Source organism: Nocardia sp. NPDC005998 (genome assembly GCF_040614395.1).
Lineage (GTDB): Bacteria > Actinomycetota > Actinomycetes > Mycobacteriales > Mycobacteriaceae > Nocardia.
The window spans coordinates 1-115,343 of the sequence record NZ_JBEXUI010000026.1; the positions used below are offsets into that span (position 1 = coordinate 1).

The following is a 115,343-nucleotide window of genomic DNA, read 5'->3' on the forward strand; positions in this document are numbered from 1 at the left end:
GGGCGGCCGGTCACGGCGGCGGCTTTCACGGCGGCGGCTTTCACGGCGGCTGGGGTCACGGCGGCTGGGGTCACGGCTGGTATGGCGCCTGCGGCCAGCCTTTGGCGGGGGCCGTTTGCGGTTCATCTTTCTAGCTGAGAGCCGTCCCGTGCGACCGCGCCTAGATCAGAGATGGGAGTTGCGTGGCGCCCTGAGGCAGACGCCGATTCCTATTGCGGTACTGACGCGGTCTCGGGTCATAGCGGGCGAGTCGTCGCCGAGTACTTGCCGAGGATTTACTCGGACGCGCGCCGAACCTTGCGGACACGACGCTGGCCGATTGGTTCCGCGGCCATCCAGTTGGGTGGCACCGGCGCCTGTGCCGGCAGCGCTTGCAGCCGGAGCGAAACCAGACATTGCCAGGATCTACCGCGAGGTCGGCTGCGTCTGCACCGTTTGGTTACGGTCGCCCCAGGTTGCCCGGGCGCCGGAATCCCCGATCCGATACACCTGCACGGTGGCCGCGACGCCGCTGGCGACAGCCAGGACCGCAACCGCGACCACCACCGCGCGAGCCACCGGCTTGTTACGCCGCTCCCGGAGATGGACGGCCACCAGCAGCCCGGTGGCCACCAGCATGGGCAGCACGAAGTAGAGCAGAGTGTCGCCCAGGTGGGTATGGGTGTGCAGCGCCGGCGACCGCCCCACCCGCTTCTCCAGCCATTCACCCGCGTCGGTGGTCACCGGCGTCAGCACCAGGGTGACCACGGCGAGCACCACGACAAACCAGATCATCCGCCGGCGGATCACCGGCCACACGGCCGACAGCACCAGCAGCAGCGCGGTCAGCGGCACGAACACGACGATGGCGTGCACCAGGAGTATGTGGGCGGGCAAACCATTGATCGTCGACATAGCCGTCTCCTCGAATTCCGGCCACCGAGTGGCACCGGCCGTCAGTGTGGCCAACCGTCGCTGAAAGCCCGCTGAGAACGAGTCATGCGGCGGTGTACGGGATCACGGCGTGCAGCGACGTCCCCGCTCCGGCATAGCTGGCAATATCCATCCGGCCGCCGAGGGCTTCGATGCGGTCTCGCAAACCGATCAATCCGGATCCCTTGGCTGGGTCGGCGCCGCCGATTCCGTCGTCGCGGATCGAGAGTTGGAGCGTGTTGCCATCGGTGTTGGCGCGCACGGTCACCTCGGTGGCCTGCGCATGTTTGGCCGTGTTCGTCAGTGCCTCTGCCGCAATGTAATACGCGGCTATTTCGGTGGATTCGGGTAGGCGCGGGTCGAGATCGAGATCGAGATCGACCGGTACGGTGCAGCGGCGGGCGAGTGCCTTGAGCGCCGGGCCGAGTCCGCCTTTCGACAGGATCGCCGGATGGATCCCGCGTGAGATCTCGCGGAGTTCGTCCGAGACGCCGACCAGGCCCTGCACTATGTCGGAGAGTTGCGCTTCGAGCGTGGTCAGCTCGGGTGGCACCGACGCCTCTACCGTGCGGAGCGCGAGTCCCAGCGAAACGAGGCGCTGTTGTGCCCCATCGTGCAGATCGCGTTCGATGCGGCGCCGTGTCTCGTCGGCAGCCGCGACGATGCGGGCGCGCGATGCGGTGAGTTCGGCCCGGGCCTCGGCGTTCGCGATCGCGGTCGCGACCAGGTCCGCGAATTCGGCGAGGCGTTGCTCGGTGTCGGACGGCAGCGGCTCGCGGCGCGACGATCCCGCGACGATCGCGCCCCACAGGTGGCCGTCGACGACGATCGGTGCTCCAACCCCCGAGCGCAGCCCCAGCGCACGGATGCGGGCGGCGGCCGAGCCGGTCGCATGGTCGTGGCTGTCCATCCGTGCCGTGGCTCCGGTGTGCAGCACCATCGCCGCGATGTTCTCGCCCTCGAGCGTGAGCCGCTCACCGACCGGCATCTTGGGCAATCCAGGTTCGTCGCGTGCCGCGACGAACCTGCCCGAACCATCGGGTTCGTAGCGGAGCAGGGCCGCGTTGACCACGCCCAGACACCTGGCCGACTCCTCCGCCACCGCGGCGAACACCTCCGACGCTGTCGCACCGCGCGCGACCAGGGTGGCAACCCGCCGCAACGCGGCTTGTTGTTCGGAAACGAGGTCGGCGGCCCGACGGCGGCGATTTGCCTCGGCCGCATGCGATCGGGCCAGTGCCGCAAGGGTATTGGCCAGCAGTGCCACGCAGAGGAAGACCGCGATGGCGACGCCGTTCTGGGCCGCGGTCGGGACGAAATCTGCGGGCCAGTTGCGGAAGTAGTCGAAGGCGATGGCACTGGCGACCGATGTCGCCACCGCCAGTCCGAGTCCCCATACAGTCGAGACCACCAGCACACCCAGCAGATAGACGACACCGAAAGCGTCGCCCGGGGCGACATGCTTCAGCCAGATGACGAGAACCGACTCCGCCGCAATGCACAATGCGGCCACCGCGACCCCCAGCAGCAGCGGCGGGGCCGCTGGGCGCATCGACATCGCAAGCAACCGTGCACGCAGTGAGACGAAGCCCGTATCGCTACGGCGGCATGCGGACATCGCACCTGGCGTGGATGCTGGCCATCCGCGCGCCCCAGACCGTTTCCACTTCATGACCCAGCGCTCACACCGATCGCCGATGAGTTCGGACGAGGTCCTCGAAATTCGGTCTCAATCGTAGCCGTGCAGCACACACCATGCGGATGACCAGTCATCGGCACCTATCCGGCTATGGCCGAGCCATACCTGACTTCGCCGTACGGCGTACGCGCTGTCGACCACCGAGGCGATGTCAACGGCATGCTCCCTGGCGACAGCCGCCGTTCCGCGGACGCTCGGCGATCACACACTCTCCGGAGACGGCCCGGCGATCGGCCTGGCCCATACCATGATCTTGTCGATCTCGTCCAAATCGGCATCGCCGAGCACGACGTCCGCGGCGCCGAGGCTGTCCTGGATATGGTCGGCACGCCGGGCGCCGACGATCGCGACGTGCACGGCAGGGTTCGCCAAGGTCCACGCGATCGCCAATTGGCCGACCGTGATATTGCGGTCGGCGGCAAACTTCTTCAGTCCCCGCAGGGCTGTCAGATTTTGCTGGTAGACCTCGCCGGTGAAGTCGGGGCTCGTGCTGCGCCAGTCGTCATCGGCGAAAGTCGTATCTTCATGCAGCGTTCCGGTCAGCAAGCCATGTGCCAACGGCCCGTAGATCAGCACGCCGATGTTCTGAACCCGGCAGTACGGCAGCAGGTCGTCCTCGACGCCACGCCGGAACAGGTGGTACGGCGGTTGCACCGTCTCCACCGGCAGTACGGCGGAGAATTCCGCAATCTGCGCCGGGCTGTAGTTCGAGACCCCGATGTGGCGGATCTTGCCCGCGGCGACGAGGTCGCCCAGTGCGCCCGCCGTCTCGGCGGCCGGTACCGTCGGATCCGGCCAGTGCACCTGGTAGAGGTCGATGTGGTCGACGCCGAGCGCCGCCAGGCTGGCGTCCACTCCCTTGCGCAACGAGCCTGGGCTCGCGTCGCGGACCAGGCCGGTATCGGTTCGGCGCAGGCCACCCTTCGTGGCGATCACGAGTTCGTCACGGGCGCTTGTGAGTTCGGGGCCCAGCGCCCTGGCCAGGATCCGTTCGGATGCGCCGAAGCCGTACGCCTGCGCGGTATCGAAGAAGTTGACACCGAGATCGCGGGCGCGCCGAATGGCCTTGATCGCGGCATCCTCGTCGAACCGGCCCCATTCGCCGCCGAGTTGCCAAGTGCCGAAGGCAATTCGGGAAACGTGTAGTCCGCTTCTTCCCAAAATGGTTGTCTTCATATCGCTCTCCGAATCTCCGTAGGGTTGTTGGTGCCTACTGTTGTGCTCCGGCGGACGCTTGTCGCCGTGGCCAGCGCCCATCGGCAATTCCCGCCAACAGGAATCCGGCCTTCCCGCTAGCTGCGTATGCCCTGCTCGGGCACGGCAAGACACCACTGTGGTGCGGGGATTTCCGGGTAGCGGTAATGCACAGCTGTCACGAACTCGGGCAGACTGCGGTCATGATGTCGCGCGTTGGGCTGTTGCGCTGCCTGATTGTCGACGACAGCCGACACTTCCTCGAGGCCGCTCGCAACCTGCTGGAACAGCAGGGGATCTCGGTCGTCGGCGTGGCGTCCAGCGGCGCCGAGGCGCTGCGGCGCATCGAAGAACTTGCGCCCGGTGTCGTGCTGGCCGACATCGATCTCGGTGCGGAGAGCGGCTTCGAACTCGCCAGGCGGCTCGGTCCGAGCGTGCCGGTGATTCTGATCTCCACCCACGCCCAGCAAGACTTCGCCGACATGATCGCGGAGAGCCCGGCTGTGGGATTCCTGCCCAAATCGGAACTGTCGTCCCACGCCATCCGTGATCTGCTCCGGGGCGGAGATACGGATCGGATCAGCGCGACTCGAGGACGGTGATCACCGCACCGGGCGGTGACCGTCTGTTCGGGTGCATCGGACGTGGGTGTGTCGAGCGCGGGCCGATTACAGCTAGCCACCATCCACAGAGTGGTACTGGCGGGGAGCACCGATGGATGTCAACACCGACGACACGAGCTCGCGTGACAACGATTCTGGAAGTCCCAGAAGGCAATCCGAGGAGTCGCGACATGGTCACATTCGAAGAGACCGCCGCTGAACCACATGGGGCGACAGCTGCCCGCCGGACCGCTGCGAAATACGTCGTCGAGCTGATCGGGACATTCTTCCTGGTCTTCACGGTCGGAACCAGCGTCCGCAGCGGCAGCCCGCTCGCACCACTGGCAATCGGCGCGGTGCTGATGGTGATGATCTACGCCGGCGGGCACGTGTCCGGTGGGCACTACAACCCGGCGGTGACGCTGGCGGTGCTGCTGCGGCATCGGATCATCCCGCGCGATGCCGTCCGATACTGGATCGCACAGCTGGTTGCCGGTCTACTGGCCGCGGCGCTGGTGCGTGCTGTCATCGATCCCGCGCAGCCCGCAGCGCCGACGCTGCTGACCCTCGACCACCACACCATCGGGGCCGCGTTCGTGGTCGAGCTGCTGTTCACCTTCGCGCTGTGCTACGTCGTGCTCAACGTCGCGACCAGCAAGAGCCATCCGGACAACTCGTTCTACGGGTTGGCGATCGGATTCACCGTGATGGCAGGGGCATTCGCGGTCGGCGCGATCTCCGGCGGAGCGTTCAATCCGGCGGTCACGATCGGCGCGGCCGTGATGGGAATGTTCGCGTGGCCGACGCTGTGGGTGTACCTCGCCGCCCAACTCATCGCCGGCGCCGCCGCCGGTGCCACCTTCCTCGCCCTCAATCCCGACGACCGATGATCCGCCGTCGACGCGGGCGAGCCCATCCGGAGACTTGTTCATCGACTGCGGCCCTGGTGTGGGTGACGATTAGACCGTATGGCGACAGCGTTCTGGACCGAAGCCGAAGCAACCACTGACCTGGTCCACACGGAAGGAGTTCACGATGTCCACTACCACATACGGCGCCACGACCACAGCGGCCGAGATCGTCGCCGACGTCGATCTTCATGGCCGGCGTGCCATCGTCACCGGCGCGAGCTCGGGAATTGGCACTGAAACGGCCCGTGCACTGGCCTCGGCCGGCGCCGAGGTCACCCTGGCCGTGCGAAAGCTCGACGCCGGTAGGAAAGTCGCAGACGAAATCGCCGAGAAGCTGCCGACCGGGGCGGGTGCGGTGTACGCGGCCCGGCTGGATCTGTCCGACCCGGTGTCGGTAGCCGATTTCGGGCAGGCCTGGGCCGGGCCACTGCACATCCTGGTCAACAACGCAGGCGTCATGGCACTGCCACAGCTGACCCGCACCCCGGCCGGGTATGAAATGCAATTCGCTACCAACCATCTCGGTCATTTCGCATTGGGTAGCGGCCTGCGCCGGTGGCTGGCCGACGCCGATGGTGCCCGAGTGGTGTCCGTCGCCTCGATCGGACACCTGTTCTCCCCAGTAGTCTTCGACGACCTGCATTACCGGTTCCGTCCCTACGACCGGTGGACGTCCTACGGTCAGTCCAAGTCAGCCAATATTTTGTTCGCCGTCGGCGCCGCACAGCGCTGGGCCGACGACGGCATCACTGTCAATGCGCTCATGCCGGGCAACATCGCCAGCACCGCACTCGCGCGACATATGAGCCCCGGCGATCTCGAGGCCTTCAGCGAACAGACCGAACTGGCGCTGCCGCTGGTCAAGACCATCGAGCAGGGTGCCGCCACCTCGGTGCTGCTCGCCGCCAGCCCTCAGGTGGAGGGCGTTACGGGTCGCTACTACGAGGACTGCGCTCCAGCCGCCCAGGTCAGTGAACGTGTCGGCCACACCGGTGGAGTCGCGCCCTACGCACTCGACCCGGACAACGCCGAGCGCCTCTGGCGGATCTCCGAGGAACTCACCCGATGGTTCTGAGGTTGGTCTGAGGTCGCCATGATGATGGCGGTATCCCGCCCTCGAAGATTGAGGTGCGAACTCTTCGGGTTTGCTCAGTCGGCGGATATTCGGGAAGAAGGCAAAGCGTTCAGGAACCGATGGGCGACGCACCTGGGCCTACCGCCCTGCGAACCGAAGTAGATGACAGTTGCCCTCGCCCTGGTAGCCGACCGGCTACCAGGGCGATGTTCGTGGCTACACCGACCGAGCACGCAAAGTGTTCGCTGTGACCGGCGAACTCGCGCGCGCCGGGAGCGCCATACCTGATCAATGTGGCCTTGGTCGCGGCGTAGCCGAGCATCAGGTGGTGCCGTCCTCGCCTCGGAACGGAGTCGGGCTTCCGGACCGAAACATAGCTGTTCCGTGCGCCATTGCTACCGAACCCTGACCTCACCGGCCGAATCTTCCGCCGTCCTGGCAGTCTTGTGTCTTCACTATTCAGTGTTACTATCTACTAGTAGTCAGCGACACTGAGTACTACAAGGAGGTGGTCCATGGGCAAGCAGATAACGGAAATGCTCAAGGGCACGCTCGAGGGCATCGTCCTCGCGATCCTGGCTGTGCGGTCCGCGTACGGCTACGAGATCACGGCATGGCTGCGCGAGCAGGGTTTCTCCGATATCGCCGAGGGCACCGTCTACGCCCTGCTGGTCAGGATCGAGAAAAGGGGCCTCGTCGACGTGGAGAAGATCCCGTCGGAGAAGGGTCCGCCGCGCAAGGTGTATTCCCTCAACGCGCAGGGACAGGAATATCTCGACGAGTTCTGGAGGACCTGGAGCTTCCTCTCCGAACGGCTCGAACAGCTCCAAGAAGGAGGCAAATAACCATGTTCATCGAAAAGGTAATCGGCGACCTCGGCGAGAAGCGGCGGTGGCGGCAGTACAAGGCAGGCGCGAAACAGCTTCCCGAGTCCTATCGCACAGCCGTCGACGCTTTCGAGCGGTACCTGCTGGTCTTGGGTCCAGGGGGCGGCGTGAAGATATTCGAGGACCTCCTCGACCTGTTCGAGCAGAGCGCGGCGGACCGAACCCCGATCCAGGAGGTCGTCGGAGCGGACCCCGTCGAGTTCATCGATGCGTTCGCGCAGAACTATCAAGAGGATTCGTGGAAGAACCGCGAACGGGAACGGCTACTCCGCGCCATAGCGCGCGCCGCCGGAGAAGACACCGGAACCGGAAGGTAGGCCGTTCGATGACAACACAGCTGGCTCCGGCGATCCATGTGCAGGGTCTGGAGAAGTCGTACAAGGAGCTCCATGTGCTGCGCGGCGTGGACTTCGACGTGGCGCGGGGAAGCATTTTCGCATTGCTCGGCTCGAACGGGGCGGGCAAGACCACGGTCGTGAAAATCCTGTCCACGCTGCTGAAGGCGGATGCGGGGACGGCCGGCGTCAACGGCTTCGACGTCGCCACCGAGCCGACACAGGTGCGGGAGTCCATCAGCCTCACCGGGCAGTTCGCAGCTGTAGACGAGATCCTCAGCGGGCGTGAGAATCTCGTGCTGATCGCGCACTTGCGGCGCGTCGCGAACCCGGGCGCGACCGCGGACGACCTGCTCGAGCGTTTCTCGCTGACCGACGCGGCCACACGGAAGGTGTCGACGTATTCGGGTGGCATGCGCCGTCGCCTCGATATCGCGATGAGCCTGATCGGGAATCCGCCGGTCATCTTCCTCGACGAGCCTACGACCGGGCTCGACCCCCAGGCGCGCGTCGAGGTGTGGCAGGCCGTCAAGGAACTCGCAGAGCACGGCACCACGGTGCTGCTCACGACGCAGTATCTGGACGAGGCCGAACAGCTCGCCGACCGGATCGCGATCCTGCACGAGGGTCGAATCATCGTCAATGGCACCCTCGCCGAACTCAAGCAACTCCTCCCGCCCGCCAAGGTCGAATACGTCGAGAAGCAGCCGACCCTCGAGGACGTCTTCTTCGCCATCGTCGGTGACAACGGCAAGGGCGATTCCGCCGTGTCGGCTCCAACGAGTAAGGAACACCGATGACCACGCATTTCCTCGGAGACACCGGATACCTGCTGGGACGATCCCTGCGCCACATCACACGCAGCGTGGACACGATCATCACGACCGCGATCACGCCGATCGCCATGATGCTGCTGTTCGTCTACGTGTTCGGCGGCGCGATCGACACAGGGTCGGATTCGTATGTGACCTACCTGCTGCCCGGCATTCTGCTCATCACAATCGCCTCGGGCATCTCCTACACCGCATACCGGCTCTTCATGGATATGAAGAACGGCATCGTCGAGCGATTCCAGTCCATGCCGATCGCACGGTCGTCCATCCTGTGGGCACACGTGCTGACCTCGCTGGTCGCCAACCTGATCTCACTCGTGGTCGTCGTGCTCGTCGCCCTGCTCATGGGCTTCCGCTCCGGTGCGGGACTGGCGGCGTGGCTCGCGGTCGCCGGCATCCTGCTCCTGTTCACCATGGCGCTGACGTGGCTGGCCGTCATCCCCGGTCTCACCGCGAAGACCCCGGACGGTGCGGGCGCATTCTCCTACCCGCTCATATTCCTGCCGTTCATCAGCTCGGCATTCGTGCCAACCGATTCCATGCCCGGCCCGGTGCGCGCCTTCGCCGAACACCAGCCGGTGACCTCGATCGTCAACACCATCCGCGACCTGTTCGCACAGCAGCCGGTCGGTTCCGGCATCTGGACCGCCCTGGCCTGGTGTGTCGGCATCCTCATCGTCGCGTACTTCTTCGCCATCAGGACTTACCGCCGCAAGATTTCCTAACGCGTCCACGGCAATTCGGGGGTATTCAGGTCGGATCCGACCCTGACACCGTGATGTCTTCTTTCTCGGCGGGCGTCCGCTCGGCCCAGTGAGCAAAAGCGTTAACACCGCGAGCAACCTGCTCGAGCCGCGTATCCTACTGCCCTTCCTCGGCAGCAGGTACGTCCCACCGACTCCATGCCGAACAGTCTGTACTGGTTCACCGATGATCAGCTCTGCACGCCGATCGTCGAAACCCTGTGCCAGCCCAGCGATTCCCTGAAAGCCAGCTTCCGACAGCAACAATTCTCGAAAGGACCCTATCATGTTCGCACGACTGGGCTCGCTGGTCGTCCGCCGTCCATGGTGGACGATCGGCACCTGGGTGCTGATCATCATCGCGGTGGTCGCGACCGCTCCGAAACTGACCGCGACCACCGACCAATCCTCCTTCCTGCCTTCGCATTACGAATCGATCCAGGCAGCAGAGTTACAGGAGAAGGCATTTCCCGACTCCGCTGCGCCCGCCGCGATCGTGGTGTTCGAACGAACTGATGACGCACCGCTCAGCGCGGCCGACGAGGCAGCCGTCGAATCCATCACCGAACAGCTCAACCAGGCACAGCTGAGCGATGTCACCGGAATTCAGGCGGTCCCGCCGTCGGACAACCGGCTCATCCAGATCGCCGCGGTGCAGATGACCAAGGTCACCAACCCCAGCGATACCCGGCAGAGCGACGCGGTCAAGGCACTGCGTAAAGCATTGCAGGACAAGGTGCACGACACCGGCCTGAAGATCGGCGTCACCGGCTCGGCCGCGCAGAACCTCGACGCACAGGAGTCCTCGACCAAGGGCCTGGCCATCATCGGATTCGCAACCGTCGGTTTGATTCTGGTGCTGCTGCTGTTGATCTTCCGCAGCCCGGTGATCGCGCTGCTGCCGATCGTTGTCATCGGGGCGATCTCCCTGGCCGTCAACGGTCTGATCGCCATGGTGAGCGAGGCATTCGACCTGAAGATCGACAGTTCGGTCAGTTCCATCCTGGTGGTCGTGCTGTACGGGGTCGGCACCGACTACATCCTGTTCCTGATGTTCCGCTACCGAGAGCGGCTGCGGGCCGGAGAGGATCCGAAGACCGCGATGGTCAGCGCCGTCACTCGGGTCGGTGAGGCGATCACCTCCGCAGCCGGCGCGGTGATCATCGCATTCATGGCGCTGACGCTGTCGACCCTGGGCCTGTTCCGCTCGCTCGGACCGGCGCTGGCGATCGCGGTGGCGGTGGCGCTGCTGGCCGGGCTCACCCTGGTCCCGGCGATCGTTTCACTGTTCGGCACCAAGGTGTTCTGGCCATCGAAGGCATGGCGCACCGCACCGAAGGGGGCTGTGTTCGCCGGACTGGGCCGCGGGCTCGGCCGGCGACCCGGGGTGTTCGCGGTGGCGGCCGGCGGCCTGCTGACCGTGTTCGGCGTGTTCGCCGTCGGATTCAACCCGACCTTCGACCTCACCTCGGGCTCGACCTCCAATGCGTCCGAATCGGTGCTCTACAGCAAGGAATTGCTCAAGGGCATGCCCGCCGGTGTCACCCAGCCTTCGGATGTGCTGCTGCGGTCCCCGAATTCGCTGAGCCAGGACCAGTTGGAGTCCTACCGCGCGACGCTGACTCACGTGGACGGCGTCGGCCAGGTCTCGGAACCGACACTGTCGCAGGATAATTCGGTCGCCGACTTCAAAGTCACACTGACGTCCGCACCCGAATCGGACCAGGCGATCGACACGGTCCGGGGTCCGCTGCGGACCGCGGCCCACGCGGCGGCACCGCCCGGAACCACAGCAGTGGTTGGCGGCCTGACCTCGGTGTTCGTCGACTTCCAGGACGCGATGAACCACGACTACGCGGTCGTTTTCCCGCTGGCGGCGATCCTGATCATGATCGTGCTGGCGCTGCTGCTGCGCAGTCTGGTGGCGCCGTGGTATCTGATGGCGTCGGTATTCCTGGGCTTCGCGGCCACCCTGGGTGCGTCGGTGCTGGTTTTCCAGCACCTGCAGCACGAATCCGGACTCGTCTTCACCCTGCCGGTGATCATGTACCTGTTCGTGGTCGCGCTCGGCACCGACTACAACATCCTGATGGTCGCCCGGTTGCGGGAGGAGGCACGTGAAGGCCACGAGCCGAAGCGGGCCGCCGCCCTGGCCCTGCACCACACCGGGCCGACCATCGCCGCGGCGGGCCTCATCCTGGCAGGCACCTTCGCCTCGATGATGTTGGCGGGCAACTCCACACTGTCGCAGATGGGCTTCGCCATCTCGGTCGGCATCGCGATCGCGGCCTTCGTCATGGCGATGTTCTTCACCCCGGCGCTGACCGCGCTGATCGGCCACCGCGCCTGGTGGCCGGGCCACGCCGATACCAGGCCGAAGTCGCAGCCGAGTCACTACCGAGAGCCGGTGCGAATGAACTGATCTCGATTCCGAAGCCGGGCCATCCTTGCGGATGGCCCGGCTTCGGTCCACTGCGCCCAGCCCGTAGGACACCGGTCCCACCGGCAGCAGCGCGGGCGCCATCGGATAACGCCTTCGTCGCGTGCTCCAAACCGCTACCCCGACGTGGTCTACCACGACAGAGGTTCGTCACTGGCGGCTGTCGACGGTCTGCTGGACCTGATCGAACAATCACTACCGCGGTTCCGGCAAGCAGTGCGACCGATAGCATCCATCGGCCGCACTGCTCGGCTCGCCACAACTGGTTGCTCGGCCTCAGGACGATAGTCACGACCTTCACGCAGTGGCGCACGTACCGATCTACCGCGGATCGACGTATGACGGACAGCGACTCGGCCGGGCTCGCATGCGGGCGCGCACGAAGGCAACGATCGTCACGGTGATCCGAGCTGTGCAGGCAATACCGTCGCCTGGCCCCGACCTTGTATTCACCACCGGAGACAGGCTGTTCATCGTCGGCACCGCCGACGGCCGCACCGCGGCTACGCGCATCCTCGACCACAGATCGCAGCGCGGATGGCGTTCACGCTCGGTTGCGAGCGCGGCGGGATCAACGGTGCCGGGAGCATCGACGGGACGGTCGCTGCGCGCCAGCCGCGTAGGCGCCCTTGCCGACCTTGGTCGCGCGGTGACGACGGGGGCCGAATACCGCACAACACCTCATACGGTTTCGCGGCGTATTCGGTTGCGGCAATGGCATTTCCGCTGCGCTTTCGTTCACCCGCGGAGTACGGTGAGGTGCTGTGTGGAGAAGGCGGATGGCATGGTGGCTGCTCACCGCAGCTACGGCGGCGACCGTCACCGGTTGCGGCACCGAACAGCCGGCCCCGCCGGGGATGAGCAGCAGCAGCGCGGGCTCGGCGCTGCAAGTGGTTTCGCAGCCGCCGACCGCACGCGCATCGGAGGCCGTTACACCGCAATGTGCGACGTCCGATCTTGCGGCCGGTCTCGGACCGGAAACGGCAGCCGCTGGAACTGTCGCCTTCCCGATCGTGTTCACCAACAACGGGTCCGGTCCGTGCGTTCTCGAAGGATTCCCGGGCGTCTCCTACGCTACCGGCCGGGACAGCGCACCCGTCGGCGCGCCCGCCGTGCGGGACGGCGCCTCGTCCGGCCCGGTCCAGTTGGCGCCCGGTGGGCAGGCATCGGCGCTGGTGTACGCGATCAACGTGCACAATATTCCGCCCGAGCAATGTCAACCGGTGCCGGTGCCCGGGCTGCGAATCTACCCGCCCGACAACACCATATCGTTCTACCTCGAACGCGCCGGGACAGCATGCGGTCTCGCGCAGGCGACCACGACCCAACTGAGGATCCACGCCGTCGTGGCGGGCGGCAACGGCCGTTAGCCCGGCAGGCGGCGAGCGGGCTTCGTTGCGGCATCGCCGATTACGACGCGGTCACAGTAGTGCACTACTGCTGACGTCGCGGCCGGGGCCCCGGAAAATCGGTAGCTACCACGTCAATTCCGGTCCTCCCCGAGGGTCCGGTCGACCTTCTCGGAGGGTAGTCATGGTTGATTCCCTTTTCGCCGATGTGTCCGAGTTCCAAGTACCGGTCGACGACTCCTACCCGTATCAGATCTTTTCGTTCAGATCCAACGACGGCACGTACCGGGACCACAACTTCTTCACGAACTATGCGTGGGCCGCCGACGCCGCCGACTCCGGACGAATCTCCTGCTTCATCGTCTATTTCTACTGGCGACCGAACTGGCTCGACACCGCTGACACCCACAAGAGCATGATCGGCGAGGCGGGCGGCCCGCACCGGAAGATGATCTCCATGATCGACGTGGAATCGGGCGGCAATCCCGGCGGAGACCAGTCCGACGGCATCAACCGCGCCTACTGGCGGCTGGCCGACTGGCTGGGCTCGACCCGCCGGGTCATCGGCTACGCCAACCGGCCCGACTTCAACAGCATGTGGCCGGTGCGCCCGGACGGGCTCAACATGATCGGCGCCGGCTACGGCAGCAACCCCAACCTGCCCGGCCAGATCGCCCACCAGTACACCGACGGCCAGGGCTACGGCGGCGGTCTCCCCGAGGGCGCCCCGCCCTTCGGCAACTGCGATATGAACTCCGCCGACGGATTCTCGCCGGAGGACTTCGCCAACCAATGCGGTGTCGGGGAGGTCGCGCCGGATCCGGTGACCGACATGTGGATTCAATTCATGGGCATCGGCGGCAACGGCTGGCCGCAACTGGCCGGCCACACCCTCGTCGACGGCGTTGCCACCGTCGGCCAAACCCTCGGCCTCGCCGGATTCGCGCCACCGTCGGGACCAACCCAGGTGCCATTGCCGCGCGACACCGACGGCCGCATCCGCGACGAGTGGATCCAGATGCTCGGTGTCCAAGGCCAGGGCTGGCCGCAACTCGGCGGCCACACCCTCGTCGACGCCGTCGCAGCTATTGGGCAGGAACTCAACATCCCCGGCTTCCAGCCGCCCGCCCAATAGCCACTGATCGGAGTACTCGGATGCCTACAATCCCCAGCAAAAACGGTCACTTCTTTGTCATCACCGACTGCGTGCCACAGGTCCAGGCGGCCGCGATAGCCGCCGCCGGCGGCCGCACCCTGGCCGGCCTCACCTCCGCCAACCTCGCCGAGGTCACCTTCCCGGAACATGCGTTCACCGGCGTGCAGGCTTGCGACACACCGCAATCCGGGCCGACCGCATGGTTCGGTACCTTCAACGGCGGGGTCCCGGAGGGCAGCGTCTACGCCATCGACCTCACCACCGGGCAGGTCTTCAACCACAACTCCAACCGGGCCGCGGCATGGACCCGATTCGTCCTCGCTGAATCCAGATAAACCGAATCCGCAGCAGCCGCTAATAGTGCCTCGACCGAGACGGCCGAGGCAGCACCGAGTTCGATAGCGGCTGGACGACCACGCCCGCGACGGATCGGCTCAAAGCACTGTCCGCCTTGCTGATTCGCGGAGTTTCGCGCGGAGCGCCGTTGAATCATGGTGAAGCAGTTGGCCATTGCGTTTGAGGATGGCGCCGCCTACCAAGACCATCTCGACATCGGCCGGGCCCGCGGACAGGACTACCGAGGCGATGGGGTCGGGGTGGGCGGCCAGGCCGAGGCGGTCGGTGGACAGGACCAGGAGATCGGCTTGTTTGCCGGGGCGCAGGGAACCGGTCACCTCGGCAAGCCCAAGGACGCGAGCACCGTCGACGGTGGCCAAGCGAAGGACGTCTCGCGTGGTGAAATCCGTTCCACCGCATGCCCTTTCGAATAGGTAGGCGGATCGCATGACGCTGAACATATCGCCGGGACCACTGGTCACGGTGTCAGTACTGAGGGAGGTCGGAATGCCCGCGCGCAGCAGGCGACCGGTGGCGGGGTAACCGATGCTCAGACCCGTCTCGCTGATCGGGGCGATCGAGGCGGTGCCGCCGGTCGCGGCAATTCGGCGCAATGCGTCGTCGGTGAAATAGTTGGGGTGGATATAGGTGGTTTCGGGGCCGAGTAGGCCGTGTTGCTCCAGTACCGCCAGGCCCCGGGCCGCACTGTCCTGACCGTTGCCACCCATATGCACTGTGATCGGTAGGCCGAGTTCGCGCGCCTCGTGCCATTCGCGGACCGCTTCGTAGGTTCCGGCGATCTCCGGCCCCAGTGCGGCATAGGCGAAAGACAATCGGGAGTTCTCGGTCGCGGAAACCCTACCGGGATAGCCGAATACCGCGCGGATCCCGGATTCGTGCAGACCTTGGATCGCGGCCTCGGTGTGCTCGGCGGTGGTGTTGAGTTGCGACCAGTCGAGCAGCGTCGTCGTCCCGGAGCCGAGCGCGTCCAAGGCTCCGGTGAGATTGCCGATGAACACGTCGGACGGGTCGTAGCGCGGGGCATAGCCCCCGAGTATTCGGTTCAGATATTCGGGGAGATCGACGTCGGCGGTCGTGCCGCCGAGTGCGGCCTGCCAGGTGTGGCGATGCGTATCAACGAAGCCGGGCAACACAATTCGGCCGGTTACATCCACCACTTCGGCAGCTTCGAGGCCGGTTCCCACGGCAGCGATGCGGCCGTCGGCGATCAGAACGTCAGCGTGTTCGGTAACCCGCGGCTCGGGCTCGGTGTCCAGCACGATGCCGCCGCGAAGCAGGAGGGTCGAGACCATGAATTTAGCTTATAAGGAAGCTTTCTTGAAAGCAATATCTCAAGGGATAAACTGGCGGCGTGCATGATGACGTCGACGAACTGGTGCCGGGCTGGGTGGCCGGTGGCATGTCCGACTCATTGATCGCCACCCTGGAGCTCAGCAAGCGCATCGCCCGGCTCAACGGCCGGATCGAGCAGGCGCTGCGATCGGAGATGGCCGAGTTCGGGCTCACCTACGCCGAATTCGATGTGCTCGCAGCACTTTTCCGTGCGGGACCGCCGCACCGGCTGAAGCCGAGCGAGTTGAGCCGGGCGCTGTTTCTCACCACCGGCGGCATCAGCAATGTGCTGCAACGACTCAGCGCCGCCGGGCATATCGAGCGGGTGGAGAATCCGGGAGACGGTCGCAGCCGCTGGGTTCAGTTGACGCCAGACGGTCGGCAACTCGCGGAGACGACGGTGCATGCCGCCGGTCGCGTACATGCCCGCGTCATGACAGGTGTGCCCGAAAACGCCATCCGGCAGGCTGCGGACGCTCTCCGCGAGATCAATGCCTTGGTAGGCCGAGCACCGCTGCCCTGATCAGCCGGACACTTCTTCACGAAGACCTGAGCCGTGCTCCGTTCGCGGTCGGCCAAGTTGCCGTACATACCGACCAGTGGTTAGTGGGAAGAGGACAATGACATTTCCGCTGGGCGGCAGCCACCGTTCGTAGCGCGGCAGCACCCGAGACGGACAACGAGTTCGACACATGAGAATTACTGCCGCCCAACGTCTCCAGAACGAGAATCCGATCCGCGCCGCCATCGACCGACTCCTGCGCGGCGAGATCCCGCCCGGGCGCTGCGATGTCAAGACCCTTACCGCCGAAGCCGGTGTCGACCACACCGCCTTCTACGGCGACCGGCTCACCTCAGGGTAGAATTCGAACAACGCCTGCGCGCAATGCAACAGGCCGGCGACATCCCGGACGCCTGCGCCGCGCAGATCTTGCGACTCGAGGTCGACAACCGCGCACTCAGCGAGCGACCGGCCAAGGCCAGCGGCACGATCGACGAATTCACCGACTTCCGCGCACAAGCCATCGCGCGCCTGGCCGCCCAGCACGAGGAGATCACCCGCCCTACGTCAGGCGGCTGACGATGCCGGAACGTCGATCACATCTGCCACACCGCAACGCGGTCATCGGCCCTGCCGAAGGAGACACCGAGACACCGAGACACCGAAACCACAAGTACGACAGCCAGATCCAACCCGAACCAACAGAATCGAGCCGACAATGACATGGTCGATACCATCTATCACCACCGGCGCAGAGCGCCGTTTGCTCGAGAGCATGCTCGACCGCAACCGGAACGAATTGATCAACACGGTCCGCGGTCTGTCCGAAGCAGACGCCCGCCGCCGTCTTGTTGCGTCGCTGACCACCCCGATCGGATTGCTCGAGCACGCCGCGGTCGCCGAACGGATCTGGTTCCAGCACGTATTAGCGGGTCTACCCGAAAACGAATGCGATGGGGGCACAACGCCGGGCGACGCCAGTTTCATCGTCGATGACAACGAGACCCTGGCCAACGTGATCGCCGAATTCGAGCGCGCCAGTGAGCGTTCCCGCGTCATCGCCGCCGACTTCGACCTCGACGAAACCAGGACACACCCCCGCGTCGGCGACGTCAGCCTGCGGTTTATCTACCTGCTCACGATCGAGGACTTCGCGCGTCACTCCGGCCACGGCGACATCCTCCGCGAACAGATCAAGCATTGAGGCAGTTCGATCACCACACGCACAGATCTGGACACGCCGACTGTCGCAGGGTGTTCGCCACCGACCTGGTCAACAACGGCCTACCCCATCCACATCGGCACCGCCCTGCTCGGCCACCTCAACCTCATTCGAGCACCACAGTTGCGATGCAGGGCATCATCACAGCGGCCCTACCGACGTTCGGATCTTATACAGAGCAAAGGGAATTGGCCGCCACCCCGAGTACCGACGCGATTATCATGAGCACCCGGACAGCAGCCTTGCGTGCGAAAGCAATATCGCGCCGAGGAAATACAGCAGCCTCACTGCTCCGGCAGGGGCAGCGGCCGACCGCTCCGGTCAGATAGGGAACGTGACTCCGGTCAATTCCTCCGAGACCGTCCACAAGCGTTGCTGAATCGCCCTGTCATGCGATTGTCGACTCGATTCGACGATTTTCGGGTAGCCGCGGGTCTCCATGAATCCACCCGGCCCGTAGTACTGGCCGCCGAGCACGTCGGGGTCGGTGGCCGCGCGGAGTATCGGCAAGGCACCCTGTGCTGGGCTCTGCGCGATGATGGGTGTAATAACAGGCACGAGCGGACGCAGCGCAGTTGGCATATTGCGCATCAAATCGGTGTTGGCGGCACCGGGGTGGGCCGCGACCGCGATCGTCTTGCCGGTGCTGGACAGGCGACGTTGCAGTTCGTAGGTGAACATCAGATTCGCCAGCTTGGACTGGCCGTACGCCGCCACCCGGTTGTAGGACCGTTCCCCCTGGAGATCGTCGAAGTTGATTCGCGCCCGGATACGATGGCCGATGCTGCTGACCGTGACCACCCGCGAGCCCGGTACTGGCAGCATCCGGTCGAGCAACAACCCGGTGAGCGCGAAATGTCCCAAATGATTCGTGCCGAATTGCAACTCGAATCCGTCGCTGGTGATTTGCCTCGGCGGGTACATCACCCCAGCGTTATTGACCAACAGATCGATCGTGGAATAGGCGGACCTGAGCTGTTCCGCGGCATTACGCACGGATTCCAGCGAGGTGAGATCGAGCTGTTGGACGGTAGTGTCGGCGCCCGGGACGACAACTGCAATACGGTCCGCCGCATGTTTACCCTTGTCCACATCCCGCACCGCCAGCACCACCGACGCGCCATGCGCCGCTAGTGCCCGGGCGACTTCGAACCCGAGTCCACTGTTGGCGCCGGTGACGACCGCAACTCGACCCGTCTGAGCTGGTATGTCTTGCTCCGTCCACATGTTCGCCATATTTCCTCCCAAGAATTTGGTCGGTCTGTCCGTTCATCCGACGAGTCGGCGGGGGGTGAGACTCATATTCACACCGTTGCGCTCCCGGGGCAGATGCGCAAGGCGCGGCAACCGCCACGCACGCGTGCACGACATAACGCCATGGTCATCGCTGTTCTGGCCTATTTAGGAGCGGGGTCCCTAATGCCGTCCGAGTGTATGCTCGAAATTTGCGGACTCGATCTTTCTACCATTTGCGGGCACCGCATGAGGCGCCCTACCCGAAACCACCGCGCGGCAGGAGAATCACGTCTTGAGTGACCCAGCACCATATTTGATTACGGGTGTGGGCGGCAGCTACAGCAGTGTCAGCCGGTTGGTGGCCGAACTGCTGCTCGACAACGGCGAACCCGTGCGGGCAATGGTGCATCATGACGACGGCCGCGCCGATGCGCTACGGGCGCACGGCGCCGAGATCATCGTCGGCGACCTCACCGATCCGGCCGATGTCGCCGAGGCTCTGCACGGTGTGAGCCGAGTGTTCTTCAACATGGCCGTATCGGCGGACTACCTGGCGGCCGCGGCGGTGGTGTGCGCTATCGCCGACGAGCGCGGTGATCTCGAAGCGCTGGTAAATATGTCGCAGATGACGGTCTCGCAGATGACGTCGACGAGCACCGAAGAATCGCGGCAGCAACGGCTGCATTGGCTGGCCGAGCACATCATGAACTGGTCGGGCGTGCCGGTCGTTCACATCAGACCTACGGTCTTCCTGGACAATCCGCTGTTCACCGTCCTTGCCAGCCGATCGGTTGCCGAACGCCGCGTTCTGGCGTTGCCGTTCGGCTCCGGCCGGACCTCACCGATCGCCGCCACCGATGTAGCCCGCGTGGTCGCCACTATTCTCCGCAACCCGACAGAGCATGTTGGTCACGTCTACGAGCTGACAGGGCCCGCGGTCCTGGACATCCAAGGCCTGGCCGAGCAGTACACCCGTGCGCTGGGACACCCCGTGTCGGGGACGGATCTGGCCGACGACGACTTCGCCCAGCAGATCGGCGCCGTGCCGGGTATCAGCCCACACACCGTGCGACATCTGCGGACGGTGGCAAAGCTGCACCGCAGCGACCGTTACAACCGGCTCACCAATGACGTCGAGAAGCTGACCGGCCAGCCTCCCCAATCGGTCGAGCAGTACGTCGCCGGTCACCGCGACCTGTTCAGCCGCACGTCGTCCGGATAGCCGCAATGGACGATGCTCCGGCCCACGCAGAACACGACGAGACCGTTCGTCGTGCGATGTCTTCCGGGTCAGGGACAGGCGCTCCTGGTCGGCAGCGTCAGCGGTGTTTCCGGACGGATGGTCGCCGGGCCGCCGGGCGTCTCGACGGTGACCGGACCACCCGAAGTGACGTCGACTGTTGTACCTTCCGGTCGGATGCGCACGGTCAACCTGCTATCGCGCACCGCAAGGTCGCGCACCGTCATCCCCTCGGGAAACCCGCTGGGCAGCATCGGGTCCAGCCAGGGACCCGTCTCGGCCCAACGCAGCCCGCTCGGTCCGTACAGCAAACCTTGTAGGAATCCGCCCGCACCCGTGACGAAGATCCACGCCGGTTGACCGACCGTATTCGCACCCGACCGTTCGCCACGTGCCTCGGACTGGAACCCATATGGCGGTCGGACATACGGCTGCACCGATTGATCGAGGAACTGCTGAGTGCGGCAGGGATCGTACTGCGCGCTGAGGATCGCGCCGACGCTGTTGCTCATATTGGGGCCGTCGGGATCGGTGCGGTCGAAGTAGTACGCCAGTGTCGCCTCGGGCGAATAGCCCGGTGCCGCATAGGAGTACGGGTAGCTGATCAGCACCGTGTCGGCCTGCTTGATCTTCGCCCCTTGGTACCCGAGATACTCGGCGGGCACCCCGGGCACGATGTCCGGCGGCATCGCCATATGGGCGGCGATATCGGCCCACCGTGGGTTCAGCGGCAGTCCGGCCAGCTGGGCGGCCGACATCGCAGTGCGCATCGTCGCCATCACTCCGACGTTGGTGAGTGCGTTGTCCACGGAAGCCGAGACGTATTCGTCGGCGCCCGCCGCGGGCGCGTAGTGGTAGCGACCGTCGGGCAGCTTCGGGCCGATGCGGGCAGCCTGGTAGTTCGCGATAGCCGTGATCACCGGCGCGCCGCTGTCACGCAGCCATTGCTCGTCGCCGGTGGCCGAATAGTACTGCCATTGCGCGAGCGCGATCTCGTTCCCCAAATGTTCCTGGACCAGTCCACACACCCACGGCGACGCGCACCGCTGTGTCGGTCCATCGTTCCAGGGGAATAATGCGCCGGTCAGCCCGAAGGCGCGCGCGTTCGCCTCGGCTTGCGGTAGCGCCGCGACGCGGAAATCCACCACGGTGCGGGCCAATTCGGGATAGAGCGCGAGCAGGGTGGGGAAGATCCAGGTCTCGGCGTCCCAGTAGGTCAGGCCGCCATAGTCGTCGGAGGACAACCCCGCGGGCTGCACGGACCACCGCTGTCCGGCCCGGACGCTGGACAGCACCGAATACAGTGCGGGCCGGATCCAGCCCCGATAGTCGTCGCGGCCGGGGATCTCGATGGCAGGCTGCCACAAGCGATCCCACTCTGCTGCGTGTTCGGCGTGGGCGGCGGCGAAACCACGCGCCGCGCTGGATTCGGAAACATCGGTGGCAATCGCGCGCGGGTCCACGCCGTCCGCGCCGGAGGCGATTCCCACGTACTTGGTGACCGTGTAACTGCGGCCCGCCACGACGGTGCCGTCGAATCGTGTGCCAGCCGTCGACCCGTTCGCAGGTAGCGCGGCAGCACCCAGCTCATCGGGCGTGGTGACCGTGGATACCAGGAAGGCGGTGCGGTCGGTGCCGTCGGCGCGCACGCCGACCGTGGTCTGCCCCCGGTTCGGATCGGAGGCCGCCGTCATCGGGGTGACCCGACGCGCGGCGGCCCCGTCGATCAGGTCGGTGACCGTGAGCGGCCCCGAGTAGTGCGGAATGACAGTGAGCTGCTGGACCGCGAGATTCTGCTGCGCCCGTGACACGAAGGTCCGGTAGGTCAGATCCAGCCGGTGTTCCGCGTCGGGTGTCCAGGTGGCTTCGGTGGTGACGGTGGCATCGCGATAGTTCAGGCGCTGCCGGTAGTGCGTGAGCGTGTCCGGGTCGACGTCGGCCCGGTAGGTTCGGCCCGCGACGTCGACGGTCAGGCCCGACCATGCGGGGAGCGCAGCGATCGCCTCTGTGTTGTTCCACGACATGGACTTCATGGCATAGAAGCCCGCGAGATACGTTCCGGTGTAGCGCGGTTCCACTAAGGGGAACGAGGTGCGCACCGAGGCGCCGTAGTCCTGATATCCGCCGCCGCTGGGCGGGATCATCGCGCCGATGCGCCCGTTGCCCAGGTACGGGGCGGCGCGGAAGTTCTCGGGTTCGAATGTCTCGGAGACCGCCGACCAGTCGTCTCCGACCGCCTGCCCGCCCTGCGCGGTCGCTACCCCGGACAGTCCCGGCAACGGCACAAACACACAGGTCAATAGCACCGCACCGATACTCGACACGAGTCGCACCGGGCCGACAGTAGCAGCGGTCGCGCTGAGCCGATCGGAACGACACGGCAGCCGCGCCACGCCCCGCTGCTCGGGTACAGCGCGGTGCAGCAACTGTCCGATGAGCTCGTGAATCGCCGCGGCATCGTCGCGGTCAGCGGCGAACTTGCGGGGACGCTGACGCGTTCGCGCGCCACTCCGTGGTCGCGGATCTGCTATTCGTGGCCGCGTCGGCGGCAGCCGCCGACGCACCAGATCAGCGGCCTACCTCTGCTCGTACACCTCGACAGCTCACCCCGCAGCAGCGTGATACATCTCGCGGTGCTCGATCCACCGAAGCTGACGCTGCTCCTCGGTCATCGCCAACAACTCCCGCAACTTCCCCCACGCCACCTCATCAGTCGGCGCATACACCTGAATCCACGCATGCGGCAACGACGGCAAACTCATACTCGTCAAGAACATCTCCAACTCCCCCACCGCCAGATTGCGGATCTGCTTCGTCCGACTCGCCGGGACCGCCACATCATTACGAGCCCACAAAGAAGCGAAAGTCTCACTCTCCGAACACAACTCGGAGATGAAATCCTCCCAACTCGGATCACCCAGATTCTTCGCATACGAACCACGCAGGTATCCGACCATACGCCGCAAGTCATCCCAATTATGGTGATAGGTATTGCAGCACTCCGGAGTCAGAAACACCCGACGCGCCACATTCCGTTCACCCCGCACGAAACCCGGGCACAGTGGCTCATAGGACTTATTATGAGCCAGCACGTCATAACGCGGACTGAGCACCACACCCGGCAACGGCTCCAAATGATCCAAAATCACCTGAAGCTCTTCCGGCAGAGCGGTTCCCGCGTGCGCCGTAGGCACCGTCGGCACATCCGCAAGCCGATCCAGATGCGCCTTCTCCGCCGCATCCAACGACAAAGTCCGCGCCACCGCATTCAAAACCTGCACGCTGACATTGATCTGGCGCCCCTGGTCAAGCCAGGAGAACTTCGGAAAGGGTATCGATGAGCAACGTTGCCGCAGAAGCACAGAAACGCAGCTCAGACGTATCTTCCGCGCGGATACACTTCTGAGACCGCCGCATAGCGGGCTTAGCCCGTGTCTCACGTCGCAGAGTCAGGAAGCACGCAAGACAGCAGCCAGTTGTGCTCACCACTCTCGGGGGTACGCAGTTCGAGCCAGTTGATAGCATGAGTGCCGGTCGGACAGACTGCTTCGGCGTACGCGACTAGGAGGTGGTCACTCACGATACCGCCATTAATAATGGGTCAGGCCCGAATATTTCGGGGGCATGCGTTTAGAGGTACGTTTGCCAAAACCACCTCCTTCGCGCGAAGGAACGGCGTCCGACATTGACGTGATGCAAGCAGAGTGCGTCGGAAACCGTTGCGCTGCATGATGCCTCGTGAGTTGACCCGCGAGGATGGAAACAGTCCTACTTCCTGGATCGAGGAATCGAGATCGGAGGTGTCGCTTTCGATCTCATCCAGGCACATGCCGAGCTCCGGTCATTCGCGGGTCGCGGAGAACGCCTGAATCAGGCTGTACACGATCCTGATCGAGCGCGAGCGCAGCAGCCGTTCGGTCGCGAGCCACGGATCAACTGTGGCGACCCGCCCTGTTCGTCGAGTCGTTCGGTGTGTTTGCGGTGAGAACGGCGAGTAAATCCGCGGCGCTGTCGGCCAGAAGTTGGGTGTGATCGGCATTTTCGTCGGACATCCACCGCCGGCCGGTCTGGCGGAGGATGGCCATGCCCGCGTCGGTGGCCAGCTGTGCGGTCTGGGGCTCGACACCGCGGCGCTCCAGGGCGGAGATCAGGGCCTGTGAGAGGTCGGCGAGTTTGATCAGTTCGCGTTCCAGCAGAGGCGGATTGGAGGCGATGACCGCCGATCGCTCCCGCAGGAACTCGCGGGGGCGGATCACTTCGGGCGCCTTGCCGAATGCGGCCATCAGCATGGTCAGTGGGTCCGCGCCTTCGGGAGCCGCCTCGATGGCGGCGACGAAGCACTTCTCGAGGTCCTCGCCGCCGAACAGCACCTCGCGCTTGTCGGGGAACCAGCGGTAGAAGGAACGTTCGGTGAGGCCCGCGCGCTTGGCGATCTGCGCGACCGTCGTACGGTCGTAACCCTGTTCGGTGAACAGGTCTAGTGCCGCTCGCTCCAGGCGACCGCGCGTATTGCCTTCCCATCGTGCCATGTCCTCAGCATAGTGACAGCAGATGCTGTCGTCAGCTACGGTGAGTGATGACAGCATCTGCTGTCACTAATCAGGAGACTTCATGCGCACCCTTCGCTTCCACGAATACGGCTCCCCACTCGACGTCGTGCGGCTCGACGAGACCGAGACTCCCGCCCCAGGCCCAGGTCAGATCCGAATCGCCGTCCAGGCCTGCGGATTGAACCCCGCCGACTGGGCGCTGTGCGACGGCCTGTTCGCCGACACCCTCCCCCGCGGTATCGGACTCGAGGTGTCCGGCACCGTCGATGCGATCGGCTCAGACGTGACCGGCGTCGAGGTCGGCGACCCGGTTCTCGGCCCGGCACCGTTCCAGGGATCGACAGCCGGCGCGTCCGACCACGCAGTTCTGGACCGCTGGTTCACACGCCCGCCGGGCCTCGCCCCGATTGCCGCCGCCGCGCTGCCGATGGCGGTCGAGACGGCTCATCACGGCCTGGCCGGTCTCGGCGTCCCCGAATCGGCCGACGGCATCACCGTATTCGTGAATGGCGCGGGAACCACCGTCGGATATGCCGCGGTGCAGATGGCGTTGCAGCGGGGAGCCCGGGTCATCGCCTCCGCAGGCACAACCTATGCCGATGCGTTGCGCGCGTTGGGCGCCCAGGTCATCGCCTACGGCGAGGGCATGGCCGAGCGGGTCTTGGAGTTGGCCGGTGGCCGGGTCGAGCTCGCCCTGGACACGGCACCGGTGAGCAACTGCCTGCCCGAGGTCGTCCGCGCGGTCGGTAAACCAGCAGACGTACTGACCGTCAGCGACTTCGCCGCGGCCCACGAACTGGGCGTGCGAACCCAGTTCAGCGAGAACGCGATCCACGACCCCGGCCACATACTGGGCGACTACGCTCAGTTGGCGGCGGAGGGCAAGTTCACGGTGCCGGTCGCCCGCAGCTTCCCGTTGGAGGACTGGCGCGCGGCCGCGGAACTGAGCCTGTCCGGCCGACCCCGCGGCAAACTGATCCTTCGGCTGGCATGAACACCAGGCTCGCGACCGCGCTCACCCAAGGTTGAAACCATTCCGCGACAGTCACACTGAGCGCAAATGGAGACCGATCACGCGGCCTGGCCGACATCCTATGCCGCCTATCGAGCGGTTTCGCTTGTCACCATCAGCGATCGCGCCGCGGAACAGATGCTCGTACTTCAAGGTGCCGAAGAACCGCTCGACAACACCATTCTGAGGCCGCGTCCCCCCCGCCATCCAGATGATGGACACGCACGAATCTGCTCCTCCCCGATTACCTCCGCGAGTCCGCGACATCACACGTTCCGCAATCTGCTGCGAGAGGTACAGCTGTGGCATGCAAGGCTAAAACCACTGTGCTATTGCATCATTCGGGATGTTGGTGGGATAGCCGGGTGTCGGGTCGATCGGGTGCGTGTGGTCGGTGCTGCTGCCGAATGGAGGGGTGTCGTGGCTCGCAAGCCATCGATGTTGTACGTCAAAGTTGCCCATTCCTACACCGTCCATCGCGTGACTGAAGCAATATCCCGAACCAGGGAACGATTACGCGCTCGACAAAGAGGCGATGAGGCACGTCTTCGTGCCGAAGCACAAACTGGACGGGCTGGTGCAGTGGCTGGGTGGCGAGGAGGCGACGATGAAGAAGATCATCGAGAGCGTTCAGGGTGTACCGGACGGTGTGTACAACGGGTCGAATCCTCTGGTGCGCACGATCATCGGCCAGACCGTCCATATTCGCAGCGCCGTGATCGATGGCGTCTTCAAATCGGCACCGCGTACATTCCGTGACGTAGCGCGAGAACCGAGGAGAATGCGATGAGTACTACACCGATTCAGCCGCGGGTGCTCACCGAGCTCGAGTCCGGCGTCGTCACCAAGCTGCTGTCGTCCGGTGCCGCCGGTGCGGGCGAGTTCCTGTCGCAGATCCCGTTCGTGCAGGTCGTGACGACCTGGGGTGTCGGTTCACCCAGCGTTGACCTGTCGGTGCTGCCCAGTGCGGTGCCAGCATCCGGATCGGCGGACGGAATCTTTGCCAGCGGAGCGGTCACGGACCGGAACGGGGCACCTGTCGGTGAGGTCATCCTGTGGGTCGAGAACGGCAGGCTCAGCGGAATCGAGTACGCCTGGTATACGGATGAGCGCCCACGGGCGCTGCCCGAGCCTGATCGGATCGAGGTTCTGTAGAGCTGGCCGAGCTCGAGTGGTTGCTGGCGCGGATACGAAAACTTCAGCCGGAACCGTGGCCAATCGATGTCAACCTCGGCACGGTTGTCGGTGATCAGCCAGGCATCGATACGGCCGTCGGGCACGGCACCCGGACCACCATCGAACATGATCCGCCGCCCAGACGAGCACAACAACAGCCCAGCGGGACGGTACCGCGGCGAGTTCATCGCCCCGACACCGAGCAGCTCGAACTCCATGCGACTGACCGGTTCCGGGAGGACACCGCCCTCACACGTGGTCGACCAAGCCTTTGGCACCCTCGGACACGGCACAGTGCACGCAGCAGAAGAATCGGCCGTCTGACTCCACACCGTGGCCAATGATCTTGCAGTTGCAGTGCTCGCAGATGGGTGCCATGCGGTGGATCGCACATTCGAAGCAGTCGAAGACGTGCCGCATTCCCTGAGCCTCGACGACGATCGGCATAGCGTAATCGTTACCGCAAACCTCGCATGCGCTCATGGACCGTAGGCTACTCCGTGGAACCGGCACCATTTGGCTAATTTCGGGTTATCTGCGCATGACCACGTCGAACTACGCTGTGGAGGTCATCGCCCCAAGTTCGGCACCGATGCCCGGGCCGTCGTCCCCCAGCGCCCACATATTCGATACAACCCGGTTGACGAATTCGTCATACATCGACCTAGAGCTATGGGTCGACGTACGTTCGAACGTGCACGATCGCCGGGATCGAACGCGAGCTGTGTGGGATTGCGAGGCGTCGGCCATGACGATTCGGGACGTCGCGGCGTCGAAACAGGGCCTGTCATGACCGGACCGGTGCAGATGGGCACACGAGCGGATCGACGCCGGTAAGTGCTGAACTGACGGCCCACAGTCTGGCGGCGGTGTCGTGGTCGGTCATATGCGCCTGAGGTACCTCCCTATGAGGTTGTCCACGAAGACCGAAAACCCTTGGCCCCCAAAGCTGCCCGCCGGTGATCTCAGTGTCCAGAACGGCCCGGACAATACTGTCGGCCGCCGCGTGTTTGCCATGCAACACAACACCTGCCGGCAGCCCACGCAGGCGCTGAGCAGTGGTGCGGACGAACAGCGGTGGCCGTGACGGGGTCAGCGAGTCCAGGGCACCGCCGGGATGGACGACAATGCTGGCGGTGCTGGCCCCGTGTCGGCGCAGACGGCGATCCAGTTCGAAGCCGAACAGCATCTGGGCCAGTTTCGATCGCCCGTAACTGCGTTTGGGCTGATAGTTGTGCTCGGATTGCAGATCGTCAAGATCCAGCCGCTCCGACCGCGCGGCGAAACTGCCCACCGTAATCACCCGACTGTTCGCGGCTGCGGTCAGCATCGGCGCCAGATGAGCAACCAGAGCGAAGTGTCCGAGATGGTTTGTCGCGAACATCAATTCATGTCCCTGGGCACTCATACGGCGATCGAGGCCGGATAGCAGGACTCCGGCATTGAGCACGACCGCGTCCAGGCTGTCGACACCGAGGGCGTCGACTGTCGCGGGTAGTGCGGACAGGTCCGCCAGATCCATGCGCACGCACCGCAGACGAGCGCTGGGAACCCGTGCCCGAATCGCGCCTATCGCGAGGTCGCCCTTGGCGGTGTCACGGCAGCCGACCACCACGGTGGCACCGCTGACCGCGAGGTGCTCAGCGACGAAATATCCGATGCCCGCACTCGCACCGGTAACCAGAAAAGTTCTCCCATCGGCCCGATAGCCGCTATGCCAGGTCATGCGGTCCACCTTTGCACCGGGCTCTTGCACGGCACTCTCACACCACTGGCATGCGGCCCCCACCGATTAGGAGTAACCGCTCGGCCCCGCCAGGGGATCGACGCATGTCCGGAATTCGGCTAATTACTGCGCGTTCGAGGAGGCGGTGGATGCTCGCTTAGTCTGACCTCCCCTGCAGTCGTCAGCACCGAACCAAACTACTAGGCGCGCCAAGTGATCTTTGATGGTGACCGGCACCCAGGCCGGAGAGATTTCGAACTTCCTTGCCTGGGCTTATTTTTCGGCCTAACCGCCTGTTCGATCAGGGCACACTGAACGTTGGGTTGACAGTGCCCATCGCGTCACCGTATGAGGATCGGGCTGCTTACGGCTTGGCGTCGTTGTCGAGCCGGTCACGCTCGTCGGCGGCGGCGGCGAAGACAGAGGAACCCGGTCGTTTGCCGAATTTCCATTCGTTGAAGGCGAGGTTGAGGAGGACGGCAGCGACTGCGGCGGCGCTCATTCCGGAGTTCAGGACCACTGTGATTTTTTCGGGGAGGGCGTCCCAGAATTTTGGTGCCGCAACGGGTATGAGGCCGAAGCCGATGCCGACCGCGACGATGATCATATTGAGGTTGTCCTGGTAGTCCACCCGGGACAGGGTGCGAATCCCGCTCGCCGCAACCGATCCGAAGAGCACGAGTCCGGCGCCGCCGAGTACCGGGTACGGAATTCCGGCGACGATCGCGCCGACCACCGGGAGCAGACCGAGCAGTAGGAGAATCAGGCCGCCGGTTGCTACTACGAACCTGCTTTTGATTCCGGTCAGTGCGACCAGGCCGACGTTTTGTGCGAACGCGCTGCAGGTGAAGGATCCAAAGACCGGGGCAACCGTCGTCGACAGCATGTCGGCTCGCAACCCGTCCGCCACCCGCCTGGCATCGACGTCGGTCCCGACGATTTCACCGATCGTGAGGATGTCGGCCGTGGTTTCGATCAGGGTCACCAGAATCACGATTGTCATCGCGACGATGGCCCCGATTTCGAAGGTCGGCGACCCGAAGTGCAGCAGCTGCGGCGGCGCAACCAAGCGGGCGTCGCCCACGTTGGAGAAATCGGCCTTGCCTGCGCACGCCGCGATGATGGTACCGAGCACCAGTCCGATAAGAATCGACAATCGCGACAGCGCGCCCTGGAACAGGCGACTGATCACCAGGATGATCAGCAGCGTCAGCCCGGCGAATCCGATGTTGGCCAGGGAACCGTAGTCGGGTGCGGTGGAGTTGTTGCCCATGGCCCAGTTGAAGGCGACCGGCATCAGTGAAAGGCCGATCACGGTGATGATCGTGCCCGTCACCACCGCGGGGAACAATCGCACCAGTTGCGCAAAGAACGATGACAGCACCAGGCCGATTACCCCCGCGACGATGATGGAGCCAAATACCGGACGTAACCCGCCGGTGGTGGCAATCGCGACCATGGTCGATACGCCCGCGAAGGAAACCCCCTGCACGATGGGCAATCGGCTGCCGAACGGTCCGATTCCGAGGGTTTGCAGCAGCGTGGCGAGGCCCGATACGAATAGGGCGGCCGTCACCAGTAGCCCAATATCGGTGGCGGATAGCCCGGCCGCGCCGCCGACGATGAGTGGTGGGGCGATCACACCCCCGTACATCGTCAGAATGTGCTGGGCTCCGTAGGCGGCCAACTGTCCGGGCGAGTGTCTTGCATCCTCCGGTCGTCCACTGTCCGCCCGGCCGCGACGCCAAGTCAACATCCCCATGCCTCATCCTCTCCGATCGCGGAATGATGTTCCGCTACATCGGAAATGTGACAGCCATCACTCGAGCGTGGCTACGGTAGGTATGTCCAGTCTTCGCTCCCCCGTCGCTACACCGCATTGTTGGTTCGGCTAGTTGTCGCTGTCTTGATGCGGAGAAAGTGTTTCGAGCGGGTGTCGCTCGCAGTACGAACTGTGTGCTGCAGCCCCGGAAGTTGCAGCGGCAGCCAAACGTTACGAAGCCGCGGCGGTCGCGGGGTAACACACCTTCTCGAACCGTTAAATCTTGCGGCATCGAATCGGCCCACAGACTCCCGGACGACGAAAACCCTTGTGATCAAGCTGATTTCATCTCGCCGTTCGGGAACAGGCGCTCGCGTACGCAGGTTGCCCCTGGCATGACTCTCGGAATTGCGCTCGCTGCCTCGAATTCGGGCAACTACGTTGACCAGATCGTGGCGCAGGCCCGCTCGGTCGCCGAGCTGGGTATCGAGTCGGTGTGGTTCGGACAGCGGATGGACTACGACTCCCCCGCCCTCGCCGCCATCGTGGGCCGGGAGGTGCCGGGCGTACAGGTCGGCACCTCGGCCATCCCTGTGGTCGGGCGCCATCCGCTGCTGGTGTCCTCCCAGGCGCAGACCGCCCAAGCCGCGACGCACGGGCGTTATCACCTGGGTCTGGCCGTCGGTTCGACGCTCGCCGCCGACGCGTTCGGCACAGCCTTCGACCGGCCCATTACCCGCTTGCGCGAGTTCCTCACCGCGCTGCGGGAATTGCTCGACACGGGCACCGCCAGCTTCCACGGCGAACTGCTCACGGTCACACCCTCGCTGCCGACCACGGTTCCCGGTGCAGAACCACGCGTACCGGTGCTGGTGGCCGCGATGGGGCCGCAAGCACTACGCGTCACCGGGGAACTCGCAGACGGCACCCTGCCGTATCTGGCGGGCCCGAAGACCTTGAGCGAGCACATCGTGCCGGTGATCACGCAGACCTCGGAAACCGCACCGCGCATCGTCGCCTTCGTCCCGGCAGTCGTCACCTCCGATGTCGAGGGCACCCGTGCGACGGCGGCGCAACACCTGGCGTTCTACGAGCAGGTGCCGTCCTATCGCCGGGTCATCGAACTCGAAGGTGCCTCGCGGGCGGCGGAACTGGCGCTCATCGGCGACGAGGAGACCATCGCCGCCGGAATCCAGCGCTACTACGACGCGGGCGCCACCGAGGTCGTGCTGACCACCACGGAACTGGCCGGTCCGGACGATCAGCACCGCACCTGGGCGCTGGCCGGGGCACTCACCGCCGACTGGGCCGGCTCCTCGACGGCTGCAGCCCTGCCCACGGTGTAGCACGCGCGATTCCGAGTTCAGCCCCGACGCACTCGCGCATGGTGTCGCCGACCAACCCGAAGACCCGCCGACGCTCACCACGTCCGGGCCCGCACGCGGCCGACACGGGGCGGCAGGCGCGGTCGTCGGTGTAGGTGCCGACGGAGTTGATGATGGCTTCGAGGCGGTCGGCGACCTTGCGCCGGTCACTACATTGATGATCTCAGCGCTCGGTGCCTTCCAGCAGTGCGAGATACCGGCGTCCGAACAGATAGGCGTCTCCTGGCCAGCGTGCGGAGAGATAGTTGCGATCTTCGACGATGAAGGCGGTGGTGTCGTCGGTGGCGGTGCCACGTCTGGTGAGTTCGACTGGGCCGCGCCGGAATTGGGTGTCCGGGTCGTCGAGAGCCGCGCGGACCTCGTCCTCGACGTAGGCCGGATACGTGCGGTAGTAGCGCCCGAGTCGCCATGCGGTGCTGAAATACGCGATGCGCTCCATGTATTTGGGCAGGCAGGTGGTGCGGCGCTGGGCGAGCACGCTACGGCCGGTAGCAGGATCTTCGGACCGGGCGAGGACCAGGACACCGTGGCAGATGGCGCCCACCGGCCGGCCCAGGGTCCAAAACCTTGCGACCTGCCGCTGCAGCGTCTCCGAGCCCAGGTACTGCCGCATGCCGGGGGCATGTCCGCCGGGCAGGAGCAATCCGTCGAAGTCATCCACATCCACCTCCGACCAGGAGACCGTGGCCGTGAACTCCGGTGTGCCAGTAAGCTGCTGGTAGAAGGTCCGAGGCTCGGCTTCAGCACCGAGTTGACCGAAGATCACTCCGGTCAACAGCCGCGGATCCGCCGCGGGCGGCGTACCCGCGCGCTCGGTGGCGAATACGACCTCGTGTCCGGCGTCGGTCAGGATCCGCCAAGGCACGGCGACCTCGGTGACGTCGAAGTCGTGGTCGGGAACCGGCATGAGCACGCGCATGCGCACATCATCGCAGCAGGCCCTCGACTGTTGAGCCATACGTCAGCACAACCAGTACGCCCCCGGACCGACTGCGACATGGGCGTCCATAGCTGCGACCACGGGATCGCAAACCCGGAACGGTGGCCAGCCGACCCGTCCGAGACGGTCTAATGTCGTGAGTCGTTAATTCGCTGGCAGTATCGGGCGATGGATTCGAGGATCTGGTCGGCGGTCTTGGTCCAGACGTAGGGGCATGGGTTGTCGTTCCAGATGTCGATCCAGGAACGGATGTCGGCGTTCACAGCGGACCAACGGCTTTCGCGAAACGCTCATTGGTGGCGCAGTAGGTCGAGGAGCTTGCGGTGGGCGTGGGCGATCCCGGACGGGGTGTAATGGGCGACCACCACACCCTGGTCCGCGTCGCGACCGTCGAGGTGAGCACGCAGATAGTTGTATTCGTCGGGCAGGAAGTATGTCGGGGTGCCCAGGGTGCGGACCGCGTAGTTCAGGGCGGACTGATCCTCGATCGGAAGCGGCCGCACGTTGTCGCGCCACAGCTTTGTCGCGAGATCGAATACGGGGCGATGGGCGCGGCGATTCGCGATGAACATGCCGGAGTTGAAGTACGTGGGCCGCGGGATATCAGCGTCGTAGTCGGGGTAGAGCTCGATGAACTGGTCGCGGACACAGATGAACTCGACACGGTCCGCTAGTGCGGCGGGCTGCCACTCGCGCAGCACGACCGCGTCGGCGTCCAGATAGCAGATGTGATCGGCGGCCACGAGATCGAATAGCGACAGTTTGGCGTATCCAGGGAAGGCCTCGGGCGGGAAGTTCCGTGGTGGTTGTTCGATGACAACGAATTCCAGCCCTGTCATGCGCTGTGCCCGGGCGGCGCTCAGCCGCGCGGTGTCGCGATAGGCGCCGAGTCCGAGCATCACTCCGATCATGAATCAAAGATAGTGCGCCGCAAGGGAACACCGGTACCGTTGGACCATGAGCGAACTCTTGCGTTTCCGTACCGGCGACGGTGGCGTGATCGTCGTCGAGGGTGATCCGTCCGATGCCGGTGTGCAGCGGGTCGGTCGCGGTGGTGTGGTGGAGGTGAATCGCCGCTTCGAGGATGCGCTTGCTGACGTCCAGCGGGCCGCGGCGGCCGCATTGGCGGTGTTCCGAGACGGCAGCCTGAAACCGGACGCGGTCGATCTGGAGTTCGGTATCAAGCTCAACGCCGAGGCCGGCGCGGTGATCGCAAAGACATCGGTCGAGGGCCATCTGACGGTGAAGCTGTCGTGGAAGCCGGGGACATGAGGCTCACTCTTCGCACAACGTGAGTATGTGTACGGCGCCCGCCGCCTCACCACATGCCACACCACCGTCGGGCAAGGGCGCGATCGCGGTGATGCGGCCGTCGCCGGTGAAACAGGCCACCTCGATTCCGGATTCGAGGTCGTAGACAGCCAGCAGGTCACCGGCCCCAACGGCTATGCGCCGACCCCCGTGCAGCGCTGCGATGGCGCGCACGGGTGCACCGAGTTCGGCGAGCACGCCGATTCGCGCTCCGTCGGTAAGTCGCCACAACCGGATCGCACCGTCGCCGCCACCGGTAACGACCCGGTCCCCGACGATCAGAATGCCGGTCAGCAGCGAATCGTGCGCCTGCTGCTCCCAAACCAGTTCCGGGGATCCGAGTCGCCAAGCCGACAGCACCCCAGAGACGCAGCCGGACAGGACCTGGTCGACGGCCGTCGCCAGGCTGATAATCGGGCCGCCCCGTCCTCGATAGGTCTGGATCTGGTGGCGGGTAGTGACGTCCCACACGCTGACTTGCCCCCGGATGCCGCCGACCACGACATGACGCCTACCAGCTTCGACCACCAGCATTCGTGGTGGCTCCGCCAGCTGGGCATCAATCGCTCCCAGGTCGAGGTCCCAGATCGAATCGGCGGGGCCGAAGAACCGCATCGCGGTGGTCGACGCCACCACCAGGCATCCGTCCACGGCGACGGCTCCCCGCACCGCATCACAGGCGACGGCGCGGCGCACCACCTGCCCGGGGACGGGTTCGCCCATCGCATACAACCGCACCTCCGAGCCGATGTCCGCCTGATTCGACATATCGCCCAAGGCCTCACCGGGCAGTACCATCGCGGCACCCAGCTGGTCCAACACCATCCACCCGAGATTCGCCACCTCGACGACGGCGACCGCGGTGGCCGTCATCGACACAGTTGTCGATCGCCGTCCTGTCGCCATGTCCCAGACCGAAACCGATCCGTCATCCGCAGCGGCCGCAACCGTGTGGTCAGCTACCGCGGTAATCGCTCCGATCCACGCGGCGTGCATCGGAGCGCCACGCTGAGTCGGCGAAACGGTCATATCCCACACCCGCAAGGTGGATTCGTTCGCGGCAGACACCACGCGTGTTCCGTCGGAGCTGAACGCGGCGGCTGCGATCCACCCCGTATGGCCGCGCAGCGTCCGCGCCGATTCATCCCCGATCCGGCGATCGCGCAACCGCAGGATGCCGTCGTCGGCGCCCGACAGCACGTGATATCCATCCGGTGCCACCGCCACCATCTCGACCCACCCGCTGTGCAGGCCGACTTCGACTGCGGGGGACCCAGTTTCGAGATCCAGCAATAGCACCTCCCCCGACGCACAGCCGACCACCGCATGCCCGCCGTTGGGTGTCGCCGCGACGGACCACACCTGCCCACGGCCGGGATCCCGGTCGATCCACACGACCGATCCGTCACGGTGATCCCAGCAGTACACGGTGCCGTCGTCGCCCGCGAACAGCGCGTGTCGATCGGTCAACGCCATCGCGCGCGACTGCACACCGCGCTGACGGCTGTCGAAACACCATGTCTGCGTGCCGCTTCCGAGATCCCAGATGCGCAGCGTGCCGTCCTCGGACTTCGACGCGATCGTCCGTCCGTCACGCGCAGCGAGCACGGTGAACGCGATACCTGTATGTCCGTGCAGCACCCCGACCTCCCGGCCGACCGCCCAATCCCATACGCGCACCGTCGTATCGACCGATGCCGACACCAGCAATGTGCTGCCTGGAACGAGCGCAATCGACCACACCGCGGCCTGGTGACCGCGCAGCACATGCCGGGTACTCCCGTCGGCGAGGTCCCACACGCGAATGGTGCCGTCGGCTGATCCGGACATCGCATAGCGGCCGTCGACGGATACCCCAAGCTTCCACACGCCACCCGAATGCCCGTGCAGCACATACCTTTCACGGCCGTCGTCCGCCAGATCCCAGACGCGCACCGCGCCATCCCAGCCGCCGGACAGCGCATACCGATCATCGGGTGTGAGCACGACATCACGGATCGGACTGGTATGCCCGACCAGCATGAACAGCAGGGGCCCGCCCGGGGCCGTCAAACTTGCGGCTCGCGGTCGAAGCCAGGGTTCGCCGCGCCAGCCGCATGCTGCGGCAACGAGTTCCTGAACTTGGGGCCAATCCGACTCGCCGAGACGCCCGACCAGCTGGGCGGGCAGCTGCCCCCTACCGCGAGTCAGCGCATGGCTGCTCAGCCGCAACGCGTCGCCGACGACCGCGACCGGATCCGACTGCGGCAGCAATCGATAGGCGGCGATCAGCTCCGTCGCGTCGGTGGCCCACAGCATCGTCTGCAACCACGCCAGGTGTGACAGCAGCGCGCGCAGCTCTTCGCCCGCTCCTGCCGCGGCAAGGTGATGCGGCAGGTTTCGATAGAAGTAGCCATCATCCGGACCATGCTGCCAACCGCCCGGCGCCTGCTCCCGATATTCCTCGACCAATCGCCGATGCAGGTGCGTTAGCTCTGAAACCTGGTGGCGCACATAGTCCATTTGCAGATCATGCATCCCGAAACGGCCGCCGCTACCGAGCTGGATCAGCGATCGGTCGGCGAGGCGGTCGAGCAGCTCCGCCACGTCCAGTTCATCGAGTCCAGCGTGCTGCCAAAGCGCCTGTGCCGCACCGACGGTCGGATTCCTGCCGTTGAAGACCGCGAGTTCGAGATAGCGGGCGCGATCGGCAGGATCAAGGGCGTCGACGCTGACGCTGATTGCGCGCAAAAGATCTGGGTATGGATAGTTGCCGAACGGTTGGGCGATCTTGGCGAGATCGGCCTGGCGCAATCGGCGCAGCACTCTGGGCCAGCGCTCCGGGCGGCCAGCGATCATGGCACCCGCCATCGCCAGTGCCAGCGCCAGATAGCCACATTCGGCCGCGATCTCCAACGCCTCCCGCGGTAGTTCCTCCACCGCGAGCCGCGCCCACCGGGCCAATAACACCAGCGATTCCCGGATGCTCAGCCCGGTCACCTCGAAGCAGGTCGCGCCCACCGATCGCACGATGGCGGTATCCCGGGTGGTGAACAATAGCCGTCCAGGCGCCTCGACAATATCGAGATCACCGAGATCCGGTGCCGCCCAGACATTGTCGACGACCAGCAGACAACGTCGCCCCGCCAGCAACTGCGTGAGAAGAGCCTTACCCTGTTGAGCGTCGGCGAAGACCACACCCTGCTGCCCGAAGGCGGCCGCCACCTGCGCTTGTCTGGTCGGCGTCACCGGATTCGGGCCCAACTCCACCCAGACTATGCCATCCGGAAAAGCCGCCCGGACTCGCTCGTCACGGCAAACGGCTGCTGCGAGAACAGATTTCCCGACACCGCCCATGCCTACCGCAGCGACCCGCGCGCCGTCCTCGGCCGGCGCCAATAGCGCGGCGAGGACCTCCGACGCCACGGCCCGCGCGACGAACTGAGTCGGTAAGGTCGGCACATTGGACAGCAGACCCATCGCCGGTCGGGCCGACCCGAGCTCGACGCCGAACTGCGCCACTACGGGAGCGATGAGCGCCGCGGGCAGCATGAAGCCGATCTTGCGGGTCGCGGCACGGTCGCGAGCAACCACCATGCCGACCACACCATCGGCCAGATCGTCACACACCGCGCCACCGCTGAAGCCGCCTTCGATCGCCGAACCGGGCACCTTGACATCCTCGAGCTGATACCAGCCACCACCCACCCGATCCCGGATCACACCGGTCGCCCACAGCCCTTCGTCATGGCCCTCAGGGAAACCGTAGACGCGAAAGGAATGCCCCCACAGCGCTATCGAATCCGAGTCCAGCAGGCGGATCGGGACCGCGGGCGGGGCGCTCGCAAGCAGCAATACCGCGATATCACCAGTGTGTACGTCATCGACCGGCGACCAGGCCACCACCGCTGCCTCGATCGGTTCACCGCCGTGTACCTGCGTGAACTCCACCAGCACCGGTTCGGTCGGCACCGCATCGGCCGCAGCATCTGCTCCGGTGGCATCGCCGATGACGTGGGCGCAGGTCAGTACGTGCCGCTCGGTAATGAGGAATCCGGCGCCGTAGGTCGCACCATCGGCGGACTGAATCGCGACCAATGCGCGCCGCCACTCAGGCGTAGGCATTCCACTGCTCCCCGTTCACCTCGCACCATCCGGTGCGCAATTCGCCCGCCGCAGTGCGGACGAACAGTTCCAGCCGATCCGGCCGGCTCGAACACACCGCGGGGCGGCCGACCGAGCCGATGCCATCGTCGAGCACGCGGTGGCGTGCCGAGGAACCGCCCGTGTCAGTGGTGAGCCAGCCGACCGTCCCTGCGGACACCCCGAAGAACACATCGACGCGGCGGGGCCGGGCCGAGACCGCCACGGGATCCGAGGCCACCGTCGGCACGGTCAGTACGCGGTTACCACGACCGGTCGGCCAGTCGGGCCCGGGTTCGAACTGGACAAGCCGATCCTCTTGCCGTGCAAAGGCGACCAGGCGGTTCTCGACCGCACCGACGCCCCGGCACCACACCAGGGTCGGATCACCGGTACAGCGCAGCGATTCCCCAGTCGAGGGCGCGACATCTGGACCGACATCGAAGGTGGTGCGGCCGGGCAGCATCGGTGTCGAGGTCCACTCGTGTGTGCGCTCCTCGGGGACGTGATACTGCCGCTGCAACACCCCGTCGAAGCTGCCGCGCGCGACAACTTCCAGCCCATACAAACTAGTAACCACTACGGCAGGCTGTCCGACCACAGGACGGGCCAGACTCTCCGGTCCCATCAGGCCGATCGGCTGCTGATACCAATAGTGTTCGAGCACGCCGTCCGCGCCTGTGCTGAACACATCGAATCGGCCGCGGCTCCAACTGACGAGGGTCGCATCCGATACCGCACCCGCAGACCGAGCCAGCCGCGGCGGCCCCCAGCGGCCGTCGAATTCGCAATGCCACAACCGCGACTCGACATCACGGACGAACAAATCCAACCGATCGGCGCCCCAGGACCCGATGGTCGGGCGGCCAACGGGCGGGGCGGGCAGTTCCAGCCGCTCGACGATCCTTGCCGCACCGGCGGCTACGACGAGATGACAGAGCCGGCTTCGGTCATCGATCGCGACGACATCGACGCACTCCGGTGTGCGTGCGACAGCCACCGGGTCGGTCACGATGCCGTCGGCGAGCACACGGAACCTCGGTACCCGCAGCACGGCGTATTCGTCCACAACTTCTCATGATCCTATGGCGCGGGCGAATGCACTGTGCCGTCGATGAATTCGAGCGCACCGAACGGTCCCAGCCGATCACGGAGTTCATGATTGCTGGGCACGACGTGAGCCGTACCCGACCTACCTCCTGCAGCCAGGATCGAATCCGCGGGCTCACTGCCCAGTCAACCGGCTGTGGTCACCACAGACAAGATCATCGGAACGAGATGCGACAGCAATGTATTTTGTCGCAATGGTCGCGGATGACGAAGAAACCTGGTCACCACCACATGAAACGGTCATAAGCCCCTGCTCCCACCACCCCTTGCGAACCAACCGATTTGCGCAACCTCCGGCCGCGTGGCCCGCTGAGGGGTGGCATGAGGAAGCGGGCGGTAGAACAGCCGCAGTACGACGCCAATTCGCTACTCACGGCGATCGTGGCGATCTGCTTGCTGTTCAGGCGGTCCGGAATCCATGATCTGAGTGGCTGCCGGAAGCGGCAGCACCGCGAGGGAGCACAGCATGACCGACGAGCAACCCGAACCAGCCCAGTGGACCGCGAGCTCGCGCACCGGCGCGATCACGGTGCGCACCACCGATCAGGGCCTGCCCCTGGGCGTTTCGCTGGAGGCGGCCGAACTGCGCCGCGACCCCTACGCGCTGGCGGCCGACATCATGCGGCTGTGCCGCCAGGCGTCCAACCGGGCCGCGCTGGCCCGGCGGGCGGAGTTCGAGCAGGCCGGGGTAGCCGAAGAGATGATCAACCTGATGGGCCTGCCGACGCCGGAGGAGGTGGCACGTCAGGAGGCGCTGGAGGAACAAGACGAGTCCGAGCCGCAGAGCTGGCTGCGGCAGGTGTAGGGGAGGACGCCATGTACGAGACGATGGATGAACTCGAGGACGCGGTGCGTCGGCGGCTGTATCGGATGCGTGATCTCGGGGACGATATGGCCGCGATTCGGGTCCGGGAGACTTCGCCCGACGGTGTGGTGACGGTGGAGGTCGACGGGAACGGCAAGTTGCTCGATCTCGAATTTTCCGAGGCGATTTCGAGGCTTGCGCCGTCGGATTTCGAGAAGACGTTGGTGGATACGGCGATGGCGGCGGCGCGGCAGGCGTTCGCGCAGCGCGGCGAGTTGATCGAGGCCTTCAACGAGGAGATGCGGCGATGACCGGATCGGCTATGTGTCAGCGGATTTGCCGCAGCGCAGCAGTCGTGCTCATCCGGGCGTAAGAATTCCATCATTTTTCGGTCATGCAGTGCTTGCTCCGAAAGTTACGGAGTGCTAATGCCGTAGCGGGAATTCGTCCGGTATGTTTACGATGCACTGTGGATCGACAGCCATTATTAGGAGTGGAGTTTCGATGGACAGGATCGCAGCGACACCCGACGCGATTCGTGGAATGGACCGACTTACCGCCAAGTGGTTGCCGCCCGCTCGCGTGAAGCGCGAGTTTCCCGAAGTGCGCTTCGACGCCAAAATCCGAGGCGGGAGCCCAGTGCGATAGTTCCGCACGCTGGGATCTGTGTGGGGGGCCGCCCGTGAGGGCGGTCCCTACCGCGATCTGTCGGTGATGTGCGCCCGAGCAAACTCCCACCCCGCCGGGGCACGTTGATCACGCGCACCCGTGGTGAGGAGATGGTCCAGATCGCCCATCTTCCTCCGCTGTGAACCGCGTTGGGTCATGAAAGTATGTTGGGTCACGAAAGATGTTGGGCGGGTAAGTTGGCTGTCACTAAACGGTTCGGCCCGACCGGGACGATAAGAAGCGGTGCCATCGATGAGTTGTTTTCATTGCTGGGCCGTCGCCCAGAGGTCATATCCTTTGCCGCGGGAGCGCCGGAGACGACATTATTGCCGGGCGAACTCGTACCGGGTCTGGTCGACACCGTGATGACCAAATACGGAAATCGGGCACTGCAATACGGCATGCCCCAGGGATTCGGGCCGTTACTGGAACAGGCTGCCCACCTGTTGTCGGAGCGTTGGATTCGATGTCCCGCGGACAATATTCACATTGCAACGGGTAGATCCGGAGCACTGCACAACGTGTGTAGGGCAGTACTCGGCGCCGGCGACGTGGTTCTTGTGGAAACCCCCACCCACGGTCCCGCCCTCGAGATGTTTCAGAGCTATGGGGCAACCGTGACAAGCGTCGAATCCGACGAGGCAGGTCTCCTTCCGGAGGCGCTCGACGAGGCTCTCGCACGCACCTCGGCGGCCCTCGTCTATCTGCTTCCCACGTTCCAGAATCCCACGGGCCGAACGATGCCCACGACACGAAGGGCGGAGGTGGCCGAGGTAATTGTTCGCCGAAATGCCCTGGCGGTTGAAGACGACGTCTATGCCGATCTTCGCTACCGCGGCAGACCGATACCGGCGTTCTGGGCCTTCGCGCCGAACAACACCGTGTACATCACGTCCTTGTCCAAGACACTGGCACCCGCGATCCGAATAGGAATCGCGGTGTTGCCCCCGGACGTACTGAGCACGGTATCGGCACTCGAGCACGGCATCGGCATGCAGACGTCGACCCTCTGCCAAGCCATTGCGGCCGAATTCCTGGCGAGCCCGTTCATGGCCGAGCACTTGCAGACGATCACGGAGGCGTATTCGGCCAAGCTCCAGCTGTTGTGCACGGCGCTCGGCAAGTATTTTCCCGGCGGGTTCCGGTGGACCGAACCCGACGGAGGATTGTTCGTATGGGTGGACGGCCCGCCGGGTTTCGATGCCGACGCGGCCTTGGATCGTGCGTTGCTGCGAGATGTCGCCTTCAGGCCGGGCAGCGCCTTCTATGCTGATGATGCGTTACTGCACCGCAATACGATGCGTTTGAGCTTCGCGGGTGTTCGATCGGAACAAGTACTGCCCGGGATTGATGCCTTGGCAGCAGTATGCGGGAACTATCGGGAATCCCGAGAAGGCGAATGATCGACGATTCCAGCCCATCAGCGCACCCGGTGCCGCTGCGGGCGCCCGATGCCGCCGATGCGGCGGATCCATCGGCGACTCGGCGGGCGGATGTCACCCGCACGCCTCGGTGGACGCCGGACAACTCCGAACCGTTGCCCGAGGACGGCGCGGATCCGGAGACGCGGTCTCGCCCGAGTGTGCGGCGGCTCGGTGCAGGGCTGGTCACGATGCCGCGGGTTGCGCTGGTCGATCCGCCTTCTGCGATCCTGTCGGATCCCGAGGTGCCCGAGGACAAACGGTACTGCTGGAAATGCCGGCAGCCGGTCGGGCGTTCCGGCTCCGGCGAGTACGGCGTCCCGCGCGGCAGCTGCGTGCACTGCGGATCACCATTCCATTTCCGGCCGCAACTCGAGCCCGGTGACCTGGTCGCGGGTCAATACGAGGTATGCGGCTGCCTGGCCTACGGCGGAATGGGGTGGATCTTCCTGGCCCGCGATCGCAATGTCAGCGGCCGCTGGGTGGTGTTGAAGGGGTTGCAGAATCCGCTCGACATAGAGGCCAACGTGGTCGCCCTGGCCGAACGTCAATTCCTTTCGGAGATGGCGCATCCGGCGATCGTGAAGATCTTCAACTTCGTGAAGCACCGTTCCGTGGACGGGACTCCGGTCGGCTATATCGTGATGGAGTATGTCGGCGGGCGTTCGCTGAAAACCGAGTTGGATCGGCGTGCCCTGGGCTACCTCCCGGTGGCCGAAGCCATCGCCTACACACTGGAAATCCTGTCGGCGCTGGACTATCTTCATTCGCTCGGCCTGGCGTACAACGATCTCAAGCCCGCCAACGTCATGGTCGCTGCGGACGAGGTCAAACTCATCGACCTCGGTGCGGTCGCAGCCCTGCGGTCCGGTGGCAACCTGTACGGAACTCCCGGGTATCAGGCGCCGGAATTCGCCCGGACCGGGCCCACCGTGGCCTCCGACATCTACATGGTGGGCCGCACACTGGCAGCGCTGACCTTTCGCATGCCCACCGACCGGCACGGCCACAAAATGCCCGGCCTGCCCCGCCCGGACCACGAGTTGGTGCTGCGCCGTTATCCATCGTTCGCGCGCCTGCTGGCGGTAGCCACCGACAACGACCCGGTACAACGCTTTCCGTCCGCCTACGCCATGCACCGTCAACTCCTCGGCGTACTGCGCGCCGTCCTGGCCGAGGACACCGGCCGGGACTATCCGCAGGTGTCGGCGGTATTCGGCACTCTGCGAGGCGATTTCGGGATCGATACGCTCATCCGGCCTTCCGATGGCGTTCTCGACGGCGTGCACCACAGGGCAACTCTCGACGCGCCGAATGTTGTTTCCGCACTGCCGGTACCGCTGATCGACAGCGAGGACCCCAACGCGGACCTGCTGTCACCTCTGCTGCACGGCGATCCGCACCGGGCCGTCGATACGCTGCGCGAGGCGCGTGGGAACATGCTGGCCGGGAAGATCGCCACACACGAATCCTTCGAACTCGAAGGGACTTTGGCGGAGGTGCGGGCCCACCTCGATCTGGGTGAGGTGGAGAATGTCCGCGCCAAGCTCGCCGAACTGCGTCCGGGGCACCGCACGGACTGGCGTATCGGGTGGTATGCGGGGCTCGCCGAACTCACGATGGGTGATTACGAGAAGGCATACGAGCAATTCGATCTCGTTCATTCCGCGGTTCCCGGTGAGATCGCGCCGCAACTGGCGCTGGCGGCGACCGCCGAACTGGTGCTCGAAACTCGCTGTGGATCAGCGGATCTCGCTCGCTGGGGCCACGCGGCGAGAGAGTACTACCGGGCCGTTTGGCATACCGACCGTAGCGTGGCGAGCGCGGCATTCGGCCTCGCGCGCCGGCTGGCCGCCGGCGGCGACACCGCCGCGGCCGTCGCCACGCTGCAACAGGTTTCCGAGATATCGCGTCACCACAACGTGGCCCGGATGACCGGATGCGTGCTGCTCGTCTCACGTCCGGTCACCGAACTCACCCAATCGGATCTGGATGCCGCCGCGCGGCTGGCAGAGCTTCCCGGTGAGCCGCGTGTACTGCAGATGCGCGCGCTCGTCCTGGGTGTCGCCCTGGCCTGGCTACGGCACGGTGGGCGTCCGCAGGACCCGAACGCCGCCATCCTCGGCGTGCGGTACCTCGAGAAGGAACTACGCGGAGGGATCGAACGGACGCTGCGCCGAATCGCCCGCGAGGCCCCGCATCCGTCGCAACGGTACGCGCTGATCGACTTGGCCAACGAGTTGCGGCCCCAGTCGTGGTGGTGAAGCTCCCTGGCCGGTGATTCATACCGCCTCGGCGGGCTCGGCGCAGAGCCCTACGTGGGTTGGTCATGCTGTAGGTCGGCAAGTTCCCGCTCGGTCAGGTAGTCCAGATGGCGGGCGACGAACCGGTCGACCAAGCCGGACACCACCCGCCTGGGTTGTTTCCGGGCGGCGGTCAGATGCTCGGCCAGTTCCCGCGCATCCTGCGCTGTGCGGGCGGAACGCCGGAACGAACGCACGATGGTGCGCTCGTACATATCCGCGAATTGCCTTGCGATATGGTCGCAATCGGCGCGTAGCCGGTCGATGTCGTCGAGCGCGCGTGCCGGTGGGATTCCGGCGTCGATCAGCTGATCGAGGACGTCGACGAGTTCGGGATCGGTGATCCGATAGCTGTCCGCGTCGAGCGGTTCGTACAGCCCGGCCGCGACCACCCGGGCCAGGCCGCCGGGGATCTCGCGGTAGTACTCGGCGAGATCGGTGGCGGCGACCCGCTCCCCGGCCGGGGCGCGGGAAGGTTGCTGTGGCTGCGCAGCGGTGCTCGCCGAGACGCCGAGTACGTCCGCCAGATCGTCCCCGCGGTCCCATGCCTCCAGCAGTCCGCGGACCCCGTTGAGGGTGATGCCACGTTCCAGCAGTCGGCCGATGATGCGGATCCGGTTGAGGTGTTCCTCACTGTAGAACCCGATGCGGCCCTTCATCTGCGGCGGCGGGAGCAGGCCGCGCTCGTTGTAGTCGCGCAGGGTCCGGACTGTCATCCCGGTCTCGTGCGCCAACGCGCTGATCGTGAACTCCGCATCCACCGCCATGTCCTCCAGGAAACCACAACGTAACAGCGGGTTGGACAGCAACCCTTGCTGTGTGCCGTCAATCACTGGTACGTTCCATCAATCAATGGCATGGTCCGTATCACAGGAAGGCACGATCATGACCACCGTTCAATCACCGGGAACCGCCGGAGCTGCGGGGAACGCGCATGCTCATGAGGACGCCGGCTATCACAAGGCGCTACGCCCCCGGCAGCTGCAAATGATCGCCATCGGCGGCGCGATCGGCACCGGCCTGTTCCTGGGCGCGGGCTCCCGGCTGAAGGAGGCGGGCGCGGGCCTGTTCCTGGCCTATGCGGTCTGCGGGATCTTTGTCTTCTTCATATTGCGGGCGCTCGGCGAACTGGTGCTGCACCGGCCGTCCTCGGGCTCCTTCGTCTCGTACGCCCGCGAGTTCTACGGGGAGAAGCTGGCATTCAGTGTGGGCTGGGCATACTTCTTCCACTGGTGCATGACCGGCATCGTCGACATTACCGCGATCGGAACATACGTCCACTACTGGGGCGCGACGAAATCTATTCCACAGTGGGCGATTGCGCTGGTCGCCCTGGTGATCGTCGTCGCGATCAACATGGTGTCGGTGAAGTGGTTCGGCGAGATGGAGTTCTGGGCAGCGCTGATCAAAGTCGTTGCTCTGGTGAGCTTCCTGGTGATCGGCATCGTCTTCCTGGTGGGGCGGTTCAAGATTGCGGGCGCGTCGACCGGACCTAGCGTGATCACGTCGAACGGCGGCTTGTTCCCGCAGGGGGTGCTGCCTCTGGTACTGACCACCACCGGGGTCGTCTTCGCCTATGCCGCAGTCGAACTCGTCGGTACCGCGGCTGGTGAGGCGGAGAACCCGGAGAAGATCATGCCGCGCGCGATCAACTCCGTCATCGCCCGCATCGCGCTGTTCTATGTCGGCTCGCTGGTGCTGCTGTCGCTGCTGCTGCCGTACACCGAATTCAAGGCCGGCACCAGCCCGTTCGTGACCTTCTTCTCGAAGCTGGGTGTCGAGGGTGCGGGCTCGGTGATGAATCTGATCGTGCTGACCGCCGCGTTCTCCAGCCTGAACGCCGGGCTGTACTCGACCGGCCGCATCCTGCGGTCGATGTCGGTGAACGGCAGCGCGCCGAAGCTCGCTTCGCGGATGACCAAGGGCGGCGTGCCGTACGTGGGCATCCTCGCTACCGGCACTGTCGCGCTGCTGGGCGTCGGGCTCAACGCCATCGTGCCGGCGAAGGCGTTCGAGATCGTGCTGAACATGTCGGCGCTGGGCACCATCGCGGCGTGGGCCGCGATCCTGCTGTGCCAGCTGAAGCTGTGGCAGTGGTCCAAGCAGGGGCTGGTCGAGCGTCCGAAGTTCCGGCTGGTGGGCGCGCCCTACACCAGCATCGCCGCGCTGTTGTTCCTTGTGGCGGTGCTCGGGCTGATGCTGTTCGGTCGCGACGCCACCCAGCGTGGCGCGCTGATCGCCGTGGTGGTTGTGGTGCTGCCGCTGATGGTGGCCGGCTGGTTCGTCGCCCGGCGCCGCGTGGCGGCCCTGGCCGCCGAGCGCGAGGGCTACACCGGGCAGTTCCCGGTGCTGGCCGAGCGCCCGCTGGAGCACCGCGACCAGTAGCCCAACAATCGTCGGCGGGAGTCGGGCGGTGTCGCCCACGATGAGGGAGAATCCCGCCGATACCGGTCGGTCTCGGCATCCCCTGATAACGTCGCCGAGTCCGATCGGACCGTTCCGCGGCCGCAGGTCCGGCGGCCGCGGAACGGTTTGGGCTATTGAGGGGTCCGCAAGTAGTGCACCTCGGCTCCACTGACGCACTGGTCGCCGCGGTTAACCGGGTCCGTAGTCGGCGTCTTGGGTGAGGTCATCCTAGGGTTCGATACCTGGATCGGGTGGGGAGCGGCGACGATCGCTTGGTCGGCAAGCGCCGGAGGTTGTCCACCACGGGGGTCGTCTTCGCCTATGCCTCAGTCGAACTCGTCGGAAAGGCGGCCGGTGGGGCCGAGAATCCGGAGAAGGTCATGCTCTGCGCGATCAACTCGGTCATCGCCCGGATCGCGCTGTTCTACGTGGGGTCGTTGGTGTTGCTGTCGCTGCTGCTGCCGTACACCGCATTCAAAGGCAGGAACCGTTCGTGACCTTCTTCGACCGCCACCGAGACCGGCTGGGCCCCCTCGGCAGCCGGCGATCCCGGCTGCCGAGCGGGGCGGCGTGTAACCCGTTGGTTGTGCCATATTTTGATGGTATATTACGTCAGTCGACGGCAGATTAGTTCTTGTGCCGCACTAGCACTGCGAAGGACGCCTCATGAGCTACCGCACCGAAGACGACTTGTTGGGTGAGATGAAGATCCCGGCTGATGCTTACTGGGGGATCCATACTGCCCGGGCCAGGGAGAATTTCCCGATTACCGGTACCGTGATCGGCGCGTTCCCGCAGTTGATCGTGGCGTTGGCTGCGGTGAAGGAGGCGGCGGCACGGGCGAATGCCGAGTTGGGCCTGCTGGCGTCGGATGTGGCGGAGGTGATCATCGCCGCGTGTGTCGATATTCGTTCCGGTGGGCTGCATGACCAGTTCGTCGTTGATGTGTTGCAGGGTGGTGCGGGTACCTCGACGAATATGAACGCCAATGAGGTGATTGCTAATCGTGCTCTGGAACTGTTGGGTTGCGACAAGGGTGATTACTCTCGTATCCACCCGAACGAGCATGTCAATCTCGGGCAGTCCACCAATGATGCTTATCCGAGTGCGGTGCGGTTGGCCACCATTTACGCGCTCGGGGGGTTGTCGGAGGCGATGGAGGTTCTGCGCGCCGAGTACCAGTGCAAGGCAACGGAGTTCGGTGGTTTGCTGAAGATGGGTCGTACCCAGCTGCAGGATGCGGTGCCGATGACCTTGGGGCAGGAGTTCGGTACGTACGCGGTCATGCTCGGTGAGGACCGGCAGCGTCTGGATGAGGCGGCTACCCTGTTGCATGAGATCAACCTCGGTGCTACCGCCATCGGTACCGGCCTGAACGCGGCACCTGGTTATGCGGAGGCTGCCTGTCGGCATTTGCGGGAGATCACTGGTCTGCCGGTGCAGACTTCTGTGGATCTGGTGGAGGCTACGCAGGACTGCGGGGCCTTTGTGCATCTGTCCGGTGTGCTCAAGCGGATCGCGGTGAAATTGTCCAAGGGTTGCAATGATCTTCGGTTGCTGTCGTCGGGGCCGCGGGCTGGGTTCAACGAGATCAATCTGCCGCCGGTGCAGGCGGGGTCGTCGATTATGCCCGGCAAGATCAACCCGGTGATTCCGGAGGTGGTCAACCAGATCGCGTTCCGGGTGATCGGTAACGATCTCACCGTCACGATGGCTGCGGAGGCGGGTCAGTTGCAGCTCAATGCTTTCGAGCCGGTCATCGTGGCTTCGCTTGCCGAGAGCATCACCCAGCTGCGTTCGGGTTGTCTGGTGCTGGCGCGTCGGTGCATCGCGGGGATCACCGCCAACCCGGAGGTTATGCGTGGGTATGTCGACAATTCGATCGGGCTGGTGACCGCGCTCAACCCCGTCATCGGCTACCACGCCGCGACCCGAATCGCGAAGCAGGCGTTGGTATCCGGCCGCGGCGTCGCCGAACTCGTACTCGAACAAGGGCTACTGCCGGCCGAGGAACTCGAGCGGCTACTACGGCCGGAAACCATCGCACACCCACGCGTGCTCGTGGCCGACTAGGTAAAGATTGCCGAGTCCTGGAGCTGCTTCGTGAAGGCTGACCCGTGGCTGATCAGCACCGCCACATGTCCGTCACCTGTTGATTGATTCGGCTGTGCTCGATCAAATACGACCGCGTGTCAGGGCGTTGGGACGCTCCGGTCAGAAATGAACGAGAATCCGGCCCTCGTTTCCCGGATCAGCCTCGACGCGCCGGTAGAACTTTTTCAAGCTTGGCTGGGCGAGCTTCGCGAGAACACGGCGCTTCAGGGTTCCGGAGCCTTTGCCTGGAATTATCTCCAACAAGCCGACCTTCTGCGCAACCGCACGGAAGATCGCGCTACGTACCGCATTGTCGATGTCGCGATCACTCCGGAAAACCGGGTGAAGATCAACTGTCAGCGTCACGGCCACATTCAACTCCTGAAATCCTGAGTAAGACACGCGATCTCATCGTTACATACCGCCCGCTCATAGTGCCATCTCGGATGGCAGATCCAGGTGATCTCAACGTTGGGAGGGGTCTTTACGAGACGATGGATGAACTCGATGACGCGGTGCGTCGGCGGCTGTATCGGATGCGTGATCTCGGGGACGATATGGCCGCGATCCGGGTCCGGAAGACTTCGCCCGACGGTGCGGTGACGGTGGAGGTCGACGGGAACGGCAAGTTACTCGATCTCGAATTTTCCGAGGCGATTTCGAGGCTTGCGCCGCCGGACTTCGAGAAGACGTTGGTGGATACGGCGATGGCGGCGGCGCGGCAGGCGTTCGCGCAGCGCGGCGAGTTGATCGAGGCCTTCAACGAGGAAATGCGGCGATGACCGGATCGGCTATGTGTCAGCGGATTTGCCGCAGCGCAGCAGTCGTGCTCATCCGGGCGTAAGAATTCCATCATTTTTCGGTCATGCAGTGCTTGCTCCGAAAGTTACGGAGCACTAATGCCGTAGCGGGAATTCGTCCGGTATGTTTACGATGCACTGTGGATCGACAGCCATTATTAGGAGTGGAGTTTCGATGGACAGGATCGCAGCGACACCCGACGCGATTCGTGAATTCGGGAACGCCTCGGCGACGATGGCCACTACCGTGGCCGCGCTGGGTAACGTCGACCAGGCCGCCACCATGGCTGCGGCGGTGCCGGTGTTCGGTTTGTTGGGGCAGGATTTCCTGTTCTCGTACGCGGGCGCGCAGCTCAACCACATCACCTCGGTGAACGAGCTGGCCGCGGTGCACGCCGGCACGGCGCTGACGTTGCACGAGGCCGCGGCCCACTACGAGCACACCGACGGCGGCTCGGCCGCGAACCTGGACGACATCGGCCGTCGGGCCTGACGATGTCACAGCCTTCGCTCGACCCCACGGTGCTGGAACTGCTTCGGGGCAGCAACCTCGCCCCGATGCTGGACCAGCCCGTGAGTCACATCCTGCATCAGATGGGCCTGCCTCAGCTGCCGATCATTCCGCCGGCACCGCCGCTTCCGGGCCTGCCGCCGCTCCCGCCGCTGGACATCGGCGCGCTGATGCGCCCGCTGACCGATCTGGCGGGCGCCTTCGGCACCGGTCAGATCGGCACCCCGGCCGTCCATGACGCGCCGGCCGCGCCCGCGCAAACTCCGGTCCCGGCAGCGAATCCCGAGGCCGCCCCGGCCCACAACGGCCTGCCCACCCCCAATGGTGCCAGCGCCCCCGGCCCCCCGCAGGACTCCGCCGCGCCGATGCCCCCGAATGGCGTGCCCGGCCCGGTCGCCGGGCAGGCTCCCGCGATCGATCCGATGCAGGTGCTCAACGGCATCACCCAGGGGCTGCAGATCGTGATGCAGCTGGGCACCACGGCGCTGCAGGTGGCGATGCAGCTCTGGCAGAGCGACGGCGCCCAGTCGGCCGCTACCAAAAGCACTGCCGCACAGGTGAACAGCGGCGAGCTGGCCACGCAGAGCGGCGGTCAGCAGGCCGTGCTCGGCAACGCCGCCTTCTCGATGTTCACCGGGAAGGCGCTGATGGCGGGTGTGGTGGGCCAGTACGCCACCACCACCGCGATGGTGGCGCCGTTCCTGGTTACCCCGCCTGGGCAGGCGTTCCTGCTGTCCTCGACCATCGAGGCGATCAGCGAGGGCCTTGCGGTGGTGGGTAAGACGCGCGCCGAGATGGCCGTGCACTCGGTGAATATGGCGCACGTCGGTACCAAGATCCCGATCACCGGTGCGCCCAAGGGCCTCAATGCCCAAGGTCTGCAAGAACTCATGCAACTGGTGCAGTCGCTGGCACAGGTGGCGCAGACCGGCGCCCGGGCCGCGCAGCAGTTGCAGACCGCGAACACCTCGCTCAGCGCGCCGAAGTCGATCGATGCGACGCAGAACGATTCGATGTCGCCCGCGTCGTTCCCCGGAGGGGGCGGCGTGCCAGGTGGTCTCGGTGGTGCTGGTGTCGGTGGCGGCGGTATGCCGGTACTGGGCGTCCCGGCCACGTCGTTGAGCCCCTGGACCGGCACCAGTGCCACGGGTGCGCCCCGCATACCGACCCAAACGGCCGCGGCCGCAAACCTTTCCGCACTGGAGCCGATGTCGAGCCCGGTCTCGTCCGGTGCCTCGCCTGGCATGCTGCCGACGGGCGGTGCTGTCGGCGCCGCCGCCTCGGCCGTGCGGGATACCGGGCAGGCGGCGCACCAGGCGAATCTGGTGACGGGCAGCAACGGCGACGCCGTGGTCGGTCCGATCGTCGGGGTCACGCTGCCGGTGGTAGGCGCCGCGGGCACGCAGACCGCTGAACCCCCGGCGGATAAGGAATTCACGCTGTAACACTCCGGCGGTGGACCCACCGACCTGAGTTCATAACAAATGAGGGAGGTCGTCATGGCCGGTACGGATAATTTCGACGGGGTGTATTTCGACCCCGCGGCGGCGCGTGGTGCGGCCGCCGGCCTGGACGGCTTGGCGCAGCGGCTCGAGGACGAGCTGCGGGCCGCTGAGCCCCCGCTGACCGTCGCGCCCGCGGGCGCGGACGAGGTGTCGTTGCGCGCGGCGCAGTCCATGAACGGGGTCACCGACTCCTACACCACCAGCGCCGCCGCCGGGGTGCAGGAGATCCGGAAGCTGGCCGCCGCACTGCGCGCCCAGGCCGGCCACTATGAGCAGATCGATAGCGACAGCGCCGCGCACGTCGCCCGATCGGTCTGAGCCGCAGCGCGATTCGGACAAAGGGTTACCGACGATGATCGAGTCACCACAGCCCGGGTTCACCGGTGTGGTCTGGGAGGCGCGCGAGGCCGGTCGGCTCGCGCGCGAGCTGACCACCGGTCCGGGTCCCGTGCCGATGGCCGAGGCGGGCGCGAGCTGGTCGCGGCTGTCGCTCGCCTTCGGTGCAGCGGTCGTCGAGTACCAGCAGATCCTCGCGACGCTGCAGAATGCCTGGCAGTCGCAGGGCAGTAATGCGGTGCACGAGCGGATCAGCAAGTTGCGAGACTGGCTGGCCGACGCCGCCGCCCAGGCGGCAAACAACGCCACCCGGGCCGCGAGCCAGGCTGCCACTTACGAAATCGCCCGGATGGCGATGCCGAACACTGCCGACATCGCCATCCTGGAGGTGGTGCAGCGCTCGCTGGAGCAGATCGGTACCGCGCTCGGCGCCCCGATCAAGGCGGTGGCGGCAACCACCGAAACCGACGCCGATGTCGCGAAGGCCGCGGCGTCGCGGGTGATGCGCACCTACGAGGCGGCGACCGAACCGCTGGCCGAACCCTGGACGCAGGCACCGCCGCCGGCGCTCACCTCCGGTATCGCGCTGGCCGCGGAACAGGCCGCCGCCCAAACGGTCGCGACGCCCACGATGTCCTTGGGTGCGCTGCCGGCCATGCCGAACTTCACCCCGCCCACGTTCACCATGCCGCCGGTACAGACGGTGTATCGGGCGCCCTCGGTGGTGCAGACCCGGACTACCACGGAAGCGCTGGTGACACAGTCGACTCCGGTGACCACCGCGTCCGCGAGCAGCAGTCCGATCGCCTCGCCGATGGCTGCGGGTGGCCCGGTCGGCGGCACCGCGGCCGAGCATCGGTCCGGTCTCGTCAAGGAAACCACCACGGGCCGTGACGAACTCGGCGTAGACACCGGAATCGTCAGCGCCCCCGCGGTATTGGGCGGGGTGGCCGCACCGGCGCCGCCGGTCGAGCCGGGTGCTACCGGTACGGGTGCGCCATGACGACGCTGACCAACGACGGTCTGTTCGCGGTGGCCAAGCGCCTCAGGGTGCAAACACTGCCGGTAGTGCTCGCCGTTGCGCCGCAACATGATTCGTATAACGACTGGCGCGATGCGCAGGAGCGGGCGACCGCGGACCTGACCGCCGCCGGTGTCCTCGACCCCTATGGCGAAGTGGAATCCGAACTGGCTCTGGCGTTGTTCGCGTTGTCTCAGCCGGATCGCGAGATCGTCGCCCGGATCTATGCCACCGCACCGGAATCCGCGGACGCCGAACCGGAATCCACGCCCGAGCAGCCGACTGAGCTCACCCGCCCCGCCGGCTTACCATCCGCCAGGGTGGTACGCGTCTGCGTGGCCCGGCGCGGCGAACAGCATGCCGCGGCCGTGCGCACCGGCGACAGCTTCGACATCGAGGCGATCTGGTCCGACGGCTCGGGCACCGCGCTGGCCCGCCCGCTGCTGCAGGCACTGGGCGCGGGCACGCCTGCGGATGTGGCGACTTTCAGCGCCCCGGCCGACGAACTGGCCCAGCGACTGGACGAATCCACCACGGCCGTCGATTACGCCGATGCCCTTTATGCGCTCGGTGTCGCCGACCGCGATGCCACGGTATTGGGCCTGGCATTCGCATCCTGCCGTGGTTATGCCGAAATAGTGGCCTATGCGCACGAGGACGGTTCGACAATCCGTTCGCCCGGCGCGATCGCCATTTACGAAACCGGCCGCGGGCGAGTTCTCGTCACCGCGGGAATTGCGCCGGACCAGCAGCTTTGGTCCACCGTCGCACCGGGTACCGATCGTCGAATCGCGGAAGCTCTTTCCACGGTGGTCGAGATGTTGCCCGGGGGAAGGTGGCTGACGGACTGATTCCTGCGAAATATGTATGCATCTCCTATTTCGACGGGCGATCGGACTTTGATCGCCGAGATTGAATTCAACGATGAGGAAAGGTTCGGAAAATGGTGAACTTCATGGGCGGTGGCGACGTCGTCGCCCTGGACCACGCACAGCACAAGAATGTCGTCACAGACATGCACGATGCGATCAACCAGATCAAGAACAAGATTCAGGAAATCGAGGACTCGGCCGATCGCGCCAAGGCGGGCTGGAAGGGTGACGCGAACGCGTCGTTCCTGAAGGCCGCGACCGAATGGCACAACGAGGCTGAAACCCTGAAGGGCAGGCTGAACGCGCTGAGCGATGCCGTCGACAAGGGCGGTCACACCATCACGAGCATGGACCAGCAGGCCTAATTCTGCGGTTCGCGCCCACTTTACGGAGTCGATCGCTGACGAGGCGATTCCGATCAGAAATTCCAGACTCGAAACGAGGTTTCACACATGGTTGACATTCTTTACGACCCCGCCACTATGACCGCATTGCATGATGAACTAGAGGGTGCGCACAAGGATCTGAACCACGAGGCCAGCAACCTGGTCGACACGGCCAAGCGTTTCCACCAGGCCCTGCAGGGTGATCAGGCCAAGGCCGCCTTCGACGGCGTCTTCAAGAACTGGTCCGACGAGTACGACAACAACCTGGTCGTGCTGCAGAAGCTCTACGACTCGGTCAACGACGCGATGCATCGTGCGCGTCAGGCCGACGGTGTCGTCGCGGACGGCTTCTCGGGTTTCTGAGTTCGCACAGCGTTATAGCGTGGGCCGGTCGGCGAAATTATCGCCGACCGGCCCACCGCTTTCCGTGCGTCACTGCGCTTCCCGGGTGACCAATGATTCCCCGATGTATTGCATTTCGTCCGGCGTCGTCACCATCTGCACCGTCGACGATCCGGCGGCGGTGCGCACGGTGATCTGATTCGGTGTTGACGGCTGCTGCATCAGCGTCACATCCGCATCGAACGGCGCGTGGCCCTGCTCGTCCGCGTGCACGTACACGATGGTGGCTCCGCCCGGCAGTGCGGTCGGTGTGATGCCGTCGAAGACCACCATCGTGGTCGTCGGATACGGCGCACTGGCTGGCTCGACCGGCGCGCTGGTGGGCTCCCGTGTGCCCATTGAGCGCGGCGCCAGCGAGAGCGCATGCGGCGCCCCGACGTGGTTGACCATGGTGTACCAGGCCTCGGTGCGGGTCGTGTGCACCACTGCCCGCGCGCCCAGCGCCAGCGCTCGCAACACAACCTGTTGTGCCAGATCGAGATTGCCGATCACCTCGAGATAGCGGGTACCCTCGCCGAGCAGCGGCACCGCGATGCCCTGGCCGGTGGTGTCGGCGCCGATGAGCTGCCCGCATCCGGCCGTGGGCACGGTGAGATCGGTGAGCGCGTCGAGCGGGCCGCGCTGCTCGTCGGCCGAGCGGTCCGGGGTGCCTATGGGCAGCGTGTTCAGCAGCGCGCGGCGCTGCTGGCCGGGGAGCCGGCGCAGGCCGGGCACGGGCGCACCCTCGGGCGCGGTCATGGTGTCGAAGCGCACCAGCGCATTCAGCGAGACCAGCCCCGATACCGCGCGCTGGTCGCCGCGCGGCGGCACCGGCCGCAACCGCACCGCGATCGTGGTGGACAGGCTCGGCGTGGACCACAGATCGGCGAAGCCGCGGGTGCCGATGAGATCGTTGCCGATCGTGTAGCTGGTCAGATGCACGCCCTGGTATTGCAGCGAGGCCGTGGTCTCGGTGAACTGATCGACGGAGATGCCGTGGGTGAGCTGCTGCACCGCAGTGTTGATCTCGGCGGCAGTCAGCACCGACACCGTGATGCCGTGCGCGGCAAGGCGATTGGCGACGCGGCGGGTGGCGATGATCGCGGTGCGCAGCGCGCCCTCCCCGCCGCCGCTGCGGTTGGCGACGGCCTCGGCATTGGCCAGTGGATCCAGCCGCAGCACCAGCCACACCGTGCGGCGGGCGATGGCCGGCAGCGGCCCCAGGATGCTGTCGTAGATCTGCGCGACGGGCCCGTTGCTGGCGGTGCGGGCCCCGGCGCTGATCACGTCGATGGAGGAGAGCGTGATGTCGAACTGCGACAGGCAGTTCGCGACCTCGCCCAGCGGCAGCAGCTGCCCGGCATCCAGCGAGCCGGGCCGCAGCCAGGTCACCATGTCCGGCGGCGGCTCGATGCGCAGCATGGTGATCAGCCGGTCGTTGTCCCAGCGCACGCCGTAACTGCCGCCTTCGGGCACCGGCACGTCGAACGGCTCCGGCGGCCGGGTGCTCGGATTGTGCCGCATCCGGTACCACCGGAACCCCACGGCGCCGGCGCACATTCCGGCGAGCGAGCGAGGTGCGCGGCGCCGCATCGGTGCCAGCCCCAGCAACAGCACGGCCGCGCCGATCCCGGCCACGGCCGCCAGCGGCAGCGCGAAAACCGTTGCAACCCAGGTGGCCGCGGCGGTGACCAGCACCACCGGTGTCACCACGGACAGCGGATAGTCGCGGAACAGCCAGAAGTCCTCGTCGCGCAGGGCCGCTCGGGGCGCGGCGGTGACGCCGGTGGGCGCCGTGCCCTCATCAGTGGATGCTGGTGCGCCACCTGGATTCTCCGGACCAGTGTGCGCGGTCGTCGTTTCGTCGACCATTGTCACCGGTCTTTCTCCTTCACAGTGTTGTTCATAATTATCCGCCGCGGGTAGAACCAGCCGTTGACCAATAAACTCGCCGGCCGGCCTCGCGAGTATCGTGCCCCGCAACCGATTCGGCGCGAATAACGTTACCCGTTCCGAGGGGGCTGGCTGGCGGAGCCGGCGGGATTGCAATGAAATTGCCGTAAGTGGCGTCCCGGCGGTGCACCACATAGTCTTTGAGCCAGAGCACACTTATCAGTTAGGGGTAGCAGGTGCCGGCACAGCTGACCACCCGGGCTCAGGTCAACGGCTATCGCTTTCTACTGCGGCGCCTCGACCACGCCCTTGTGCGCCGCGATGTGCGCATGTTGCATGATCCGTTGCGCTCGCAGAGCCGATCGCTGGTCGTGGGCGCGATCCTGGGGCTGCTGGTGGTTGCCGGTGCGGCGATCCTGGCGTTCATCCGCCCGCAGGGCGCGATCGGGCAGTCGAAGATCGTGATGGGTAAGGACAGCGGCGCCCTCTACGCGGTGGTCACCGACAAGTCCGGCAGCTCCACCCTGCACCCGGTGCTGAACCTGGCCTCGGCCCGGCTGATCACCGGCAGCAACGAAGCGCCCGCCTCGATCAAGGAGGGCAAGCTCGGCTCCATGCCGCGCGGCCCGCTGCTCGGCATTCCCGGTGCGCCGCAATCGCTTCCGGGTTCCAGCCAGGGCTCCCGCTCGGACTGGACGCTGTGCGACGCGGTGCAGCTCTCGGCCACCGGCAGCTTCACCGGGGTCACCTCCACCACCGCGACGGTACTGGCCGGGCCGCCGCGACTGGGCGACCGGATACACTCGGCCGGGGCGAACGAGGCCGTGCTGGTGTACCGCGCCGACCAGACCTTCCTGATCTACGATGGCAAGCGTGCCGAGATCGACCCGAACAACTCGGTGCTGGCCCGCACCCTCAACCTGTCAGCGCATCCGGCCCGCCCGGCCGGCGCCGGCCTGATAAATGCCGCCACCGCGGTGCCGCCGCTCACCCCACCGTCGATTCCGGATGCCGGTAAGCCCGGCCCAGGCAAGCTGTCGGGTGTGCCGGTGGGCGGCGTGGTGTCGGTGGCCGGTGTGAACGGCAGCGACAAGCCGGAGCTGTACGCGGTGCTCTCCGATGGGGTGCAGCGGATTTCGCCGTTCACCGCCGCGCTTCTGCGCAATGCCGATTCGCACGGCATGAGCCAGATCAAAACCGTCCCACCGGATCTGCTCGACGGGGTGCCGGTGGTGACCGATCTGCAGATCGCGCAATTCCCGGCCGAGGTACCGAAAATCGTTGCGGCCGAGGATGCCCCGGTGACCTGCGTGAACTGGCACAAGGACGCCGGGTTGGTGTCGCCGGACGCCAAGAGCGATCCGACCGACAAGGCGAGGGTGTCGCTGCTGCTGGGCGCTCGTCTGCCGCTGGCGGATCCGGCCAAGCCGGTGGAGCTGGCCAGCGCCGGCTCGGCCGATCACGTCTCCAATGTGTACGTGCCGCCGTCGACCGGTGAGTTCGTGCAGGCCACCGGGATGACCTCGGGCAACGTGCGGCGCGACGGCCTGTTCTTCATCAGCGACATCGGAATCCGTTACGGCATACCGGATACCAACACCGCCAAGCTGCTGGGCCTGGGTGATTCACCGCGCCTGGCGCCGTGGGCGGTCGTGAGCCAGCTGGTGCCAGGGCCGACCTTGTCCCGCCAGGATGCCCTGGCCAGTTACGACACGTTGCCGCCCCAGAACAGCAACTGACAGCTCCGCCGTCCGGATGCGAGCCCCCGTCATTCCGGCATGCTTTCAGCCGGAATTCGCCGGGGCACAGTGGATCCCGGCTAAAAGCATGCCGGGGTGACGAGATGTCGTACCGGGGGATGACTAGGGATCAGTTCAGCTGCTGGCTCAGCCCCAGCGACGCCAGCACGCCTTCGAGTGCGGTTTGCATGTCGGGGCGTTCGATCCGCATCAGCACCGATTCGTCGACCTCGGACAGATCGAGGGTGTCGTCGTTGGCGAGGCGGAATTCGCGTTCCTCCTCGGCGGCCTCGATGATGTTGCGGATGAAGCGACCGTTGCCGGCCAGGTCGACCCCGCGGCGGGGTTGGCCGCTCTGGTCGGTGCTTTCCAGGTTGTAGAGCCGCTCGCACACTTCTTCCAGGAGTTCCTGTGCGTCGGTGGCGAGTTCGGAGTCGCGGGCGGTGGCGATGACCCGTCCGATCTGGCCGAGTTCGGGAGCGGTGTAGGAGGGGAACTGCAGCCGCTTGGCGAAGCGCGACGCCAAACCGTCGTTGGCGGCCAGCAGCCGGTCGATCTCACCGTCGTAGCCGGCGATGATGACCACGAGCCGGTCGCGGTCGTTCTCCATCCGCGCCAGCAGCGTGTCGACGGCCTCACGGCCGAACGCATCCCCGCCGGAGAGCCCGGTCTGGATCAGGGTGTAGGCCTCGTCGATGAACAGCACCCCGTCCATCGCGGAGTCGATCAGCTTGTCGGTCTTGATCGCCGTGGATCCGAGGTGTTCGCCGACCAGGTCCATGCGTTTGGCCTCGACCACCGTGTCGGTCTTGAGCAGCCCGAGCCCGCAGTAGATCTTGGCGACCACACGGGCGATGGTCGTCTTACCGGTACCGGGCGGCCCGGTGAAGGCGAGGTGGTTGCCGCGCGGTGCGGACGCCAATCCCTTCTCGGCGCGGATCTTGGCCAACTGCGCGGACGACTGCAGCTTTGCCACCTGATTCTTCACCGCCGTCAGGCCGATCTGCCGCTCCAGCTCTGCGCGCGCCTCGGCCAGGATCCGCTTGGCCCGGTCCTCGGTTTCGGCGGCCTGTGTGTCCTCCAGCGACGGTGCGGAGGCGGGGTCCCACCTGTTGGTTCGGGCCTCGATCTGCTCGCGGCTGGTGACCTGGATGCGGTAGCTGCGGTCCCGCATGGCCTCGGTGTTCGCGGCGAAGTCCGGGGCCTGCGAGTACACCTTCTCGAACAGGCCCTGCGCCTCTTCCTCGCTGCCGGACTCGCGCAGGCACAACCCGCGGCAGAACATGGCGGTGGTGCGGGCGGCAGGGATCGGGCCCAGCTCGGCCAGCTCCATCCGCCGGATCGCCTCGCCGAACAGGCCCAACTGGGCGCACGCCGACCCGACCATCACGTGCGCGCCTGCGGCCATGAAGGGGTCGTCCCAGCTATCGGAGCCGGCGAGCACGGTCATCACGTCGGGCCAGCGCTGGGTGTTGTAGTGCAGTACCCCGCGCGTGTACGCGGCCAGTCGCGCATCCGCGCCGACGTCGACGCCGGTCTGGGTGCGCTGATAGTCGGCGAGCCCATCGAGAACCCGCACCGCCTCGTCGAACTGCTTGTCGGCGATCAGCATCGTCGCCTGCGCCACACAGATCTCGGAGTAGTTGGCCAATGGATAGTCGATGTACAGCCCGGTGGAAAACCGCCCCGCCAACGCCCGCGACGGCAGCCCGAGGCGGCGTTGTTCGCGATACAGCGTGGAACCGGCGGTTTCGTACAGCGAGTTCACCACCGCGGAAGTGACCTCGCCGGCGGCGGCCAAGCCCAGCCAGGCATCGCACATCGTCGGATCCCACTCCGTGGCCCGCTGGAACGCCAGTTTGGCGTACTCCAAATCGCGGGTCGATTCCTGGCCGTCGATGGACAGTCCCAGGGAAAGAACACCGGCCTTGAATGCGCGTTGTGCTTGGCGGTTGCCGGTCATAGCTGCCTATCCTCGAATGTTTCTGTTGTAATGGCGAATTCAATTCACTCTGACCATCGTTGTGATGGCGCAGTTACTGCTTGATGATGGCGCAGTTACTGCTTAATGATGGCGCAGTTACTGCTTAATGATGGCGCAGTTACTGCCTGGTGATGGCGCAGTTTGCTGCCTGCTGGATACATTATGGTCGGCACCGAGAGGTTGCCAAGTGAGATCGTCAACTAAAGTGAGAGTGGCAATTTGACCGCGCCTGATCCCGTCCGCCGAGCGGTCGTCGGACCCGAATTGTGCCGCGTGTCCGTCATTGGGGGAGATACTCAACTCGATGTCGGACTGCCGGTGTCTGTCCCGATCGCGTCGTTCATCGGTGAGTTGGTTGCGCTGATCGGTTCGCGGACACCGGATCTCGGTGACAGCGACGAGGACACCAGCCCAGCGGAAGCCCAGCACTGGACGCTGGCCCGGCTCGGCCGCGAGGCCATCCCGCCCAGCCGCACCCTGACCGAGGCCGAGGTACGCGACGGTAACCTGCTGGTTTTACGTGCAGTGGGCGCCAAGGAGTCCCCGGCGCTGTTCGATGACGTCATCGACGCGGTATCGCGGCTGACCACGGTTTCGTTCCGGGGCTGGTCGCCGAGTGCGGCCCGCTGGACCGGGCTGGTATCGGGCGTGATCGCCGTGGGGTTGGCCGCACTGCTGCTGACGCTGGTGCGCGCCAACGGTGCGGGCTGGGTGCCCTCGGTGCTGTCGCTGGGCGTCGGGGTGGCGGCCCTGACGGCGGCGGCCATCGCGGCCCGGCGCTACTCGGACACGCTCTCGGCGGTGTGGTTGGCGCTGTCCGCGCTGGTGCTGTTCTTCAGCGGCGCCGCCCTGCTGGCTCCGGGTTCGCTGGGCAGTCCGCATCTGCTGCTTGCCTTCTCGGTGACCTTGGTCGCCGCGGCGGTGGGGTATCGCGCCACCGGCGTCGGCACCACCCTGTTTTCGCTGGTGATCACGGTGTGCCTGATCGGCATGGTGATCTCGGCGGTGCGCATGATCTGGGATCCGGCGTTGCCCAAGATCGCCGCGGGCATGTCGGTCGGGGCACTGATCCTGCTGTCGATGGTGCCGCGGCTGGCCGCGCTGCTGGCCCGGCTTCCGGTGCCGCCGGTGCCGACCGCGGGCGCGGCCATCGATCCCGCCGATCACGAACCCAGCCCCACCATCGAAGGCATCGGTGCGATCGGCGCGACGGCCCTGCCGTCCGCGGTCGGGCTCGGCCGCCGCGCCGAGGCCGCCAACCAGTATCAGACCGGCCTACTGGGCGCGTGCACGATCGCCGCGGTGTTCGGCGGGGTCGGTGCGGCCGATACGTTGGGCGGTACCCGCTGGCAGGGGCTGGCGCTGGCGGTCATCCTCGCGATCATCCTCGCGTTGCGCGGCCGGTCCTTCGCCGATCTGACTCAGGCGGGGACGCTGATCGCCGGCGGTGCCGTCACCTTCGCCGCGGTCGTGGCCGGTGTGGCGCTGGGGAATTCGTACGAGCATCCCGGGGTAACGCTGGTTGCCGCCGTGGTCCTGCTCGTCTTCGCCGCGGCCACCGTCGCCTTCGGGGTCATCGGCCCGCACGTGGAGATCACCCCGATCGCTCGGCGCGTCGGCGAGATCTTCGAATACCTGCTGATCATCCTGGTGATCCCGCTGGTGCTGTGGATCATGGGTGTGTACTCGATGGCGCGCAACATCTGATGAGGTTCGCGCGAATCGGTTGTGCCGCAGCGGTTCTCGTTGTCGCGATGCTCGGCGTCCCCGGACCGGCGGGCGCTGTCCCACCGCCCGGTGTCGACCCGGGCGCCATCGGCCTCGCCCTGGCGCTGAGCCAGAATCCGGCCCCGCTCGAGCCCACCGAGCAGAAGGTGCAGTGCGCCGAACCGGTGCTCAAGGGCGTCCCGCCGCGGGAGCCGCCGGTCGCGCAGCGGGTGCTGAATCTTCCCGAGGCCTGGCAGTTCAGTCGCGGCGCGGGTCAGCGGGTCGCCGTCATCGACACCGGGGTCAACCGGCATCCGCGGCTGCCCGGGCTGCAGGCCGGCGGCGACTTCGTCTCCACCACCGACGGCACTGAGGACTGCGACGGTCACGGCACCATCGTCGCCGGCATCATCGGCGCGCAGCCCAGCCCTGGCGACGCCTTCGTCGGGGTGGCCCCCGATGCCCAGGTGCTCACCATCCGCCAGCTCAGCCTCGCTTATCAAGTGAAGAACAGCGCCGGCGGCAATCAGGTGCCCGGCGCCATCACCGGTACCGGATATGGCAATGTGCTCACACTGGCCGCAGCCATCGTGCGGGCCACCGACATGGGCGCCACGGTGATCAACATCTCCGAGGTCGCCTGCACCCCGGCCGGCGCCGACACCGCCGACGGCACGCTCGGCGCGGCCGTGAAATACGCCTTCGACCACAACGTCGTCGTGGTGGCCGCGGCCGGCAACCTGCAGCAGGACGGCGCCTGCCAGGTGCAGAACAGTGGCTCGGGCTGGTCGGACGTGCAGACCATTTCGAGTCCGGCCTGGTTCGACAAGTACGTGCTGTCGGTCGCCTCGATCGACCCGACCGGCGCCACGTCCGAGCTCACCCTGCGCGGTCCCTGGATCGGGGTGGCCGCGATCGGCCGCCAGATCACCTCGCTGGACAGTAAGCGCGGTGGCACCGGCCTGATCGACGCGGTGCAGACCCGCGAAGGTCCGCACGATATCGAGGGCACCAGCTTCGCGGCGCCGTACGTGTCCGGGCTGGCCGCGCTGGTGCGGGCCAGGTTCCCGGAGCTGAACGCCGCACAGGTGATCGACCGGATCGAACGCACCGCACACGGGCCGGGCACCGGCCGCGACGACGGCGTCGGGCACGGGCTGATCGATCTGGTGGCCGCGCTCACCGCGCAGCTGCCGGCGCAACCGGTCAATCCGGCCGCCACTGTGCGACACGACATTCCGGCGCCCTATGTGCCGCCGGCCCCGGACCCGCGGCCGCGGCGCTGGGCGATCATCGGCTCCACCGCCTCGGTGGCGGTGCTGGGAATCGGTGCGCTGGTGGCGATTCCGTTCCGGCGCCGGCACAGCGACCACGAAATCGACCAGTCCTTGCTCGACAGCGAGCGCTGACCACAGATTCGCGAGGCAGACCCATGATTACCGAAGGCTTCGTCCGCCGCCCCCGGATCGCGCCGCCGCGCGCGCCGGGTGGCGAGATTACGCTGACCCCGCCGCCGGAGGTGTCACGGCCGTTGCCGGGGCCGCTGCTCGCCCGGCTCATGCCGCTGGTGATGGTGGTCGCAGTGGTCGGCATGCTGGCGCTGTTTGTGATGATGGGCAAGCAGCTGTTGTCCAACCCGTTCATGCTGATGTTCCCGATGATGATGCTGATGTCGATGGCCGGCATGATGATGGGCTTCGGGCGCGGCGGACCGAAATCGGCGACCGAGCTCAACGAGGAGCGCAAGGACTACTTCCGCTACCTGGATCAGATCCGCAAGGACACCCGCCGGACCGGGCTCAAACAGCTGGAATCGCTGACTTGGAGTCACCCCGAGCCGGCCGATCTGGAATCGCTGGTTGGCACCCGCCGGATGTGGGAGCGCCGCCCCAACGACCCGGACTTCGGGCACGTGCGGGTCGGGGTGGGCAGCCATCGGCTCGCCACCAAGCTGGCCCGGCCGGAGACCGGCCCGCTGGAGGATCTGGAACCGGTGTCGACGGTGGCGCTGCGGCGTTTCGTGCGCACCCATTCGGTGGTGCACGGGCTGCCGACCGCGGTGTCGCTGCGGGCGTTCCCGGCCATCAACATCGAGGGCACTGCGGAGGAAGCCCGGATGCTGGCCCGCTCGATGCTCCTGGCGTTCAGCGCATTTCACGGTCCTGACCACGTCGCGGTGGCGATCGTATGCGCGGATCCGGACGGTCCGGCCTGGTCGTGGGCGAAATGGCTGCCGCAGCTGCAACATTCGACGGTGCGTGACGGCATGGGTTCGGCTCGGATGATGTACGGCTCGCTGGGGGAGCTGGAGACGGCGCTGTCGGCCGAGCTGCTCGAGCGCGGGCGGTTCATGCGCAACCCGCAGCCTACCCAGGGCCGCACGCACCTGCTGGTGATCATCGACGACGGCTTCGTCAACGGCACCGAGCGGCTGGTCAGCGAGTCCGGCCTGGATTCGGTGACGGTGCTGGATCTAACCGCGCCGGAGAACGGCCTGGCTGCCCGCCGCGGCCTGCAGTTGGTGGTCGCCGACGGCGCGGTGAGCGCGCGCAGTGCGGCCGGCGTGGAGCGCTTCGCCACTGTGGACGAGGTGAGCATCGCCGAGGCCGAGGCCTTCGCCCGCACCTTGGCCCGCTTCCGGATCGCCACCGCCGCGCAGATCGTGAGCCTGGGCGATGACACCCGCGTCGATCCCGGCCTAATGGCGCTGTTGAAGATTCCCGATGCGGCACAGATCGATCCGGTCAAGGTGTGGCGCCCGCGCACCCCCCGGGAGCGGCTGCGGGTGCCGATCGGCATCACCCCCGACGGAGCGCCGGTCGAGCTGGACATCAAGGAGTCCGCCGAGAACGGCATGGGTCCGCACGGATTGTGCATCGGCGCAACGGGTTCGGGTAAGTCGGAGTTCCTGCGCACGCTGGTGTTGTCGCTGGTGACCTCGCACTCGCCGGATGCGCTGAATCTGATTCTGGTCGACTTCAAGGGTGGCGCAACGTTTCTCGGGTTGGATCCGCTGCCGCACGTGGCCGCGGTCATCACGAACCTGGAGGCCGAGCTCTCCATGGTCGACCGCATGCGCGACGCGCTGGCCGGCGAGATGAACCGCCGCCAGGAACTGCTGCGCTCGGCGGGCAATTTCGCCAACGTCACCGATTATGAGAAGGCCCGTGCCGCGGGTGCGGCGCTGGATCCGCTGCCGGCACTGTTCGTGGTGGTCGACGAGTTCTCCGAATTGCTTTCGCAGAAGCCAGATTTCGCGGATCTGTTCGTGATGATCGGCCGGCTGGGCCGGTCGCTGCATGTACATCTGTTGCTGGCCTCACAGCGGTTGGAGGAGAACAAACTTCGCGGCCTCGACTCGCATCTGTCCTACCGCATCGGCCTGCGCACCTTCTCCGCCAACGAATCTCGTGCGGTGCTTGGCATCACCGACGCCTACCATCTGCCCAGCATTCCCGGCTCCGGCTATCTGAAGACCGACGCCGATGATCCGTTGCGGTTCAACGCCACCTACGTCTCGGGTCCCTACACCCCGCCGCGCGGCAGCGGCCCGGTGAGCGAGGACGGCCGCGCGCCGAGCGGCTCGCCCACCGTGTTCACCGCCGGCCTGGTGGAGATGCCCGAACTGTCGGATCCGGAATTCGAGGACCCGCTGGGACTGCCGCCTCCGCCGCCCGCCGAACCGGTTGCCGAGGAAGGCATTCCGGACACACTGCTGCAGGTCGTGGTGGGCCGCCTCACCGGGCACGGCCGTCCCGCGCACGAGGTCTGGCTGCCGCCGCTGGACGAATCGCCCTCGGTGGACATGCTGCTGCCGGATCCGGATTGGCGCTCGCCGGTGAACCGACACCAGCGGCTGTGGATGCCGATCGGCATCATCGACAAGCCCTACGAGCAGCGCCGCGACGTGCTCACCATCCAATTAGCCGGCGCTCAAGGCAATGTCGCGGTGGTGGGCGGTCCGCAGTCGGGCAAGTCCACCGCGCTGCGCACCATCATCATCGCCACCGCCGCCACACACACCCCCGAGCAGGTGCAGTTCTACTGCCTGGACTTCGGCGGCGGTTCCATGGCCGGTCTGGTCGGGCTGCCGCATGTCGGCTCGGTCGCCGGCCGATTGGATGTCGACCGGGTGCGCCGCACCATCGCCGAGCTCACCGCGCTGATGCGCCAGCGCGAGGAGCGCTTCAGCGAGCTCGGCATCGAGTCGATGGCCGAGTTCCGCCGCCGCAAGTTCGCCGATCTGCGGCCCGACGGCACCCTGCCGCCCGGTCATCCCCTCGAGGAGGACCGGTTCGGCGATGTCTTCCTGGTGATCGATGGCTACGCCTCGGTTCGCGAGGAATTCGACACCCTGGAGGGCTCGATCAACGCGATTGCCGCGCAGGGTCTTTCGTACGGCATCCACCTCATGCTGGGTGCGGCCCGGTGGGCGGAGATCCGGCCGGTGGTCAAGGACCAGATCGGAACCCGGCTCGAGCTGCGGCTCGGCGATCCCGCCGATTCCGAAATGGGCCGCCGCACAGCCGCTCTGGTACCGGTCGGACGCCCGGGCCGCGGCCTGACGCCGGACCAGCTGCACCTGCTGATGGCGCTGCCGCGGCTGGACTCCGATACCGATCCGTCGAATCTGTCCGAGGGTGTCGCCGCGTCCCGGCAGGCGATGGAACAGCTGTGGGGCGACCGCCGCGCCCCCGAGGTGCGGATGCTGCCGGCGCAGCTCGATCGGGCCGAACTGCTGGCCACGGCCGCCGCGCGCGGCATCGAGCAGAACGCCACCCGCGTCGTCGTCGGACTCGGTGAGGACGAATTGGAGCCGCTGGTACTGGATTTCGGTGCCGAAGCGCATCTGATGGCGTTCGCGGACGTGGAGTGCGGCAAGACCACGCTGCTGCGCAACATCGTCTTGGGCATCACCGAGAATTCGACCGCCGAGGAGGCCGTCGTCGTCCTCGTCGACTACCGCCGGACCATGCTCGGCGTTCTGGAGGGTGAGCAGCTCGCCGGGTATTCGACGTCCTCGCAGACCTGCGGGTCGATGATCAACAATCTGGTCAAGTTCCTCACCGACCGCATCCCGGGCTCCGACATCACCCCGCAGCAGTTGCGCGAACGCAGCTGGTGGAGCGGGCCCGAGGTCTACATCATCGTCGACGACTACGACATGGTGACCACCGGCTCGAATCCGCTGCTGCCGCTGCTGGAATTCCTGCCGCAGGCCCGCGACATCGGCCTGCATCTGATCATCACCCGCCGCACCGGTGGTATCTCGCGCGCCCTGTTCGATCAGGTGCTCGGCACCATGAAGAATATGTCGGTGGACGTGCTGCTGATGTCCGGCCCGCGGGACGAGGGCCGGCTCTTCGGCGACGTGCGCCCGATGAAGCTGCCCCCGGGCCGCGGCATGTACATCTCCCGCACCCGCGGCAACGAAATGGCGCAGGTCGCCTACCTGCCACCGCTGTGATCCCCTGGCCCGTAGGGGTTTCACCAGGGTTGGTAGTCCAAGTATTCGAGGCCGGGCTTCCCCAGCATCGAACCCACCGCACAGCGTGCAGACCAGCCATGAACAGGCGGCACTCGTCTTCGACGATCGGCTATCCCGTTACGGGATGTAGGTGAAGGGTGTGGCGTTGCTGGTGCCTCCGGGGTCGGTCACGGTGACGTTCACCGCTCCGGCAGCGTTCGGGGGTGTTGCGGCGGTGATCTGACTGCCGGAATCTATGGTGAACGACGGGGCTGGAGTAGATCGACGCCGTCGCCTCGTCACTACGACTCAGCCCCGACCAGCGGCTGCACCTGCACAATCTTGCGTGGCCACCGAAACTCGACGCCCCCACTGTCGACCGACCGGTCGTGCGGGCCGGGTTGCGGCAACTGCTGGACTCGTTGACCAGCACACCGGCCTACGTGGTGGGGACACCGCACCAACATCCTCGCGTGGAACCGAGCCACCCGACCGGTGTTCGGCATTGATTTCGCGGAGCTGCCCGAGGACGAACGCACATGGATCGACCTGGTCTTCGGCTGGTTGCCGGACAGCGGCCGGGCGATCCGGACCTGATCCGGCTGCTGCACCGTATGACCGCCGGCAGCCCCGAATTCCGCGACATGTGGGCAACCCACAACGTCAATGACACCGCCCAGCCACCAGGCCGGGTTGGCCGTTTACCGTGCGCTCGAGCAGCGTTATCTCGGGGCCGCGGGCAGCGATTTCGATCCAGGCGCATGTGATCCGCTCGCCGCCGATAATCGGGTGGCGGAGGACCAAGCCACCGCTGTCGGCGGTCGCGGTCGGATCGAGCAAACCGATCAGGGCCTCGATATCGCTTGTCTCCCAGGCTCGTTTGAAGTCCCGACGTCCGTTGACAGCGTCAGCAGCGCGCTGTGAACCACATCGCGACGTAGACAGGACATCCGGGCCACGGTGTGGTTAGGATCCAACATCAAACCCGTGATGTTAGGTAACAGCCGAACGTGACAGCCTCTGACTTGGGTCAGCCCAAAACCGGGAGCCGCGACGCGGATTCGAGCGCGTCGCGAGAGATTTCCGTGGACTTCACCGTCTCGGATGAGGCAGCGCGTGGATTCGACGCGTTCGGGCGCGAGTGGGGGGCGCGGTTCGGCGCTGACCAACCGATGCCTACCTTCAGCCCGGACACGGTCGGCGACTACCGGGTGAGGACCCATGCTGCCCGGATGCGTGACCTGACAATGATCGACATGCACAGCGTATTGCCCCTCCGGACGGAACGCCCGGCCGACGGTGTCGACGGGGCGATCCAGCTGTACGTGGTGTCGCGCGGCGTTTGGAGATGGGGCGACCGGTCCGGTCGCAGCGAGCACACCGTGTCGGCCGGGCAGTTCCTGCTCCGGCAGCTCAGGCAACCGAAGCATTTCGACACTCAGCCACACACGACGGCGAAGATCATTCTCGGCATGCCGCAGACCGCCATCGAACCGCTGCTCCGGAACCGGACCATCACCGGACCGGCCGACTCTGCCGAGATCCGGTTGCTGGTGGCCCACACGAACATGGTCCGCGAAACGATGGCCGACCTCAGCGAGGCAGGTGAACGCGCCGCGCAAAACGCCCTGGTCGAGTTCGTCAAGGCGGTGGCCCTGGGCAGGTTCGACGACGTGGAACCCCAGTTGACTGCCGCGCTCACGCAGGCGGCCAAGGATCTCGCGAACCGCCGGCTCGCCGACCCCGACCTTTCTCCGACGATGCTGGCGCGTGAGCTCAATGTTTCCATCCGTACTCTGCAACGGGCGTTCGCCTCGGTCGGGGAGTCGGTGGCCGCCTACATCTGGCACCGGCGGCTGGAAGAGGCCAGACTCGCTCTCACCACGTCACCCAACCTGCTGAGTATCTCCGAACTTGCCGCCTACTGGCAGTTCTCGGACGGCAGCCACTTCATCCGGACCTTCAAGAAGACCTACGGCCTGACGCCCGCCGAATACGCTCGCTCGGCGCCCTGATCCTCGACGGCCGGTGCAGGCGCCAATGTGCCGCACGGTGACGCGGGCGTGCTGGTGACCGGCTAAAAACGTATCCCGTTGTCGGCCATGGCTTCCCACCATGCCTCAACACACCCCGGCCCGCGCCCCTACCGCCATCACCCGTCTGGACCCACACAGGCGCCGTCCAAATCCGCGGACACTACCCCTGTCCGATTTTCCAGTGCCGTCCATATTCGTGGACAGACGCCGTCCAGATCAGTGGACGTAGCCAGTGAACCGCAGAAAGTGTATGAGTCAGTGACGGATCGCTGACGCAAATGTTCCAGGGCGGTATCGGCGGGCCGATCGCCATACAGCTGGCCGGGCCGGTCCTGGTCGACTACGACGGCGCCGCGCACGCCTGGTCGGGTCAGCTGGTCGCGCCCGGCGCCGGGCGCTGCCGAACGACTCCGGCGGCACCGTCACCGTCACGCTCACCAGGGGGAAGGCAGTCGTCGCCTCGACCGGACCGCAACCCGTCCGGATCGTTCGCTGAACCCGCTGCGCGAGACCAGCTCTTTCCACCTTGTCGGCGAACAGCGGGACGGGATCCAATCCCGTCCCGCTGATGTGATCGGCGGTTGTCGTGCAACCTCGTCGTACACGGCATCGGGCCGGACGCGATAATGATCGAAGCTGCGGATTCCCGGAGGTGTCCGGCCGGGCGATCACGCGGCTCCGAGTTGATCTACGTGTTGTGGCAAAACGAGGGTTACGCGATGAATTCTGGTCCCAGCTCCCCGATCGATACCGCTCGGGCCGAGCACGAGGGCATTGCCGTCGTGGGGATCGGCTGCCGGTTCCCCGGACAGGTACATACCGCCGCCGACTTCTGGCGCCTGCTGACAGAGGAACGCGACGCGGTCGGCGAGGTTCCCGAAGACCGTTGGACCGCAACGGCTTTCTACGATCGCGATCCCCGGCGGCCGGGTCGCATGCGCACCCGGGCGGGCGGCTTTCTCGACGATGTCGCAGCGTTCGACGCGCACTTCTTCGGCATCACCCCGACCGAGGCGGCCCGGATGGACCCGCAGCAGCGGCTGTTCCTGGAGACGACCTGGGAAGCGTTGCAGGACGCGGGAATCGTCCCCGAACACCTCGCCGGTGAGCAGGTCGCCGTGTACGCCGGTGTCTCCGGCCACGACTACAGCGTGATTCAACTCGGTGCGGAGAACCGGAATCTGATCGGCGGTCACACCATGACCGGGGTTACGAACGCCATTGTGGCCAACCGGGTTTCGTATCTGCTGGACCTGCGCGGCCCGAGTATGACGGTGGATACCGCGTGTTCGTCCTCGCTGGTGGCAATGCACCTGGCGCTCCGCAGCATTCGTTCGGGCGAGGCGACGATGGCACTGGTCGGCGGGGTCAGCACGGTGCTGGTGCCCGGGGGGACCGTCGGGTTCAGCCAGGGCACCTTCCTGTCGCCCGAGGGACGCTCGAAATCGTTCGGCCGCAACGCCGACGGCTATATCCGCAGTGAGGGTTCGGGCACGGTCGTGCTGAAGCCACTGTCGGCGGCCGTCACCGACGGCGACCGGATCTACGCGGTGCTCCGCGGGAGTGCGGTCAATCAGGACGGCCGCACCCGGGGCATCGCGGTGCCGAGCGAAGACGCCCAGGCCCGGATGATTCTCGACGCCTGCCGGGATGCGGGTGTCGACCCTGCCGATATCGGCTATATCGAGGCGCACGGCACCGGAACTGCTATCGGTGACCCGATCGAGGCGCGGGCGCTGGGAAAGGCGCTGGGCGCCGGGCGAAACGGCCGCGGCCCCTGCATCATCGGCGCGGTGAAGTCGAACCTCGGCCACCTCGAGGCGGCGGCGGGCATGGCCGGGATCATCAAGGCCTGTCTGGTCCTCTCCAACGGCGAGATTCCCGCGAATCTGCATGCGGAGCAGCCGAATCCGGAAATTCCGTTCGAGGAACTGGGGTTGCGGCTCGCACAGACCCGCCAGCCCTGGCCTGGTGAGGGTCCGCGGTTGGCGGGTGTGAACTCCTTCGGGTTCGGCGGATCCAATGCGCACGTGGTCCTCGAGGGCCCGCCCACGGCTGCGGCACAACAGGATTCGAAGGCCGCAGCACAGCAGGACCCGAGGATTGCGGCACTGCAGAACCCAACGGTCGCGGCACAACAAGGTCCGAGAGTTACGGTGCCGCAGCAGGATTCGATGACCGAGACCGCTGCGCCCGTACTGTTCACACTCAGCGCGAAGACCAAGGACGCGCTGCGCGCCTACGCCGAGACCTACGCCGATTTCCTAGCGAATCCGGCGACGACGGCCGGGCTGCCCGCGATCGCCTCCGCACAGGCGCGCACACGGTCGCATTACGACCATCGGCTGGCGGTGGTCGGTTCGTCCACGGCGGAACTGCGAGAGGCCTTGCGCGACATGGCCGCAGGGTTGGAGCCCGAGACGCTGCGTAGCGGTGTGACATCGTCCGGTATGTCCTCGGTGGCGTTCGTCTTCTCCGGCCAGGGCTCGCAGTGGTGGGGTATGGCGCGGGAGCTGCTCGCGCACAACCGGGTGTTCCGGCGGACCGTGGAGCGTGTCGACGCCGAACTCCGCCGGTATGCGGACTGGAGTGTGGTCGAGGAACTGGGCCGGGACGAGGTCGAGAGCCGGATCGGTGAGACCTTCATCGCGCAGCCCGCGCTGTTCGCGGTGCAGCTCGGGCTGGCGGCGCTGTGGCACAGCTGGGGTATCACCCCCGTGGCGGTGATCGGGCACAGTATCGGCGAGGTCGCCGCCGCCTGCGTGTCGGATGCCCTGTCGTTCGAGGACGCGGTCCGGGTGATCTTCCATCGCAGCCGGGTGCAGCAGCGCGCCTCCGGCAGAGGCGGCATGCTCGCCGTCGGCCTGCCCGTCGACCAGGCGGCACAGCGTATCGCCGGTTATCGCGGGCGGGTCGAAATCGCCGCGCTCAACGGCCTCGAATCCACCGCTGTGGCAGGCGATCCCGACGCACTCGAAGAGATCGCGGCGGGCCTGGCGCGAGACGGAATCTTCTGCCGCATGCTCGACGTCGCGGTGGCGTTCCACAGCCATCACATGGATCCGCTGCGCGACGAGGTGCTGGCGTCGCTGTCCGGAATCGCCTCGGATGAGCCCACGATTCCGATGTATTCGACGGTCACCGCCGATCTCGTGCCGGACGGTGGGCTCGACGCGGAGTATTGGTGGCGCAATATCCGCGAGCCCGTCCGGTTCGCCCCCGCCATCGATCGCCTCATCGAGGACCGGCATCTGGTCTTCGTCGAACTCGGTCCGCACCCGATCCACACGACCGCGATCGGAGACCTGCTGGGCCGCCGCGGACTCGCCGGTGTCGCGGTCGGGTCGTTGCACCGCAGGCACAGCGACCGGGAGACGCTGCTGTCCGCACTGGGCTCGCTGTATGTGGCGGGTGTCGATCCGGTGTGGGAGTCGGTGTTCGACCGCAACCGTGGTCTCGGTCCTGATGCCGGTCCCGCGCGGGTAGCGCTGCCGTTCTACCCGTGGCAGCGCGAAACCCACTGGCTGGAAACCCCGGCCTCTCATGCCAAAAGGTTTCCGCCCCTGGGACATCCGCTCGTCGGAACCCGCCTGCCCGCCGCCGACGAGCCCGACAAGCATGTCTGGGAGCTGGTCCTGGATCCGGCCGAGTTCCCGTGGCTCGAGGACCACCGCGTCCAGGGACCCATCGTGCTGCCCGGCGCGGGCCACCTCGACCTGATCACCGGCTGCGCCCACGACGCGTTCGGGACAGGCGCATACACGGTCGAGGGCGTCGAATTCCGGCGCCCGCTGTTCGTCTTCGACGACCGCCCCGCCCCACGCGTCCAAGTGGTCCTGACCCCGGCGCTGCGGTTCGGGATCTACAGCCTCCAGCACGGCGACCGGGACTGGGTGCTGCACTCGGAAGGAACCCTGCGCCGCGGCGCACCCGAGCCCCAAGTGCCCGTGCCCTTCTCGGACCTGGACGGGCACTGCCCGCACGATTTCGATCCCGCACGGGTCGCCGCGCGGTTCCGCGACAACGGGTTGCTGCTGGGCCCGGCCTTCCGGGCGATCACGAAACTGAGCTACGGCAAGCTGTGCTCGCTCGGTCGCATCGACACCCCGGACACCATCGCCGACGAAGCAGCACGGCACCTGATCCACCCGGCCGTGCTGGACGCCTGCTTCCAGTCCCTGTCCATCGCGATGGGCAACGACCCGGACAGCGACGACACCGCGCTCTACATCCCCTACGACGTGGGGCGGTTCAGTTTCCACGCCGCGGCGGGCCCGCGCGTGTATTGCTACGGACAGGCGCGCGTCTCCGCGGACCCGGCCTACTGCGAGGGCGACCTGTGGCTGTTCAACTCCGACGGCACCCTGGTAGCCGAATTCGAAGACTTCAAAGGCAAGTCGATCACCCAGCCCGCCGAGGATCGTGATGCGCTGCTGGGGTGGCTCTACGCGTACCGGTGGCGGCCCGCGCCGACGCGCCCGCGCACACCGCTGCCCGCCGATTTCGTGCCGGGAGAGGCGGCCCTGGCAGCCGCCGTCGATCCGGTCATCAGCGAAATACGCGACCAGCCGCTCTACCGTGAGTACTACGCGCGGGTTGAACCGGAGGCGAACCTGCTGTGCGTCGCATACGTGACCGAGGCCTTGCATCAGCTCGGCATGGACTTCACACCGGGCCGGCGCTTCACGCTCGATGAACTCGCCCGCGATCTGGGCGTGCACGACAAACACCGCGGCCACTTCGCACTGCTGCTGGATTTGCTTGCCCGGTACGAGATTATGAGCAAGGACGGCGAGCACTGGCAGTTGCGAACGGTGCCCGATCGGGTCGATACCGCGGCGATGCTGGCCGGGCTGCGCGCACGGTATCCCGGATTCGAAGCCGAGTTCGCAGTCCTGGCGCGCGGCGGTACCGAACAGGCCGCGGTGCTGCGCGGTGAGGTCGATCCGATCGAACTTCTCTTCTCCGAGAGCGAATTCGGGCCGGTGGCCGACCTCTACGCGACCTCGTTCTCGCACGAACGGTGCAATCGCCTGGTCGCCGCGGTGGTCGCCGAGACCGTCCGGGCGCTGCCGGGAGATCGGCCGCTGCGGGTGCTGGAAATCGGTGCGGGCACGGGCGGCACCACCGGCTGGATCCTCGACCATTTACCGGCCGACCGCACCGAATATGTGTTCACCGATATCGGGCAGCTGTTCCCGGACAAGGCCCGGCAGCGTTTCGCCGGGTTCGAGTTCCTGGACTACCGCGTCCTCGACATCGAACGCGACATCGCCGAGCAGGGATTCGACCCGCACTACTTCGACATCGTCGTGGCCGCGAACGTATTGCACGCCACCGAGAACCTCCGCACCACCCTCGGCAACGTGGAGCGGTTGCTCACCTCCCGCGGGATGCTGCTGCTCGTCGAGTGGACCAACCCGTCGTACGGGCTCGATCTGACCTTCGGCAGCACCGAAGGCCGCTGGCGCTTCACCGATCACGATCTGCGGCCGGACCATGCGCTGCTGCCGGAGGCGGGGTGGCGGGACCTGCTGCCCACCGTCGGCTTCGAGAACGTGCAGATCTTCTCCGATATGACCGGACCGGAACAGACCGGCTGCTCGCTGATCGTCGCTCGCACAACGGAATTGGATCTCGCACCCCATCAGCCGCAGATCGAGCGGGGGGCGTGGGTCGTGCTGGCCGACACCGGTGGCGTCGCCGAACACTACCTCGAACTGCTCGGGGAGGCCACCGCCGGCAGTGTGCTCGTCACCAGGGGCGAAACCTTCGAGCAGGCCGGTGACCGTGCCTATCGGGTGCGTCCGACCAGTTACGCGGATCTCGCACGGGTGCTGACCGAGGTGCGTGCGCGTGCCGGATCCGTCGCCGGTGTGCTGCACCTGTGGAATCTGGACTACGCCGCGGCGGAGCTCACCAGCGAACTGCTGGCAGCAGCGGAACTGCACGGCGCCTACAGCGTGATCGCGCTGGCGCAAGCGGTCGAAGAGCTGGATTGGCCGGTGGCCCCGCGGTTCTGGGTGGCTACCACCGGCGGCGTAGCGGTGGATCGCACGGATCCGATCGCGCCATCGCAGACGCCGAGCTGGGGCATCCTGCGGGTGCTGCTCGGCGAGAACAGCAGACTCCGGGCGAAGATCATCGACCTCGACCCGGCAGCCGATGCGGGCACTCGGGCGGGGCACCTGTTCGACGAATTGCGGCACGTGCGCACGGCGGAAGAGGAGGTCGCCTATCGCGGCGACACCCGCTTCGCCGACCGCTTCGAACACCTCTCACTCGAAGAATTCGAGGCCGCGACCGCGACTCCCACCCGGACAATCGGGGAGACCCCATTCGAACTGGTGGTTCCCGCCGAGCCAGGTATCGACCAACTCCGGTACCGGACAACGCATCCGGCCGCTCTCGGCCCCACCGAGGTGGCCATCCGGCCCACGGCGACCGGATTGAACTTCCGCGACCTCATGCTCACCCTCGGGCTGTTGTCGGAGGAGGCGATCGCCGGCGGGCTGTACGAGCACACCCTCGGCCTCGAATGCGCCGGTGTCGTCACCCAGGTCGGCACCGCGGTCGAGGGACTCGCCCCGGGCGACCGGGTAATCGCCTTCGCGCGTGGTTGTTTCGGCTCTACGGTGATCACCGAGGCGCACCACGTCTACCCGGTGCCGGGTGAGCTGCCGGACGCTGCGGCCGCGACCTTGCCGATCGCCTACCTCACCGCGTGGTACGCACTCGTCGAGGTCGGCCGATTGCGGGCGGGCGAGCGGGTTCTCGTGCATGCCGCCGCCGGTGGTGTGGGTCTGGCCGCGGTGCACATCGCCCACCTGCTCGGTGCGACGGTGCTGGCCACCGCCGGCAGCGAGGACAAGCGGGAATACCTGCGGTCGCTGGGCGTGGAGGCGGTCTTCGACTCCCGGTCGCTGTCCTTCGCCGAGGAGATCCGCAAGTACTACGGCAGTGCCGGGGCCGGTGTGGGCGCCGGTGGCGGGGGCGGTTCCGGCGCGAGTGCGGGCACTGGAGCGGGGACCGGTGGTGGCGGTGGCAGCGCGAGTGCGGGTGCCGGGGCCGGGACCCGCGGTGGTGGCGGTGTCGATGTAGTGCTGAATTCGCTGCAGGGCGAGGCGATTCCGAAGAGCCTCGGGCTGCTGCGCTCGCACGGCCGGTTCGTCGAGATCGGCAAGCAGGATATCTACGACAACTACCAGCTGGGCCTGAAACCCTTCGGCAACAACCTGTCCTACTCGGCTGTCGATATCGACGGCATGCTGCTCGAGGTCCCGGCCCGGTGCCGCGAGGTCATGACGCGGGTCCTCGAGCATGTCGCCACGGGCACGCTGCCGCCACTGCCGCACACCGATTTCACTGCCGCCGAGGTGGTTTCGGCGTTCCGGTGCATGGCCGACGCCCGGCAGACCGGCAAGATCGTGGTCGGTTTCGGTGCCGCACACGGCGAATTGGATACCGCCGCATCGGATTCCGGCGAATCGGAGGCTGCCGCCGAGGTGCTCGTGTACCCGGCAGTGACCGGTGGCGTGACCTTGGATCCCGCGGGCAGTTATCTGATCACCGGCGGCTACACCGGCTTCGGCCTGCGGACCGCGCGGTGGCTGGCCGACAACGGCGCCCGGACCATCGTGCTGGCCGGTCGCCGCGCCGCGATCGATGCCGAGAACGAGGCGCCGATCGCGGCGATGCGGGCGCTGGGTGTCGAGGTCGTGCTCGAACGCGCCGACGTCTCGGTCGAGGCCGAGGTGGTGGGCCTGCTCGAACGGATCTCGGCACTGCCGCCGCTGCGCGGGATCTACCACGCGGCCATGGTGCTCGCGGACGGCCGGCTGGCCACGATGACCGAGGAGCAGTTCCTGCGGACCGTGCGTCCGAAGGCCGATGGCGCCTGGCACCTGCATCACCACACCCGGCACCTCGACCTGGACGCCTTCGTCATGTACTCCTCGGGAAGCTGGAACGTCGGCACGCCCGGTCAGTCGAATTACGCCGCGGCCAATGGGTTCCTGGAGGCACTGGCCCTGCACCGCCGCCGGCTCGGGCTCCCGGCCCTCACGGTCAACTGGGGCGCCATCGGCGAGATCGGATACGTCGCGCGCAACCAGCTCGACAGCCTGTCGCGGCTGGGCTGGAAACCGATCTCACCGGCCGCCGCCCTCGAATTCCTCGGTCGCTGCCTGGCCCAAGGTATCGCGCGTGCCAGTGTCGCGAACGTGAACTGGACGAAGATGAGTCACGTCATGCCGATCGTGCGCAGCTCACCGCGCCTGTCGCACCTCCCGGACGCGGAGGACCCCACGACCGTCTTCGGCATCGAGGGGCTGCGCGCCGAACTGCTCGGCCTGCCCACCGGCGAGCGCGAGCAGCGGCTGGCAACGGCACTGGCGCAACAGATCTCGCGGATCTTCAATATGCCGGTCGAGCGACTGCCCCGCGATGTCGGCCTGACCGATCTCGGGATGGACTCGCTGCTGGCCGGGCAGATCCGCATCATGCTGGCCAAGCACCTGGAGATCGACTTCCCGACGATGGGCCTGATGAGTGGCCCGACGATCGTGGAACTGGCCGGTGCGGCGCTCGCCCGGATGCTCGGCGAAACCAATGGAGCCGCAACGGGTTCGACGGCGCGGACCACTGGCTGACCCTGTCTGAGAGGCCGGGCACCACCGCGCCCGGCCCGACCACGATCAACGTGCCGCCGGGGACGATGCGGACCCGGGCGCGATGGTCCGGTCAGGGCCGTAACAGCGATTCCACCTCGTCGGCGAACAGCAGCGCCGGATCGAATCCCATTCCGTTGAAGTGGCCGGCCAGTTCCAGCGACAGCACGCCGTGCACCCGGGTCCAGAACGACAGGGCCCGGTGCATGGTCGCGGCCGCCTCCGGGCTCTGGTGTTGTTCGAGGTGGGTGTCGAAAGCGGTTGCGGGCCTTGCGGGTAGGCGGCCGTGCGCTTCCAGCAGCACCGTGAGGATCTCGTCCGAGATCGCGGTGGTCTCCGCGGGTGCGTGATATCCGGGGACGGGCGTTCCGTAGATCAGCAGATATCGCTGCGGATCGCGCAGCGCCCATTCCCGCACTGTGTTGGCGAGCCCGGCCACGTCGGCGCCGGAATCGAGGGCCGCCCGGAGAGCGTCTGCGAGACTGCGGTACGCGTCCCGGATGAGTTCGGTGATCAGCTCGTCACGGCTGGCGAAATACCGGTAGAGCGCAGGCCCGCTCATTCCGACCTGTTTGGCGATCGCGTTGAGCGACAACGCGGCCGCGCCGGCGGTGCCTATCTGCTCCCAGGCGTGCTGTTTGATCTCCCCGCGTACCTGCTCGCGAAAGCGCTCTCGCGGACTCTTGGCCCCCACGTCCGCCATCGATACTCCATTCCCGGCCATTGCACACCGCTCCGACCTGGAATCTATAACCCGACCGTCGGTCGCGATGATCAAACAACACGCCTGGGTACGGCCCGCTCCTCCGCGGTTCCGATGGCGCGAGCGTATTCGGCGGGCGTCCGGCCGTAGGCCTTCTTGAAGGCCCGGATGAAGTGGCTGCTGTCCGAGAACTGCCAGTAGGCGGCGAGTTCCGAGACGCTCGGCCGGTCGGGTGAGGCGGTGAGGGCGAGCCTGGCCTCCTCCAGCCGCCGGTACCGGATATAGGTGTTGGCCGACTCCCCCACCGCGGCGAACGCCCGTTGCAGCGTGCGCATCGAGACATTGAGCTCGCGCGCCAGCAGCGCCGGCGAAAGCTCGGGATCGGCGAGCCGGCGGTCCGCCAGATCCTTCGCCGCCTGGGCCAGCGCGGGCGCCAGCCGGGGTTCCATATCGTCGAACCGGCCCAATGCCGCCCCCTTGACCAGCTCGATCAGGGCGTTGCGCGCGGCGTGCGCACCGTCCGGACCGAGGTCCGCCAGCGTTGTGCGGACCATATTCGCGTGTGCCATCAGCAGCCGGATCTCGGCCGATTCCACCGCTCCGGTAATACCCCGGTTCCGGAGCAGCGGTTCGAGCGTGGACGACATGGCGGCGATGACCTTCGCCGTCGTATGCGGCTGCATTTCGAAATTCCCCGGCCGCTCGAGGCGGCGGAGCAGGAACTGACCGGCCGACACGGTGTACCCACCGCGGCCGGACCCATCGTCCAGTGTGTAGGCGCCACTCGACACCACATACAGCTGGATTTCACCCTCCACGCTGTTGGCCGGGCGTTCCGTCCGAATTCCGGACACGCCGTGGATATCGACCATCACCAGGTCACGCATCCGGACGGCGTGGGCCCGGACCCGGAAATCGCCGGTGGTCGCCGAGCTGAAGCCGGGCAGCCTGGCGCCGAGCTGGCTGTCCCACTTGTTCCGGTAGGTGTCGAATCCGCGGGCCGCGGTGTCCGGGAGCGTGGAGTCCATCGAGAACTCGGCTTCCGGCGTGCGGTAATCCGTTCCGCGGCTTCCGGTTCCAGGCCGTATCACGTCGTCCGTTTATCCATGTTGTCCATCTTGTCCGCGGCGTCGCGCATGCCCTTGCTGAACTTGCCCGCCGACTTGGTCATGTTGTCGCCGCCGGTCAGCAGATTCTCCTCGGACTTGGTGTAGCCCTTGTCGCCCTTGGTGAACTTGTCGCCGTATTCGTCGTGGCCCCACGGGAAATTCTGCGCATGTACGGTGGTCTTCAGCGTGTCGATTATCTCCTTGGTCTTGTTGCCGACCTCGTCCATCCGGTCCGCGGCCTGCCGTAACTTGGTGGTGTCCACCCGGATTCGCTTGTTATCCGTCATGGCGGTCTCCTAACGCTGCTGATCCGAACTCAATACCGATCCTCGGGACGTCCCCATTCCCAATGGGTCTCCAGACGCTCCATCAAGTCGTTGATCTCCTTGTGGAGCCGATTCACCAGCTCCTGCCGGCCGGTCGAGACGGCCACGGTGGCCCGGCCGTCCTTCACCGCCATCACATACCGCCCGTCATCGGCCACATCCCGCCACAGCAGCACCCGCTCCTCGATACCGCGCGGACCGAACTTCGACCGGCCCTGCACCACCGTGATCGCCCCCGTCAGATCGGCACGCTGCTGGAAAAACCGCTGTGTCCGATACACCGGCCGATCCTCCACATCGTCTCGCACGAAGCTGCTGCCCCAGCTCGGCGCAATATGCTCCACCGGATCGGTCACCAACGGAATATCCGGCAACCGGCCACCCTCCACCCTCGGCAGCAACCGCACCACCGCCACCGACAACGCCCGCGGATCACACTCGGTCACCACGACCATCGGCGCATCGTAGGTCAGGGTTCCCCGCACCTGCTCGAACACGAACCCCAACGCACCCGCCCGCGCCACATGCACACGCAGCGCCTTGTCCTTGTCACCCCGATCCTGCTCATCCCAACTCTTCACCTGCACAAACAGTTCCGGTGCGCGCAGCACCTCGATCACGCCATCGAACGAACCGTCCAACCGCCGCTGCAAGTCCTCCCACACCGCCCGCTTACGACGGTCCATCTGATCGACCGTCACATCCTCGTCACTCTCGAACGCCAGCGGCCGCGGCATCGCACCGGCCCGATGCTGATCACACAGCACCAGGAACTCGAGCGCGGTGAACTTCCACTGCTGCGTCATGGCTCGATCACCGGCCTCACCCGATCCACATCGGGCCCGACCGCGTCATCGAAATTGGTGGTCGAGTCCAGGAACTTGGCGCGCTTATGCTCCTTCCCACCGACACCCTGCCCACCCATACCGCCACCCATACCACCCATCGGCGGCATGCCACCGGTGCCACCAGTGGACGAGGCCGGCATGGTCGGCATCTGACTGCCGTCGAAACTGCTCGGAGCACCGGCTCGCGGGAACAACTTCGACGACTCCGACGGATAGGCGGCCGTGATCGGCTGGTGCCCGCCGCCACCACCACTGCCGTCGCCACCGCCACCCGGGGCCCCGCCGTGACCACCGCCGAAGGCGGCCGCGAAATCATTCGGGATCGCGCTGTCGGGAAGACCCGGAATGTGCTGCATATCGCCCATGCCCGGGATACCGACCATGCCGTTGTTCACCAAACCGGCCACAGCGTCGGTGGTGGTCTTGACGACATCCCCGATCGCCCCGGTCACCGTCTTGACTCCATCGGTCAGCGCCTTGAACAACTCCGTGCCACCCGGCGTCTGCGACATCGTGTGTTGCAGATTCTGCAGCGACTCCGGACTCAAATCCTTCAACGCATCCGACCCCACACCGTTCATGATGTCCGAACCGAACTTCTGCAAATCCTGCGGACTCAGATGCTGCACGAAGTCCTGCCCCAACTTCTGCAACGCCTCCGGACTCATCTGCTTCAACAGCTCCGGACTCACATCCCCCAGCAGATCCGAACCGATCTTCTGCAACTGCTCCGGATTCAGGTTCTGGAACGGATTCTGGCCGTGCATCAGCTGATTGAGCAGGTCCTGCGGCGACTTCGGAGGCTGGAGGGGACCCGGCCCCCCGTTCTGGTTCTTCGGGTTCGAGTTGTTCGGCTGGTTGGGGTATTGCCCCTTGTTGTTCAGGTACGGGTTCTGGTTGGCCGAATCGCCGTTGTTGCCGCTGTTTCCGCTGTTTCCGCTGTCGCCGTTATTACCGCTGTTTCCGCTGTCGCCATTGTTGCCGCTGCTGTCGTTATTTTGACCGTTCTTGCCCATGATGTCCCCGGCGGCCTTTTTGTAGCCGTCCTGGTAACCCGCCTGGTAGTCGGGGCTGTTCTTATTTATGCCGCCGTTACCCTGGCTGTTGCCGCCACCCTGGTTGCTGCCGTCGCCCTGGTTGTTGCCACCACCCTGGTTACTGCCATCACCTTGGTTGCCGCCGCCCTGGTTGCCGCCACCTTGGTTACCGCCGCCCTGGTTACCGCCACCTTGGTTGCCACCACCCTGGTTACCGCCGCCTTGATTGTTGCCGCCACCCTGGTTGTTACCACCGCCTTGGTTATTGCCGCTGTTGTTGTTGCGGTCGTTCTGGCCGTCCTTGAAACCAGCCTTGTAATTGGGGCTGTTCTTGTCAATATTTCCGTTGTTGTTTCCGTTACCATCTCCGTTGCCGTTATTGTTATTACCGTTGCCGTTTCCGTTGCCGTTGCCGTTGCCTTTATTGTTATTGCCGCCGCCGTTGTTGTTGTTGTTGCCGCCGCCGTTGTTGTTGTTCCCGCCGTTATTATTGTTGTTGCCGCCGCCATTGTTGTTGTTGCCGCCGTTGTTGTTCCCGCCGTTGTTACCCGGCGGCGGCGGAGGCGGCGGGGGCGGCTGCTTTACGGTACCGGTCACGGTTATCGCGGGCATCGCGGCTACAGCGCCATTGATACCGGGCACCCAGACCGCCTTGTAGGTTTCCCTATAACCATCGCGCCAGTTGTCCTCGGTACTGTCCGTCGGCCCATGATTTGGGTAGGAATCCGAGGGCGTGTCGTTAAACATGGCGTAAATCCACTTCGCGCAATACTTCAGGTTCTCGCCCAGATTTTGGATACTGGTAGCGAAAATAAGCGAGTTCGCAGTGAACCGCTTGGTCGCATCCTTGGCCTTATTCGCGCCATCACCGGTCCACAGCGCATCGCTTCCATCAGGGCCTACAATATTATTGAGGGCTGCGTTGAGATTGGTGAGGTCATCCTTGATCTGTGCCGCCATCCATACATATTGAATACCAGCACCGTTCGCAACCCAGTCTTTTCCCTTAATCGCCTGGCCGAAACTACGGAATTTCTGGTAACTCCAATTACCGCCATCGCTGATGGTGATCGGGATGCCACTGTCTGCGCCCGGTGGTGGTGGCGGTGCAGTCGGGTGGTCTCCCTTGTTGGAGGGCGTGAAATCATTCGGCTTGACAGCCTTCGGCTCCATAGGGTCGACTTTCGATAGGTCGCCGATGTCCTTGAAGGCATCCGACGAATGCCCATCGGCATCCTTGTACTTGCGACCCGCACTCGTGAAAGTGTCCCCCATATCCTCCATGATCTTCTTCAGGTCACCCATTCGATCGATGACCTCCTGACCTTTGGCGTTGAAACGCCGCGTCAGCTCTTCAGCGCCGGATTCCTCGGTCCCGGACCAACTCGGCATAGTATCCATGCCCCGGTCGCCGATCCATTTCTGGTACCACTCCAGTTTTCCGATCATGTCGTGGCACGCTTGCGCCGCCGCGGCGAAAGCCTTCGGATCGGCCTTCACCGTGAGGTTCAGCTTGTTGTTATCCGCCAGCCCACGCAGATCATGCCAGTCGTTGATGTCGGTCTTGGTCGTATTGTCGACCGTCGGCGTCTTGTCGTCAGCCATCTGTAGTACTCCTGGTGGTCTTCGTGGTGGGTCGCTTCTCGATCACCGGCTCGGTCGCGGAAGTCGAAGCTCCCAGAGTGAACGGGACATCGGTCGAGTCGTCGGGGCCGGCGCGCTGCTCGGGGGCCTCGTCCGGCGAGGGCATCAGCACCGACTTCGGCTTCTTACGCGGCTTGTCGTCCTTCTTGCGATTCCGGCGCGACTCTTTCTTCTTCGCACCTTCGCCACCGCCGGGCGGCGTCCCGGAAGGCGGGGCTGCGGGCGCGCCGCCGGGTGCGGACGACCCGCCGGGTTGGTGCCCGTCCTGCATCGGGGGCATCCTCGGCGCGGACAACTGCGACCCGTTGGATCCGGAATTCCCTTGCTGCCCAGGGTCTCCCGAATGCTGCGGCGATTGGCCCAGGTTCTTCGTCGCCTCCGGATGCTGCGGGTCACCCGGATGGCTTCCAGTTCCCGGCGCACCGTGCTGGTCGCCGGAACCTGGAGCACCCGAATGGTCTCCGGAGCCGGTGCCATCCGAAGGGTTCCCGGAATCCGATGCGCCCGAATGGTTCTCGGATCCCGGAGCACCCGGTTGGTGCTGGGAACCGGGTCCGCCCGGCTGATTCTCCGAACCCGGAGCGCCCGGCTGATTCTCCGAACCCGGAGCGCCCGGCTGATCGCCTGTTCCCGGGTGTTCACCCGATCCGGGCGATCCCGAATTGTTCTCGCCACCAGTGGCATTCGGATCTCCCAGCCGGGTCGCCGGCTGCTGGCCGTCCAAATTCTGGGGTGCGCCAGGACTATTCGGCCCACCCGGCTGGCCGGGTGCTCCCGGATGATCCTGCGTGCCCGGATCGCCCTGTGTACCGGGACCGCCCTGCGTGCCCGGACCACCCTGCGCGGCCGGATCCTGCGACGGGTCCGGCCGATCCCCGGCACCCGGCGCGTTCGGGGAGCCGGGCTGACTGGTTCCCCCCTGCCCCAGACCGCCGGATCCCAATCCTCCCGCTCGATCGAGAGCCTCGCGCATCGCGGACAGGTCGGGCGGACGGGAACCGCTTCCGCCGCCAGGGGATTGCTGCGATGGGTTCGACGCGCTGTTCGATCCGTTCGAGCCCGGTCCGCCGACCGAACCGCCCGGGGGCATCGACGAACCGTTGCCGGGGCCCAAGCGCCAGAAGTCCGGCGATTGCTCGCCCTGACCGTTCGGCCCCGTGTCACCCCCGCCCGGTGGCGGGAACGAGCTATTCAGTCCCGGCGGCGGCGCCATCCCGTCCGCACCGTGCAGGTTCTGGAGCATCCGCTGCAACATCGCCGGATCCGGTCGCGGCGGTGGCGGTGGCCGGTTGTCGGCCTGCGACTGCCGGTTGTTGTCCGACGAGCCGTGATCACCGCCGGAACCGCCCCGGTCACCACCGGAGTTTCCGCCACCGTCACCCGAACCGGAGCCACCCGAGTTGCCACCGTGACCGGAACCGCCCGAGTTGCCGCCATGGCCGGAACCGCCGGAGTTACCACCCTGGCCGGAACCACCGGAATTACCACCCGAGCCACCGGAATTACCACCCTGACCGGAACCGCCGTTGCCGTAATGATTGCCGTTCCCGCCCGGACCCTGGGAATTCTGGTCGTACGGATCGTCATTCGACCAATCCTCGTCATCCGGACCGGGATCCGGCGGACCCCAGTAATCCGGATCGGGCGGACCCCAATAGTCCGGATCCGGTGGCCCCCACATGTTCTGGTTCGGCGAATCCTGGTTGAACGGGACCGGCGGCACCTTGCCGTTCTCGTACCCCTGCGGAATCCAGTCCTCGGCGAACGGCGGGGTCGGCGCCTCGTACCCGCCGGGCAGCCCATCGTTGTCGTCCAGCTGATGCGGCTTGATCTTGGCGGTCTGGTGGGTGCCGCCGATATACGGACTATTGCGATCGACGGGCGGTGCGACGGTCCCATCGGGATCCGAGACGTGCACCTTGTTCTTGTCGTCGACCGTCCAGGTCGTGCCGTCTCCCCTACTGCCCCAAGCGGTCTCGTCCCCGGCGGTGACCCGCACGGCCCCGTCACCGCGGACCTCACGCACCGGCCCGTCATCTCCATGGTCGACGAAAGCCGTTCCGTTCGGGCGGGTCCCGCGCACCACACCGTCGCCGTCGGTGAAACTCACTCCGCGCGGACCGATCTCGGAGACAGTGCCGTCGTCGTGGGTGACCCGGAACCCACCCGGCGTCTTCTCCAGCTCCGCGCCGTTGGACAGCTCGATCGGCTCTTTCAGCGACTTGGATTCGGTGTGCCCGTTCGGCGCGGTGACCTGTACGTTCCCACGCGAACCCGGCTCGTAGGTGGTGCCATCGCCGTCGAATACCTTGATGCCCTTGGGCGATGATTCGAACCCGATTCCGTCGGGCCGATCCATCTGGATCACCGCGGGATTGTGCGGGCCGTCCGGAACGAAGCCGCCGAACCGCTTCTGCGCCCCGGTGTCGCTCAGGTCGTGATGGATCACCGTCCCGTCGGGGTGCCTGGTACGCCCGCCACCGTGGCGATCCGCGCCGTCGAACACCACATGCGTGGTGTTGTCGGGATGTTCGACGGTGACCGCGCCGCCGGGTTCGGCGGTCTGCTTGGTCTGATCGGGGCCGGTGGTCACGGTCGGCTTACCCGGCCCGGACTCGACCACGGTGTCGTCCGCCTTGTGCACGATCGTGTCGCCGGTGTGTGAGGTGAACTCCGTTGCGCCGTTGGGCCTTACGGTCAAGGTCCAATCGCCCGGGGACTCCGTCCGCACCGAGCCGTCACCGAGCACCGTGTGCGAGACACCATCGGGCCGGGTGAACCTCGGCGAATGCCCACCGGTGCCCTTACCCGACACCGCGCCAGGACGGGGAGTCGGAGCGGCGCCGTCCGGGCCGACGAACACGATCGAATGGTCGGTATCAATCTTTATCCGCTGCGGATCACCCGGGCGGCCCACCAGAATGGTCCCGTCGTCACCGACCACATGCTCGGTGCCGTCTGGTGAGGTGACAACCACGTTGCCGTCCTCATCCTTCTCCCGCCCCGGCGTGCCGATGTGCACGGTGTCGTCGTGCGTATCGACCACCGTCGAGTCGTCCGGCCGGGTGCCGATGTGCACAGTGCTGTCGTGCGTATCGACTACCGTCGGGTCGTCCGGCCGGGTGTGGGTGGTGTTTCCCTCCGGATCGAAGTCCGTCCGGTCACCCCACGGCGAATGGAGTTCCGCGCCGCCGCTGCGCTTGACGATCGTCGTCGACCCGTCCGGAGACTTCGTCTGCACCGAACCGTTGTCGAGCACCGTGTGCTCGGTGCCGTCGTCCCGGCTGAAACTGCCGTCGTCCTCCCGGACCGGTCCACTCGGCTCGTCACTCCGCGGACCATGTTCTGCCCCAGCATCATTGCCGCTCTTGGGCACGAATTCGACCGAGCCGTCCAGACCGACCTTCACCCACGCCGGATCCTCCGGACGCCCGATGTAGATGTTCTGATCCTTGTCCACCCAATGCTCGGTGCCATCGGGCGAGGTGACCACCACATCACCCGACTCGCTGCGCGCCCAGTTCGGATGCTCCTGATCACCCTCGAACGACCGCACACCCGGGCCGTTGTCGTCGTGCCCGCGCTGCCCGCCCGAACCCGAATGCTGCTCCGGCGGAACCGATCCCCGCGGCGGCGGATCGCCCTCGGAGGGCCGCGAGCGCGGCGGCGGTGCCCCGCCGGCATCCGGCGGACGCTGCCGCGACGGTGAGCTGCCGCCCGAATCCGACCCAGGCACAGGAGTTCGCCGTGGCGGCACGTCACCGGGGCCGGAACCCGGTGCCGAGGACCGCGGCGGCCTCGAATCATTCGACCCCGCATCCGAACCGGGCGTTCGCTGCGGCGGACCACCAGGACCGGAATCGGAGGGACGCCGCGGCGGTGGCACCGAATCATCCGAACCCAACGACGACACCGCCGACGAACGCGGCGGGCGCCCCGCATCGCTCGAACCCAGCGACGACACCGACGCCGGTCCGCGCTGCGATTGTCCCGCAACGATATTCGTATCGGGCGTCGACCGCGACGGCGTCTGGACACCGCTCTTGGGCGGTTGCGACACCGACCCATCGCTCCCGGGAGCCGGACGCCCGCCGGGCGCGCCACCGCGGCCGTCGCCAGGGCCACCCGCGGGCCGGTCGGTCGATCCGCTGACCACCGACGAACCGCGGCTATCACCGGGCAGATTCGACGACGCCGGCGGGCGCGACGACGGACCATCGCTCGAGCCCGACGAACTTCCTTGACTCCCACCGGAATTCGAGGCCGGGGACTCGTTGCGGCTTCCCCCGTCATTGGACGGCGCATTCGACGAATGCGAGCCGCCGGTCGACGATCCATTCGACGAGTCCGAACCACCGTCCGAGGAATGCGAGCTGCCGTTCGACGACCCATTCGAGGAGCTTGGACCATCGCTCGACGAGTGTGAGCCGACGTTCGACGACCCACCCGACGAGTTCGAATCATTGCTCGAACCACCGGAATTCGACGTCAGCTTCTCGTACTGATTGGACGATCCACCCGACTGGCTGCTGTTGTCGTTCGTTACCGGGGGCGGTTGCTTGCTCGTACTCGAGTTGTTCGATCCCGAGTTGTTCGAGCCATAGCTACCCTCGCCGTCCGACTCGTGCGAGATGCTCCTGGGCGGCGGCGCGGGCGGCCCGTCCGAGTGGTTGCCGGTATACGCGGCCGAATGCGTCGACTGCGGCGAATTCTGCCCGCCCCCATACGTTTCCGGCCGGTCGCCAGGGCCATGGGAGTTACCGGAATTGAAGTCGTGATCGCCACCCCGCGGCCCCCACGTCCCGGGCGGGTTCTGAGTCGCGACCTGATCACCGTAGAAACCGTTCCCGGAACCGTTGTTACCGTGTCCGGAACCGTTGGGTCCCAATCCGCCCGGATCGTCCGAGAACCCGCCCCGCACCGGTATATCCACCGACCCGTCCCCGGGCGCCTTCCAGTTGACCTCGAAGTTGTGGTCGCCGTTGAACCCCTTACCTCCGAAGTGCCCCCTGGAACCACCCACCATCCCGCCCTGGGCCACGCCACCGACCCAGCCGTGCGGGTTGTTGAACGTCCCCTCCCAGTCACCGGTGACCAGCGCGGAGCCGATACCGCCGAAGGCGGTGAATACCGGGCCGGAACCGGCCCCCACGATCACGCCGTTGCCGATCCGGACCCACGGATTCGACAGCTTGTCCCCGAAGAACTTCGACGTGTACTTGTTGATCCAGTTCGCCGCCGCCCGGCCGAACGGGGCACCGATGCCCCCGCCGGCCATCGCACCGCCGAACTCTTTCCAGTCGAAATGCTTCCGGTGCCCGCCCGGGCCCATCTGTCCGACCTGCACGGCCGCGTCCAGCCCACCGGAAATCAACGCGCCCTCGAGGATCTTCATCACCCACCCCTTGCTGAGGTTGGCGAACTTCTCCCCGAAGACCGACAGCACCTTGGCCACGATCTTTTCCTGGATCTGCAATTCCAGGCGGCGCAGAATGAATTGGGTGGCCGCTTCATCGGCCGCTATCTCGGCCGCTGCGGTCGGCGGGAAGACCAAATCCCACGCGATTTCGATGGCGAGCGCGATCAGCGAGACGATCGTCATCAGTTTCGCGCTCTGAATCGACGTGCCGAAATCTTCGGTCGCGTCGGAGATCTGATCCATGAATTTCGCCAGCGAATCCATCGATTGATCGCCGGTCAGCATCTGGTCGAACAGCGCGCTGATCTTGTCGCCGCCCGCACCCTCGGGATAGGCGGAGACCGCGGTGCTTTTGACGCCCTCGATTTCCGGGGTCAGTTTCCGCAGTGCCTCGGCGGCCTCCTTGAAGGCGCTCGACACCGCCCAGCACTTGTCCTCGTCACCGTCCGGCCAGGTACCACCCGCGATCCACCCCAGCCAGCGCAGTTCCGGCGGCAGATACAGACTCATCCCGCGGCGACCTCACTTGTCGAGATCACTGACCATCGACCGGCGTTCGAACGGCTCCGCATCGCCGAAACGCGCTCCCTCGTCGTCGTATTGGCGTTCCGGGGAGTTCGGCGGCGCGGTCGACACCTTCGGCGCCACCGGCATCATGGACCGCACATCCGGCATGTCCTCGAGGAGCGCCGACAGCGGCGGCAACCGATCCTTGCGCTCCCGCAGCGGCTCCATCAGCTCCCGGCCCCGCTCGCTCACCTTCCGGGCGGCCCCCTGCACCGCCTCGGTCATCGCCGCGGCGATCTCGGCGAAGGTCAGATCGCCGATATCGTCGGCGAACCGGGTCTCGATGAGAATGCCATCGGCATTCACGGTCACACTGATTCGCTTCTGACATGCGGTAACGGTCGCGGTGAGCCGGGCACGATCACGCTGGATCTTCGCGAGACCCGCCATTTGATCGGTGAACGCCTCCATCATCATCGCGGCATCGGCCTGCAGTCGTTCATTCACCACCAGGGGCCTCCGCATCGTAGGTCGAGCCGTAACGCAACGCCGCGCTGAACATTTGCTACCAATTGGGATTCAACACCATGCCGATCAGATTCGAGTAATACCGGCATAACAGAGCGCCGCCGACGAGTCATAAAGGCATGACAAATGCGTCACAGCGGAAATTCCGGCGGTTACGGGAGACATGTTCGCGGGGTAATCGCTGCGGGCCCGCTCACATTTCTTCGCACGCCAGGATAACTCGCCGTGAACGCTCATCGAACCGAGAGCGACCGGGCGAGGTTACCGGCACGGGTTCGAGACGAACGTCGAGCGGGTGACGATCGTGACGTGATCGTTCAGGCGCCCGGTTGGCCTTCCGGATACTGCACGTCACCTTCGGTGCTCACCGGATTCGACGCGGGTATCGCACGATCGATCCGCGCAGACCTCGTATGCGCGTGTACCTCGTGCCGAGGCGAATCGACGTGTTCCTCCGGAGTCAGCCGCGACACCGAGCCCCGCAGCCGCCGCGCCATCGGAGCCTGCACGGTCTCCCCGGCACGCAACGGCTGCGTCGGCTCCGTACCGCGATTCGGGTAATCCGCCCGGCGAGCCATCGGCGCCTGCACCGTTTCCCTCGCACGCAACGGCTGCGTCGGCTCTACACCACGATTCGGGTAGTCCGCGCGCCGCGCCATCGGCGCCTGCACCGTCTCCCCCGCACGCAAAGGCTCCCTACCGCGATCCGGGAGATCCGCCCTTTGCGCCAGCGGAGCCTGCCACGACTGCTCGGTACCCTCCGTGCTCACCGGATCAGTGCCCGGTATCGAACGCTCGAACCGCCGCGGCGCCAGCGGAGCCTCCCTCGGCTGCTCGGTACCCTCCCGACTCACCGGATCCGTGGCGGGTATCGAACTCTCGGTGCGCCGCAATCTCCGTGGGGCCGAATAGGTTTCGAGTCTCCCCGATTCCTCCTGGACATCGCTGCGGTCCCGGTTGCGGAGCCAGTACCGAGGCTGTTCTCGTTGCAGCACACCGCGATCCTGATTCTGCGGGCGCAGTCTCGACTGCTCCTGCTCGTTCTTCTCGAACGTGGTCGCCGAGTCACGGAGATTCTTGGCGTTCGCCCCGAAGACCTCGGCGACCTTGGACAGGGATTCGAAGGTGTTGTCGCGGTTCTTGATGTACCCCTTGTCCCCGTCGGCGAACTTGTGCCCGCTCTTGTCGTCCCCCCACGCCTCGCCCTTGCTGCCGGAGCTCGACTTCAACGTCTCCAGCAGCTTCTTGGTCTCGTCGACGAGTTCGTCGAATTCGTTTGCGGAACGGCGCAATCCGTCCGGATTGAGCTCAACGCGATCGTTCATCGTGCTCCTCCTCCATTGGTGGTTTCTCGGCTGGGCGTCGCGGCGCCCGATTGCGTCATTGGTTCATCTCGACCACCTGGCGGATCCGTCGCCCGGTCCCGTGGCCCGGAAAGAGCGCCCCGGCGCGTGAATCGTGACAATAGACGAATCGACGGGTGCTTTCCCGTCCGCGCCGCGAGCTCGGAGATAGCCGTGCACCGCATTGCTGATCTCCCCGCCGAGGTTCCGGCGCGCCACCATGCTCAGATACTCCACCAGGCGACTGTCACTGTCGGCGCGCACCACCGCTCGGTCGAGTTCCCGCAAGGTCTCCCAACGGCGTACCTCTCCACCCGGGAGAGGTGGCAACACACGCCCCGGAGCCAGCGCCCGCGCGTGCGCGTCTGTGACAACCACGGTCGGTGTCCGCAGAAAGCCCTTCGCCATCCACCGATCCTGAGTGCGGTCGGTGTCGTGGTCCTCGACCCGGCGTCGCTCGAAGGTCTCGATGATCTGCTCGACCGGTCCCTCCAAGCGTTCCGCTGTGCCCGCATCGAGGTGCATCGGCGCCAGCCATTCCCCTACACCGACCGGTTCACGCGCGACCGACGGATCCCAGACCATCCAGTCGGCGTGACCATTCCGGTCGCGGGTGTAGACCAGGTTGGCGACGTGATGACCCCAGTCCAGTTCCTTGGACGTGCCGTCCGGCAAGGTCTGCGTCATCCGCAGGTCCGCACCGTTGACCAGAATCTTGCGGGGATAGGTGCCCAGCCGGATCAGGGCCAGTGTGACGTGGTGCGCGAGATCCGCGCACCCGTTCTCGAGGTAGGTGTGCGGCAACGGGTGGTCACCGGTCCAATGCTCGAAGGTCATGGACTCGAGGTGCGCGAACCATTGCCGTGCCGTATCCCATTCCACCGGCACCGGCTCCGCACCCGGCGCCCACGCGGCGGATTCCGTTGGCGCCTCGGCGAATACGTGATCGACGTAGTCGGTCTCCTCCGGAAACACACTACGCAAGTCCTCGGCGAGATCGTGCCCCTGGTGCGGGTACGCGGCCTGTACTGCCCACAACTTGCGCGGATCCCGATCCAGCCGCGCCACCAACGCCAGCGCGATCTCCGGCGTAGACGCCCACCCCACCGCCGCCGCGTACGCACGCACGGCCGGCAGTTCCTCCGGCCGCTGGCCCGGCCGGACTGCCACACGGGGCGGGGCGGGTGCATCGGCAGGCAACTCGGTATCCGGCTGCCGGCCGATCAACCGTGCTATCCGCCGCGCCTGCGCCTGGGACAACCGCTCTTGTTCGAACGCGCGCCGGACCGCATCCACCAGCGTCAGATCGTTCTCGCTCGCGAACGCTTCCTCGAACAGGCGCCCGTCCCGTGCGACATCAGCGTGGCGCAGGATGGTCAGCACGCGGGCGAAGTCGATCGGGCCGGACCCGGCCAGCACAGCGTTCAATGCCTGCGCATATGGCCGGTGCCCGGCCGTATGTGGTGCGGCGTTGTCGTCGTCGGTCCGGTCGCTGGCGCGGATCAGGGCCTCGCCATGGATTTCGGCGCCATCGGCACCCTGCTCGGCGACGCTGGGCACGGGACCGCCGATTCGGCTGGCCGGTTCGGGGGCAAGGGCCGGCGCTGTGGTGCGGTTCCGCCGAGCGTTGCCGTCGGGTGCGGTTGCGCCGCGGGAGGCGGTGGTGCGGTCGTGCACGGTAATGATATCGGAATCTGTATGTCGGGCAACGGATTTCGCGACTGATTCGGGGGCGAAGACGTGGATCCGCCGGGCCGCGGGATGGGTGCGGGTGAAGTCGGTGAGTGCTGTGCTCACCCGGTCGGGTTCGCGGGTCCGGGACGCGAGTTTCGGTGCGCCGGTGGCGGAGTCGATCCAGATCACAGTGGCGCGATCTCGGTGTGCGCGTGCGGTTCTCGTGTGGTGCTGTGCCCCATGGGTTATCGCGTCGGCGGACGAACCGAGAACCGCGTCGGCCGGAATGTGCCAGTCCACGGTTGCCGCGGTGTCGATGGGCCCCAACCCGATAACGATTCGGCCGCGCCGGCCCGCGGCGTCCTGGTCGAAACCGAGCAGATACACCTCCGGCCGCTCGACACCGGCCTGCCGGACGTCTTCGGTTTCCAGCTCGGCGGTGAACAGGTAGGTGAATGCGGCTTTGAGGTTGTGCAGTCGGCGGCGCTGGTTCGACGGCAGCGGCCCCGGAAGGCTATGCAGGCGGTGGATTTCCAGCTGCAAGTATCGGGTGTTGAGGGTGTGCCGGGCCGGCGCGGGCACGGCATCGTTGGTGCGCAGGCCGGGATAATCGACGAGCAGGCTCTCTTGGTAGCCGGGCGCGAGATCGTCGAAATGCAGGTCGTCCCACCAGGTTTTGCCGGTATAGACCCACCAGTTACCGACGGCGTGCACCGATGCCCGTGCGGAGTCCAGTCCAGGCGGTACCCGGGGCGGGACGAGCCGGTCCTCAGGCCGCTCGGGGCTCGGGTGGGCGAACAGCTCCTCCCCCAGATCGGGCTGAATTACGTTCTGCTCGAGCCCGTTTCGCCAGCCGCTCAACCGACTCTGCCGAGTGTCCAGCGACTCGCGCCGCACCCGCAGCGCAGCGGAGTCGTTCGGGGAACCGGAAGCAGCGAGCGCGTTCTCCTCGCGGGTCAGTGCCACGTTTTCGGCGTCGAGCATGATCTGCCGGTATTCGACCTCGGCGCGCTGGCGGTCGAGTTCACCGAAGCGATCGCGGCGCTGATTGTCGAAGGTGAGCCGGACGAAGTCCCTGGCGGGCCGCAGCCCCTGTCCCCGGAGCGTATCGAGGACATAGTCATTGACTCCCTCGGCTGTCCTGTAATGACCGGTGTGGTTGTCCATGACGGTGAGTTCGCCGTCACGCACGGCGATCGAGCCGCCGCCGCTGACAATGCCCCCGCGGCGGAACGACGAATGATGGACGAGACCGATCACCTTCATCCCCGCATAGAGGTTACCGAACACGTCCATCACGAAGATCGCACGGCCATCGCCCTCCGACGGCTCCTCGGTGGGGAGCCTGCTGGTATCGAACCAGCGGCCGTCGACGGCCCGGAACAACCGGCCGCCGGGACCGACGAACAACCGATGCGCCTCGAGCTCGTCGGGAGTCATATATCGGACCGGGGTGTGATATTCGAGTTTGGGCAGTTCATCGAGCGGCCGGGCGTTTTCGATCGGTCCGATCTCGGTCCTGATCGTGATCGGCCGCCGTTCCTTCAGATACTTCTTCCGGAGGGCCGCGCCACCGAGCAGCGGGATCTGCGGCGCTGCGAGCACCCGGACCCGCGGCTTCGGGATCTGCTCCGCGGGCACCACCGGACCGTGCTCGGAGCTCAGTTCCGGCGGGGCGAGGTGGGAAGGCCGCTCGGCGTAGAGATGGCCGTCTTCGGTGGCACCGATCGCATAATGGCTCGGCTTGTCATCGCCCTCCTGGTAGAGCACGTACACACGCGGGTCGCCGCCCGCGGGACTGTGCTCGTTTTGAAAACCGTTCTCGTGCACGATAGTGAGGTTGATTCGGTAGGCCCGCGCGGCTAGGCCCAGCAACTTGTGCTTGGCGACCATGAGCCGCGATCCGAGCGCGTCCCTGGGGTGTTCCAGCATCTCCCGCTGCTGGGCGATCCCGTCGTCGAAATACTGCCGATCCCTTACTGCGGCTTGCCATGCCGCCGCGGTGACCCGTCCCTGCCGCCACCGTTGCTCTATCGCGCGGAGCCGCTCATCCTCCCTCTGAATTTGCTGGTGCAGATACTCATTGATCTGGTCGTGCACACCATCGATGTTCCGCACACCCATAATCCGTGCCATGACAGCCGAGGCAGGGTCGTCGGGGTGCTCCACCGCTATCCAGCGCAGCGTGGACAAGACATCCGCCTCGCCGTCGCTGATCGACCGGTCGTCGTCGCCGGATTCGCTTCCGTCGCTGGTGCTTTCGTCGACACTGCGCGTAGGCGCGGGCGAACTGTTGTCGTCGCTGCCCCCGTAGCGGGAGTGCGCGCTGCTGCCGCGATCGCGCCCGCGTCCGGATTCCTCGTCACCCGACCGGGACCGATCACCGGATTCGCTTCCGTCGCTGGCGGTTTCGTCCGCACTGGCCGAAGACGCGGGCGAGCTGCGTCCGGAACTGTCACCGCCGTGCGAATGCGCGACACCGTCATCGCGCCCACTGCCGAAGCCGTCGCCGCCTTCGCGGTGACCATCGACTGCGGCGCGCTCCGGCCCGTACAGGATGTACGCGCCGGGGCCACTCAGGGCGAGGTTGTCCGCAACCGGCTCCGGTGAGGTGTGGAGGGCGCCCGCTGTGGGTCGCTTGGCTGCGGGTGTCGGACCAGGAGGTTCGAGCCCGACCGTGCCCTCGTTGCGGACCAAACGCCCACCCAGCGGCGCATCGAACCCGCGCCGCGGCGCAACCGCCACACCCGGCCCACTCAACGGCGACCAGGGCGAGAACAGCACAGCGGAAGTACCCGCCGCCACGGGCAGCAGCCCCGGCCGGAATCTCTTGCGCGTCACCACCAGCACGCCGTCCGGGCCTACGAACTCATCGACAATCCATACGCCGTCCTCGTCATTCGTCATCAGATACGTGTGCGCACCGACGCCCCGGTCATTCCTGGCGTGCTCGTCCACGATCACCGCCGTCGAACCCACCCCGATCCCGGCCAGCTCCGTGGCGATGTGGTCATGCTGCTGATACCGCCGGAACTCTCCTGGTATCGCGCCCAAGAAGTCCGCCTCCGGCGTCCCACCGATACCCACTACCCCGTCCAGCAGGCCGACATCCTCGTTTCCGGTGCGCGCACGCAACCTCGCCGCGGTATTCGGACCGCACCTATTCAAGTTCGACTCTGCGTAGCCGGGCGGGTCGTGCGCGGGCGGCGGCCCGGCCGGCCGCGCCGCCGAATCGTCCAGTGTCACCGCATCATCCGGCATGCGCTCGAAGGCCGGCGGGAGTCCGCGCGGCTGCATTGCCAAATCATCCAGTGCCGCCTCATAGTTCGGCGGAAACAGGTCGCGCGCGGCATCGACCGCGCCAGCCATCGTCATCCGACCGGGTGCCGCCGCCTGCCGCGCGGGCTCGCGGATGACCAGATCGGTGATGCGGAGCTCAGCCATTCGCAGGCCCAGCGTCGCCGCGTTGGTTCGCCCGGCCATACCACCGGAACTGGGATCGTCGAGATCGTAGACGCGGAACTCATCCGTATCTCCGACGCGTCGCACTGCCAGCGTGCGGAAATCGTTGGAGTGAGCCACATTGTTCGGATTGACCAAATTATCCAGATTGGCCATCCACACCAGCGCATCGGCCGGCAGGTCCCGCATATCGATTTCGCGCCGGAACCGGTGTACGGCACCTTCGCCCAGACTCAGCTGTGCCCACCGGACCCACTGGGCCGCAGTCTGTTCCGCACTGTCGGCATACAATCCGACGATCACGTCGATCGCGTCCTGGCGCTGCGCCGTGGTGAGCGTGTTGTAGTCGAGTCTGCGTTCCCCGGCCGACTCGTGGAGCAGCCAATGCATTCCCAGCCAGCCCCCGAACCGGCCCACCACACAACCGGGGACCACTCCCCGACGGCCTTCGGCCGGGATGACCCGATGCTCGGGGCGGACCCACGCGTCCCACTTCTTACCGCGACCGCTCAAATGCAGATAGGGATTGCGCATGAGCGAAGGTCCGTGCTGGTCCTCGGTAAACACCTTGCGGTGGCGGCCGTTGACCATCATCGTCGGGAGCCGACGCGTGAGCCCCTGGAACAACCGGCTTATCCCGGACCTCGAACCGCCGGGACGCTGCTGCCGCTCGACCGGGGCCAATGACCCCGGAAATACCTGATGCGCCTGCGCCTGCTCCGGCTCCTGCGGTGCCGTCTTCCGCGGCGGCGCAGTCGATTCGCCCGCTGCCGGGAAGCTCGGCGTGTTGTGTTGATACCCGGAATGCGTTGGCGCCCTTGCGGTCGAGGGGCTGGCCTCGTCCGGCTCGGGCCGCACGGTACTGCCATCCGTTCCCGGGGCGATGGAGTCCCGGCGTTCGATCGTGGATGTTGTTGCGTCGTCACGAGATTGGGGGCGCGTCACGACACCGTCGCCGACGGGCGGCGTGTCGCCGGGTGCCGCTGGTTCGGGCACGTCGTAGACAAGATCGTCCACATCCTCGAACTGCCCGGGCTCCCCGATCATGCCGCCCAACATCGCGTCCGGACGACTCATCTCGAACGGACCCAAATCAGCCGCCGCCCAAGATGTTTCGCCTTGCTGATCGCGCGCCCCGACACCCGGCGTGGGCTGCGCGCCCGGTGCGCCGGAGGCGATGCGTGGTGTGGCGATGGGAGTGTGGTGTTCCGCGCCATGGACGCTCGATCCAGCGGCCGGTCGCGCTGTCGCCTGCTGCGTGTTTCCGCGGTTGTCGAGGCCGTCGGTCTCCGGTTCGGGTAGCAGGATCTCGGCGTCGATGATAACCGTGTCGTTCGTTTCGTCTCGGGTCACCCTGGTGATGCGGTACCGAGTGCCGCGCGCGAACACGAGTTCATTGTCGAGCCGGCCGATCCATAGGCCCTCGGCGCCGGGCGGCACCGTCAGATTCAGTTGGTAGCCGAAACGGCCTTCCCCCATTGCGGTCAGCTCATGGCCGACCGATGTGGACAGGTAGCCGGGATCCTGTTGCACGGTGCCCACGAGCCTGTACGGGTCCGCAGCGAGAAGTGGTATCCGGTTTCCGGCGTTGTCCCGCATGAAGTCGATGCTGACCAGGCCCCGCACGACCCGGATCGGCTCGGTGTTCGGCAGTGGTCGTCGAGTTGCTTGATCGAACAGGCCGACCCCGCGCTCGAGGGTGTCGATTTGTGGCGATGTGCCGAGGAAGCGTTCGAAGAGTGGTTGCAGCCCATCCCGGTACTTGTGATGGTCGCCGACCAGCTGCGCCAGTGCGAACTCCGGAATGTCGCTTTCGGCGATCGAGACGATAGTCCGCCAGATTGCACTCGCGCGATCCGGATCGTGGATTTTCTGGTCTACTGCCCCTTCTCCGGATCGGTAATACTCCATCAGCTCGGTCAATGACAGCCGACCTGGTCCGACCAGTTCGGTCAGCAGCGCAACGGACTCGGCGCCGAAGCGTATTCGGTCGAAATTCTCCTGCGTCTTGTCTCGGCCGTCCCGCAGCAGCACGTTGAAAGCCGGCAAAGTCCGGTAGGCCCATGACACGTGGCGCTGTTGCGAGGTGAGTTCGTGCCAGCGATCGAGCACGGTCACGCCGTAATTCGAGGCCGCCTCGCCGGAATCGAATACGCGCACACCGTTCTCGTCGAGATGCCCGATGCCGTGGAGTTCGGTTCGGGGGTGCGCTGCCGGTTGCCACTCGTGCCCGGAAGGTGGTTCGTACGTGGCCGGGGCGTCGAGCTGGTCCGGGCGAATTCTGAGCAGGGTGCCGTCGGCGGTCCTGGCCACATGCAGATGCTCCGGATGTTCCGCAGACGTGAACAACAGGGTGAACGACGTGCCCGGCATTCCATGGTGATAGACATCGCGAGGTCCGTCCGGGTGCAATACGACAATGTTGAGCTGAAGTTCTCGGGCGACGATGGGGAGCAGGTCGGCACTCATCAGATGGTCCGTGGGCCTGCGCGAGTCGCGCACGGTGTCGAGCAGGTACCCCAGCCGGTCCATCGCACGTCGGCGAACCGATTCATCGAACTGCCGAACGGATTCCTCGAATGGCGCACGACGGTGCGTTTCCGCCGCATTCTCCGCTGCGGTCCTGCTCATATGCTCGTCGAATGAGAGTTCGCCGCTGGCAATGAGTTCGCCGGCTCGACGGGCGCGGCGCCGGCGGTCCATCTCGAATTCGGTCACCGACCGGGCGCGGCGGAACTCCTCGATACTCTGCTCTTTCCGCCCCGCGGGGGTGAAGGAGGGGAGCAAGTCGACGTAGTCCTCGAGGTGCGCTTCCATGCGCTGGGCGAGCGTGGCACGTGTCCGGTCCGGCGTCGTGTGGCCGGTGGACTGTGCGAACACCTCCAGCAGATGGTTCCCATCCCGCGGTGACGACTCCCAGACCGGTGCGAGCGCCTCGGTGTCGTCCTCCCGCTGTTCCTGGGCCACGGTGATCCGGCGCCTGATGTCCTCCACTCGGACACCGGGTTCGGTGTCCTGGCGGTCGGCGGCCGCGAGCCGCAAATCGAGGGCCAATTCGGGAGTCACCCGAAGCGCTGTTACCGCGCTGTCGAAATGATCCTGTAATTCTGGCCGCAGTTGCCGGGCGAACTCCACGCTGTCCCAAGGGTCCGCGGAATATATCGCATTGCTGATCCTGGCGAATTCGCGCAGCGCCCGGCTCTCCGCCTCCGTCAATTCCCGGAGGTCGGGGGTCTGCGCGCGGGCCGGGGTCGCCTCCGGTGCGGGGACGTCGAGCCCGAACAACTCCATATCCGTGCGGGTGTCGAGCTCCTGATGTGCGACGTCCCGCACGCTCATCCCCAAGTTGTCGGCCTGGCCCTGCCATCCCACGGCCTGTAGCGGGGTCGTGCCGAGTGCTTCCGCCGCGCTGGAGAGGTCGCTGCGAAGGTTCGGTCTCATTCGTTCGGCGAGGCGGAAGACCTCATCCTCGTCGATGCCCGAGAACGAGCGGAACCGGCTGTGCACGATCCGCTGGATCTCGGCGTACTCGAACAGTGCCTCGTTCTCGTCCGGTGTCAGCTCCCGAATCGCGAGCTGCTCGGCGTCGATGTCGTCCCTGGGGCCGACCTGATGCGGCGGCACGACGTCATCCCCGCGCAAGGTCGCGAACGGCGATCCGTCGGCATTGCGCCCGATCTCGTAGTGGCCGGGCGCGGTGCGGCGGATGTAGTGGGTCTGCTGGTTACCTTCCCCGGACCGGATCGGCGGCCCGGCAGGGTGTTCCAGCGCGACGTCGGCACCGAACCGGCGGCTCGCGAGGTTCAGGAGTTCCCGGTGTGTCAGGTCGGTGCTCAGCATGGGATTCGGTTCGAGATCGCGCCGCGGGTGGTTCAGATCGGCGATCGCGTGCCGCAGCCGGACAGTGGACTGCTCCTGGAAATTCTCGTCGAAGGTTTCCCGCCGCCGGGTTTCCGCGGCCTGGTTCGCCGCGGCGAATTCCGCATCAGAGGCGGCGCGGGCGTCGAACCGCTGCCGGCGCGTGCGCTCGGTGGCCCACTCGGCCCGCGCGCGCTCGGACAGCATCGTCTGCCGATAGTGCTCGAGATGCTCCTCGAGTTCGGCGGCCAACATCGCCCGCATCGACTGCGGGGACTCGACATCGAACAGCGCGGCCAAGGTCGAGAACAGCGGATTATCGACCTCACCCATCGGCTGCCACACCGCCGGGCCGGACCGCCGGGCGGTGGCCGCCGACGTCTGCTGCTCGCGCTCGGTGTGGTGCGGGCCGGACTGCTCGCCGGGATCGGCGACCGCCGGGCGCACGCCCGCGTGATAGTGGCCGCCCCCGTCGTCGACGCGCACCAGCACCGCACTCGCGGTGTCGGGATCGCCGATCGGCGCCAGCGACCGGTCATCGAGGATCGCGATCGTGGTGTGCTGTGATTCCATGATCGCCCGGGGCAACAGATCGGCCAGGTCGTTCTGATACGCACCGGAGGCACGCAACTGCTCCAAGTCCTCCTCGAACCGCGCCGCCCGATCCCCCTCGGCGACGCCCGCCGGATGGTAGAGCGCGAAGAAAGCCTCCCGGTGCGCCGCGATGTGATCGATGGCCTCAGCGCGCACCGTCGAAGAATCCTTCACACTGCCCGAGGCGAGAACGAACGATTCGAACAGACTATCGCCGGTGGACTCGACGATGGCCGGTTCCAGCCCGGCCGTGGCCAGCGCCTGCAACTGGGCCTGGCTCGGAGCCCAATGCAGTGCACGCAATTCGGTGAATGCCTGCTCCGGATCGGCGGCCTGCAGGACCTGGGTCAATGCCGCGGCCGCCACCTGTGCTACCGGATCGTCAGTCGCCGACAACACATCACGCAGCGTGACGACCCCGTCGCGGCCCAGCTGCCGTGCCATGTCCAGCGGGCCGGTGAACTCACCGGTGAACAGCAGCCGGGCTGCCTCCCGCCGCTGATCGTGCACGAGCGCGGGCGCCGCTGCAGCAGTCGCTGACGTGGACGCAGCGGTCACCGGCACCGGCACCGGAGCCCACCCCGGAAAAACAAGTATGCTCGGGCCGCCCAGCTGCGCCTCGCTCTCCTCGGTCAGCCATTCCAGCGGTTTGAACGCCGCCAGAATCGCCGGATCCAACGCGGCGGTAAAGTCCGCGTCGGCCATCGACGCCAGCCCGAACACCCGCAGGGCGTAGCTCTCGATCGAGCCGTGCACGGGCTCTCCCCCACCGGACTGCATCAGCAGCGGACCACTGACACCGGGAGCAGCCTTGGCCAACCGCGGCGGCAACACGCCGCGCAGCGTAGCCAGTCGATGCAGGCGCGGCACCGCGGCCGGGATCGCCTCGATGCCATTGATCTGCAGCGACTCCAGCAAGCTCCGGTACTCCCGCCCCAGCACGGTGTCCGCCGGTTCGCGCTCGGCCAGCCCGCTCAACATTTCCTCGAGCTCCGCGCGGTCGGCCTGGATCACGGCGCGGTCGGCGTCGTCGTACCGACCGACGAAACGCCCCGGGATCGCCGTCATCAGATCCGACAGATACCGGGAATTGGACGGCGCCACAATGAAATGGTTGCCCAGGTTCCCCCGCCGGTACTTGTTCTCGACCGAGGCCCGCATCTTCTCCGCCTTGGTGGGCAGGTGCTGCAACACCTCATCCTCGAGGTCCTCCGCGTCGCGCAACCCCGGGCCGAGCACCGGAACATCGTCCTCGTGCAGGAACATCGGCTCCAGATCCGCCAGCCGCACCGCACCGGGAGCCAGATCCACATCCGCGTGCACGCCACCGCGCGACACCAGCACCGCATACCGGCCGATGTCCGAGGCCAGATTGAAAGCCCCTGCCTGCAGGCTGAAGTCGTAGATAGCAACCAATTCCCGGCTGCCCACCTCGGCGACCAACTCGCGTAGATCATCGCGGATCACGAATTTGCCTGCGGCAGACTGGATTTCCGGGTCCCGCTCCAGCTGCGCGCGAACCCTGTCGTAACCACCCTGGGTCCAGAACGTGAAAGTCCAGTCCGAATCCCCTGCGGACCGCACCCACGCCTTGATATTCGCCAGTGCCGTCGGACTGAGTTCGCCACCGAACCAGGCGAAATTCATCTCACGCGGAATCTCGTGCACCAAGGCCGCGTCAGCAGCACGCAATCTCGGCAGCAGCTCCGCCGCCATCCGCTCACTCACCTCACGCAGACCCGCACGCCCGGCACCGGCGATGAGCAACCGAGCCGGAAGCACGGCCCCCGAGCCGGTGAGCCGATTGAACTCGGCAGGCAGCTCACCGATCGTCACCGTCCGATCGCCGAGAGTCGCGGCAGTGCGGGTGCAGAACTGCTGATATTCGGCACGGACCTGGTCGACCGTGAGCGGCCGGCCCTCGAAACTGTCGAGCACGTCGAGCAGCAGGGCATGGTGCAACGGAGTCACCGTGCCGGCTACCCCGGCATGGAAATCGGTCAGCAGCTGATCGATGTGCGCCGCGGTCGGCGCCGTCGATGCGGACAGGATTCCCTGCTCCCGCAACAGATCCGTCAACCGCCCGACGGTGCCGGGATCATCGAACCCAGCGGGCGGCCGCAGCGGATCAACCATGTCATCGTCATCGGCCGGCGCGCCGGAGCTGTCGTCGGCGCTCGGGCGATCCGCGCCGATTCCGACAGCGCCGAGGACCTCGGCACCGTCAGCGTCACGATCGGCGGGGACGTACTCGGAGCCGTCCGCGGCATAGATGATGGCGGTGATCGCGCGGAGACCATCGGTGGGATGTTCCGCGAGCGGATAGTGGCGTCCGGTCTCCGGGTCGTACCCGCCGACAACGCCGTCGTGCATCTCGAAAACCGTGGTGTGCGCGCCGATTCCGTGTTCGTCGACCGGACCACTGCGGGCATCGACAACCAAGGCGTAAACCCCGAATCGGCCGAGTACGTCCGCGATCTCGGCGTGACTGGAGAAGGTTCGCAACTGGCCACCGGCATGACGGTTGAACTCCTCGGCGCTCATTCCACCGAGGCCGACAGCATTCTCGGCCGGCGGAGTAATCGGGGCGGCGGGGAGTCTGGCAGCGACATAACGCATGGCGCCGGGCGCGCACTGCGAGGGACGAACACCCGAGGTACCGGCTGAACCGGTGGTGTGAGCGTGCCCGCTGCCGTCGCCGGGGGCCCGCACTGCCGCTGTGGTGAGTGCGGCGGTGGTTTCCTGGTCGAGCAGGCCCTGGCCGGCCAGCTCGAGTGCCTTGGCCACTACGTTCTCGCACCTGGTTTTCGCAGACGCCCCGCGCACGGTTCCGATTCCGAACTTCTTGAACAGCACGAGTCTTGCCCTCTTTACCGCAGGCAGGCCGGGCGGAGAGCCGTGCTCGCCGAGGTGGCGGATAACCTCATCATTAGCGGTGCAGCCTGCCCGGAAAGCCAAGAGCACCTTTCGCTCCATATCATTCAACCTGACAGCCGCAGGTACCGAGTGTGCGGCAGCGTCGGCTTCAGCGAGTAGACGCTGCTGACGGGCCGCTGCTACGGCCTCCTCATCAATCAGGCGCAGCCGGCGGGCTTCGGCCAGGGCGGACGCGCGGTCGGAGAATCCGAGCTTGTCGAATACGCCGTTCCTACCGCCGCTCATCGCATCTTTTATCGACTTCTCGCTGCTGCCTTGTTGTATTTGACGGGCGATAGCACCATTGGTTTCGTACCCGGCGGCGAAGTGCACGAGGACAGTTTTCTGCAGGGCAGTGAGTTTGGGGCCGGGGATTTTTGTCGTGTACGGGGTGTCGATGGACGTGCGCCCATGTTCATAGGTGTCGCCATCGGGGCGTCGACGGAGATAATGGACCGTGGCGTCAACGGCAGGGCTATTGATGAAGGCGTACCGGGTGCCTCCGGGTTGCATGATGACGAGATTGGGATTTATGTGATCGATAGCGGCGTGGAACACGAGGGGAAGGCCGGGGTATTTGGTGGAACGGCTGCCCATAGTGCGGCCTTCGCGGAGTTCCCGAATTTCCTGATCCAGCTCGCGGGCGGGTGCGCGAGCGATATCGGCGCGGAACTGCTCGACACGGATTTCTTCAGACCTGAACTCCTCGGGTCCGAAGAAGCCGTTACCGTAGTCGGTCATGAATTGCTCGCGGCGCGCGGCCTCGTAAGCTTGTTCGCCATCGAGCTGATCGCTGGTGATATGCCGGCTGTAGTAGTCACTGTGCCGTTCGAGGTGATCGGCCAGGTCGTCGTACAACTGCCGGTCTTTACCGAGTGCATGAATGAGGGCTGCGACAGGCGAATGAGAGTCGTCGCTCCAGTAACGAGGGGCGGGCGTGTGGACGGTGACATCGGAGATGTCGAGAGCGTTCAGCCGGGCGACGAATTGGTGCGTGTAGACGGTGTCCGGCGGTTCTTCCGGAGTCTGCAGTCTGATCGTGCCGTTGGCCAGGATGGTGGCGGTCGTGTTGTCGGAGAGGTGGATCTCGGTGCCCGTGGGGAGGGCGTTCTGGTGGATACGGCGTGCGAGGTCGTCGCGGGTGGTCGGGTCGGTGGCGTCGGCGGCAGGGTAGCCGGGATCGGTCGGACCGGTGGCTTGGTCGTCGGATGGCGCACCGATGCGGATGCCGCGGGGAAACTTCGGGCGCCGCACATCGCGCGGGCGCAGCGGGCGAGCCGGTTCGACGCCCAGGCGGATCGGGCGGGACGTGGCGCCGGTCGGGGTGTAGAGAACGGCGAACAGGCCAGCGGAGTCGCGGCGCCCGGGCCATCTGCTGGTGTGGCCGCCGGCGTCGGGTATGTAGTCGCGGACGACGATGATGCCATCGTCGTTGACCATCCGATAAGCATGTGCGCCAATACCGTTCGCGTTGACGTCCGGGTGTGCGTGGACGACCAGGGCCTGCGCGCCCGGGCCGAGCAGCTGTAGCTGCTGGGCGATTTGGTCCTCGCCGGCGTATCCGCGGAGCTTGCCGCCGGCGGCCTTCTCGGCTTGCCGCTTCGAATAGCCCGGCAGCGCCGCGCGCCCGCGACGCCACAGGGTGTTTCCGCCGGTTTCGGGTCCCGTGATCGCGCGGAGTCGGATCGCACTGCTTGTGATGCCGCGACGCGCGAACCTGTTGCCGATTCCGGTGAGCGCCCGGACGAGGCACTGGTGGTCGTCGGGCTCGGCACGGCGAGCTGTCGCATACGGCCGACTGAAGACGGTCGTGTGGATGCTGCTGCCGTCGCCGCGGCCAGGCGCGACAGCTGTGCGGGCACCAGAAGCGGCTGCACGGTTGGGGGCAACGGCAGTGCGGGCACCGGCACCACGGTCGGGGGGAACGGCCGTACCGGCGCCGCGGGTGCGGCCGACAGCTGTACCGGCGCCGGCACCGCCACCGCGGGTGCGGCCGACGCCCGTACCGACACCGGCACCACGGTTGAGGCCGACGCCCGTACGGGAACCGGTCCCGCCATCGCCATCTGGCGCGGCAACCGTGTACGCGGTGGGAGTTGTTGTACTGCTGCCGGTTTGGCGCGCGAACCGCTGGAATACGGACCGGATGCCACGGCTTGGAGCGCGCTCGGCCGACGCGGTGGGTATGCGCTGCGTGTCCGGCGAGGTCGTCTCGTCGCCGGGTACGCCGCGGCCGCGCAGACGAGAGGTGAAGCGCCGCAGGCGTTGCAGCGCACGCGCTCGCCGCGAACGTCGCTCTTGCGCGGTGTCGCCGGGGTGGACCTCCACACTGCCGTCAGTTCCCTCGGTAACGGGATCCTGGCGTTCAGTCCTGGATGATGTTGTGCCACTGCGAGACTGAGGCCGTATGGTGCTGCCGTCGTCGCTGTATGAGTGGTCGCCGATCTGCTCGCCGGGTGCCGCGTGTACGAGACCGGGCGCATCGTAGACGAGGTCGGAGACGTCCTCGAACGGCCCCGGCTGCCGGATCATCTCGGCCATCTCGGGGAGACGGCTCATCTCGCCCGGACCCAATTCCGAAGCCGCCCGCGATGTTTCGCCTTGTTCCTGCTGCGCCGTGGAGTCCTGCGTGGTCGCCGACCGGCGCGCGCCGCGCGGCCGCGCCCGCGTTTCCCGGCTGCCGGACGGCTGCTTCGGCCGGAATCGTTGCGTTTCCGGGGTCGGCACCGACAGATCGAACGTATCGGGCAGCCCGGTGCGCACAACTGTTCCGTCGGCCCGGTTGTGCATGCTCCTGACGGGAAAACGGTTCTGCCGGAACGGATCATCCCGATCCCGCTGGTCCGGAATGGACTTGTGGCGGCCGGGGATATCAATGGGCTTCTCGGGAAGCGGAGCCTGCTCGGAAGTCTCGGCCTCTCGCACTGGCCGCAGCGAACTGTTCCGAGGCGGAATCGTGAAGGGAACGAACGCACCACGCGGCCGGTTCAGCGGTTCGGTCCCGGACTTCCGCTCACGATCCGAATCGACGTCACTGCCGTGCACCGAGTCGTCATCGATTCGCAGTGCGGACCGAATGTCGCCCAGCCGGAGCGGCCGCCCCGGACCGGCTGACGAGGTGCGCTCCGCTTCGGCCTGCTCAGATTCGGGCAGCGATGGCTCGTGGGATCGTGCGGCGTGGTCCGCATCGGAGCGGTGGGCCGACGACCCGTCGTCGGAACGCGAAGCTGACGGCAAATGGGTTGTGGTCGAGGCGGACCCGCGGGTATCACGGTGACGATCGAGCGGGCTGAAGCGGTCGGACAACCGCTCGGCGTCGCGCTGGTGCTGGATGAAGTCCACGTCGATCGGTGTCTGCGACCGTGGCGGCGTAGACGATTCCTGATGTTCGGTTTCGGTGGTGCCGATCGGTTCCTGAGGAGACGGCGGTGCGTGCCGGACGGTCCCGGTGGACTCCGCGGTGCCCGTGGGTGAGGACGGCCGGACGATGCTCGCGGGTGGGCCCCGAGGTGCGTCCGCCGGATCGCTCCAGTGCTCCGCGTCGTCGCGTGATGTCTCGCCGAACTGCTGCTCCGCGAGCACGTTTCGGCGCCATTCCTCCACCCGAGCCATGGTGGCGGAGTCGTCCACCACGGCGACGTCGCGCGGCTCCTCCTGCTCGCGGCGCGGCTGCTCGCTCGGGTCCGAGGCGCGGTGCTGGTCGCGGCCCCGTCGTTCCGCGCGCTCCGAGGGTGATTCGACGTCGGACTGCTGCTCGTCGGTTTCGGAGGTGAGCAGGTTCAGGTGTACTTCTTCGGGGTCGATGCCGCGGATGCGGAGCTGATGCCGCACCTCGGTGGCGAAGTCCTCGAACGTGCCGTGGCGGTAGATGTCGAGTGCGGCGAATATCGCGAAGGCCCGGGTCACACCGGAACTGCCCGACGTCGTTTCGGCGCCGAAGGCGACACCGGCGGCGACCTGCTCGGTTCCCGGCGGCACGCCCCACCGGAACATCGCGGCGTGCGACCCCTGGAATTCCCGCAGCCACGCCGCCACCCGGCGCACCGCCGCCGGATTGCTGAGGTGGACCACGATGCTGCCCGACCGCGCCTCCCCCGAGCCGAACACCTTCACCTCGCCGACCCCCGGCAAGCCGGCGTGGTCGTCGAGGACGCCGAGGACGAGGTGCTCGGCTACCGTGGACCGCGCGTCACCGAAGGTATTCACGTAAAGCTTGAATCCGGTGCCCTCGATCGGCACATCGTCGAGCACGTTCTGCCGGGCGAAACTCACGCCCGAAATATCTTCGGGGACCCAACTGTCGGCGTTGTCGGGCGTGAGCACGCCGAGCTCCTCCACAGCAGCCTGCTGCGCCGGTCCGGGCCTACGTTGCGCGAGAATCCGCGCCATCTCGTCACGGAAAGCGCGCGGATCCCCGGGCCGCTCCCCCGCTCCCAGATCCAGATACGCTTCGTAAATATCGTACGCATTCTGAATCGACTCGCGATCGTCCCACAGAGTCCGCAGGAAAGCGTCCAGATTTTCCCGCGAGACCGTGGGCGGTAGCACCCCGTTGCGCACGTAGGTGTGTGTGCGCAATTCCATTAGATCGTCGTAAGACACATCCGGCCAACGCGGCCGCAGCTCGTTGTACAACTCGTCCAGTGTGCGCGGGCGGTCGAATATATCCGCGAATTCCCGGTTGGCCCGCGACAGTGCGGAGCCCGGCCGGTGGTTCCGCGGCGGCACCGCGGGCCGCGCGTCCGAGGCCGCCGTTTGCGCAGGCTCCGGCAGCGAATGGTGTTGCGCGAGTTCGTCGTCCGAGCCGGCGATCGGCGTCTGCGGTGGCGCGGACGGTTCCAGTTCAGGTGGGGTGGCGCCTTGCTCCCGCGCCAGGGCATCGAGCATTTCCTGCTCTGCCCGGCCGCCGTCGGAGGAATCGCCCCGCGCCACTGGACCGGTATCGCCGAGATCCTCGTCGGACGAGTCGTCCCGCAGCAACGGGCGGGGTTCACTCAGGCCGTCGTCGGAAGATCCGCCTTGCAGCAACGGCCTGGGTTCGCTCGGATCCTCCGGGGAATCATCCTCGAGCAGCGCTGGGGGGTCACGCTGGTCCGCGGTGGAGGCCTGTTCGCGCCGCGGCTCGTGCGTGGGCGGCGCCTCAGCCGTCTCGACCTCGGCCGCGAGGTAGTAGTGCTCGCCAGAAACGAGGATTGCCCTCGGCGGATGACGGCGGGTAACCGCCTTGAATTCGGATGTGTCTATTTTCCGAGATGTTATGAAATATACCGTCAGCGGACAATCGAATAGTTCTGCCGCAACATACATGACAAAATCCTCCGCCGGATTACGTCCGTATACTTGCAGGCTCCGGAGAGCGTTGATATTTTCTTCCGTTATATCGAATCTCGATATACTGTCGAAATTTCCATGCATTCTTTCGGCGATCCCGATCCGCAGTCCCTGAATCCGGCGGGCCAGCTCCGCACCCGCATAATGCCGACCGGGGAACAAGATGGCGTGCAGTATATGGAACATGCAGTCGGAGTCGAGAGGCGCGGAGAACCACGTCCTGTCGTCGATGCCCGGGTGACCGGTCTCGAACGGGGTCTCGACGAACGGCGCCCCATATTCGGAGTAGTCCTTGATGGTCCGCCCGTCGGACTCCGTGTTGTATCCCGGCCCGATCCGGAGTTCGTCGGCTCGAATCATCCAATAGTCAAGTGCCGCATCGAATTCGGTGATCGGCTCGAGTGTCGGCGAGACCTGTCGCTCGGGCTCGGGGAGCGCTTCTCCCGGGGTGCGCTGGTCGCCGGCAGACGTCTCATCCTGCACGGCCTGCTGTGTCCGCTCGACCGAATTGTCCAGTGCGACATCATGATCAGTGTCGGCATCGGCGTCCCGCTCCAGCTGAGTCCCGTCGGTACCCTGCGTCGACTGCGATTCCTCGGTGCCCGGTTCCTGCTGAGCCTTCTCCGTACCCCGCTCCGGCTCAGCGCCCTCCATGCCCCGCTCCGCTTCGGCCCTCTCGTCACCCTGCTCCAGCTGACGCTCGCCGGTGCTCTCTTCCGGCTGAGACTCCTCTGTACTCGCCTTCGGCTGAGGCTCCGCCACGCTGTCCTTGGGCTGGGACTCCTTACCGCTCTTCTTCGGCTGGGACTCCTCAGCGCTCTCCTTGAGCCCAGAATCCTCCGCGCTGTCCTTGGGCTCGGACTCCTCAGCGCTCTCCTTGGGCTCGGACTCCCCGGTGCTCTTCTTTGGCTGAGCCTTCTCAGTGCTCTCCTTGCGCTGGGATTCCTCGGCGCTCTTCTCGGGCCGGGACTCCTCGCCGCGCTCTTTCGGCTGGGACTCTTCCGTACCCCGGTCCTGCTGAGCTTCCTCCGTACCCTGCTTCGGCTGAGACTTCTTGGTACGCCGCTTCCGCCGAGGCTTTTCGGTGCCCGGCTGCGGTTCGGGTGCGGTCTTGTCGGTAGCTGTTGAATCCGCGCTGACGACAATGGGTTTCACCAGCGAATCGGTGGTGCGCGCGAGGGCGTTGCCGAGCACCCAGAGTGTGCCCTTGGGGCCGATGAGCTTGATCAGCATGATGGTCCAGACGCGATGGTTGTCCCCACCCGGGCCGTAGCGCATGAGGTTACGGCGCTGGCTGCCCGTACTCCGGCCCGACCCGTAGCCCCCGGCACCGCCACCCAGGGGCCAGCCGGACGGTGCGCCACGGTTACTGGCGTCCGAGACGGTCGGGATGCTCACGCCGAGGGTGGGCATGAAGGTGACGGTGCGGTCAGCTTCGATCTTGAAATTGTCGGCCGTAACCAGCAAGCCATCATTTGCGAGTTTGTCGGTCGTGTTTTCGATCACGAGCGAGTAGAAGGTCAACTCGGCGGTGACGCCGGTGACCTTCCGGCCGCCGGCGTGCGGCACGGGCGTCGGCAGATTACCGGTCGACGCGTCGACGCTGTTGAGGAAGGCCGATATGGATGCCGGACCGAGAACCTTCGATCGCTTTCGCTGGGCCAGCGTGTTCAGGGCGAGAATCATGGTCTCGAAGGAATGGTTCCGGCTGCTCGCCTCGATGCCCGGAGCGACCGCACGCAGCGCGCGGCCGAGGCGCTCGAAACCATCGAACCAGTAGACCTGGATGGGCCTCGTCGGCACCCAGGGCTTCATCAGCAGATTGCGAACCTCGCGCGGTACCTCCATCTCGATGCCCACGCTGCCCGCGGGCGGGGCCGGGCGCCGGATCGACGGATCGGACCTGTAGATGTCGGGCGCGACGCGGGTGGCGGCGGCGTTGTCGGTGGCGGTTCTCGTGTCGGCGGCGTGGAACTGGATGAAGTTCGTGGAGTTCACGGTCCGCGATTCGGTGTAGGACTGCCGCCACAACCCTGAAATATCCTTTCCCAGCAGGGCTCCCACCACGGATCCCACCAGGACCCCACCCGTGTATCGGGCGAGGTTCAACGGGTACGTCGCCTGTGACATGTTCAAGCGCTGCCAGCTGACCTCGACCCTGTACAGGTACGGAATGCCGAAGAAGGCGGTGTCCTCGCCGCGCATCCAGGTGTCGTCATCGCGCTGGGAGTCGTGGGTTTCGGTGGCGGTGCCGGCACCCCGCCTGGCGAGGCTGACGGTGGGGCGTACACCGTTGATCTGAAAACTGGGGTTGAAGCTCCACTGGTCGTCTCCGCCACGACTCGTGCTCACCGCCGTGACGCGGCCACCGTGCGCATTGCCGTCGGCCGAGGTGACCAGGAAGGTGTTCTCGATCGCGACGCCCTTGGGGGCTCGCCAGCCACGAATCTTGCCGAGATTCGCCTTGGGATGGGGAATCGCGCTGAATTTCACTGTGACCCGGCGTGGACCGAGCAAGGGCGACCAGTCGTCGTAATAGAATGCGCTGCCGCCGGGCCCGGCATTCGGCAGGGTACGCACACCGAAAGTGGACGTGTGTTTCTCGATCTGCTCCAGCACCCCGCGGAAAAGTTCGGGCGACCCGGGACTCGCGAAACGGGGCGTCACCGACTCCACGAGGTCCATGGCCTGCTTCCGGAAAGCGTTGCGGCCGCCCTCGAGGTTGGCGGCGAGCACGGTGCCGAGGGAAATAGCGCCGCCGCTCTGAACGTAAGCGCTGGGCGGGAACAGGTCGGCTTTCTTCCGCTTGGGGATTTTGTGCCCGGCGGCCTCGACGAGTCGGGCCAGTTCGGGATGCAGATGTAAATCCTTGTCGTACAACAGGAATCGCACCACGCCGGATTCCTCGACGGCGAGGCTGTTACCACTGCGGGGTTCTCCCGCCACCTTGCCGGGTTCACCCAGCACCTTGCCGCCGAGTCGCTCCACCAGCGCGGTAAATTCCCGCACCGCACTCTTGGTGAGTTCCTTGGCCATACTGATGACGACGAGGTTGTTGCCACTGCCGGATTCACCCCGCACCTCACCGAGTTCACCCGGCATCTCGCCCAATCCAACAGGCGCCTCGCGTGGTCGACCCAGGACCTTGCCGCCGAGTCGCTCCACCAGCGCGGTAAATTCCCTCGCCGCACTCTTGGTGAGGTCCTTCGCCACACTGATGACGAAGTGCTGGGTGCCGCTCTCGACGGTGACGACACGAACCACGTCCGCGGTGAATTCATAGGCCGGGGTTCCCGAGTTCGTGGTGACCCGATTGCTGCCGATCGTCTCGGCGGAACTGGAGTGTTGTGACCTGGAATAGGTGTGCTGGAAGGTCTCGCCGGGGATGTAGCTTAAGTCGGCCTTGTTGCCCAGGCGGTGGGTCAGGCTGATGCCGAGCAGATCGCTGTGCGCGGTGGCATTGCTCTGGGCCGCGTTGTTGTTGGAGGGGTTCCAGTTCTCGGAGTTGATATTCACTGTTACCGGCAGCACCTTCAAGTTCCGGAAATAGGAATCGAGACGGATGTTGTAATCGGTGCCGGCGATGACGCCGGCGGTGCCGATACCCTGGATGTTGTCGGATTGCCGGGAAGTCTGCACCAGCGAGGCCAGCATGGCGTGCGACGACAAGGCAGTGTGAATGACTTGATAGGACAGCGACTCCGGGTTCGTCACGGGCTCCCCGAAGGAATGTTCCCACAACCATTTGCCGCCGGCGGTGAGCTTGTCCAGCCCCCACTCGACCCAGCCGATCTCGGGTTCCGGGCCTGGTGCGGGGTCAGCGGGCGCATCGTGGAGCATGCCGGACGGATCCGTCACGACGATAGTGGGGACGTCGGAGGCCGACGTATCCGTCCGGCGCGGCGGGATCGGCCGGTGCGGCACCGGCGCCGGCTCCTGCTGCTCCTCGGGGTCGGCGGGGAATTCGCCCGGCATCGTCCGAGGATGGGGTGCGGTATCGGTATCGGTATCGGTATCGGTATCGGTATCGGTATCGATTTGTGCACTGCGCAGCACACCTGACGGATCCCACAGGACCACGGTGGGTGGATCCGGCATCGGCGAATCGGACGACGGCGACTCGGTCTCCTGCGGCGGCGCTGCCGGAGGTGTGTTCCAGCGTGGCAGCACGGGCTCTTCATCGGGGAATGCGCCGGGAATCGTACCGTCAGCGTCCAGGCGAGAATCCTCGGTCTCATGGCGGGGACGCTCGGCCTCGGTGCGGGAACCTTCCGCCGCTGCCCGAGAACCCTCGCCGTCCGGGCGAGACCCCTCGGTGCCGGTATGGGGATTTGTGAGGTCGGACGCGGTTCCGTCGATGAGTGCGAGGGTGGCCCGGCGTACTCTCGTGCTGGTTCCGCCGTCGACGACGATGGCCTGCTCGGGAATTACCCAATCCGGGTGGGTGAGCTGTTTGATGTCCTCGGGCGTGACTTCGCGAATGGTGGCCGGCGGCGGCGCGGATGAGTCGGCGGGCTTCTCGGCCAGCGTGCGATAGGTGGGGAGATTCAGCCGAACGTAACCGGCGGTGCTCTGCGGACCTAGATCGTCGCCGTGATCATAGGTGATCTTCATCCAATATTTGACGGGGGCGGAGAATGTCTGCGTCCCTTCGTCGGCGGAGCTGATGATCATATTGGTCCCGCCGGTCTCGAAACCGAATGATTTATCCGCCGCTCGATGGTACGAATGAATGTAGCTCGGGGTGACACCCGCTATCAGTTGGCTACCATTCACGTCGAACGGGTTGTTGAACGCGGCATTGAAACCGCCACTCGGATTGATCCACACCGAAGTCCTGCCGGACTGCGTACCACCGGACAGTACGATGCCCGCCACATTCTGGGTCTGACCCTTGGGATACGTCCAATCGTGCGTAACTCCCTCGTGCGGATCGTCCTCCGAATCGCAGTGCCGTTTCGCGACGAGCTGGACCGAAATCTTCTCGGTACCGAACCGGTTGGGCTTTTCGAACCAGGTGATAGAACCTCCTTCGATCTTCCCCGTCGTCTCGTCTACTTCGCCATCGCTCATCTCCTGTAACGCCGAACTCAAGTCGAACTGTGAACGCATCCGCTCGAATGCGCCGATATTGTTGTCGCGCGCATCCGCGAGTTCCTGCTTACGGTCGATCATGTCCAGCGCGCCCGGGTCATCGTGTTTGCTCGAGAAGAAACCGTGGTCGGACAGGAACTTCTCGGCCACATCGAAGAGCGGGTCGGTGCCGATGACCCCGGTCGGGGTGGTGTCGAGGCCGAGTTGCCGCAGATGCAGGACGTTCGTGGGCAGGTACCGAACCTGATCCGGTTTCGGTTTGTAGCCGAGGGCCTCCTTCGACGGCACCAGCATATTGACCGGATATGAATTCCGTTCGTTGGCCAGCGGTGTCCCCTCTTCCGGCCCGAATCTTTCGCCGTCGCGGATCAGGGTGATACGGAGTTTCATGCGGGGTGTGGTGTGCAGCAGGTCGTCATGTAGACGCAGCGAGCGGCCCGTGTGGGATTTTCTGCCGTAGCTCAGGGACTGCGTGGTCTGATGAGATGCTCCGCCACGGCCGGTGATCTGGCCGCCTTGGCGCGGATACCCGGTGTCCTCGAAGGCATCGCCGGCGCCGAAGGTGGCGCTGACCGCGGGGTGAAAACCGAGTTCATCGGTGATCCTGGACCTCCCTTGCACCCCCAATTCCCGCTTCGTATAGGTTTCCAGGCCGAATTTTTCGTGTATGGGGCCGGTGAGCTCCTCACCGCCCTCGAAGTCGGCCTGGATCAGGAAGAAGCCCAGCGATTCTTTCGACTCGGTTTTCCAGGACGGGGAAATCCACGCACCGCCGCGCCGCATCAGAGGTATGTTGCCGACAATATTTTCTTCCTTGAAGAAATTC

At 66.0% G+C, this 115,343-nt stretch carries 69 protein-coding genes and 3 pseudogenes (1 of these 72 running past the window's edge); 44 read left to right on the forward strand and 28 right to left on the reverse strand.

Going from position 1 to position 115,343, the window contains the following annotated elements:
• Positions 1–405: 405 nt before the first annotated feature.
• From ABZ293_RS28345 to ABZ293_RS28355, 3 genes are all read right to left on the reverse strand, one after another.
• Entirely contained in the window at positions 406–894 is a 489-nt protein-coding gene (locus ABZ293_RS28345) for a DUF2231 domain-containing protein (RefSeq protein WP_355185531.1), read from the reverse strand.
• A gap of 82 nt (positions 895–976) precedes the next feature.
• Positions 977–2,470: a GAF domain-containing protein gene (locus ABZ293_RS28350; protein ID WP_355185533.1), complete on the reverse strand. Its 1,494-nt coding sequence runs from the start codon at positions 2,468–2,470 to the stop codon at positions 977–979.
• Between the two features lie 342 nt (positions 2,471–2,812).
• The gene (locus ABZ293_RS28355) at positions 2,813–3,787 is read right to left on the reverse strand and encodes an aldo/keto reductase (protein WP_355185535.1); all 975 of its coding nucleotides are present in this window, start codon (positions 3,785–3,787) and stop codon (positions 2,813–2,815) included.
• A 221-nt stretch (positions 3,788–4,008) separates the two neighbouring features.
• Between ABZ293_RS28355 and ABZ293_RS28360 the strand changes: the two genes are divergently transcribed.
• From ABZ293_RS28360 to ABZ293_RS28415, 12 genes and pseudogenes are all read left to right on the forward strand, one after another.
• Positions 4,009–4,407 (forward strand): response regulator transcription factor, encoded by a 399-nt coding sequence (locus ABZ293_RS28360; RefSeq protein WP_355185537.1) that lies wholly within the window; start codon positions 4,009–4,011, stop codon positions 4,405–4,407.
• 191 nt (positions 4,408–4,598) lie between these two features.
• On the forward strand, positions 4,599–5,297 hold the full coding sequence (locus tag ABZ293_RS28365; protein WP_355185539.1) for an aquaporin: 699 nt from the start codon (positions 4,599–4,601) through the stop codon (positions 5,295–5,297).
• A gap of 145 nt (positions 5,298–5,442) precedes the next feature.
• Positions 5,443–6,393 carry an SDR family NAD(P)-dependent oxidoreductase gene (locus ABZ293_RS28370; protein ID WP_355185541.1) on the forward strand — a complete coding sequence of 317 codons (951 nt, stop codon included), beginning with the start codon at positions 5,443–5,445 and terminating at the stop codon, positions 6,391–6,393.
• Between the two features lie 515 nt (positions 6,394–6,908).
• On the forward strand, positions 6,909–7,238 hold the full coding sequence (locus ABZ293_RS28375) for a PadR family transcriptional regulator (RefSeq protein ID WP_354958261.1): 330 nt from the start codon (positions 6,909–6,911) through the stop codon (positions 7,236–7,238).
• Between the two features lie 2 nt (positions 7,239–7,240).
• A complete protein-coding gene (locus ABZ293_RS28380; protein WP_355185543.1) occupies positions 7,241–7,597 on the forward strand; it encodes a DUF1048 domain-containing protein in 357 nt (118 codons plus the stop codon).
• An 8-nt stretch (positions 7,598–7,605) separates the two neighbouring features.
• Entirely contained in the window at positions 7,606–8,415 is an 810-nt protein-coding gene (locus ABZ293_RS28385) for an ATP-binding cassette domain-containing protein (protein ID WP_355185545.1), read from the forward strand.
• The gene (locus tag ABZ293_RS28390; protein WP_355185547.1) at positions 8,412–9,173 is read left to right on the forward strand and encodes an ABC transporter permease; all 762 of its coding nucleotides are present in this window, start codon (positions 8,412–8,414) and stop codon (positions 9,171–9,173) included. Before ABZ293_RS28385 ends, ABZ293_RS28390 begins: the two co-directional genes overlap by 4 nt.
• Positions 9,174–9,477: 304 nt before the next feature.
• On the forward strand, positions 9,478–11,613 hold the full coding sequence (locus tag ABZ293_RS28395; protein ID WP_355185549.1) for an MMPL family transporter: 2,136 nt from the start codon (positions 9,478–9,480) through the stop codon (positions 11,611–11,613).
• A gap of 322 nt (positions 11,614–11,935) precedes the next feature.
• Positions 11,936–12,133 (forward strand): annotated as a pseudogene (locus tag ABZ293_RS28400) (TrkA C-terminal domain-containing protein); the annotation flags it as partial.
• Between the two features lie 277 nt (positions 12,134–12,410).
• Entirely contained in the window at positions 12,411–13,001 is a 591-nt protein-coding gene (locus tag ABZ293_RS28405; protein WP_355185551.1) for a DUF4232 domain-containing protein, read from the forward strand.
• Positions 13,002–13,164: 163 nt separating this feature from the next.
• Positions 13,165–14,115 (forward strand): hypothetical protein, encoded by a 951-nt coding sequence (locus ABZ293_RS28410; RefSeq protein WP_355185553.1) that lies wholly within the window; start codon positions 13,165–13,167, stop codon positions 14,113–14,115.
• 20 nt (positions 14,116–14,135) lie between these two features.
• Positions 14,136–14,471: a hypothetical protein gene (locus tag ABZ293_RS28415; RefSeq protein ID WP_355185554.1), complete on the forward strand. Its 336-nt coding sequence runs from the start codon at positions 14,136–14,138 to the stop codon at positions 14,469–14,471.
• A 99-nt stretch (positions 14,472–14,570) separates the two neighbouring features.
• Here the strand turns inward: ABZ293_RS28415 and ABZ293_RS28420 are convergent, their stop codons facing one another.
• Positions 14,571–15,785: an amidohydrolase family protein gene (locus ABZ293_RS28420; protein ID WP_355185556.1), complete on the reverse strand. Its 1,215-nt coding sequence runs from the start codon at positions 15,783–15,785 to the stop codon at positions 14,571–14,573.
• A gap of 59 nt (positions 15,786–15,844) precedes the next feature.
• Between ABZ293_RS28420 and ABZ293_RS28425 the strand changes: the two genes are divergently transcribed.
• The 4 genes from ABZ293_RS28425 (at position 15,845) to ABZ293_RS28440 (ending at position 17,531) form a co-directional block, all read left to right on the forward strand.
• Complete coding sequence (locus ABZ293_RS28425) at positions 15,845–16,348, forward strand: MarR family transcriptional regulator (RefSeq protein WP_355185558.1); 504 nt, start codon at positions 15,845–15,847, stop codon at positions 16,346–16,348.
• Positions 16,349–16,517: 169 nt separating this feature from the next.
• Positions 16,518–16,688 (forward strand): hypothetical protein, encoded by a 171-nt coding sequence (locus ABZ293_RS28430; protein ID WP_355185560.1) that lies wholly within the window; start codon positions 16,518–16,520, stop codon positions 16,686–16,688.
• A 23-nt stretch (positions 16,689–16,711) separates the two neighbouring features.
• Complete coding sequence (locus ABZ293_RS28435; RefSeq protein WP_355185562.1) at positions 16,712–16,906, forward strand: hypothetical protein; 195 nt, start codon at positions 16,712–16,714, stop codon at positions 16,904–16,906.
• Between the two features lie 196 nt (positions 16,907–17,102).
• A complete protein-coding gene (locus ABZ293_RS28440; RefSeq protein ID WP_355185564.1) occupies positions 17,103–17,531 on the forward strand; it encodes a DinB family protein in 429 nt (142 codons plus the stop codon).
• A gap of 339 nt (positions 17,532–17,870) precedes the next feature.
• Here ABZ293_RS28440 and ABZ293_RS28445 read toward each other — a convergent pair whose 3' ends face one another.
• On the reverse strand, positions 17,871–18,785 hold the full coding sequence (locus ABZ293_RS28445) for an SDR family NAD(P)-dependent oxidoreductase (RefSeq protein WP_355185566.1): 915 nt from the start codon (positions 18,783–18,785) through the stop codon (positions 17,871–17,873).
• A 292-nt stretch (positions 18,786–19,077) separates the two neighbouring features.
• Between ABZ293_RS28445 and ABZ293_RS28450 the strand changes: the two genes are divergently transcribed.
• A complete protein-coding gene (locus ABZ293_RS28450; protein ID WP_355185568.1) occupies positions 19,078–20,007 on the forward strand; it encodes an NAD(P)H-binding protein in 930 nt (309 codons plus the stop codon).
• A gap of 68 nt (positions 20,008–20,075) precedes the next feature.
• Here ABZ293_RS28450 and ABZ293_RS28455 read toward each other — a convergent pair whose 3' ends face one another.
• The 3 genes from ABZ293_RS28455 to ABZ293_RS28465 form a co-directional block, all read right to left on the reverse strand.
• Complete coding sequence (locus ABZ293_RS28455) at positions 20,076–22,358, reverse strand: glycosyl hydrolase family 65 protein (RefSeq protein ID WP_355185570.1); 2,283 nt, start codon at positions 22,356–22,358, stop codon at positions 20,076–20,078.
• A 270-nt stretch (positions 22,359–22,628) separates the two neighbouring features.
• On the reverse strand, positions 22,629–23,387 hold the full coding sequence (locus ABZ293_RS28460) for a transcriptional regulator (RefSeq protein WP_355185572.1): 759 nt from the start codon (positions 23,385–23,387) through the stop codon (positions 22,629–22,631).
• Positions 23,388–23,957: 570 nt separating this feature from the next.
• On the reverse strand, positions 23,958–24,554 hold the full coding sequence (locus ABZ293_RS28465; protein ID WP_355185574.1) for a helix-turn-helix domain-containing protein: 597 nt from the start codon (positions 24,552–24,554) through the stop codon (positions 23,958–23,960).
• 82 nt (positions 24,555–24,636) lie between these two features.
• Here ABZ293_RS28465 and ABZ293_RS28470 point away from each other — a divergent pair, with 82 nt between their 5' ends.
• The 3 genes from ABZ293_RS28470 (at position 24,637) to ABZ293_RS28480 (ending at position 26,742) form a co-directional block, all read left to right on the forward strand.
• Positions 24,637–25,569 carry an NADP-dependent oxidoreductase gene (locus ABZ293_RS28470; RefSeq protein ID WP_355185576.1) on the forward strand — a complete coding sequence of 311 codons (933 nt, stop codon included), beginning with the start codon at positions 24,637–24,639 and terminating at the stop codon, positions 25,567–25,569.
• Positions 25,570–26,122: 553 nt separating this feature from the next.
• On the forward strand, positions 26,123–26,377 hold the full coding sequence (locus ABZ293_RS28475; protein ID WP_355185577.1) for a hypothetical protein: 255 nt from the start codon (positions 26,123–26,125) through the stop codon (positions 26,375–26,377).
• Positions 26,374–26,742: a hypothetical protein gene (locus tag ABZ293_RS28480; protein ID WP_355185579.1), complete on the forward strand. Its 369-nt coding sequence runs from the start codon at positions 26,374–26,376 to the stop codon at positions 26,740–26,742. Before ABZ293_RS28475 ends, ABZ293_RS28480 begins: the two co-directional genes overlap by 4 nt.
• A gap of 808 nt (positions 26,743–27,550) precedes the next feature.
• Here ABZ293_RS28480 and ABZ293_RS28485 read toward each other — a convergent pair.
• Complete coding sequence (locus ABZ293_RS28485; protein ID WP_355185581.1) at positions 27,551–28,489, reverse strand: SDR family NAD(P)-dependent oxidoreductase; 939 nt, start codon at positions 28,487–28,489, stop codon at positions 27,551–27,553.
• A 364-nt stretch (positions 28,490–28,853) separates the two neighbouring features.
• Positions 28,854–30,251 (reverse strand): nucleobase:cation symporter-2 family protein, encoded by a 1,398-nt coding sequence (locus tag ABZ293_RS28490; RefSeq protein WP_355185583.1) that lies wholly within the window; start codon positions 30,249–30,251, stop codon positions 28,854–28,856.
• A gap of 395 nt (positions 30,252–30,646) precedes the next feature.
• On the opposite strand from ABZ293_RS28490, the gene ABZ293_RS28495 reads away from it, so the two are divergent.
• On the forward strand, positions 30,647–31,597 hold the full coding sequence (locus tag ABZ293_RS28495; protein WP_355185585.1) for a TIGR03564 family F420-dependent LLM class oxidoreductase: 951 nt from the start codon (positions 30,647–30,649) through the stop codon (positions 31,595–31,597).
• A 202-nt stretch (positions 31,598–31,799) separates the two neighbouring features.
• On the opposite strand, the gene ABZ293_RS28500 is transcribed toward ABZ293_RS28495, so the two are convergent.
• The 3 genes and pseudogenes from ABZ293_RS28500 to ABZ293_RS28510 form a co-directional block, all read right to left on the reverse strand.
• Positions 31,800–32,555 carry a type 1 glutamine amidotransferase domain-containing protein gene (locus ABZ293_RS28500; RefSeq protein WP_355185587.1) on the reverse strand — a complete coding sequence of 252 codons (756 nt, stop codon included), beginning with the start codon at positions 32,553–32,555 and terminating at the stop codon, positions 31,800–31,802.
• A gap of 149 nt (positions 32,556–32,704) precedes the next feature.
• Positions 32,705–32,845: pseudogene (locus tag ABZ293_RS28505) on the reverse strand (IS630 family transposase); the annotation flags it as partial.
• Between the two features lie 21 nt (positions 32,846–32,866).
• Complete coding sequence (locus ABZ293_RS28510) at positions 32,867–33,487, reverse strand: glycosyltransferase (RefSeq protein WP_355185589.1); 621 nt, start codon at positions 33,485–33,487, stop codon at positions 32,867–32,869.
• Positions 33,488–33,533: 46 nt separating this feature from the next.
• On the opposite strand from ABZ293_RS28510, the gene ABZ293_RS28515 reads away from it, so the two are divergent.
• Entirely contained in the window at positions 33,534–33,848 is a 315-nt protein-coding gene (locus ABZ293_RS28515) for a CU044_2847 family protein (protein ID WP_355185591.1), read from the forward strand.
• Between the two features lie 3 nt (positions 33,849–33,851).
• Here ABZ293_RS28515 and ABZ293_RS28520 read toward each other — a convergent pair whose 3' ends face one another.
• Together ABZ293_RS28520 and ABZ293_RS28525 are read right to left on the reverse strand one after the other, a co-directional pair.
• Positions 33,852–37,991, reverse strand: a complete 4,140-nt coding sequence (locus ABZ293_RS28520; RefSeq protein WP_355185593.1) for an NB-ARC domain-containing protein — start codon at positions 37,989–37,991, stop codon at positions 33,852–33,854.
• Positions 37,978–39,078: a hypothetical protein gene (locus tag ABZ293_RS28525; RefSeq protein ID WP_355185595.1), complete on the reverse strand. Its 1,101-nt coding sequence runs from the start codon at positions 39,076–39,078 to the stop codon at positions 37,978–37,980. The genes ABZ293_RS28520 and ABZ293_RS28525 overlap by 14 nt, the downstream gene beginning before the upstream one ends.
• 507 nt (positions 39,079–39,585) lie before the next feature.
• Between ABZ293_RS28525 and ABZ293_RS28530 the strand changes: the two genes are divergently transcribed.
• The 4 genes from ABZ293_RS28530 to ABZ293_RS28545 all read left to right on the forward strand — a co-directional run bounded on the left by ABZ293_RS28530 (position 39,586) and on the right by ABZ293_RS28545 (position 44,278).
• Positions 39,586–39,924, forward strand: a complete 339-nt coding sequence (locus ABZ293_RS28530) for a hypothetical protein (RefSeq protein WP_354961807.1) — start codon at positions 39,586–39,588, stop codon at positions 39,922–39,924.
• Between the two features lie 11 nt (positions 39,925–39,935).
• Positions 39,936–40,235 carry a YbaB/EbfC family nucleoid-associated protein gene (locus tag ABZ293_RS28535; RefSeq protein WP_355185597.1) on the forward strand — a complete coding sequence of 100 codons (300 nt, stop codon included), beginning with the start codon at positions 39,936–39,938 and terminating at the stop codon, positions 40,233–40,235.
• Between the two features lie 723 nt (positions 40,236–40,958).
• Positions 40,959–41,996: a PLP-dependent aminotransferase family protein gene (locus ABZ293_RS28540; RefSeq protein ID WP_355185650.1), complete on the forward strand. Its 1,038-nt coding sequence runs from the start codon at positions 40,959–40,961 to the stop codon at positions 41,994–41,996.
• Positions 41,993–44,278 (forward strand): tetratricopeptide repeat protein, encoded by a 2,286-nt coding sequence (locus ABZ293_RS28545; protein ID WP_355185599.1) that lies wholly within the window; start codon positions 41,993–41,995, stop codon positions 44,276–44,278. Before ABZ293_RS28540 ends, ABZ293_RS28545 begins: the two co-directional genes overlap by 4 nt.
• A 50-nt stretch (positions 44,279–44,328) precedes the next feature.
• Here the strand turns inward: ABZ293_RS28545 and ABZ293_RS28550 are convergent, their stop codons facing one another.
• Positions 44,329–45,150: a MerR family transcriptional regulator gene (locus ABZ293_RS28550; protein ID WP_354961847.1), complete on the reverse strand. Its 822-nt coding sequence runs from the start codon at positions 45,148–45,150 to the stop codon at positions 44,329–44,331.
• 52 nt (positions 45,151–45,202) lie between these two features.
• Between ABZ293_RS28550 and ABZ293_RS28555 the strand changes: the two genes are divergently transcribed.
• The 3 genes and pseudogenes from ABZ293_RS28555 to ABZ293_RS28565 all read left to right on the forward strand — a co-directional run bounded on the left by ABZ293_RS28555 (position 45,203) and on the right by ABZ293_RS28565 (position 48,796).
• The gene (locus ABZ293_RS28555) at positions 45,203–46,702 is read left to right on the forward strand and encodes an amino acid permease (protein ID WP_355185652.1); all 1,500 of its coding nucleotides are present in this window, start codon (positions 45,203–45,205) and stop codon (positions 46,700–46,702) included.
• Between the two features lie 320 nt (positions 46,703–47,022).
• Positions 47,023–47,228, forward strand: a pseudogene (locus tag ABZ293_RS28560) (L-asparagine permease); the annotation flags it as partial.
• Positions 47,229–47,389: 161 nt separating this feature from the next.
• A complete protein-coding gene (locus ABZ293_RS28565) occupies positions 47,390–48,796 on the forward strand; it encodes an aspartate ammonia-lyase (protein ID WP_354961993.1) in 1,407 nt (468 codons plus the stop codon).
• Between the two features lie 141 nt (positions 48,797–48,937).
• Here ABZ293_RS28565 and ABZ293_RS28570 read toward each other — a convergent pair whose 3' ends face one another.
• Entirely contained in the window at positions 48,938–49,219 is a 282-nt protein-coding gene (locus ABZ293_RS28570; protein ID WP_355185601.1) for a Smr/MutS family protein, read from the reverse strand.
• 92 nt (positions 49,220–49,311) lie between these two features.
• Between ABZ293_RS28570 and ABZ293_RS28575 the strand changes: the two genes are divergently transcribed.
• The 8 genes from ABZ293_RS28575 to ABZ293_RS28610 all read left to right on the forward strand — a co-directional run bounded on the left by ABZ293_RS28575 (position 49,312) and on the right by ABZ293_RS28610 (position 54,611).
• Entirely contained in the window at positions 49,312–49,599 is a 288-nt protein-coding gene (locus tag ABZ293_RS28575; protein ID WP_355185603.1) for a YbaB/EbfC family nucleoid-associated protein, read from the forward strand.
• 193 nt (positions 49,600–49,792) lie between these two features.
• Positions 49,793–50,110, forward strand: a complete 318-nt coding sequence (locus ABZ293_RS28580; protein ID WP_355185605.1) for a type VII secretion target — start codon at positions 49,793–49,795, stop codon at positions 50,108–50,110.
• A gap of 2 nt (positions 50,111–50,112) precedes the next feature.
• Complete coding sequence (locus tag ABZ293_RS28585; protein ID WP_355185607.1) at positions 50,113–51,573, forward strand: hypothetical protein; 1,461 nt, start codon at positions 50,113–50,115, stop codon at positions 51,571–51,573.
• A 54-nt stretch (positions 51,574–51,627) separates the two neighbouring features.
• On the forward strand, positions 51,628–51,951 hold the full coding sequence (locus ABZ293_RS28590) for a PE family protein (RefSeq protein ID WP_355185609.1): 324 nt from the start codon (positions 51,628–51,630) through the stop codon (positions 51,949–51,951).
• 34 nt (positions 51,952–51,985) lie between these two features.
• A complete protein-coding gene (locus ABZ293_RS28595; protein WP_355185611.1) occupies positions 51,986–52,972 on the forward strand; it encodes a PPE domain-containing protein in 987 nt (328 codons plus the stop codon).
• Complete coding sequence (locus tag ABZ293_RS28600) at positions 52,969–53,841, forward strand: ESX secretion-associated protein EspG (RefSeq protein ID WP_355185613.1); 873 nt, start codon at positions 52,969–52,971, stop codon at positions 53,839–53,841. Before ABZ293_RS28595 ends, ABZ293_RS28600 begins: the two co-directional genes overlap by 4 nt.
• A gap of 92 nt (positions 53,842–53,933) precedes the next feature.
• Positions 53,934–54,227 carry a WXG100 family type VII secretion target gene (locus ABZ293_RS28605; protein ID WP_355185615.1) on the forward strand — a complete coding sequence of 98 codons (294 nt, stop codon included), beginning with the start codon at positions 53,934–53,936 and terminating at the stop codon, positions 54,225–54,227.
• 87 nt (positions 54,228–54,314) lie between these two features.
• Positions 54,315–54,611 carry a type VII secretion protein EsxR gene (locus ABZ293_RS28610; protein ID WP_354961924.1) on the forward strand — a complete coding sequence of 99 codons (297 nt, stop codon included), beginning with the start codon at positions 54,315–54,317 and terminating at the stop codon, positions 54,609–54,611.
• Positions 54,612–54,680: 69 nt separating this feature from the next.
• On the opposite strand, the gene eccE is transcribed toward ABZ293_RS28610, so the two are convergent.
• A complete protein-coding gene (gene eccE / locus ABZ293_RS28615) occupies positions 54,681–56,501 on the reverse strand; it encodes a type VII secretion protein EccE (RefSeq protein ID WP_355185654.1) in 1,821 nt (606 codons plus the stop codon).
• A gap of 257 nt (positions 56,502–56,758) precedes the next feature.
• Between eccE and eccB the strand changes: the two genes are divergently transcribed.
• Entirely contained in the window at positions 56,759–58,261 is a 1,503-nt protein-coding gene (eccB, locus tag ABZ293_RS28620) for a type VII secretion protein EccB (protein ID WP_355185617.1), read from the forward strand.
• A 130-nt stretch (positions 58,262–58,391) separates the two neighbouring features.
• On the opposite strand, the gene eccA is transcribed toward eccB, so the two are convergent.
• Positions 58,392–60,224 (reverse strand): type VII secretion AAA-ATPase EccA, encoded by a 1,833-nt coding sequence (gene eccA / locus ABZ293_RS28625; protein ID WP_355185618.1) that lies wholly within the window; start codon positions 60,222–60,224, stop codon positions 58,392–58,394.
• A gap of 294 nt (positions 60,225–60,518) precedes the next feature.
• On the opposite strand from eccA, the gene eccD reads away from it, so the two are divergent.
• The 6 genes from eccD to ABZ293_RS28655 all read left to right on the forward strand — a co-directional run bounded on the left by eccD (position 60,519) and on the right by ABZ293_RS28655 (position 78,106).
• A complete protein-coding gene (gene eccD, locus ABZ293_RS28630) occupies positions 60,519–61,952 on the forward strand; it encodes a type VII secretion integral membrane protein EccD (protein ID WP_355185620.1) in 1,434 nt (477 codons plus the stop codon).
• Positions 61,952–63,361: a type VII secretion-associated serine protease mycosin gene (gene mycP, locus ABZ293_RS28635; RefSeq protein WP_355185622.1), complete on the forward strand. Its 1,410-nt coding sequence runs from the start codon at positions 61,952–61,954 to the stop codon at positions 63,359–63,361. Before eccD ends, mycP begins: the two co-directional genes overlap by 1 nt.
• A gap of 23 nt (positions 63,362–63,384) precedes the next feature.
• Entirely contained in the window at positions 63,385–67,419 is a 4,035-nt protein-coding gene (gene eccCa, locus ABZ293_RS28640) for a type VII secretion protein EccCa (protein ID WP_355185624.1), read from the forward strand.
• Between the two features lie 614 nt (positions 67,420–68,033).
• Positions 68,034–68,186, forward strand: coding sequence for a hypothetical protein (locus ABZ293_RS28645; RefSeq protein WP_355185656.1), 153 nt, complete (start codon positions 68,034–68,036; stop codon positions 68,184–68,186).
• Positions 68,187–68,504: 318 nt separating this feature from the next.
• Positions 68,505–69,434, forward strand: coding sequence for a helix-turn-helix domain-containing protein (locus ABZ293_RS28650; protein WP_355185626.1), 930 nt, complete (start codon positions 68,505–68,507; stop codon positions 69,432–69,434).
• Between the two features lie 740 nt (positions 69,435–70,174).
• Positions 70,175–78,106: an SDR family NAD(P)-dependent oxidoreductase gene (locus ABZ293_RS28655; protein WP_355185628.1), complete on the forward strand. Its 7,932-nt coding sequence runs from the start codon at positions 70,175–70,177 to the stop codon at positions 78,104–78,106.
• A 91-nt stretch (positions 78,107–78,197) separates the two neighbouring features.
• On the opposite strand, the gene ABZ293_RS28660 is transcribed toward ABZ293_RS28655, so the two are convergent.
• The 9 genes from ABZ293_RS28660 to ABZ293_RS28700 form a co-directional block, all read right to left on the reverse strand.
• Complete coding sequence (locus ABZ293_RS28660; protein ID WP_355185630.1) at positions 78,198–78,827, reverse strand: TetR/AcrR family transcriptional regulator; 630 nt, start codon at positions 78,825–78,827, stop codon at positions 78,198–78,200.
• Between the two features lie 71 nt (positions 78,828–78,898).
• Complete coding sequence (locus ABZ293_RS28665; RefSeq protein WP_355185632.1) at positions 78,899–79,855, reverse strand: helix-turn-helix domain-containing protein; 957 nt, start codon at positions 79,853–79,855, stop codon at positions 78,899–78,901.
• A 59-nt stretch (positions 79,856–79,914) separates the two neighbouring features.
• The gene (locus tag ABZ293_RS28670; RefSeq protein WP_355185634.1) at positions 79,915–80,223 is read right to left on the reverse strand and encodes a hypothetical protein; all 309 of its coding nucleotides are present in this window, start codon (positions 80,221–80,223) and stop codon (positions 79,915–79,917) included.
• 29 nt (positions 80,224–80,252) lie between these two features.
• Positions 80,253–81,068, reverse strand: coding sequence for an ESX secretion-associated protein EspG (locus ABZ293_RS28675; protein ID WP_355185636.1), 816 nt, complete (start codon positions 81,066–81,068; stop codon positions 80,253–80,255).
• Positions 81,065–83,752 (reverse strand): hypothetical protein, encoded by a 2,688-nt coding sequence (locus tag ABZ293_RS28680; RefSeq protein ID WP_355185638.1) that lies wholly within the window; start codon positions 83,750–83,752, stop codon positions 81,065–81,067. Before ABZ293_RS28680 ends, ABZ293_RS28675 begins: the two co-directional genes overlap by 4 nt.
• Positions 83,745–89,720, reverse strand: coding sequence for a hypothetical protein (locus ABZ293_RS28685; protein WP_355185640.1), 5,976 nt, complete (start codon positions 89,718–89,720; stop codon positions 83,745–83,747). The genes ABZ293_RS28680 and ABZ293_RS28685 overlap by 8 nt, the downstream gene beginning before the upstream one ends.
• A 12-nt stretch (positions 89,721–89,732) precedes the next feature.
• A complete protein-coding gene (locus ABZ293_RS28690) occupies positions 89,733–90,227 on the reverse strand; it encodes a YbaB/EbfC family nucleoid-associated protein (RefSeq protein WP_355185642.1) in 495 nt (164 codons plus the stop codon).
• A gap of 335 nt (positions 90,228–90,562) precedes the next feature.
• Positions 90,563–91,570, reverse strand: coding sequence for a hypothetical protein (locus tag ABZ293_RS28695; protein ID WP_355185644.1), 1,008 nt, complete (start codon positions 91,568–91,570; stop codon positions 90,563–90,565).
• Positions 91,571–91,633: 63 nt separating this feature from the next.
• On the reverse strand, positions 91,634–115,343 hold the 3' portion of the coding sequence (locus ABZ293_RS28700; protein ID WP_355185646.1) for a protein-glutamine glutaminase family protein. 11,618 nt of this gene lie beyond the right edge of the window; 23,710 of the gene's 35,328 nt are visible here — the last part of the coding sequence; its start codon lies beyond the right edge, outside the window — the gene reads right to left on this strand; the stop codon is at positions 91,634–91,636.

Excerpts from the sequence above, each read along its gene's own strand:
- ABZ293_RS28385 (WP_355185545.1), top strand. The coding sequence starts at position 7,606 with ATGACAACACAGCTGGCTCCGGCGATCCATGTGCAGGGTCTGGAGAAG.
- ABZ293_RS28495 (WP_355185585.1), top strand. The coding sequence starts at position 30,647 with ATGACTCTCGGAATTGCGCTCGCTGCCTCGAATTCGGGCAACTACGTT.
- ABZ293_RS28390 (WP_355185547.1), top strand. The coding sequence starts at position 8,412 with ATGACCACGCATTTCCTCGGAGACACCGGATACCTGCTGGGACGATCC.
- ABZ293_RS28580 (WP_355185605.1), top strand. The coding sequence starts at position 49,793 with ATGGACAGGATCGCAGCGACACCCGACGCGATTCGTGAATTCGGGAAC.
- ABZ293_RS28410 (WP_355185553.1), top strand. The coding sequence starts at position 13,165 with ATGGTTGATTCCCTTTTCGCCGATGTGTCCGAGTTCCAAGTACCGGTC.
- ABZ293_RS28670 (WP_355185634.1), bottom strand. The coding sequence starts at position 80,223 with ATGACGGATAACAAGCGAATCCGGGTGGACACCACCAAGTTACGGCAG.
- ABZ293_RS28520 (WP_355185593.1), bottom strand. The coding sequence starts at position 37,991 with ATGCCTACGCCTGAGTGGCGGCGCGCATTGGTCGCGATTCAGTCCGCC.
- ABZ293_RS28420 (WP_355185556.1), bottom strand. The coding sequence starts at position 15,785 with ATGGTCTCGACCCTCCTGCTTCGCGGCGGCATCGTGCTGGACACCGAG.
- ABZ293_RS28645 (WP_355185656.1), top strand. The coding sequence starts at position 68,034 with ATGACCGCCGGCAGCCCCGAATTCCGCGACATGTGGGCAACCCACAAC.
- ABZ293_RS28405 (WP_355185551.1), top strand. The coding sequence starts at position 12,411 with ATGGCATGGTGGCTGCTCACCGCAGCTACGGCGGCGACCGTCACCGGT.
- ABZ293_RS28655 (WP_355185628.1), top strand. The coding sequence starts at position 70,175 with ATGAATTCTGGTCCCAGCTCCCCGATCGATACCGCTCGGGCCGAGCAC.
- eccCa (WP_355185624.1), top strand. The coding sequence starts at position 63,385 with ATGATTACCGAAGGCTTCGTCCGCCGCCCCCGGATCGCGCCGCCGCGC.
- ABZ293_RS28440 (WP_355185564.1), top strand. The coding sequence starts at position 17,103 with ATGCTCGACCGCAACCGGAACGAATTGATCAACACGGTCCGCGGTCTG.
- ABZ293_RS28565 (WP_354961993.1), top strand. The coding sequence starts at position 47,390 with ATGAGCTACCGCACCGAAGACGACTTGTTGGGTGAGATGAAGATCCCG.
- ABZ293_RS28350 (WP_355185533.1), bottom strand. The coding sequence starts at position 2,470 with ATGTCGATGCGCCCAGCGGCCCCGCCGCTGCTGCTGGGGGTCGCGGTG.
- ABZ293_RS28585 (WP_355185607.1), top strand. The coding sequence starts at position 50,113 with ATGTCACAGCCTTCGCTCGACCCCACGGTGCTGGAACTGCTTCGGGGC.
- ABZ293_RS28485 (WP_355185581.1), bottom strand. The coding sequence starts at position 28,489 with ATGACCTGGCATAGCGGCTATCGGGCCGATGGGAGAACTTTTCTGGTT.
- eccE (WP_355185654.1), bottom strand. The coding sequence starts at position 56,501 with ATGGTCGACGAAACGACGACCGCGCACACTGGTCCGGAGAATCCAGGT.
- ABZ293_RS28380 (WP_355185543.1), top strand. The coding sequence starts at position 7,241 with ATGTTCATCGAAAAGGTAATCGGCGACCTCGGCGAGAAGCGGCGGTGG.
- ABZ293_RS28465 (WP_355185574.1), bottom strand. The coding sequence starts at position 24,554 with ATGGCACGATGGGAAGGCAATACGCGCGGTCGCCTGGAGCGAGCGGCA.
- ABZ293_RS28355 (WP_355185535.1), bottom strand. The coding sequence starts at position 3,787 with ATGAAGACAACCATTTTGGGAAGAAGCGGACTACACGTTTCCCGAATT.
- ABZ293_RS28430 (WP_355185560.1), top strand. The coding sequence starts at position 16,518 with ATGAGAATTACTGCCGCCCAACGTCTCCAGAACGAGAATCCGATCCGC.
- ABZ293_RS28395 (WP_355185549.1), top strand. The coding sequence starts at position 9,478 with ATGTTCGCACGACTGGGCTCGCTGGTCGTCCGCCGTCCATGGTGGACG.
- ABZ293_RS28535 (WP_355185597.1), top strand. The coding sequence starts at position 39,936 with ATGTACGAGACGATGGATGAACTCGAGGACGCGGTGCGTCGGCGGCTG.
- ABZ293_RS28545 (WP_355185599.1), top strand. The coding sequence starts at position 41,993 with ATGATCGACGATTCCAGCCCATCAGCGCACCCGGTGCCGCTGCGGGCG.
- ABZ293_RS28515 (WP_355185591.1), top strand. The coding sequence starts at position 33,534 with ATGAGCGAACTCTTGCGTTTCCGTACCGGCGACGGTGGCGTGATCGTC.
- ABZ293_RS28685 (WP_355185640.1), bottom strand. The coding sequence starts at position 89,720 with ATGAGTCTGTATCTGCCGCCGGAACTGCGCTGGCTGGGGTGGATCGCG.
- ABZ293_RS28540 (WP_355185650.1), top strand. The coding sequence starts at position 40,959 with ATGACCAAATACGGAAATCGGGCACTGCAATACGGCATGCCCCAGGGA.
- ABZ293_RS28665 (WP_355185632.1), bottom strand. The coding sequence starts at position 79,855 with ATGGACTCCACGCTCCCGGACACCGCGGCCCGCGGATTCGACACCTAC.
- ABZ293_RS28600 (WP_355185613.1), top strand. The coding sequence starts at position 52,969 with ATGACGACGCTGACCAACGACGGTCTGTTCGCGGTGGCCAAGCGCCTC.
- ABZ293_RS28610 (WP_354961924.1), top strand. The coding sequence starts at position 54,315 with ATGGTTGACATTCTTTACGACCCCGCCACTATGACCGCATTGCATGAT.
- mycP (WP_355185622.1), top strand. The coding sequence starts at position 61,952 with ATGAGGTTCGCGCGAATCGGTTGTGCCGCAGCGGTTCTCGTTGTCGCG.
- ABZ293_RS28470 (WP_355185576.1), top strand. The coding sequence starts at position 24,637 with ATGCGCACCCTTCGCTTCCACGAATACGGCTCCCCACTCGACGTCGTG.
- ABZ293_RS28575 (WP_355185603.1), top strand. The coding sequence starts at position 49,312 with ATGGATGAACTCGATGACGCGGTGCGTCGGCGGCTGTATCGGATGCGT.
- ABZ293_RS28475 (WP_355185577.1), top strand. The coding sequence starts at position 26,123 with ATGAGGCACGTCTTCGTGCCGAAGCACAAACTGGACGGGCTGGTGCAG.
- ABZ293_RS28530 (WP_354961807.1), top strand. The coding sequence starts at position 39,586 with ATGACCGACGAGCAACCCGAACCAGCCCAGTGGACCGCGAGCTCGCGC.
- ABZ293_RS28555 (WP_355185652.1), top strand. The coding sequence starts at position 45,203 with ATGACCACCGTTCAATCACCGGGAACCGCCGGAGCTGCGGGGAACGCG.
- ABZ293_RS28590 (WP_355185609.1), top strand. The coding sequence starts at position 51,628 with ATGGCCGGTACGGATAATTTCGACGGGGTGTATTTCGACCCCGCGGCG.
- eccA (WP_355185618.1), bottom strand. The coding sequence starts at position 60,224 with ATGACCGGCAACCGCCAAGCACAACGCGCATTCAAGGCCGGTGTTCTT.
- ABZ293_RS28360 (WP_355185537.1), top strand. The coding sequence starts at position 4,009 with ATGATGTCGCGCGTTGGGCTGTTGCGCTGCCTGATTGTCGACGACAGC.
- ABZ293_RS28415 (WP_355185554.1), top strand. The coding sequence starts at position 14,136 with ATGCCTACAATCCCCAGCAAAAACGGTCACTTCTTTGTCATCACCGAC.
- ABZ293_RS28490 (WP_355185583.1), bottom strand. The coding sequence starts at position 30,251 with ATGGGGATGTTGACTTGGCGTCGCGGCCGGGCGGACAGTGGACGACCG.
- ABZ293_RS28510 (WP_355185589.1), bottom strand. The coding sequence starts at position 33,487 with ATGATCGGAGTGATGCTCGGACTCGGCGCCTATCGCGACACCGCGCGG.
- ABZ293_RS28660 (WP_355185630.1), bottom strand. The coding sequence starts at position 78,827 with ATGGCGGACGTGGGGGCCAAGAGTCCGCGAGAGCGCTTTCGCGAGCAG.
- ABZ293_RS28345 (WP_355185531.1), bottom strand. The coding sequence starts at position 894 with ATGTCGACGATCAATGGTTTGCCCGCCCACATACTCCTGGTGCACGCC.
- ABZ293_RS28370 (WP_355185541.1), top strand. The coding sequence starts at position 5,443 with ATGTCCACTACCACATACGGCGCCACGACCACAGCGGCCGAGATCGTC.
- ABZ293_RS28680 (WP_355185638.1), bottom strand. The coding sequence starts at position 83,752 with ATGGCTGACGACAAGACGCCGACGGTCGACAATACGACCAAGACCGAC.
- ABZ293_RS28480 (WP_355185579.1), top strand. The coding sequence starts at position 26,374 with ATGAGTACTACACCGATTCAGCCGCGGGTGCTCACCGAGCTCGAGTCC.
- ABZ293_RS28500 (WP_355185587.1), bottom strand. The coding sequence starts at position 32,555 with ATGCGCGTGCTCATGCCGGTTCCCGACCACGACTTCGACGTCACCGAG.
- ABZ293_RS28595 (WP_355185611.1), top strand. The coding sequence starts at position 51,986 with ATGATCGAGTCACCACAGCCCGGGTTCACCGGTGTGGTCTGGGAGGCG.
- ABZ293_RS28365 (WP_355185539.1), top strand. The coding sequence starts at position 4,599 with ATGGTCACATTCGAAGAGACCGCCGCTGAACCACATGGGGCGACAGCT.
- ABZ293_RS28605 (WP_355185615.1), top strand. The coding sequence starts at position 53,934 with ATGGTGAACTTCATGGGCGGTGGCGACGTCGTCGCCCTGGACCACGCA.
- ABZ293_RS28675 (WP_355185636.1), bottom strand. The coding sequence starts at position 81,068 with ATGACGCAGCAGTGGAAGTTCACCGCGCTCGAGTTCCTGGTGCTGTGT.
- ABZ293_RS28445 (WP_355185566.1), bottom strand. The coding sequence starts at position 18,785 with ATGGCGAACATGTGGACGGAGCAAGACATACCAGCTCAGACGGGTCGA.
- ABZ293_RS28375 (WP_354958261.1), top strand. The coding sequence starts at position 6,909 with ATGGGCAAGCAGATAACGGAAATGCTCAAGGGCACGCTCGAGGGCATC.
- ABZ293_RS28695 (WP_355185644.1), bottom strand. The coding sequence starts at position 91,570 with ATGAACGATCGCGTTGAGCTCAATCCGGACGGATTGCGCCGTTCCGCA.
- ABZ293_RS28435 (WP_355185562.1), top strand. The coding sequence starts at position 16,712 with ATGCAACAGGCCGGCGACATCCCGGACGCCTGCGCCGCGCAGATCTTG.